The 96,339-nt window shown below is 51.2% G+C and carries 130 protein-coding genes, 2 tRNA genes and 1 pseudogene (1 of these 133 cut by a window edge); 108 read left to right on the plus strand and 25 right to left on the minus strand.

Annotated elements, in window-relative coordinates; genetic code table 11:
• The 69 genes from JRN21_09495 to JRN21_09835 form a co-directional block, all read left to right on the plus strand.
• Window positions 1–2,218: the 3' portion of a hypothetical protein gene (locus JRN21_09495; GenBank protein ID MDG6989532.1), read on the plus strand. It extends 62 nt beyond the left edge of the window; the window shows 2,218 of its 2,280 coding nt (coding positions 63–2,280); its start codon lies off the left edge, out of view; the stop codon is at window positions 2,216–2,218.
• 51 nt (window positions 2,219–2,269) lie between these two features.
• Window positions 2,270–2,599: a hypothetical protein gene (locus JRN21_09500; GenBank protein ID MDG6989533.1), complete on the plus strand. Its 330-nt coding sequence runs from the start codon at window positions 2,270–2,272 to the stop codon at window positions 2,597–2,599.
• A gap of 118 nt (window positions 2,600–2,717) precedes the next feature.
• A complete protein-coding gene (locus JRN21_09505) occupies window positions 2,718–3,017 on the plus strand; it encodes a hypothetical protein (GenBank protein ID MDG6989534.1) in 300 nt (99 codons plus the stop codon).
• Window positions 3,018–3,095: 78 nt separating this feature from the next.
• The gene (locus JRN21_09510; protein MDG6989535.1) at window positions 3,096–3,506 is read left to right on the plus strand and encodes a hypothetical protein; all 411 of its coding nucleotides are present in this window, start codon (window positions 3,096–3,098) and stop codon (window positions 3,504–3,506) included.
• Between the two features lie 376 nt (window positions 3,507–3,882).
• The gene (locus JRN21_09515) at window positions 3,883–6,114 is read left to right on the plus strand and encodes a hypothetical protein (protein ID MDG6989536.1); all 2,232 of its coding nucleotides are present in this window, start codon (window positions 3,883–3,885) and stop codon (window positions 6,112–6,114) included.
• Between the two features lie 44 nt (window positions 6,115–6,158).
• Complete coding sequence (locus tag JRN21_09520; protein MDG6989537.1) at window positions 6,159–6,542, plus strand: hypothetical protein; 384 nt, start codon at window positions 6,159–6,161, stop codon at window positions 6,540–6,542.
• Between the two features lie 206 nt (window positions 6,543–6,748).
• Window positions 6,749–7,882, plus strand: a complete 1,134-nt coding sequence (locus JRN21_09525) for a hypothetical protein (protein MDG6989538.1) — start codon at window positions 6,749–6,751, stop codon at window positions 7,880–7,882.
• Window positions 7,860–9,104 carry a ParB N-terminal domain-containing protein gene (locus tag JRN21_09530; protein ID MDG6989539.1) on the plus strand — a complete coding sequence of 415 codons (1,245 nt, stop codon included), beginning with the start codon at window positions 7,860–7,862 and terminating at the stop codon, window positions 9,102–9,104. Before JRN21_09525 ends, JRN21_09530 begins: the two co-directional genes overlap by 23 nt.
• Before the next feature lie 47 nt (window positions 9,105–9,151).
• The gene (locus JRN21_09535; protein ID MDG6989540.1) at window positions 9,152–10,015 is read left to right on the plus strand and encodes a hypothetical protein; all 864 of its coding nucleotides are present in this window, start codon (window positions 9,152–9,154) and stop codon (window positions 10,013–10,015) included.
• Between the two features lie 6 nt (window positions 10,016–10,021).
• Window positions 10,022–11,089, plus strand: a complete 1,068-nt coding sequence (locus tag JRN21_09540) for a hypothetical protein (GenBank protein ID MDG6989541.1) — start codon at window positions 10,022–10,024, stop codon at window positions 11,087–11,089.
• Between the two features lie 42 nt (window positions 11,090–11,131).
• Window positions 11,132–11,356, plus strand: a complete 225-nt coding sequence (locus JRN21_09545; GenBank protein ID MDG6989542.1) for a hypothetical protein — start codon at window positions 11,132–11,134, stop codon at window positions 11,354–11,356.
• Window positions 11,357–11,680: 324 nt separating this feature from the next.
• Window positions 11,681–12,037 (plus strand): hypothetical protein, encoded by a 357-nt coding sequence (locus JRN21_09550; GenBank protein ID MDG6989543.1) that lies wholly within the window; start codon window positions 11,681–11,683, stop codon window positions 12,035–12,037.
• Window positions 12,038–12,139: 102 nt separating this feature from the next.
• Window positions 12,140–12,382: a hypothetical protein gene (locus JRN21_09555; protein ID MDG6989544.1), complete on the plus strand. Its 243-nt coding sequence runs from the start codon at window positions 12,140–12,142 to the stop codon at window positions 12,380–12,382.
• 104 nt (window positions 12,383–12,486) lie between these two features.
• Entirely contained in the window at window positions 12,487–12,801 is a 315-nt protein-coding gene (locus JRN21_09560) for a hypothetical protein (GenBank protein MDG6989545.1), read from the plus strand.
• 15 nt (window positions 12,802–12,816) lie between these two features.
• Window positions 12,817–14,391 (plus strand): hypothetical protein, encoded by a 1,575-nt coding sequence (locus JRN21_09565; protein MDG6989546.1) that lies wholly within the window; start codon window positions 12,817–12,819, stop codon window positions 14,389–14,391.
• Window positions 14,392–14,437: 46 nt separating this feature from the next.
• On the plus strand, window positions 14,438–15,940 hold the full coding sequence (locus tag JRN21_09570) for a hypothetical protein (GenBank protein MDG6989547.1): 1,503 nt from the start codon (window positions 14,438–14,440) through the stop codon (window positions 15,938–15,940).
• A gap of 78 nt (window positions 15,941–16,018) precedes the next feature.
• Window positions 16,019–16,642 carry a hypothetical protein gene (locus JRN21_09575; GenBank protein MDG6989548.1) on the plus strand — a complete coding sequence of 208 codons (624 nt, stop codon included), beginning with the start codon at window positions 16,019–16,021 and terminating at the stop codon, window positions 16,640–16,642.
• Between the two features lie 24 nt (window positions 16,643–16,666).
• Window positions 16,667–17,179: an ATP-binding protein gene (locus JRN21_09580; protein ID MDG6989549.1), complete on the plus strand. Its 513-nt coding sequence runs from the start codon at window positions 16,667–16,669 to the stop codon at window positions 17,177–17,179.
• Between the two features lie 298 nt (window positions 17,180–17,477).
• On the plus strand, window positions 17,478–18,650 hold the full coding sequence (locus JRN21_09585) for a hypothetical protein (protein MDG6989550.1): 1,173 nt from the start codon (window positions 17,478–17,480) through the stop codon (window positions 18,648–18,650).
• Window positions 18,651–18,663: 13 nt separating this feature from the next.
• The gene (locus tag JRN21_09590) at window positions 18,664–19,131 is read left to right on the plus strand and encodes a hypothetical protein (GenBank protein MDG6989551.1); all 468 of its coding nucleotides are present in this window, start codon (window positions 18,664–18,666) and stop codon (window positions 19,129–19,131) included.
• 3 nt (window positions 19,132–19,134) lie between these two features.
• Complete coding sequence (locus JRN21_09595; protein ID MDG6989552.1) at window positions 19,135–19,335, plus strand: hypothetical protein; 201 nt, start codon at window positions 19,135–19,137, stop codon at window positions 19,333–19,335.
• A gap of 6 nt (window positions 19,336–19,341) precedes the next feature.
• Window positions 19,342–19,800: a hypothetical protein gene (locus JRN21_09600; protein MDG6989553.1), complete on the plus strand. Its 459-nt coding sequence runs from the start codon at window positions 19,342–19,344 to the stop codon at window positions 19,798–19,800.
• Window position 19,801: 1 nt separating this feature from the next.
• Entirely contained in the window at window positions 19,802–20,239 is a 438-nt protein-coding gene (locus tag JRN21_09605; GenBank protein ID MDG6989554.1) for a hypothetical protein, read from the plus strand.
• On the plus strand, window positions 20,236–20,616 hold the full coding sequence (locus tag JRN21_09610; GenBank protein ID MDG6989555.1) for a hypothetical protein: 381 nt from the start codon (window positions 20,236–20,238) through the stop codon (window positions 20,614–20,616). The genes JRN21_09605 and JRN21_09610 overlap by 4 nt, the downstream gene beginning before the upstream one ends.
• 28 nt (window positions 20,617–20,644) lie before the next feature.
• A complete protein-coding gene (locus JRN21_09615; GenBank protein MDG6989556.1) occupies window positions 20,645–21,562 on the plus strand; it encodes a PEP/pyruvate-binding domain-containing protein in 918 nt (305 codons plus the stop codon).
• Window positions 21,563–23,236, plus strand: coding sequence for a hypothetical protein (locus tag JRN21_09620; GenBank protein MDG6989557.1), 1,674 nt, complete (start codon window positions 21,563–21,565; stop codon window positions 23,234–23,236).
• Window positions 23,237–23,243: 7 nt separating this feature from the next.
• Complete coding sequence (locus JRN21_09625) at window positions 23,244–23,927, plus strand: hypothetical protein (GenBank protein MDG6989558.1); 684 nt, start codon at window positions 23,244–23,246, stop codon at window positions 23,925–23,927.
• A gap of 1 nt (window position 23,928) precedes the next feature.
• Entirely contained in the window at window positions 23,929–24,486 is a 558-nt protein-coding gene (locus tag JRN21_09630; GenBank protein MDG6989559.1) for an HAD family hydrolase, read from the plus strand.
• 14 nt (window positions 24,487–24,500) lie between these two features.
• Window positions 24,501–24,869 carry a hypothetical protein gene (locus JRN21_09635; protein ID MDG6989560.1) on the plus strand — a complete coding sequence of 123 codons (369 nt, stop codon included), beginning with the start codon at window positions 24,501–24,503 and terminating at the stop codon, window positions 24,867–24,869.
• A gap of 280 nt (window positions 24,870–25,149) precedes the next feature.
• Window positions 25,150–25,674 carry a hypothetical protein gene (locus tag JRN21_09640; GenBank protein ID MDG6989561.1) on the plus strand — a complete coding sequence of 175 codons (525 nt, stop codon included), beginning with the start codon at window positions 25,150–25,152 and terminating at the stop codon, window positions 25,672–25,674.
• Window positions 25,675–26,620: 946 nt separating this feature from the next.
• The gene (locus JRN21_09645) at window positions 26,621–26,890 is read left to right on the plus strand and encodes a hypothetical protein (GenBank protein MDG6989562.1); all 270 of its coding nucleotides are present in this window, start codon (window positions 26,621–26,623) and stop codon (window positions 26,888–26,890) included.
• 3 nt (window positions 26,891–26,893) lie between these two features.
• Window positions 26,894–27,343, plus strand: a complete 450-nt coding sequence (locus tag JRN21_09650) for a hypothetical protein (GenBank protein ID MDG6989563.1) — start codon at window positions 26,894–26,896, stop codon at window positions 27,341–27,343.
• A gap of 70 nt (window positions 27,344–27,413) precedes the next feature.
• A complete protein-coding gene (locus JRN21_09655; GenBank protein ID MDG6989564.1) occupies window positions 27,414–29,153 on the plus strand; it encodes a type IA DNA topoisomerase in 1,740 nt (579 codons plus the stop codon).
• A gap of 54 nt (window positions 29,154–29,207) precedes the next feature.
• Entirely contained in the window at window positions 29,208–29,432 is a 225-nt protein-coding gene (locus JRN21_09660; protein MDG6989565.1) for a hypothetical protein, read from the plus strand.
• Window positions 29,429–29,758: a hypothetical protein gene (locus tag JRN21_09665; GenBank protein ID MDG6989566.1), complete on the plus strand. Its 330-nt coding sequence runs from the start codon at window positions 29,429–29,431 to the stop codon at window positions 29,756–29,758. Before JRN21_09660 ends, JRN21_09665 begins: the two co-directional genes overlap by 4 nt.
• Before the next feature lie 171 nt (window positions 29,759–29,929).
• A complete protein-coding gene (locus tag JRN21_09670; protein MDG6989567.1) occupies window positions 29,930–30,550 on the plus strand; it encodes a dual specificity protein phosphatase family protein in 621 nt (206 codons plus the stop codon).
• 392 nt (window positions 30,551–30,942) lie between these two features.
• Entirely contained in the window at window positions 30,943–31,566 is a 624-nt protein-coding gene (locus tag JRN21_09675) for a hypothetical protein (GenBank protein ID MDG6989568.1), read from the plus strand.
• The gene (locus JRN21_09680; protein ID MDG6989569.1) at window positions 31,567–32,634 is read left to right on the plus strand and encodes an RNA ligase (ATP); all 1,068 of its coding nucleotides are present in this window, start codon (window positions 31,567–31,569) and stop codon (window positions 32,632–32,634) included. It abuts the gene before it with no gap.
• 16 nt (window positions 32,635–32,650) lie between these two features.
• Window positions 32,651–33,031: a hypothetical protein gene (locus JRN21_09685; GenBank protein MDG6989570.1), complete on the plus strand. Its 381-nt coding sequence runs from the start codon at window positions 32,651–32,653 to the stop codon at window positions 33,029–33,031.
• 15 nt (window positions 33,032–33,046) lie between these two features.
• Window positions 33,047–33,688, plus strand: coding sequence for a hypothetical protein (locus JRN21_09690; protein MDG6989571.1), 642 nt, complete (start codon window positions 33,047–33,049; stop codon window positions 33,686–33,688).
• A gap of 72 nt (window positions 33,689–33,760) precedes the next feature.
• Window positions 33,761–34,204 carry a hypothetical protein gene (locus JRN21_09695; GenBank protein MDG6989572.1) on the plus strand — a complete coding sequence of 148 codons (444 nt, stop codon included), beginning with the start codon at window positions 33,761–33,763 and terminating at the stop codon, window positions 34,202–34,204.
• Window positions 34,205–34,218: 14 nt separating this feature from the next.
• A complete protein-coding gene (locus tag JRN21_09700) occupies window positions 34,219–34,842 on the plus strand; it encodes a hypothetical protein (GenBank protein ID MDG6989573.1) in 624 nt (207 codons plus the stop codon).
• Between the two features lie 17 nt (window positions 34,843–34,859).
• Window positions 34,860–35,243: a hypothetical protein gene (locus JRN21_09705; protein MDG6989574.1), complete on the plus strand. Its 384-nt coding sequence runs from the start codon at window positions 34,860–34,862 to the stop codon at window positions 35,241–35,243.
• Window positions 35,244–35,276: 33 nt separating this feature from the next.
• Complete coding sequence (locus JRN21_09710) at window positions 35,277–35,687, plus strand: hypothetical protein (protein MDG6989575.1); 411 nt, start codon at window positions 35,277–35,279, stop codon at window positions 35,685–35,687.
• 324 nt (window positions 35,688–36,011) lie between these two features.
• Entirely contained in the window at window positions 36,012–36,572 is a 561-nt protein-coding gene (locus tag JRN21_09715) for a hypothetical protein (GenBank protein MDG6989576.1), read from the plus strand.
• A gap of 25 nt (window positions 36,573–36,597) precedes the next feature.
• Window positions 36,598–36,876, plus strand: coding sequence for a hypothetical protein (locus tag JRN21_09720; GenBank protein MDG6989577.1), 279 nt, complete (start codon window positions 36,598–36,600; stop codon window positions 36,874–36,876).
• Between the two features lie 287 nt (window positions 36,877–37,163).
• On the plus strand, window positions 37,164–37,430 hold the full coding sequence (locus JRN21_09725; protein MDG6989578.1) for a hypothetical protein: 267 nt from the start codon (window positions 37,164–37,166) through the stop codon (window positions 37,428–37,430).
• Between the two features lie 535 nt (window positions 37,431–37,965).
• Window positions 37,966–38,520 (plus strand): 3'-5' exoribonuclease, encoded by a 555-nt coding sequence (locus JRN21_09730; GenBank protein MDG6989579.1) that lies wholly within the window; start codon window positions 37,966–37,968, stop codon window positions 38,518–38,520.
• On the plus strand, window positions 38,521–38,727 hold the full coding sequence (locus JRN21_09735) for a hypothetical protein (GenBank protein ID MDG6989580.1): 207 nt from the start codon (window positions 38,521–38,523) through the stop codon (window positions 38,725–38,727). It abuts the gene before it with no gap.
• A gap of 33 nt (window positions 38,728–38,760) precedes the next feature.
• Window positions 38,761–38,970, plus strand: coding sequence for a hypothetical protein (locus JRN21_09740; GenBank protein ID MDG6989581.1), 210 nt, complete (start codon window positions 38,761–38,763; stop codon window positions 38,968–38,970).
• Between the two features lie 6 nt (window positions 38,971–38,976).
• Window positions 38,977–39,279, plus strand: coding sequence for a hypothetical protein (locus JRN21_09745; protein MDG6989582.1), 303 nt, complete (start codon window positions 38,977–38,979; stop codon window positions 39,277–39,279).
• 142 nt (window positions 39,280–39,421) lie between these two features.
• A complete protein-coding gene (locus JRN21_09750; protein ID MDG6989583.1) occupies window positions 39,422–39,937 on the plus strand; it encodes a hypothetical protein in 516 nt (171 codons plus the stop codon).
• Window positions 39,934–40,854, plus strand: a complete 921-nt coding sequence (locus tag JRN21_09755; GenBank protein MDG6989584.1) for a hypothetical protein — start codon at window positions 39,934–39,936, stop codon at window positions 40,852–40,854. Before JRN21_09750 ends, JRN21_09755 begins: the two co-directional genes overlap by 4 nt.
• A 13-nt stretch (window positions 40,855–40,867) precedes the next feature.
• Entirely contained in the window at window positions 40,868–41,176 is a 309-nt protein-coding gene (locus JRN21_09760) for a hypothetical protein (protein ID MDG6989585.1), read from the plus strand.
• On the plus strand, window positions 41,161–41,658 hold the full coding sequence (locus JRN21_09765; protein ID MDG6989586.1) for a hypothetical protein: 498 nt from the start codon (window positions 41,161–41,163) through the stop codon (window positions 41,656–41,658). Before JRN21_09760 ends, JRN21_09765 begins: the two co-directional genes overlap by 16 nt.
• Entirely contained in the window at window positions 41,645–41,962 is a 318-nt protein-coding gene (locus JRN21_09770) for a hypothetical protein (GenBank protein MDG6989587.1), read from the plus strand. Before JRN21_09765 ends, JRN21_09770 begins: the two co-directional genes overlap by 14 nt.
• Before the next feature lie 224 nt (window positions 41,963–42,186).
• On the plus strand, window positions 42,187–42,495 hold the full coding sequence (locus JRN21_09775; protein MDG6989588.1) for a hypothetical protein: 309 nt from the start codon (window positions 42,187–42,189) through the stop codon (window positions 42,493–42,495).
• A gap of 950 nt (window positions 42,496–43,445) precedes the next feature.
• Window positions 43,446–43,850 (plus strand): hypothetical protein, encoded by a 405-nt coding sequence (locus JRN21_09780; GenBank protein MDG6989589.1) that lies wholly within the window; start codon window positions 43,446–43,448, stop codon window positions 43,848–43,850.
• Between the two features lie 20 nt (window positions 43,851–43,870).
• Complete coding sequence (locus JRN21_09785; GenBank protein MDG6989590.1) at window positions 43,871–44,236, plus strand: HNH endonuclease; 366 nt, start codon at window positions 43,871–43,873, stop codon at window positions 44,234–44,236.
• 30 nt (window positions 44,237–44,266) lie between these two features.
• Complete coding sequence (locus JRN21_09790) at window positions 44,267–44,809, plus strand: hypothetical protein (protein ID MDG6989591.1); 543 nt, start codon at window positions 44,267–44,269, stop codon at window positions 44,807–44,809.
• 6 nt (window positions 44,810–44,815) lie between these two features.
• Complete coding sequence (locus JRN21_09795; GenBank protein MDG6989592.1) at window positions 44,816–45,148, plus strand: hypothetical protein; 333 nt, start codon at window positions 44,816–44,818, stop codon at window positions 45,146–45,148.
• A gap of 2 nt (window positions 45,149–45,150) precedes the next feature.
• The gene (locus JRN21_09800; protein MDG6989593.1) at window positions 45,151–45,672 is read left to right on the plus strand and encodes a hypothetical protein; all 522 of its coding nucleotides are present in this window, start codon (window positions 45,151–45,153) and stop codon (window positions 45,670–45,672) included.
• Between the two features lie 69 nt (window positions 45,673–45,741).
• Window positions 45,742–46,062, plus strand: coding sequence for a hypothetical protein (locus tag JRN21_09805; protein ID MDG6989594.1), 321 nt, complete (start codon window positions 45,742–45,744; stop codon window positions 46,060–46,062).
• A gap of 39 nt (window positions 46,063–46,101) precedes the next feature.
• Window positions 46,102–46,602 (plus strand): hypothetical protein, encoded by a 501-nt coding sequence (locus JRN21_09810; GenBank protein ID MDG6989595.1) that lies wholly within the window; start codon window positions 46,102–46,104, stop codon window positions 46,600–46,602.
• A 62-nt stretch (window positions 46,603–46,664) separates the two neighbouring features.
• Entirely contained in the window at window positions 46,665–47,405 is a 741-nt protein-coding gene (locus JRN21_09815) for a hypothetical protein (GenBank protein MDG6989596.1), read from the plus strand.
• A 15-nt stretch (window positions 47,406–47,420) separates the two neighbouring features.
• A complete protein-coding gene (locus JRN21_09820) occupies window positions 47,421–47,663 on the plus strand; it encodes a hypothetical protein (protein MDG6989597.1) in 243 nt (80 codons plus the stop codon).
• Window positions 47,664–47,718: 55 nt separating this feature from the next.
• Window positions 47,719–48,285 (plus strand): hypothetical protein, encoded by a 567-nt coding sequence (locus tag JRN21_09825; protein MDG6989598.1) that lies wholly within the window; start codon window positions 47,719–47,721, stop codon window positions 48,283–48,285.
• Window positions 48,282–48,542 carry a hypothetical protein gene (locus tag JRN21_09830; GenBank protein ID MDG6989599.1) on the plus strand — a complete coding sequence of 87 codons (261 nt, stop codon included), beginning with the start codon at window positions 48,282–48,284 and terminating at the stop codon, window positions 48,540–48,542. The genes JRN21_09825 and JRN21_09830 overlap by 4 nt, the downstream gene beginning before the upstream one ends.
• A 1,329-nt stretch (window positions 48,543–49,871) precedes the next feature.
• Window positions 49,872–50,054 (plus strand): hypothetical protein, encoded by a 183-nt coding sequence (locus tag JRN21_09835; protein ID MDG6989600.1) that lies wholly within the window; start codon window positions 49,872–49,874, stop codon window positions 50,052–50,054.
• A 307-nt stretch (window positions 50,055–50,361) separates the two neighbouring features.
• On the opposite strand, the gene JRN21_09840 is transcribed toward JRN21_09835, so the two are convergent.
• Complete coding sequence (locus tag JRN21_09840; GenBank protein MDG6989601.1) at window positions 50,362–51,216, minus strand: hypothetical protein; 855 nt, start codon at window positions 51,214–51,216, stop codon at window positions 50,362–50,364.
• Between the two features lie 347 nt (window positions 51,217–51,563).
• Window positions 51,564–51,815, minus strand: coding sequence for a hypothetical protein (locus tag JRN21_09845; protein ID MDG6989602.1), 252 nt, complete (start codon window positions 51,813–51,815; stop codon window positions 51,564–51,566).
• Window positions 51,816–51,870: 55 nt separating this feature from the next.
• On the opposite strand from JRN21_09845, the gene JRN21_09850 reads away from it, so the two are divergent.
• From JRN21_09850 to JRN21_09870, 5 genes are all read left to right on the plus strand, one after another.
• Complete coding sequence (locus JRN21_09850; GenBank protein ID MDG6989603.1) at window positions 51,871–52,323, plus strand: hypothetical protein; 453 nt, start codon at window positions 51,871–51,873, stop codon at window positions 52,321–52,323.
• A 417-nt stretch (window positions 52,324–52,740) separates the two neighbouring features.
• Window positions 52,741–53,016: a hypothetical protein gene (locus JRN21_09855; GenBank protein ID MDG6989604.1), complete on the plus strand. Its 276-nt coding sequence runs from the start codon at window positions 52,741–52,743 to the stop codon at window positions 53,014–53,016.
• A 402-nt stretch (window positions 53,017–53,418) separates the two neighbouring features.
• Window positions 53,419–53,688, plus strand: coding sequence for a hypothetical protein (locus JRN21_09860; protein ID MDG6989605.1), 270 nt, complete (start codon window positions 53,419–53,421; stop codon window positions 53,686–53,688).
• Between the two features lie 129 nt (window positions 53,689–53,817).
• On the plus strand, window positions 53,818–54,018 hold the full coding sequence (locus tag JRN21_09865; GenBank protein ID MDG6989606.1) for a hypothetical protein: 201 nt from the start codon (window positions 53,818–53,820) through the stop codon (window positions 54,016–54,018).
• Window positions 54,019–54,189: 171 nt separating this feature from the next.
• Entirely contained in the window at window positions 54,190–54,621 is a 432-nt protein-coding gene (locus tag JRN21_09870; GenBank protein MDG6989607.1) for a DUF2304 domain-containing protein, read from the plus strand.
• Between the two features lie 686 nt (window positions 54,622–55,307).
• Here JRN21_09870 and JRN21_09875 read toward each other — a convergent pair.
• Window positions 55,308–56,030: a ZIP family metal transporter gene (locus JRN21_09875; GenBank protein MDG6989608.1), complete on the minus strand. Its 723-nt coding sequence runs from the start codon at window positions 56,028–56,030 to the stop codon at window positions 55,308–55,310.
• A 599-nt stretch (window positions 56,031–56,629) separates the two neighbouring features.
• Here JRN21_09875 and JRN21_09880 point away from each other — a divergent pair.
• Window positions 56,630–57,121, plus strand: coding sequence for an NUDIX domain-containing protein (locus JRN21_09880; protein MDG6989609.1), 492 nt, complete (start codon window positions 56,630–56,632; stop codon window positions 57,119–57,121).
• Here JRN21_09880 and JRN21_09885 read toward each other — a convergent pair.
• Window positions 57,118–57,828, minus strand: coding sequence for an endonuclease/exonuclease/phosphatase family protein (locus tag JRN21_09885; GenBank protein MDG6989610.1), 711 nt, complete (start codon window positions 57,826–57,828; stop codon window positions 57,118–57,120). The genes JRN21_09880 and JRN21_09885 overlap by 4 nt on opposite strands.
• 409 nt (window positions 57,829–58,237) lie before the next feature.
• Between JRN21_09885 and JRN21_09890 the strand changes: the two genes are divergently transcribed.
• The 4 genes from JRN21_09890 (at window position 58,238) to JRN21_09905 (ending at window position 61,139) form a co-directional block, all read left to right on the plus strand.
• Window positions 58,238–58,558: a hypothetical protein gene (locus JRN21_09890; GenBank protein ID MDG6989611.1), complete on the plus strand. Its 321-nt coding sequence runs from the start codon at window positions 58,238–58,240 to the stop codon at window positions 58,556–58,558.
• Window positions 58,559–59,044: 486 nt separating this feature from the next.
• Window positions 59,045–59,605: a hypothetical protein gene (locus JRN21_09895; GenBank protein ID MDG6989612.1), complete on the plus strand. Its 561-nt coding sequence runs from the start codon at window positions 59,045–59,047 to the stop codon at window positions 59,603–59,605.
• A gap of 52 nt (window positions 59,606–59,657) precedes the next feature.
• The gene (locus tag JRN21_09900) at window positions 59,658–60,641 is read left to right on the plus strand and encodes a hypothetical protein (protein ID MDG6989613.1); all 984 of its coding nucleotides are present in this window, start codon (window positions 59,658–59,660) and stop codon (window positions 60,639–60,641) included.
• A 141-nt stretch (window positions 60,642–60,782) separates the two neighbouring features.
• Window positions 60,783–61,139 carry a hypothetical protein gene (locus JRN21_09905; GenBank protein ID MDG6989614.1) on the plus strand — a complete coding sequence of 119 codons (357 nt, stop codon included), beginning with the start codon at window positions 60,783–60,785 and terminating at the stop codon, window positions 61,137–61,139.
• Window positions 61,140–61,182: 43 nt separating this feature from the next.
• Here the strand turns inward: JRN21_09905 and JRN21_09910 are convergent, their stop codons facing one another.
• Complete coding sequence (locus JRN21_09910; GenBank protein MDG6989615.1) at window positions 61,183–61,980, minus strand: 4-vinyl reductase; 798 nt, start codon at window positions 61,978–61,980, stop codon at window positions 61,183–61,185.
• 55 nt (window positions 61,981–62,035) lie between these two features.
• Window positions 62,036–62,410 (minus strand): hypothetical protein, encoded by a 375-nt coding sequence (locus tag JRN21_09915; GenBank protein MDG6989616.1) that lies wholly within the window; start codon window positions 62,408–62,410, stop codon window positions 62,036–62,038.
• A gap of 109 nt (window positions 62,411–62,519) precedes the next feature.
• Here JRN21_09915 and JRN21_09920 point away from each other — a divergent pair, with 109 nt between their 5' ends.
• Window positions 62,520–62,957 (plus strand): NUDIX domain-containing protein, encoded by a 438-nt coding sequence (locus tag JRN21_09920; GenBank protein MDG6989617.1) that lies wholly within the window; start codon window positions 62,520–62,522, stop codon window positions 62,955–62,957.
• Between the two features lie 45 nt (window positions 62,958–63,002).
• Here JRN21_09920 and JRN21_09925 read toward each other — a convergent pair whose 3' ends face one another.
• Window positions 63,003–63,902, minus strand: a complete 900-nt coding sequence (locus JRN21_09925; protein ID MDG6989618.1) for a site-2 protease family protein — start codon at window positions 63,900–63,902, stop codon at window positions 63,003–63,005.
• 457 nt (window positions 63,903–64,359) lie between these two features.
• Here JRN21_09925 and JRN21_09930 point away from each other — a divergent pair, with 457 nt between their 5' ends.
• On the plus strand, window positions 64,360–64,773 hold the full coding sequence (locus JRN21_09930) for a hypothetical protein (GenBank protein ID MDG6989619.1): 414 nt from the start codon (window positions 64,360–64,362) through the stop codon (window positions 64,771–64,773).
• Between the two features lie 9 nt (window positions 64,774–64,782).
• Here the strand turns inward: JRN21_09930 and JRN21_09935 are convergent, their stop codons facing one another.
• Window positions 64,783–65,037, minus strand: coding sequence for a SemiSWEET transporter (locus tag JRN21_09935; GenBank protein ID MDG6989620.1), 255 nt, complete (start codon window positions 65,035–65,037; stop codon window positions 64,783–64,785).
• A 114-nt stretch (window positions 65,038–65,151) separates the two neighbouring features.
• On the opposite strand from JRN21_09935, the gene JRN21_09940 reads away from it, so the two are divergent.
• Complete coding sequence (locus JRN21_09940) at window positions 65,152–65,502, plus strand: hypothetical protein (protein ID MDG6989621.1); 351 nt, start codon at window positions 65,152–65,154, stop codon at window positions 65,500–65,502.
• A gap of 481 nt (window positions 65,503–65,983) precedes the next feature.
• Here the strand turns inward: JRN21_09940 and JRN21_09945 are convergent, their stop codons facing one another.
• Window positions 65,984–66,379, minus strand: a complete 396-nt coding sequence (locus JRN21_09945) for a DUF4326 domain-containing protein (protein MDG6989622.1) — start codon at window positions 66,377–66,379, stop codon at window positions 65,984–65,986.
• Between the two features lie 367 nt (window positions 66,380–66,746).
• Between JRN21_09945 and tnpA the strand changes: the two genes are divergently transcribed.
• Together tnpA and JRN21_09955 are read left to right on the plus strand one after the other, a co-directional pair.
• Window positions 66,747–67,145 carry an IS200/IS605 family transposase gene (gene tnpA / locus JRN21_09950; protein MDG6989623.1) on the plus strand — a complete coding sequence of 133 codons (399 nt, stop codon included), beginning with the start codon at window positions 66,747–66,749 and terminating at the stop codon, window positions 67,143–67,145.
• 47 nt (window positions 67,146–67,192) lie between these two features.
• A pseudogene (locus tag JRN21_09955) lies at window positions 67,193–68,196 on the plus strand (transposase).
• Window positions 68,197–68,220: 24 nt separating this feature from the next.
• Here JRN21_09955 and JRN21_09960 read toward each other — a convergent pair.
• Entirely contained in the window at window positions 68,221–70,626 is a 2,406-nt protein-coding gene (locus JRN21_09960) for a hypothetical protein (protein MDG6989624.1), read from the minus strand.
• 99 nt (window positions 70,627–70,725) lie between these two features.
• Window positions 70,726–71,025 carry a hypothetical protein gene (locus tag JRN21_09965; GenBank protein ID MDG6989625.1) on the minus strand — a complete coding sequence of 100 codons (300 nt, stop codon included), beginning with the start codon at window positions 71,023–71,025 and terminating at the stop codon, window positions 70,726–70,728.
• A 171-nt stretch (window positions 71,026–71,196) separates the two neighbouring features.
• Between JRN21_09965 and JRN21_09970 the strand changes: the two genes are divergently transcribed.
• Both JRN21_09970 and JRN21_09975 read left to right on the plus strand, forming a co-directional pair.
• Window positions 71,197–71,415: a hypothetical protein gene (locus JRN21_09970; protein ID MDG6989626.1), complete on the plus strand. Its 219-nt coding sequence runs from the start codon at window positions 71,197–71,199 to the stop codon at window positions 71,413–71,415.
• A 220-nt stretch (window positions 71,416–71,635) separates the two neighbouring features.
• A complete protein-coding gene (locus tag JRN21_09975; GenBank protein MDG6989627.1) occupies window positions 71,636–72,025 on the plus strand; it encodes a hypothetical protein in 390 nt (129 codons plus the stop codon).
• A gap of 239 nt (window positions 72,026–72,264) precedes the next feature.
• Here the strand turns inward: JRN21_09975 and JRN21_09980 are convergent, their stop codons facing one another.
• From JRN21_09980 to JRN21_10010, 7 genes are all read right to left on the minus strand, one after another.
• Complete coding sequence (locus JRN21_09980) at window positions 72,265–73,008, minus strand: hypothetical protein (GenBank protein ID MDG6989628.1); 744 nt, start codon at window positions 73,006–73,008, stop codon at window positions 72,265–72,267.
• A 3-nt stretch (window positions 73,009–73,011) separates the two neighbouring features.
• The gene (locus tag JRN21_09985; protein MDG6989629.1) at window positions 73,012–73,272 is read right to left on the minus strand and encodes a hypothetical protein; all 261 of its coding nucleotides are present in this window, start codon (window positions 73,270–73,272) and stop codon (window positions 73,012–73,014) included.
• Entirely contained in the window at window positions 73,265–73,564 is a 300-nt protein-coding gene (locus tag JRN21_09990; GenBank protein ID MDG6989630.1) for a hypothetical protein, read from the minus strand. The genes JRN21_09985 and JRN21_09990 overlap by 8 nt, the downstream gene beginning before the upstream one ends.
• Complete coding sequence (locus JRN21_09995) at window positions 73,564–74,121, minus strand: hypothetical protein (protein ID MDG6989631.1); 558 nt, start codon at window positions 74,119–74,121, stop codon at window positions 73,564–73,566. The genes JRN21_09990 and JRN21_09995 overlap by 1 nt, the downstream gene beginning before the upstream one ends.
• Window positions 74,118–74,372: a hypothetical protein gene (locus JRN21_10000; protein ID MDG6989632.1), complete on the minus strand. Its 255-nt coding sequence runs from the start codon at window positions 74,370–74,372 to the stop codon at window positions 74,118–74,120. The genes JRN21_09995 and JRN21_10000 overlap by 4 nt, the downstream gene beginning before the upstream one ends.
• Window positions 74,372–74,551, minus strand: coding sequence for a hypothetical protein (locus tag JRN21_10005; protein MDG6989633.1), 180 nt, complete (start codon window positions 74,549–74,551; stop codon window positions 74,372–74,374). The genes JRN21_10000 and JRN21_10005 overlap by 1 nt, the downstream gene beginning before the upstream one ends.
• A 128-nt stretch (window positions 74,552–74,679) precedes the next feature.
• The gene (locus JRN21_10010; GenBank protein ID MDG6989634.1) at window positions 74,680–75,111 is read right to left on the minus strand and encodes a hypothetical protein; all 432 of its coding nucleotides are present in this window, start codon (window positions 75,109–75,111) and stop codon (window positions 74,680–74,682) included.
• A 114-nt stretch (window positions 75,112–75,225) separates the two neighbouring features.
• On the opposite strand from JRN21_10010, the gene JRN21_10015 reads away from it, so the two are divergent.
• The 15 genes from JRN21_10015 (at window position 75,226) to JRN21_10085 (ending at window position 84,138) form a co-directional block, all read left to right on the plus strand.
• Complete coding sequence (locus JRN21_10015) at window positions 75,226–75,543, plus strand: hypothetical protein (protein ID MDG6989635.1); 318 nt, start codon at window positions 75,226–75,228, stop codon at window positions 75,541–75,543.
• A complete protein-coding gene (locus tag JRN21_10020; protein MDG6989636.1) occupies window positions 75,543–75,845 on the plus strand; it encodes a hypothetical protein in 303 nt (100 codons plus the stop codon). The genes JRN21_10015 and JRN21_10020 overlap by 1 nt, the downstream gene beginning before the upstream one ends.
• Window positions 75,842–76,030, plus strand: a complete 189-nt coding sequence (locus JRN21_10025; protein ID MDG6989637.1) for a hypothetical protein — start codon at window positions 75,842–75,844, stop codon at window positions 76,028–76,030. Before JRN21_10020 ends, JRN21_10025 begins: the two co-directional genes overlap by 4 nt.
• 803 nt (window positions 76,031–76,833) lie before the next feature.
• Window positions 76,834–76,983, plus strand: a complete 150-nt coding sequence (locus JRN21_10030) for a hypothetical protein (protein MDG6989638.1) — start codon at window positions 76,834–76,836, stop codon at window positions 76,981–76,983.
• A 436-nt stretch (window positions 76,984–77,419) separates the two neighbouring features.
• Window positions 77,420–77,944: a zinc ribbon domain-containing protein gene (locus tag JRN21_10035; protein ID MDG6989639.1), complete on the plus strand. Its 525-nt coding sequence runs from the start codon at window positions 77,420–77,422 to the stop codon at window positions 77,942–77,944.
• Window positions 77,941–78,414 (plus strand): hypothetical protein, encoded by a 474-nt coding sequence (locus tag JRN21_10040; GenBank protein ID MDG6989640.1) that lies wholly within the window; start codon window positions 77,941–77,943, stop codon window positions 78,412–78,414. The genes JRN21_10035 and JRN21_10040 overlap by 4 nt, the downstream gene beginning before the upstream one ends.
• Entirely contained in the window at window positions 78,411–79,007 is a 597-nt protein-coding gene (locus tag JRN21_10045) for a hypothetical protein (protein MDG6989641.1), read from the plus strand. Before JRN21_10040 ends, JRN21_10045 begins: the two co-directional genes overlap by 4 nt.
• Window positions 79,004–79,189 carry a hypothetical protein gene (locus JRN21_10050; protein MDG6989642.1) on the plus strand — a complete coding sequence of 62 codons (186 nt, stop codon included), beginning with the start codon at window positions 79,004–79,006 and terminating at the stop codon, window positions 79,187–79,189. The genes JRN21_10045 and JRN21_10050 overlap by 4 nt, the downstream gene beginning before the upstream one ends.
• 35 nt (window positions 79,190–79,224) lie before the next feature.
• The gene (locus tag JRN21_10055) at window positions 79,225–79,410 is read left to right on the plus strand and encodes a hypothetical protein (protein MDG6989643.1); all 186 of its coding nucleotides are present in this window, start codon (window positions 79,225–79,227) and stop codon (window positions 79,408–79,410) included.
• Complete coding sequence (locus JRN21_10060; GenBank protein ID MDG6989644.1) at window positions 79,403–79,858, plus strand: hypothetical protein; 456 nt, start codon at window positions 79,403–79,405, stop codon at window positions 79,856–79,858. The genes JRN21_10055 and JRN21_10060 overlap by 8 nt, the downstream gene beginning before the upstream one ends.
• Window positions 79,859–80,378: 520 nt before the next feature.
• Window positions 80,379–80,825: a hypothetical protein gene (locus JRN21_10065; GenBank protein ID MDG6989645.1), complete on the plus strand. Its 447-nt coding sequence runs from the start codon at window positions 80,379–80,381 to the stop codon at window positions 80,823–80,825.
• Between the two features lie 368 nt (window positions 80,826–81,193).
• A complete protein-coding gene (locus JRN21_10070) occupies window positions 81,194–82,438 on the plus strand; it encodes an alpha/beta fold hydrolase (protein ID MDG6989646.1) in 1,245 nt (414 codons plus the stop codon).
• Between the two features lie 84 nt (window positions 82,439–82,522).
• The gene (locus JRN21_10075) at window positions 82,523–83,140 is read left to right on the plus strand and encodes a deoxynucleoside kinase (protein ID MDG6989647.1); all 618 of its coding nucleotides are present in this window, start codon (window positions 82,523–82,525) and stop codon (window positions 83,138–83,140) included.
• Window positions 83,133–83,753 (plus strand): deoxynucleoside kinase, encoded by a 621-nt coding sequence (locus JRN21_10080; protein MDG6989648.1) that lies wholly within the window; start codon window positions 83,133–83,135, stop codon window positions 83,751–83,753. The genes JRN21_10075 and JRN21_10080 overlap by 8 nt, the downstream gene beginning before the upstream one ends.
• Window positions 83,754–83,763: 10 nt before the next feature.
• Window positions 83,764–84,138: a hypothetical protein gene (locus tag JRN21_10085; GenBank protein ID MDG6989649.1), complete on the plus strand. Its 375-nt coding sequence runs from the start codon at window positions 83,764–83,766 to the stop codon at window positions 84,136–84,138.
• A gap of 39 nt (window positions 84,139–84,177) precedes the next feature.
• On the opposite strand, the gene JRN21_10090 is transcribed toward JRN21_10085, so the two are convergent.
• The 3 genes from JRN21_10090 to JRN21_10100 are packed head-to-tail and all read right to left on the minus strand — an operon-like array spanning window position 84,178 to window position 87,595.
• On the minus strand, window positions 84,178–84,840 hold the full coding sequence (locus tag JRN21_10090) for a hypothetical protein (GenBank protein ID MDG6989650.1): 663 nt from the start codon (window positions 84,838–84,840) through the stop codon (window positions 84,178–84,180).
• A complete protein-coding gene (locus tag JRN21_10095) occupies window positions 84,837–86,678 on the minus strand; it encodes an IS1 family transposase (protein MDG6989651.1) in 1,842 nt (613 codons plus the stop codon). Before JRN21_10095 ends, JRN21_10090 begins: the two co-directional genes overlap by 4 nt.
• The gene (locus JRN21_10100; protein ID MDG6989652.1) at window positions 86,633–87,595 is read right to left on the minus strand and encodes a ParB/RepB/Spo0J family partition protein; all 963 of its coding nucleotides are present in this window, start codon (window positions 87,593–87,595) and stop codon (window positions 86,633–86,635) included. The genes JRN21_10095 and JRN21_10100 overlap by 46 nt, the downstream gene beginning before the upstream one ends.
• 477 nt (window positions 87,596–88,072) lie before the next feature.
• Here JRN21_10100 and JRN21_10105 point away from each other — a divergent pair, with 477 nt between their 5' ends.
• Window positions 88,073–89,185: an AAA family ATPase gene (locus tag JRN21_10105; GenBank protein MDG6989653.1), complete on the plus strand. Its 1,113-nt coding sequence runs from the start codon at window positions 88,073–88,075 to the stop codon at window positions 89,183–89,185.
• A 105-nt stretch (window positions 89,186–89,290) separates the two neighbouring features.
• On the opposite strand, the gene JRN21_10110 is transcribed toward JRN21_10105, so the two are convergent.
• Both JRN21_10110 and JRN21_10115 read right to left on the minus strand, forming a co-directional pair.
• A complete protein-coding gene (locus JRN21_10110; protein MDG6989654.1) occupies window positions 89,291–89,824 on the minus strand; it encodes a hypothetical protein in 534 nt (177 codons plus the stop codon).
• Between the two features lie 2 nt (window positions 89,825–89,826).
• Complete coding sequence (locus JRN21_10115) at window positions 89,827–90,540, minus strand: metallophosphoesterase (protein MDG6989655.1); 714 nt, start codon at window positions 90,538–90,540, stop codon at window positions 89,827–89,829.
• A gap of 161 nt (window positions 90,541–90,701) precedes the next feature.
• Between JRN21_10115 and JRN21_10120 the strand changes: the two genes are divergently transcribed.
• Both JRN21_10120 and JRN21_10125 read left to right on the plus strand, forming a co-directional pair.
• The gene (locus tag JRN21_10120) at window positions 90,702–91,949 is read left to right on the plus strand and encodes a cation:proton antiporter (GenBank protein ID MDG6989656.1); all 1,248 of its coding nucleotides are present in this window, start codon (window positions 90,702–90,704) and stop codon (window positions 91,947–91,949) included.
• Between the two features lie 104 nt (window positions 91,950–92,053).
• Complete coding sequence (locus JRN21_10125; GenBank protein MDG6989657.1) at window positions 92,054–92,296, plus strand: hypothetical protein; 243 nt, start codon at window positions 92,054–92,056, stop codon at window positions 92,294–92,296.
• A 12-nt stretch (window positions 92,297–92,308) separates the two neighbouring features.
• On the opposite strand, the gene JRN21_10130 is transcribed toward JRN21_10125, so the two are convergent.
• The gene (locus JRN21_10130) at window positions 92,309–93,010 is read right to left on the minus strand and encodes a hypothetical protein (GenBank protein MDG6989658.1); all 702 of its coding nucleotides are present in this window, start codon (window positions 93,008–93,010) and stop codon (window positions 92,309–92,311) included.
• A 506-nt stretch (window positions 93,011–93,516) separates the two neighbouring features.
• Between JRN21_10130 and JRN21_10135 the strand changes: the two genes are divergently transcribed.
• Both JRN21_10135 and JRN21_10140 read left to right on the plus strand, forming a co-directional pair.
• Window positions 93,517–93,603, plus strand: a tRNA-Leu gene (locus JRN21_10135).
• Window positions 93,604–93,794: 191 nt separating this feature from the next.
• Window positions 93,795–93,878: transfer RNA gene (locus JRN21_10140), tRNA-Leu, on the plus strand.
• A gap of 3 nt (window positions 93,879–93,881) precedes the next feature.
• On the opposite strand, the gene rdgB is transcribed toward JRN21_10140, so the two are convergent.
• The gene (gene rdgB, locus JRN21_10145; protein MDG6989659.1) at window positions 93,882–94,442 is read right to left on the minus strand and encodes an RdgB/HAM1 family non-canonical purine NTP pyrophosphatase; all 561 of its coding nucleotides are present in this window, start codon (window positions 94,440–94,442) and stop codon (window positions 93,882–93,884) included.
• 335 nt (window positions 94,443–94,777) lie between these two features.
• Here rdgB and JRN21_10150 point away from each other — a divergent pair, with 335 nt between their 5' ends.
• On the plus strand, window positions 94,778–95,401 hold the full coding sequence (locus JRN21_10150; GenBank protein ID MDG6989660.1) for a hypothetical protein: 624 nt from the start codon (window positions 94,778–94,780) through the stop codon (window positions 95,399–95,401).
• A gap of 401 nt (window positions 95,402–95,802) precedes the next feature.
• A complete protein-coding gene (locus JRN21_10155) occupies window positions 95,803–96,189 on the plus strand; it encodes a hypothetical protein (GenBank protein MDG6989661.1) in 387 nt (128 codons plus the stop codon).
• The last annotated feature ends 150 nt before the right edge of the window (window positions 96,190–96,339 follow it).

Raw genomic sequence — 96,339 nt, forward strand, 5'->3', positions numbered from 1 at the left:
TCTCAACATTGACAAGGAGCAGACACAATACGCTGAGGATCTAACAGCTCTCGGCGGCAGTAATGGCGTAATCGAGATGAAACTCGAGCAATCAGTCGTTATGGCGCGTCTCTCCAAGGATATCTACAAGGACTTCAAGTCAGGATTTAGGGAGCTCTTCGCCAACGCGGTATCGGCATGCACACTCGCGAAGGAAATCTTCAAGTCCAAACCACGGGTGGACATAACTCTCAACCCGAAGACAAGAGAGCTATCCATACGCGAGTTCGACAGTATCGGTATGTCAACCGAGGTCTTCAAAGAGGTCTACACCGTCGTAGGCCGCTCAGGAAATTTCGATAGGACAAGACCAGGGCAATTTGGTTTTGGCAGGTTGGCATGGGTGACCTTGTCAGACAGGATGATCCTCGAAACTCATTACAGAACCCCAGATGGAAAGACCGGCAAGTACGCTGTCCAGGGGCAGAACGCTTCGTCGTTCGTGGTGCTTCCCAAACCCACTTTGAACACCTTCGGGACGACAGTGAAGCTTGTTCTCTACGATGAAATAAACATCTGCGCACTAGTCAAGTACATCATCAAAGCCTGCGAATTGTCAAAGGTTGACACCTACCTGACTCTGACATCAGGAATAGGGACCCGCAAGCAAACTAATACGACAGACGATGATGAGGATGACGACGAAGAGTACGATGATGACGGCGAACTCAGTCCAAGCACATTCAAGGCTGGCACAACCAAACTCAACGTGACATACCACCAGAAGGTGGTTGCTCTCACGAATGGGAAATCTGACTACAGTGTCACTGGTGCGTCAATACTCAAGGAGTATATGATCACTGGCAGCGGCTGGGAGATGTATGGTGCATTCCTCACCGAAAAGGAATCCAGCGGGCTAAAGAAACTTGTGTTCGCCAACAACAGCTCATCTAGAACCTATCTCATCGGCCTCCCGATAGAAGCCGATATCTCTCTCCCATTCTCGGTATGGTATGTGAACGTTCTTGACGAAGGGAAGTTCCAGCCAACAGCTGACAGGGAAAGGCTGAAAGACAAGGCAGGAGAAGAGCTCCTGGCTCAAATCACCGCTGAAATCAGAAAAACATTTATCGCCTTCAATGTCAGTGACCTCGTTGGGTATCTCAACCTCCCAGCAGACGATAGAATCATATTGAGTGGAGGCAATGCTGCCTTCCGGGGGTATGTCGACAACCGCACCGTTCAGGTCATAGAAAGCCTTACAGGATACATCAAGTGGAAGAATGCCGAACAACACAAGAGCGCGTCGTATGACAACGACTCGCTGTCCCATGTGCTCGCTTCAGTTCCTTCAACTGACAAGATATTCATAGAACCGGCGCGGTTTGTCGAGAGACACAATCAGATCATATTCGCTCTACTTCCCGACGCCGTCATAGTCAACTGCCGGGACGATGATAACAAGGTCAATCTCCTTGTTGGGGCTGGAGCGAAGTTAGCAAAAGACTACATCGCAACAATACCAAGATCCCAACGACCTAAGCCTCTTCACAGCGGCACGGGCCATTCCGTCGGCTACGTCACCACATACGGTGCAACCAGTTACAGTAGGTCAACACCAGAAATAGAAGCGGTCCAGAGCATTCCTTCAAATGCAATCCGCATACCCAGAAAGGTTGGCTTGGAGGCCTACAAGAATGTCATGGCAAGCGGAATACAAACCGATTACGTGCTTGTCTCTGACAGCCCGGACTATGGCGAACAAGGGTTGAAGTTCGACGAATTCATAACCAGCATAGCCAAGACGAAGGTAGAAACAAACCACGGTGCAATAGCTATCGAAGGTCTTTCTGCCAACAGGCCCACACTCATACCGTATGACCGTCCAGAAATGGTCAGGCTTCTCAGTAAGGACAAGAACACCATAGTCATAGGGACCACCGACAGGATTTTTGAAATCATGTTCTACCGCACCTACAAGGGACTCAAGTACGAAGTCGACCTCGATGCGGGTTCCATTCTCAGACGTTACACTCCTCGCAAGGTCTGGGACAACCGATACAACAATGATGCTAATGAAGCGTTCGACATCCTGACCATCTACTTCGTTGTGAAGAACAAGAACCTCGCAAGACTACTCATACAAGCCTACGACGAAGATGCGCAGAGTGTCATGAAGACCCTCTTCAAGATCCCCGATATACTCGACGAATCGGTCATGAAGCAGATCCAACCATAGAGCTGTTCCCGCAGGATGAAGGGGCTCTGGCCCGGACCTCCTGACTTCTAAATGGGCAATGAACTCGAAAAGGAGGTGAAAAGAAGAGTGAGAACAATAGTAGGACACCAGGGCGACGTGATCGTAGAGCGCGTCTCAGCAGTCCCGAAGAATGCCATCAAGGCTACTTCGAAGACTTTGAGCCTGCATAGCGAATCTGGCAACAACCACATCCTCGATGCGTCGGCGGTTTTCAATGCCGACTCCGAAGAGAGCTTCGTGGTAGCTGACGGGCCGACCCAGATGACCCATCCTCAGCATCCGACACTGAGTTTGGCACCAGGCATCTATGCGGTGAGACACGTCCGCGACTTCACGCCCAGGCGCAATATACTCGACTAGAGCGCCAAAATCTGTAACGAAGAACTGTAGGTGGCAGCGCCCCAGATTGTTGTACTAAGGGGCCCTACCACCACCGATGTCAGCAGCGCCGTTAAATAATCAAAAGTAGTTGAAAGATATGACCAAGAGGACAATCGTAGGACATCAAGGCGATGTCATCGTAGAGAGGATCTCTGCAATCCCGAAGACCGCAAGGAAGCTCGACACCAAGAAGATCGAGATGCACAGCGAGTCTGGTGTCAACCACGTGCTGGACGCTTCGGCCGTGTTCGCTGGAAGCGGCGAGACCGAATACGCGGTACTCGACACAGCTAGCACCATGACCCACACCCAGCACCCGAAGCTGGACCTAGCGCCCGGGATCTACGCGATCCGACACGTCAGGGATTACACCCCCCGACGTAACATGCTGGACTAGAAGTTCCAGAGAGAGGACGGACAGGCTATTGCCTGTCCGTTTCCTCCGTTTTTACGATTTACAATGGAAGTGACTCATGTGGAAGGCATCATATCTATGACTTCCGAAGGGTATCTGCAGCTCACACATAACGATCTGAAGGTCATCCTCGAGTCGCTTCCTGGCGAAAACGGCAGACTACGCTTCACGGTGGCCGGTATGATACCACCCGACAAGTGGATGATCGTAGAAGATGGGTCTGCATGTACTAGCATCCTAAACACGATAGACCATAGAAACCAAGAAGCTATGCTCAAGCTGGTAATGGGCACGGTCTATCCAAAGTGGGAGCAAGGCATCGCCATCAAAAGGGTGGTATCCGACCTGTCATGGGTCGAATCGCATGACTGGAAACAGTATCTGACGGCAGCAGGTCGGAGATCCCGCCGTGTGGTCAATCCAACGACGTTCTTGGAATTGATCGGCAGTGTGTCTCATGTGACCAACTGAGGGGTATAACAGTGACAAGCAAAAACGAAATTGCCGAAGCACTTGCAATCGTGGCGCAGCAGCCCAACCTTAGGGGAAGACAGAGCCGTGCCCCGCCGAAGGTTACGACCTTCGAGTGCGTTCATGAGTGGCAGCTAACGCCCGCCAGGAATGGAATTCTCTTCTGCCCGAAGTGCAGAGGATACTGGCATCTGGTCGTAGGTTGGATGAGAGAGCCAAGACGGGTCAAGAGCCTGATGAAAGATGACGGCGTAGTCAGGACTCAGAGGTAGACCTTGATGAAACAGACGAGAAATCAGGTCAGAAGAAACATGCCCCGACGCGCCGTTAAGAGCATAGTAAGGGATAATGTAAAATGAATCCAGAACAAGAACAATTGACAGACGTGAAAACCGAGACCAAGTTCTTCAGGCAACCAGGACCCAAGATAGACCCTCTTGCTATCGAGAAGGGGGCTATTACATCAGAGCTTTCGGCACTTGCTGATGACAACGGTCTGATTCGCGTTCAGCTAGACGCCGAGGCAGTACTTCCAAGGATAGCCAATGGCATCTACGCCAACTTCGAGAGCGGTTTCAGGGAAACTTATGCCAATGCCATAACAGCCTGTCTCAATGCCAAAGAGGTCTTCAAGGCAGATCCAAGGATCGAAATAACCTACGACGTCCAGAACAGGTTACTAGAAGTTGCAGAGATCGATAGCACCGGCATAACCTACGGAATGTTCAAGGACGTGTATGTCGTGGTCGGGCGATCCGGCAACTTCGACGCTACCAAACCTGGGCAGTTTGGATTTGGCCGCCTCGCTTGGACCACACTTTCTGACCGTATGATCCTAAAGACGAAGTACAGAAACAGTAGCGGTCAAACTGGCTGTTTCGCCGTTGAGGGCAAAAACGGCATGGCATTTGCTATACTCCCCACACCAGACTTGGAGTATTATGGGACCACAGTCAGTATGGTGGTCTATGAGAAGATAGACCCTCTCAGGCTGATTGCCTACATCAAGCAAGCTTGCAGACTGTCGCCAGTAGACACTTTCTTGACTCTGTCTGATGGAGAGAAGAAGGAACGCACCAAGCTCAACGACACCTACGAAAACGTCATGACTGACCAAAACCGTTTCATAAACGACTCGACCTACAGAAGCGACTACAACCAGTACAACTACAGTGAGGTCATAACCTTCAAACTACCCGGGTTCGATGTCTACGCCCTCAACATAACCTACCGCGCAAAGACCGACATGACTTCGATACCGAGCACAGAATCGGGAATCACAAGAGCAGTTCTTCTCAACCTCCCAGTGTATACCAACCTGAGGCTCCCATTCAGCAGAGCACTCATATGCATAACTGACGAGCGGGCATTTCCACCAACGGCTGACAGGGAACGTCTCAAGGAAGAAACAGAGGCCCAAATACAAAGCAAACTCTGGCCAGTATTGACACAGTATTTCTCGAAATATGTCGTTCACAACGTCAGTCAATTCACGAAACTGGACGTCGTTGATAGGGCTGTTCTCCTATCGTTCTCGCGCAGGCGTAACGGGTGGACTACTAATGACGGCCGTACGCTCTTGGACAGAGAGACTGACGAGTTCATCACCACGCTGTCTTTCAACGTCGACGTCAAGGGGATAAGCGAGAGGAGGAGGATCCAACGACTAGAGCTGGCGGTGATGCTAACCGAGTTCACCACCGACGAACTATTCATTGAAGATTCCAACTATACATCGAGACATCTGAAGCTGCTGAGACAGGTATACCCTCGCGCCATACTCATAATGGGGAAGGACTACCAGCAGATCGAGGTCCAGAACGTAATCTCTCAACTCAACCTGAGGAGTGCAACGCAATACATCACAGAGAACAACCTGAAACTCCCACGACCTCCTAGAACTGCCCGTGGATATACAATCCACCGGTCGAAACACCGTTCAGGATACTCGTTCGCTGATGAGACACAAACCTTTTCTGACGCAAAGGACATAACCATCGATAACCTAATCAAGGTCGGAAGGAAGGACTCCGTGACAAAATACTCGGAACTCCTCGAGTCATTTCCAACAAAATACACAGTCACATCAGCAACTAACATCAAAGGCGGCGAGGCACTAGATGACTTCATATCACGAGTAGAGGCAACCACCCAGGTAACAAACAAGGGACCCATGGCCGTGAAAGAGTTCCTCAAGTACGACTCCATATTCCTTACCATGCACGACAACCCTGCCATCGCACCCCTAGTCTATCCCAACGACACGAGACTCGTTGTCATCGACAATGTTGATCGCCTGTTCGAGATAGCAATGTACCTTACAAAGAACGGCAAGGCCTATGTCTCACGCCTCGACCCATCAGACGAATTCGAGGCAATTACAGGCAAAAAACCATACAAGTTCTACAGTGGATACAGCAGTCTTAACGACCGCGCCAACATACTGTGGACACTCCTGCGCATCTATGCTGCAGCCAAGGACAAGAACGTGGCTTACCTACTCATGAGAGGAGTAGGGCAATCCAGCACCGAAGAATTCCCGGAATCCACAGAACTGGCACTCAAGATCGCCAGTCAAGACCTTCCGACGAATCAGAAAAGGAAGTGAATGAAATGAGAAACTCACTAGAATTACTGAAGAAATACGAACCATTGATCAAGAAGATCGACGGAAGCAAAAGGAAGAAACGCCTTGTCTCCGTTGTACGAAAATTCCAACCAGACAAGGAACAAATGAAAGCCGTAATCGCCGAACTCAAAGCAGACCCACTCATGGACCCCTTCGTCGCTATCACCAAGGTCAGAAAAGGCGTTACAAAAGATGACTCACAGATTGTTATCAATCTAAGAGACAGTCGTGTTGTCAAGGCAAGCCAAAACGCCGCACTTGCAACCAATGCCAGTCAATCGGAAAACGCCACTGAAGCATACATCGAATGGCTAACATCACGGTCCTACCTCAGCAGAAATGTGGTAGAACAGCTTGAGACGCTTCAGTTTGTTGAAGAAGAACTAGGTACGAGCGAGCCAGACTAGGAAGGTATTTTCGACGTAACTTTCACAACAAGTTAGAGTTACGTCGAAAATAATCAGGACTGCTTAAATAGATACTTGTGTCAATAAGGCATGTTAGGCTTTCTTGGTGCATTAGCTGGTTTAGAAAAAGCAGAATCCCCCCCGCATGAACTTGGGATAAACGGGACCCTCGGCTTATCTAGTTTGAGCAGTCCGGTTGCTCTCGGATGCAGAACCCAGCAATTGAGGAGATGGAATTGAGCGAAGAAGAAAACAGTGGGCATGTCTACGACTCCATGTCGCCTCATGGAGAGGTCCCTCCATCTATGTCAGAGATGGGACAAATCTTTGGCGGTCGTGCCATGACAAGAAAGCAGTATGACTTCATCAAGGGCCAGTATGCTATCACAAAGAACGCGAGGCCGCACAACGTTGTGAAGGCTGCTGTCAGCACCCTTCCGCTCAGCGACCAGCTGAAACAGAGAATAATGGAACTGGTGGAGCCTCAGATTGAGAAGTACAGAAAGCAGAGCGGTCTCACTCTGAACCAAGCAGTGGCTTACCTCGTGAAGCAGGCTGCTTCGCAGGTGAGCATGATCACGACAAATGAAGAACTCCAGGACTATCTATCGAAGTCTAACCTTCGCCTCTTTAAGGTGAAGCGTGTTTCGTTCAGGATAATGACTGGTGAACCATCAAAGGTGCAAATACTTATCGATGGGCATCAGTACAAGGGGAAAAAGAAGCTTGTAAAGCTCCACAACAACATTTACGACCTCAAGTTGAAGCCCGATCTTGCTGACGTTGACAAGAACGGCGAATTGAACATACAACTCATAGGTGCGGTCGTCGCCATTTCAAAAAGTCAGTTCAAGGCAATCGGGACCATGTTCAACAACACCCGTGTGAATGTGCGGGTAAGCAGCAAGAGGTGTTTCAGCCTCTTCAAGACAGAGAAACGCGTCTCAAGCACTATAGACGACCAAGCACGTATACAGAGCCGCGATATGAAAATCGCGAATATCATGAAGAAATTTAACCCATCGTCCAACAACTACCCAATGAGCAGGACTATCTACGACAAGAGCGGCCACATGATAGATCTGCTCAGAGAGTACAAAGAGACCTACTATCGCATGATCCACGAGGACCATGGCAAGTCGCCTGAGACGATAGCCCTGAATGCACTGATGGAATCAGACAGAAAGGTGTTCGAAAAAATGACCCCAGAAACTAGGCAGACAGCAACGGAATTCTTCCGTATGGCATGGGATGGACTGGCAAGTAAGGAAGATATCAAGTACGTTGGTATCAAGGGCCTGCTTGTTCCGTCGGAATTTGAAAGGACAAGAAGGAGGTGAAAAAATGGTAACTAAAACTATTGACGAATACCAGGAACTGCCGCTTTCGAAGTGTGAACCACACTCTCTGACAATATTCAGATTCGACTACACAGGAACTGACGTGGAAGATCTTAGCGCTTCCATACTAGCCAAGGGACAGCTCGAACCAGGATACGCAGTGCTCGACGAGAAGACCGGGAAGTACCTGATCTACATCGGGCAGAAGAGACTGGCCGCACTCCAAATGGCTGCAAAGAAGGACAAGAATGTGAAGACCTACAAGGCGATGGTCAGCAAGAACATCTCCAACAGTGAGATCTTCACAAGGGCCTACATTGAGAATGAAGTGCGGAGCAACCTCGACTGGGTCGAGAAGCTCAAGCTTTACCACACACTCAACGACAGCTTTAACAGGAATGACAAGCAGGACATACTGACTGCAACCAAGCTGAGCCCAGCAAAGGTGGACGAATGTGCCAAGCTCTTTGACGTCTTCACCGAAGATGTCATGAAATCAATCTACGACACAGAGCGCAAGACAGGGTTCAGGCTTACAATGAAGCACCTTGACGAGATCGTCAGAGTCAAGAACCCAGACAGCATGATAGCCCTCGCTGACCACGTCTGCAAGACGCAGATGTCTGCAAGCACACTGGCATCACTCATTGACAGCAAAGCACTGATCACAATCCTTCCAAAGCTCGAGGAACCATCTACCACTGGCTCCGATGGATATGAGCCAGCAACAAGCAGCGGCTCTTCTGCAGATAATGACATGGAGGGCCCAAGCTCAACCCCAGATGTACCAATGCCGAAGGCTCAAAAGGTCAACGGTGATTGGCTCACGGGCGACGGCTACATGGTCGAATGCCCGAAGAAGAGCTGCGGGGCAGTAAATTTCTTCGAGGCAACTATTGTTGCCAAGGTGAAGTTTGCCGACCCACTTTCGAGCCCTGCTAACACAGTGTCAGCCGAGACTGATGTGGCTCCCAACTTCGCAGTTGAGGCGTCGCACTCATGCTGGAAATGTGGCGACCAGTTGGTAGTGAAGTTGGCGTCTGTCGAAGACTCGGGTCTCACCGATGCTGTCTCAAAGTCTGGTGACTTGAGAGCGCACTCGGAGAAGCCTGTGAAAGTATCTGTCTTCTGCGACGTCGACAAGAAGAAGTACACTGTCACGGCAAACGACAAGCAGTACGTCTTGGACAAGAGCGGGAAGTTGAAGCCGGAGGGACGTTAAGTCCCTCCCGGCGGTTCTTTTTGAACCAATAGGTGGCTTAATTGCAAGTGAAAATATACAACGTCAATGACATCTACAAGGCGCTCAAGGTAGCAATCTCCAAGCAATCCAAGGGAAGCACAAAACTTGCAGGACTTGACGAGTTCTGTGCTAGCAATAACCTGAACTACAAGTCAGCTTCGTTACTGATCGAAACAATGGGCAACCTCCATCCCGACTTGGTAGACCTGGTTGTAATCAGCCGTGGTGGGAATTCCAAGAACTTCGTGCAATCACTGGCATCGAGGCTTCATGTATCAACCATCAGCCCAACGTTATCTAGCAGATCGTTCGTCATTCCATACTCCTTTGCCCGATTCATAGCGAGGCTTGACAGTGACGACCAGATAACATTCGTCAACCGCTGGAAGGACAATGGGCTTGATGTAAACTTTGCGTCACTGGAGGCTCTCACCGCTCGTTCAAAGATTGATGGATTTGAGTTTGCATACCAGCAGACCTTCACTACCTACGCCCAACGCCTCGAAATCCAGCAGGCAGCACTAATCCGAGCCGCCGGAGCACGAGGGTCCGATTTGGTGGACGAACTGATCAAAAGCGGGTACGATGCCAACATTGTAACTGCAACTGTTAATGCTCTTACCTATGCTGGTATCTTGAAGAGGGACAACAAGCACAATGATTATGAACTTGGCGACAAGGCTCATGACATATTCGAAAGGGCATTCAAGGGTCAACCATACAATGCTATGGCCATATGGCTCTCAACGATGTTCAGTGACATCGGGATTCTCCGTGTTACCTCCAACAAGTACAAGATGAAGCAGATACTGAAGGCAGTGAGGGAGAAGCTCGAATATTACGAGAAGCAAGTGGATGCCAAGGTGCCAATCCCGAATCTGAAGAAGTGACCTAACATGCAGCAAGCAAAACAGACGAAGGTGCGTCTGGGGAAGAGGGTACTGCTCAACAGTGAGCAGATAGAGTTGGAGGGTCCATCTGAGGAGCTCCTAAGGTTGACTGTCGACATTTCGTCGATACCAAATGCCAAGCATATGGAGTTCGTCACCGGCCTTACAAGGAAGCTGAAGTCCATTGATACCCGTTACAGGAAGGGGGCCGCGAAGGGTGGCAAGCGGGTATTCGTGGGTTACGGCAAGAATAGTAAGGCGGCAACGTTCTATTGGGTCCCGCTCTACATTCCCAATCTTCTCAAGCGGCTCAGGACTGTCAGGTATGACATTCTGCAGCACCACGGTGACATTCTCACCATCGGAAAGAAGAGGGTCCACATAGTGATGGTGAACAAGATCCCTGACCTTCAGAAGGAGATAGACGAGTTGAATACTCGTCTTATGAAGAAGGCCGTGATTGACGGGATCGACAGGTACAGTACCAGCAAGAAGTGGGGAGAGGTACAGTCCTTCCTTGCAGGCTATGGTATCAGTGTCGAGACGCCGCAAAACACAGTCTATCCAATGAGGGTGGAGCACAGTCAGATCTGGATCGAGCCATCGGTCTACATCAAGTACGCAGAGGACCGCGTGAAGGACATGCTCGGGAAGATCTCCGATGAGGAGAAGGCCGGGCTTGATGACCTCAAGAAGCGGATGCAGATGAAAGAAGCCGAGATGGTGAAGGCCATTGAGGACCGCTTCAAGGATGAACTCAGTGTCTTTGTACACTTGCTCGCAGAAGCCGCCGGCGGAAAGCCGAAGGCCGTCAATGCGAAGTACAAGAAGCTGAGACAGAAGCTGGTCGTCAGTGGTGCGGACTCCACTTCCCAGGTCTTCAACGTCCTTGATAACGTGGTGGATGCCCTGAAATCAAGGAAGGCTGACAAGGCCGACTCTATCAAGAAGGCCTCCGAAGCAGTTGCGCAGTTCCTTCAGATTGCCCCACGGGGCACTGCTGAAGAGAACCTCAGACTGGCGGCTCAAGCATTGAAGGGTGACAAGGCGAGCATCTTCCTGGAGCTACTGTAGCTCCGGGAAGACTGTTTTATAATTGCAAATAGGTAGTGCACGATGCCAAAGAAGAAATCAGATGAAGAATTCGCAAGAGAGGTAGAATGGGCTCTCAAAGATCCCCCGAAATTCGAGGGGTTAACGGTAACAGACCTAGCAGAACGCCTTAATGAGCCCGTGTCTACCAACAGAGTCCACCGCGAGATTCTTACTAACACAAGACGCAAGACCAAGCTCTACACCCTACTGGAACATAGGGGTATTGGCAGCAAGCAGAAGACGTAGGCGCCCGCCTTTTATTCAGAACTACAGTGGTGACAAAAAGATGTTGGAAATACACATAAAACGAAGCATAATCCGTGTCTACTTCCGTAGCTACACCGACGAGTCCGTGGTCAAGTCCCAACTGAATGTCGATTCCGACGGGGTATACAAAGCCCCAGATAACACGAGTCAATGGTGGCTAGCGAACGGTCGGGAAGGCGTCACTTGGTACTACGATGAAAAGAAGCGGGACAACGCACTATCGAAGGACAATAAGGAGCGCAATCATCGTGTCTCGTTCGTGATTCCCCCATATGGTATTTCATTCATAGAGGTCGACTCGGCGTGAGCACAGAGGTTGCGGCATTACAGCCGGGACCTTCCATGCCCACGATTGAGTGTGAAAAACAGTTCCAATTCCTTAGCAGGAATAAGCCTGGGGTGTTTGTCCTCTATGCGTTCAGCGACTCTGGTCATGGCTGGGTAAGGATCAGGAAGGATGTGCTTGGGCGTCTTGGGATAGCTGGTAAAATAACCCCCTATTCATACATGCGAAGGCAGTTCGCCTATCTAGAGGAGGATGCTGATGCATCGCTTCTAGTCGAAACATTGCTGCGCCGCGGGATAACCGTGACGTATAGGGATAGGACCGCCGACGGCAGGTCCAGAATTCGCATGTTCGAAAGCTACAGGAAGCCGTGACCATGCCGCTCTCTGACAATCCAATCAATGCGGCGTTTCTCAAGGGCGAGATACGAAAAGCGTGGGCACCAGAGCGTGAATTGTAACTTGCCAAAGGAAGTAATGGGCGAAGGAAACCCCAACTACGGCATATTCCCATCGGCTAAGAAGGCCGCTCGTTTCATGGAGCTCTCAGAGAGGGCCATGGACGGCGGCCTCCCTGCCAAGGAACTTAACGAGTGGGCCAGGCTCTATGTCCTAGCCAAAGGTGTGCTTCCTGGTGAGATGGAGCTAAGGCGCGGCCGGTTAGTCTACAAAACTACTGGCAAGCAAGTCGTTGCTTCCAAACTCACCCAGGCCGATTGATACCATCGGAAAATCGAAGACTTTGGTAGAGAAATATGCCAAGACTAGAACAAGAAGCAGACAACGTGGTCGGCAACTGCACAAGTAGGGAAGGCTGGTAACAAATGAGTCTCCAATTCAGCAGATATCTCGTGATTGCTCTCTGCATCGATGATGCCGTGGGTTCCAAAGATGTTGACGGGGTATACGTATTCGAGGCATCGTTCGCCTCGCCCAAGTTCCAGAGGGAATACTTCCAAAAGATACTTGGATGCCCTAGCACTACCACACTCAATGGGAAAGAAGTCGGTTGCTTCATACTACCAGATGGTGTAAAGGCTATCGATGTTTCCATGGCCACACGCATGGCCAGAGCCAAGTTCACAGACGGGCATGGTTCAGTTGGAACGAAGTTAGAGATTGAAGGAGAATACGATTAAACGAGGAAAAAGAAAATGCCAAAGAAGAAATCAGATGAAAGAGAGGTTCCACTGACCGGAAATGAGGAATTTGATAGAATATCGAAGTTCCTCAGAGACACTACCACACTGGTCTCCATGAACTACATGGGTCTTACTCAGAGGGATGCTATCAAGACTCTCTGGTGTGGCCTCCTGACCAAGGGGACTGTGCTGCTCTATGGGTCTCATGGGACCTACAAGACCAGTATGTCAAAGTTCCTTGGGAAGCTGTTCACGAAGCCCATATACCGGGTGAAGTTTAGCGTCGACAGTGCTGAGCAACTGAGGTCGAGGCTGCATGTGCTTGCTGAAGAGCTATGTGTAGACGAGGAGATGTTGAAACGCAACCTTCTGGCTGGTATCGATCTTCAGTATGCCCAGTATGGGGGCAAAGTCGAAGTCATGGGTGTCGTTGATGCTATCAAGTACAAGATGAAGGGCGACGTTGAGCGCATCCCTCTTGACGTGTACATCAGGCAGGTGAACACTTTCTCAGAGCAGGAAGATGTTGTCGGTTACGGCATCGACAATCCTCTCCTTCTGAAAGACGCTCCACCTCATATGGTGAAACGAAACTACATGGCAAGCGCTGACTTCGTCGTGCTCGACGAGGTTTTCAAGAACCCAAGGCTCATCAGCATCCTCCACAACATGTTGAACGACCGGGAATACGATTCAGTCGTAGGCACCGGGCATGTTGAACCTGAGGCTATAATCCTACTCACTAACCCTCTCAACGATAACTACCAAAGCAACATCTCTCTCGTAGATTTCGCGAGTTTAGACCGATACATGTTTAGTGCCTCCGTGTCTTCGCCAACTAGTGCTGAGATACGCATAATGCAAACCAGGTTCAACTCACATGCTCCAATAGAGCCACTTCCCATAGAGGCAGTCTATGAGGCGCGTAAGCTCTTGAAAGAGGTCAAGGTCCCTGCAGAGATCCAGGCTTTCATTGAAGGATTGCTTTCGGCGATGTCGAAGTGTTACTTCAATGTAGAAGGCAATACCAAGGCCGATGGGGCTGATGTCTTCGCAGTGGAGCATGAGTGTTCCCTCTGTAAGTTCGGCGGTGCTGCTGGCGAAGGCAATTGGTCCATATGTTCAAAGGCAAACGTCGCAAAGGTGCGCAGTAGTATAGCCATCACTAACGCGGTCAAGGTGAGTGCTTTCATAGAAGGGCGCCTGACTGCCAACGATGATGACGTACTGTTTGCTCTCAAGCACGCACTTCCCCACCGCATAAAGTGGAGCGCAGACTTCAAGGCCGACATCCTAAAGTCGACTGACGAAATCATCAAGCGATACAACGAGCTCCTTGTCAACTTTGCAGACCAATTCAGCAGGATTGAAGGGTTCATCAAGTCGCGAGACATCGCAGAGGGCCTCAAGATCCGCAACGACAACAAAGATGTTCCCGTTGTCATGGCCTTCCTCGATGAGTTCCTGGACCGGGTCAAAGAATCCGCGATGACGGATCGCGATACTGAGACACTTGAGCGGCTTGAGAAGAAGGTGGACATAAGTGGCGCACTCAAAACACTCGGACGTAAGCCAAGTAGTTCGTGAGATGCAGGAGCGGATACGCCCCGCTCCTCCTCCCGTGGCTCATAAGGTGACCAAGATAAGCACTTTTGGGATTGACACCAAGCGAGAAGTAATGTATCTTCCCGAGTGGCATAACGCACCTGATATCTGGCCCTTCATCCACGAGTTTGTTGTCCACGAGTACAATCACACCAGAATTTGCGGCATTCCGTACACCTACATAGAGGGGAAGCGTCTCGAAGCTGCAATAATGGCAGGGCTCAAGAACCCATATGACGGCAACGAGAAGTTGCCAAAGGGGGTTGCCGCGGACCTGCTCAACATAGTAGGAGACGCCGTCAACAACATCTTCATTCACGGCCAAAAGTTCGCCGGTCACACCTTCAACATGAGGGCGACCCAGGAATCTTGGGTAAAGCGCTTTCCCCCTACCAAACAGGACGATGGCGTTGGCAAGCAGGTGGATGGGTATTACATCCTGAACCTTGTGTTCCAGCACTTCTTCGGGGGCAAGATCCTCATCGACAAGCCAGTCTCAGGGCGTGTTGAGTTCAAGCAACTCATTGACGACATAAAGGGACTGGTAGCCCAGGCACGCACAAATCCCGCCACCAAGGACACCCAGCTCGTGGTTGGTGCGGCGAAGATGATATGGGAACTCTCTGACCACAACGACCAAGACAGAAAAGACCATTGCCTTGCGCCGCGCTCCGCTGAGGGAGACGAGCTCAAGAAGCTTGCAGAAATCGCGGTCGAGTTTGGCCTAGATGTCAAAGACCTTATCGATCTCGCAGAAAACCCTGATCTCACCAAACCCGAAGCAGAGAAACTGCTCGCCCAGGCCAGGAAGTCGAAGTCGGCCGAGATGATCTACAAGTCTCAGGTCGGGTTCAGGAACTTCGTAGGGGGTGCCGGCCAGCCAATATATGCGCCATCGAGCAAGCACTTCAGACCGAGCGACAAGAACGTCTCCATTGAAAGTGTAGCCCTCTATCCCAACGATCCGAGGCGCTGGAGGACACCAACGAAGTACATTCTCACCAGCGTCCAGACCAAGTACGAGAAGGAACTGGGGTTCAAGAAGGTAATCGGCATAGTCGACAATTCTGGGAGCACCAGCGATCTCTTCAAGGGAAGGATGGTACTCCTTCACGAGTTCGACGTGCTGGCATCTCTCTGCGGATTCGCCATCGACAACAGGCTCCCGATGGATGCGTATATCTTCAATGACAATGTGGTATCGCTCCGTGGGAAGCCACAGGAACTGCTAACGAAAGCACTGGAATACACATCACACGGCGGCACCATACTCCGCTTGCCCTTGGAGCGCATCACCAACGAGAAGGATTGCTTGGTTGTCATCATCACAGACGGCGAAGTCAATACTGGTGATGTAAAGATGGTCACGAAGCTCACCAGCAGCAACAAGGTCATCGGGATGGTTGTTGACAAGAACTACAGCGACAATGCGATGGTAACCACGCCAGTGAAGAACTTCATCCTCTACACCGCTAATCCGAGTGGTGGGCAGGCTGTGATCTTCAACGAGTTGAAGAACGCACTAGCATAACGCCGAAAGATGGCATGCCGGCACTTTTTGGTCCGGCATACCTTCCCACGACTGTAAGAATTACACGAGGGATTACCTATGGCAACAACCATTCTACTGCACGCCACACACTCGGCAAAAGTTGGGTCCATAATGGCCCATGGCTTCAGGGTATCGAAGCATACCAAGCGTGGAACCGCCTACGATGATGATGGGATCACTATCGATGAGAGGCGGCTGGAAGCATACATGCAATCCGAACAAACCCTTGAGAAGGTCCGCCAGGAGGTAAGACCGGATCTACCCAGTCGGCTGTATTCTGTCTTCTTTCAGTTTCCTGAGAGTAACGAATGGTTCGAAGATAGCAGAGCCGCCAGAGTTAGCGAAGACGCAATGGGGAGACCAAAGTACGACTTCGGATGCGGGAGAGATGTTGTGTTGGTCATAGACGCGGCGCGCATCTCGGTACAGGGCGCCATAGGAGATAACGCTCTCTCGGATGAAGTGTTCAGAATATATTGGTGCCAGCAGCTGGAGCGCAAAGCAGAACTCGAGGATCCTGTAGAAAGAGCCAGGAAGTTCTGGGAGAATTCCAAACCATTCGATGTCACGGCAGATTATCCCGAGGGGCTCGAATTTCCCGAAATATGGTACCCGGGGGTAATACCTCCTAGGGTTGTGGTGCAGCGGTATGACAGCAACCACCCCTTACCATCGCGTTAAACGTTCAATTTGAGATGAATGGTATTGGCAAATAACAAGCGCAACGTCTTACTGGTGTTCTGTGGACTGCCAGGGAGCGGGAAGAGTACTGTAGCGAAAGAAGTGGCCAAGAAGCTAGGGAACACGGTCGTCGCAGCGACAGATACCTTCAGATTCATGATCTATGAGCCAAAGTACACCTCCGAAGAGTCCAAGTTCATCTATGACAATGCGATGTCATTCGCCGCAAAGGCTCTTGAGAGGGGTTACAACGTAATTCTGGACGGGACTTTCCTCAAGGAGGATTACCGCCAAGAAGCTCTCAAGAGACTAGGTGGACTCTATGACGAGGGCCATGTGGTATTTGTCAAATGTGATGTTCGTGAGGCAAGGGCAAGAAACATCGCCAGGGAGAATGTAGTGCCTGATGACAGTTTTGACAGGATGTGGTCGGTCCTAGAACCACCTGTCAACGCCATCATAGCTGATACCTCTAACTCGGCAGGAGAAGCCGTCTTAGCCATACTGGGCGCACTCACCTGCATAAAGACGGCATAGGACTTTTGATAAAATGGTGGTGAAACGACATGATGTTCAATACATCCAAGCTAGTCAGGTTCAGAAAGTGCAGCGATTGCCGAAAAAGGGTTGCCCTAGTAATCGGCAACGAGACGAACATACTAACAATAGAACTGAGATTCAGGCGTACTTGCCCGCAGTATCCTAACATCTGTCTCAAGTGTGATGCGGCCGAAGGCAAGCTAGAGCGGTTTGTGGAAGCAGCCGAAGAAGAGCAAATGAGGCTGATAGCTGAGAGTTCCGCCCGTTAAGAATCTGGCTGAATATTATCCTGGAAGTGGAAAACATGAATGTCACTGGGAGCGTTAACTATCTCTTTATCTACGACGTAGGCGACGAGATCAAGTTAGACGAAGTCAAGAAGTCACAACTCACCACACCAATAGGGTTGAAGTGGTCAACATTGAGGCCGAAGTATGTTACGGTGACTCCTGCTCCACTGCTAGTCCACATGGACAAGGAGCGCGTGCTGTTCCCCGACTTCACTATGGCAGAAGGAAATACAACAGATGTTGACATTGTTGTGAAGGCGTACGCTATCGGGGCCATCTCCGTCAACATATCGGTGCCTTTCTCTGACAGAAGCCTGGAGACTATCCCAAGGTATGATGAGGCAAGAGTACGTGTGGATGGAACAGAAACTACCTTCAAAAACATCGCCAAGGGCGTTGTCGAAAAGGTAACCGACAAGATCAAGCAGAACATAGTTGACGTCCGTAACGGTACCGAGCCGGAGGAGTACACAACCTTCTGCATAAGCCACTCTGACGTCAAGATCGATGAACGCTACATAGCCAATGTGCCAGAGCTAAGGCAGGTTCTTGCGAAGATAATCAACGGCGACAGAACTAGTACCAGCTTTGCAGAAGACCAGGTCGCTAATTCGCTCAAGCACAAGGTCTCATATTATGAGAATGACGTAGTTTTTGTCGACTGGAGTTCGGCAGTTGTCGTTGACTCTGCCGGGGACTTCGGAGACGTTCTCTTTGTCATCGAGCTGGCCAACTTGCAGCTTCTTGAAATGCGGTACTACGACGCCGTTCTTGACAGGCTTGTAGACGAAGCGTCGCATGAAGTGAAGAAGCGCACAGGGTTGAAGGCATTGCTTCTTGGTTATGGTAAGACAGCTACCAAGGTCGCAGAACAGAAGCTCGAGGTCAACGCTATCCTCGAAGCCACAAAGAACTACACAAAGTTCGTAGGTGATTGGTACCTCGCCAGGGTATACACCAGCTTGGCCGAGAGGCTCCGTCTCAAGGACTGGAACGCAACACTTGAAAGCAAGCTAAGCATACTCGAAGATCTCTACGACCTGATCATACGCCAAGTTGAAGGCAGGCGTAATATGATTCTTGAGATCATCATCGTTGCGTTGATTCTAGGCGAGATAGCAATGAGCTACTTCCAACGGACGTACGTGCCGTTGCATGCTGTCACTACACCGCCATAAAGGTGAAACAACATTGGTAAATCAACCAGAAAGTCAGGAAACGAAAACAAACGTACGCCGGGACGCGGATGCGAAGACTGTCTCACTAGTGGAACGAGAGATAATCGAATCAAAGAACTACGAAACCAAGGAACAGGTCTGGAAGCATTTTGAGGGAGTGCTAGACTTGTTAACTTTTGAAAGCGCAATAGACCAACTCCTCAATGCTGGCAAGATAATGTTCGACGGCCAGTCAATAATCTACACTGGAACCAACAACACCAAACTGCAGGCTCTTGTAGATTCCAGTGTCTCTGTGCATTTTCCATCAAGAACACGACTGGTAGAACTGGCAAAGAAACTCCGCAACGCAGAAGACACGAACCTGCGCAGGGGCTACGCTGGCGAGTTTGCATACTACAGGTACCGTGACGTCGATGACGTCGCTAGCACCCTCGAGGAAATGACCACCAAGGAAAAGGAACCAGGACAAATGGTGTAAGACATGGACCCAAGATATCTTTTGGGCGCAAGAGTATACGCCGTAAAATCAAGCACAAAGGACGGAACAATCCTTGCCATAAGGGTAACAGCAAAAGACGGAAAACGGTGGGCAATACCTGTAGTAGCAGAGTACATCGAACAGGTGAGTGTGGGTACGGGATTCAGAACACTGGTACCAAAGTCAGTATCAGAACAAAAGTGATTCAACTTGATAACATTCCTCATGACTCATGGACGTTTCCTAGAACTGAGCACAAAAGGGAAGCTCAGTGTAGCTACCATAGACTATCCATTTGCCAGTCGACCGGTCTTGGTGCAAACAACCTTGCCGAAGGGGTTTGACTTGTATCACAATGGTGCCGTCTACAAGCCCAACTGGTTGCCAATTCCTGTTGGAGAGAGATTCGTGGCTGTCGACGAAGAGACAAACGCAAAAGTAGAGGCAAAGGTAACTGCCAGATACGCGCCACCCTACCAACAGCACCTGTTACGGAACCATAAGAATAAGTCTGCGTACAAGGATCTTCTCGAGACGGTAACGCACTTTGTAACAGTCGTCTCTGAGCGTAAGTTTGCTTGTGACTGTGGCTGGAGCGGCTACGAAAATGAGAAGCGTAGTCACCAGCTCATTGACGAAAGTATAACCTCCAAAAATATGGTGAGCTAGCATGGCACAAAAGAATAAGAACATAGTTGACATGCAGTTACGCGAATCAGAACAGGCGAGACCGCGCAAGCCGGCTTTGCACCAAGTGCCAAGCGAGTCATGGGTGGACCTCTTCGGTAAGATCGAAGAAGCAAAAGCAACCCTGGTGTTCGCCCGAATGAAGATCCGCTCTGACCGTGCCATGTTCAACTTCAGCAACTTCGTGAGAGGGTTTGTCATATACGTAGATGCTCTCGCACAAGTAGACGCTAGCTTAGAACGAAAGATGACAGACTTCGGGGATGTCAACAACGTCAAGTTGATGGCAAGGTCGACGATGCTGATCTATGGCAGATGTATGCCTCGTGAGAAAGGGGACGGCGACTGGACACCAGTAAGCACCATCCCTTACGCACAAGTGCGCTTGCCAGAATGGGAAAAAGGAAGGGATAAGAAGTGATCTCAACAGAGACGATAGAAAACATAGTACGGGTATCGTCAGATAAGTATGTGGGGCAAGGAGTAACCGCGAGCTTAGGGCCGTCGCCACCACTTTACACCGGCATCGCGTTTGTAGCGAAGTCTCCCAAGGTCACAAGCAACATCACTGGAAACCACATCCTCGTTGTGAAGGAGACCTCCCCAGATTACATGTTCGCGATGGAACATGCGTTGGCGATAGTTACCCAAGTAGGCGGCATAACCTCTCACGCGGCCATCACAGCACGCCAGCTAAGGAAACCAGCCATAGTAGGCGTTGACAAGCTGATGAAAAGTGTTGCCAACGGTGACCAGATCACAATCGATGTCTCGACCGGAATTGTCTACAAGTCGTAGCAGGAATCAGAACTGGAGGAATTGACATTTGGCAAATAGTGTAGTATTCTTCGATGACCGCAGCGTCAGACGAGACGCCAGAACGCTCGGGGGGAAGGGTAAGAACCTGATGATACTCACTGCACTCGGGCTTAACGTGCCTCCAGGATTTGTAGTTCCTGCTGCTGTCTTTGATGATTTCATTAGCCCGATCGTATCAAACATACGAGCAACAATAACATGCACGGACTTCTCGAACCGTGTATCAGTCACTACGGCGAGCAGGCGTATCAAGGGGTACTTGTCCCGGATTGATATCGATAGAGCAACGCAAGCCAACATCATGTCGGCCGCCGTGAAGATATCTGGTGCAAAGTTTGCAGTGAGATCTAGTGCCACCGCCGAGGATAGTAAAACAAACCCATTTGCGGGCATCGCTGAAAGCGTCCTCAATGTCGACCCCTCTGACATACCTATCAACCTGAAGCGAGTATACTCGTCTCTATTCTCAGAAAGGGCGTTGGTCTACCAGAATGGCCGAAGCATCCGCAGCGCCAGTATGGCAGTGGTCGTCCAGAAAATGGTAAGAGTGAGAGCGGCCGGCGTCATGTTTACCCAAAACCCGATATCGAACGATGATAACGCAGTTATCGAGAGCTCGTTCGGTCTCGGCGACTTGGTAGTACGGGGAAGAGTAACGCCCGACCACTTCGAGGTTACATATGCTGGCCAGATCCTCAACAGGCACATACCTCGCAAGACCATCGAGCTTTCCAACGAGAACACGATGGTTAAGATACCAAAGAAGATTGGTGTTACGTCATCGATATCCGATGACGAGGTATCAGAGCTAGCCAAGACGAGCTGGACGATAAAGAAGTATTATGGCGTCGACATGGACATCGAGTGGGCTATAGACGGTAATGGCATGATTTACGTGCTTCAAGCAAGACCATTGGTGATATGAATGGTATTCATGGGAACTGCAAAATTAAGACATGTGGTCTATACAAAAAACATAGGAAACAACCGCATCAAAGAAATAGATGCAGCACTAGAACTGCAGCAGAACATACTAAGCTTTGCCAGCGGCGCCCAGGTAATAAGCGAAGCACTGTTCCTCGCTAACAAGACCAAGGACCGGCCAGCAAAGGCGAAGCTTACTGAAATCGCAAGTCATGTCCCCTCAGACAGTGAACTTTCTGAGGCACTAAACATACAGTTGAGCCTGCAGACGAAAGTCGGCAAAGACGCCCCTGACCCAAGCTACATAATGTTGCCAACGGTTCTGCGCCAATGCCTCTTCAATCTGTTGAGCAGCCTTCTGTCATCTGCCACACACCTCAACGTGCTTACCCAGGCTGACAAGGCGAAACTCAACGAATATCGCACGGCCCTTGAGAGTGATTTCTTCCTTGACGACCTTAAGGACCTAGGGAGTAACGGGGGAATCGTGAACCATATTCACAAGGCCCTTGTAGCTCTAAAGAAGAAGGAACTTGTAGGCGCCCTTGAGAAGCCGTCGAAAAGAATTGTCGTCGAAGCGCAGCTTCTCGAAGACAGCAGGGTAGCAGGGTTCATCAAACAATGGCAAACAATGGGTGCTGAGAAGATTCTCGACCAAACTACCGGAGTAACTACTAGTGGGGTCTTGATCACAAGTGGGAAGAAGAAAGGGCAACTGGAGTTCCAGATCCAGGTTGGCCAAGCTAGCAATCACTCGATAGTCATCGAAGACGACGCAAGCAATATCAGTCTACTCTACAACGACCACGATGACGGCCGTATTTCACTGCTCAAGGAGATTCTGCAACGAGTAGGGTTCACTGTAAGCAAATATTCGGGTTCACTTACCGCCGTGGGACCAAGCAAACCGGCGACATACGTAACACTTGCCAAAATCATACCCAACATGGTGGACCTCGACTATGTCAATGGCTTCCAAACTGTGTCTGCCTCAGTCAAAGAGACGGCAATTCAAGGAATACTTGCAGGCTATCCTGTCACGCTTCGCAGAACGACCGGCACCGCCAACATCAAGACATACGAAGCAGCTTATCAACAGCTTACTGGGAAGAAGGCGAAGAAAACAAAAGCTACTGCGTACTCGCCGGCACAAGAGCAGACAGAGGAGACGCTAGGGCATGGTGGATTCTATCCTCCTGGTACTATAGTCTGGATCACAGGAGGCGAAGGCTACGCGGAGGAGACACCCCTTAATCCACAGGAAACGCTCTACTATGACAACGACTACCTCTACGTCAAAAGCCTGACTACTGGAACACAATACACAAAAACTCCATCGAAGGTAACACACCTGGTGCCGTCAGGGGCTATCGTTCCAAATGGTGTTTCCAAGTTCAAACTAAGCGACGGAAGTACAGCTTATACTAGATCCCCAAAGAAAAAGGTGAATGCAAAATCTACTGTAGTCAAAGTGGCTCCGAAGTCTGCACCGCCAGCAGGAGCTATCAAATCGATAGATGATCTTCAGGAAGGCGACAAATACATCATCCTGGGCGGAGGAAACGCAGGAACGGTAGTAACGCTGGTAAAGAAGCTAAACGACAACGCTGTACTAGTTCAACTGCCTGATGGCAAGAAGACAGGCAAGTACTATTTCAACCTAGGATACAAGTGACAGTAATATGGATACCAATCTAGGACCGCTGGAACGCGAAGTGTTGTGGTTTCTATGTGGAATGGGCGAAGCGACTTCAGACGAAATGGAGTCGCTCGTCCGTCAACATAGGCCTTACAACATACTCATGAATGATGCCGCACAAAAACGCAATGGTGTCAGATTCGACAAGGTGCTCAAGCGCCTGGAACAGAGAAACCTTATCCAACGTGTCGAGCAACCCACACAAAGTGCCTGGTACTCTCCTACGTCTGTAGCAGACGCATCAGTGCACGAAGAGCCAAAAATGCCCAAGGAAGACATCGATAAAATTCTTGCAGATGCTCTGGCAGATCTCGAGAAAATCGCATCCAGTAAGATCAGTGACTCTGATAAGAAGCCAATCAATACAGCAATAACCATACTCAACAATTCTGAGAAAGGTTTGGGCGAAAAGGTTGAAAATGCAATGAGCGCCCTCCGCACGATCTACTTTGATGTGACGCTGGCAAATGTGTCACTAGACGCTGATGACCTTCTGTCTAACGTCTGGAGTGCACTAGATGAGATACGGCGTGATTGCCGTAAGACCGGCACAAAACCCGAAGAACAAAGTAAAGGACCAGTAGCAACCATCGCCGCACTCCCTTTGGAAACACCAAAGGAATCTAACACGAGCACCAAACAGGTTGTGAGCAAAGGAGGTAAATGACATGAACAAGACAAACTACACCTACCGTCTTACTCCAGGGGGGGAAAAGGCCATCTACAACGCCGCCAACAAGGCATCAACACCAAAGGCCCTGATGCTCCAGCCGAAGTTCAAACTCGTCGGATTTGACCTCGATGATACATTAATCGGCGGAAGCACCCAGCCCAACGTAGACACCAAACTGATGGCAACTGTGCTCACTGTCCTGAAGCAAAACGGGGTCAAGACGGCCGTCTTCTCGGTTAACCCAAGGAGTACAATCTATGAGAGGCTAAAGGTATATGGCCTATTACCGCTCATTGATTATCCATTTTTCGATGGCAAGGGCGGGAAGCTGCGGCACCTCATAGAAAGACTGGGGCTAGCCCAGAAAGATGTACTCTTTGTTGGGCAGGACACCTATCTCGACTACCTGTTGATGCGAGAACATCTCAAGACCCTGGAAATAATCCTTCTGAAAGACGCACTCACATCAGGAAATATCCCGCAAACGGATACACATGCGGCAGTAGTTGACAGAACCCTCGACGTGCTGCTACGACGCATGTTCGTTATGTGAGGTAGAGACACAACATGAGCGAAGTTGAATCAGAAGCGAAGATGCTGCAGAGCTCTCTTCTTGGTCTCTTCACAGATCCAGATGGCGGTGCAAGAAAAACAGTGGCAAAAGTAGTAGAGCTAGCAACCAAGGTTGACTATTTCTGCACAGATACGTTTCTGGCAACCATGGACTCTCCTGATCTACGCCAGAGCGCAGATGCCATACAGAAGGAGCTAGACGCTGAAGTAGACGCTCTTGCCCTGCACCGGCCTCCAAAAGGAGACGTCAAACAGGCTGAAGAGTACGTAGCAAAGGTAACAAGCATCTTGAATCACGGCCTTGCGAGATATGAAGGGCTTCGCGAGCAGTCACAAACTGACGCGACGGCTGTTAAAAGCTGACAAGGAGAGAATGTGAAATGCCAAATGTAGGAGACATAGGAGTATCGCCACACGGACCGGGCATCTATCACGGGCAGAAGAATGGAATGTGCCCCGTGTGCCTGAAACATGGTGTGTGCAGCTGTGGTTGGTGCCACTGCAAGGGGCTCACACGAAAGAAGGCGCCTGAGGGTAATATCACGCTCAGAGAACGTGAAAAGCTGAGGCAGTTGGAGACGCAAACCCTCCGGGATAACGCGAAGAAGCTGGAACACGAAGTAGAGCAAGAGGTGCAAGAGAATTGAATACAGAAGAACCTGAAGTAAATCAGAAGCCTGGAATGATGATGACGAAGTACCCGGTTCCCGTATGGAAGCCTAATGGTGACCTTGATCGGATTGAGTGGATCAAGGAGAGCGAGATAACCTCTTACAAGGTTGTTGCGCAACTCATCGGCTCTCTGAAGCGGGAGGCTGAAAGTCTAAAGCAGCAGAAGAAGAAGGATGGCAGCAAGCAGTCTGCAAAGGCTGAAATGCAGCTGACATCGGTATCATCTAACATCCCCTTCCAGATACTCCGCAATGAACCGAAAGGCTACAAAGTGGAGATCGCAAGCGAAGGTGAGACAGGTGGGTTCGGTGAAGAAGGGTATGTCGTTGCCGTGTTCGGCTACGGCGACACTGCCGCCTACAAGACGGCTCTCGTATCAACCCCCAATGGTGTTTGGGAGAAGAAGCTCGAGAACCTGAAGCTGATAGGCGCCCCGTTGGATGAACCGGAAGAGGAGCAAAAGGAAGAGGCATCAACGGGCGAGAGCGACAAGTAGCCTGGGCACCACAATTGCCCCCGAATACCATGTCTGGTGTGCGTCGGCTGACCAACCCGAGTTTATCTCGAGTTGGTCTAGCCAGGCGCTAGGAAGCAAAGAAGGCATTGAGGCAACTGGCTGAGAGAAACCTGAGAAAAGCTATGGGGGTATGGCCTTGACAGCAAGAAGACACAACGCAAAATGGACGTTCGTCTATAAACCAACAGGACAGACTATCGAGGTAAGCGCAGTAAACTCCAACAGAGCCAAGAAGTGGGCAATATCCGATGCCAAGGACAAACTGAAGCTGCAAAGTTATCCAGCACCTCGTCAGCTCATTCTAGTTGGACTGCCGCATGACTGGCTTGGATTCACAGAACCCGCCAATCTAAGCAGGAAAGAGCGTGAGAAGTATTGGAAGGACCATTACAGGTCTACTACCTACGACTTCGTTTGCGCTAAATGCGGGAATCCAGCGTCAAAGTACGGAAGCCCAGAACTGCGCTATCTTACATCTACGACATTCGTGTGCAACAACTGCGCTAATATGGCGCTCGATAAGGACCACGCCATGGAACGCCCTACAGTGAAGCAGTAGGCAAGCTTCCGTCTGGCAGGATAAGTTGCCAGTATGTCTGGCAGCATCGATTTCAAACGGTGAAAGTAATTGAGATATAGTGATTCTGTACTAAACGGGTATCCTGACGAGTTCTCATTCCGATACACGCCGAAAGCAATCAGAGACACAAGCACACTACAATCAAGATTCCTGAATGTGCCTGTTAGTGATAGCAGGTATTTTGGAACGTCTGCCATGGACCACATTAGGCGAGAAGAAAAGCGCCAAAAAGCTATTGACAAAGTAAGGCTCGCCTACGGGGTGTCCATCGATAGCGACTCTTGCATGAGCTGTGGAAATACACTACCGTTACCACCAGTGTGTAACACATGCCATAGGAGGCATATGACTTCTGGGTTCGAGTTCTCTCACATCAACAGTGATGGATACAGAGACACCCGCGATATGACGGGCTGGATCCTGAAGGCTACACTGGAGGAGATCCGGGAGACAGTGTCTGTATGGTGCTCCATATGCAATCGTCAGAATTGGGTAAAGGACCAGGAAAGACGTGAGCAAGCAAGATTGCAAGAGGCTTACGAAGCTCTACGGAGAGGAAGCAACAATGCTGTAGAAGAGGAGATTGACGTAGGTACTTATCTGGAAGAGGAATAGAACATGCAGAGTTCAAATGAAACGAAGATACGGTATGGGACCGTAAAGACGACGAAGGAGTCAGACTTTGACGCACCTGATTCATGGCAGGTATTTGACAAGGGTGAAGTAGTTGCAAATCTGCCAGATGGTTCGGCGGAAACACTGTTCTATGAGCGGTGGACTTCCAAGACCAAGCAAGGCTTGGCCGCTTACCGAATGATCGGGACAGGCTACCGCTGCAACCAAGGACACGTCCATCCCTTCGGTGAAGTGTACTACCTACTCAAGGAGTATACCGAGCCGGTAAATGCAGAGTGGAAGGCGAAGTCCGTGAAGCACGAGTTCGTGTCAGAAACTGACTTGAGGACTGCCATGTCTTGTGTGATGGAAGGATGGGATATGGTTCCAAAGCCCGCAAACACTGTCGAAGAGGCAGTTCCGGCTGTCTTCCAGATGGCAACAAGCGCATAGAACGGTTGTCCGTGCAAGCCTGGCGCGTTTTATCCAAGGCTTGCCATTACATATGAATGGGGAAGAAAACATGAAGCTAGTAATCGTAGAAAAAGAGAAGCTTGCCATCACGATGGCTGCGGCCCTCGGCCACTTCACTACTTCGATCGTGCGGGCGGGGAACTCATCGGTAAAGGTCTACAACGTAGACAACTACACGATTCTTTCCCTGAGCGGTCACATCACCAACTACACCACACCAGCCAGGCTTTCTAAATGGACTGATGAGAGCATAACTGACATTCTTACCGATCCCAAGGCCCTCGTCAAGGAAGTAAAGGCACCTGCCTATGTGGCGGCGATCAGGCAACTGGCTAGTGCGGCATCAGAAATCGTGATTTCGTGTGATGCGGACTCCGAAGGAGAGAACATCGGCCTCGAAGTAGTCGATATTCTCAGGGCCAACCATGTCTCGAAGCCAATCAGCCGGCTCTGGCTGACGACCACAGTACCTTCCGACATCAGAGCTGCGTTCTCAAAGCTCCGGAAGTTTGATGAGAACATGGCACTTTCGGTCGAAGCAAGACGAAAACTGGACGCCGCAACCGGCTTTGCAGGGACAAGGATTCTGACCCTCAATTACAAGTCCCTCTTCGGCGACAGTGTAATAAGCTTCGGTCGAGTCCAAACAGCAACTCTGAGGATCCTGGTAGAGCGTGAGAACGCAATAAAGGGGTTCGCCAGCAAGAAGTATTGGGCAGTAGAAGCAAAAGTCCTCAACACCATCTTCCACAGCGCCGGGAAATCGTTTGAAAACAAGGTCAAAGCCCAAACACTTTACGATTCCGTGAAAGGAGCAAAGGAGTTCACATGCAAAGGCGTTGTCTCAAAGACATCCCAGATGCTACCGCCTACTCCCATGAACACTACCGCATTATTGAAGGCCGGTTCTGGTGTCCTTCGCTATACCCCTAACGAAGTTCTCAACATTGCCGAAGCACTCTACTTGGACGCAGCCATTACGTACCCAAGAGTCGACAACCAGGCTTATTCGCCGGCTTTCGACCATACTGCCAACCTTCAGAAGCTGAAATCAAGCAACCTGAGTGCTTCGATAGATTACATTATGTCGAAGAGGACCGTTCTGGGCAAGCCCCAATTCACAAACGGGAAGGCAAACCCCGACCACGAACCGCTAACGCCGATTGCGGGGCTCACGTCCTACAAGGACGCAAGGGCAATGGCGGTATACGACTTGGTACTCAGACACTACCTTAGCATCTTCTATCCTCCAGCGAAGTTCGCTGACATAGACATCGGCGGTCAAATCTCAGGTCAGAGTTTCGAAGCAGATGGGAGACGCCTCGCAGAAAAAGGATTCTATGAGGTGTTCTACTACCAGCCGAAGCTGAGAGCCATCGACGATTTCATCCAAGGCCAGGTATATCCTGTAGAGTGGGTGAAGCTAGTTGAGAAAACCACAGATCCTCCGTCAAGGTTCACCGAAAGCTCTCTCATAGCAGAAATGGAGAGGGCGGGCATAGGAACCAAGGCCACCAGACCTAGCATCATCGAGACGATCAAGAACAGAAACTACGTTACCCGTAGCCCTGGAGGCGTCCTCACACCATCAGACAGAGGCATGAAGCTGATTGGGCTTCTCGCCAAGGCATGGCCAGAGTATACATCAACAGAGTTCACCTCACGCATAGAAAAGGAGATGGAAAAAGTTGCACAGGGACAAGCAAAATGGACAGACGTCGTCGACAAGGAACGCAACACGTTCTTGGCGGCGGTCAACACGCTAAGGAGCGGGAAATCAAACCCATGAACATTAACGGTTGTAGTCACGTAGTAGTATTCATGTGAAGGTGGCAGAGAAAAATTGGAAGATACAAGCTTTGATGACGCCGCTCTAAGAAATATGGCCGACGTGAAGTTGGGCTATAGGCTGTTAAGGAAATCCATGAAAGCAGTCAACAGCGCCAAACGCAAGAACGCCCAGCATCAACATGCGCCAGAGTCAAAACAAGCCAATGGAGGAATCGCTGAAACCATCGTCAAGGACCCAGCTTCATTCCTTGAACTCATTGGAGGGGAGGCAGAATGAGCAAGAAGCCCGCTCCAGCGCTCTCCTCCAAGCAACCAGACCAGCGAAACCTGGCATATGAAGGCAAGTATTTCATGATAGACAACAATGGCGAGTACCTCATGCTCCTGACATACGGTCCTCACCAAGTCAAACAACTCATTACCGAGTTCCAAAACATTGACGAGAAGAAGCACCTCTCTGAAGAAAAGAGAGTCCAGGCATTCATAGACCGACTCTACAGAGGTGGTTTCATTGTTGTAAACCTCTCAAAAGCCCCACTAGGAGTAATAAGTAACGCAGGCAACCATCATGACAAACAACGCAGTACAGCTGCCACAACCTGAGAACCGGGTAATCGCCTTACCACCGCCTAGGTTCAGTTGTAGTGAATGCCCATACGCAACAATGTTCGAAGGGGGCGCTACGGCTCACTCAAAAGAATCTGGGCATTTCGTCACGGAAGCGCCTTTAGCCCTTATCAAATAACCGGATGTCTCACGAAGAGAAACTAGGTGTTGAAAATGGAGACACAGATAGCTGACAACCTATACCTTGGCGACTATAACGATGCTGAGAAGTGGCTCACAAACAAACTCGGGAGGGTGATTTGTGTGATGACGCAAGAACCCACCCCGCGAGTACCAGAGCGAATATGGATACCAATAATGGACATTGACTGCGGGAGTCATGCCATCGACGACACAAAGTGCAGAGACAACACGAAGTCCCTCGAGGCAGTGTCCAACACCATCTCGATGCTACTGGCATCTGGAGAACTGGTCTTGGTGCACTGCGCATTGGGAAGGGACAGGAGCCCGCTTGCCATCGCATGGTATCTTCACAGGGAGAACAAGACATCACTCGTTGATGCGTATGCAGCAGTCAAGGCGAAGCGGCCAATCATCTGCCCGCACATGGATTGGGTCCCATCAATTGAAGTGGACGGTCGTGTGCATCTGGTAGATGACAAGAGCTGCCACGAAGGCTGGTGTGGTGGAGCGTACAACTATCCCAAATCGTGCGGCCGCCAGGGATGTGACGGACTAGTCCACGCAGAGTTTGGTGACGAAGACTCTGACTGCAACTACTGGCTCTACACGAAGTGCGACAAGTGCGGAGAACCTGAGGCGAAGTAACAGTGCCATGGGACCCTTCGACCGAGCCAACTGAACACTTCCAGGATGTCGGTATGCGTTGTTGGTGCAGCCGAAAGCTACTAGCCGGCAACACGAGATACGCCTGTGAAGGATGCGGCAAGAGTGATGCCGAGAACACTGGAGCCGATGAGTGCGTCTGCGACGAATTGATTTGAAGGAAGATGACAAGAAATGGAAGATTGGAAAGAAGCGCTAGTAAGAGACGAAATCAAGTGTGCGGCAAAGATGGATAAGCAGATCAGAAATGATGCGCTCGACAACTTCCCTCGTCTCTTGCCTGGGCACCCACGATCAGCATAGGCAAAGAAAGGTTTCTGGGTCGGTATCCGACTGTTAAATCGAAGTCGGCATTCTAGGTCAGGGATCTTAACATGGGTCAATTGAAAGTGGGCATCGTAGGCCCCGAAGAGTGGAAGCTGGGGGGCAAAGCAGTCCAGGCCTACAGTACTTGCGGCGCCATACTCTCCAACGCCAAGTCAGGGATCCTCGTAAAATCGATGGGCAATGATGGGCTGTTCGCTGCCGATTTCGAACATATCCCGACTCCAGAAGGGGTGACCCTCGTGTCAGGGCGCTGCCCCGTCTCCGTGTGCGACGCTTGCGGTAGACGGTCATTCCTGCCCAGCGACTTCCCGGTAGAGGGGACCGCCTACACAGAGTGTGAGTTCTGTGGCAAGAGGACGAAGAGGCGAGCTGGAGGGATTGACATCTACGCTGAGCAGAACGCCCTAACATACCCCCACTCCTACGCCACCGAGATCTTCCCACCAGAGATCAACGAATGGGCTAACAGCCACGGAAAAATCGGATTCAAGGCCAGGAATATCAAGATAGCCAAAGCTGCAGACATCATGTTCGTCGTGGCTATCAAAGCGAGTACTTCATGCAAACACTGTGGAGAAAAGAGACCACCGCATCTGAGCAGCGGAGGTTGTTGGACCGGGGTCTACGCCAAAGAAGTGCTCAACAAACGAGTAGTCTGGGTGATCTTGTAGATGCAGAGTATAGAAGGAAAACAAGAAGAGCGGTCAAGAAAACTGGTTACTGTTCAGACTGTAAACGACATCAAACCAATCGCGGGAGCAGATAGGGTCGAAGTCGCTACGGTCCTTGGGTGGCACGTTGTCGTTGGGAAGGGGGAATTCCAGACCGGGTCTAAATGCGCGTATTTCGAAGTAGATTCATTTCTGCCGACGACCCCAGAATTCGAGTTCCTCGCAAAGCACGGCACGAAGAAGATGATTCATGACCACAAAGAGATCGTCGGATACAGGCTCAGAACTGTGAGGCTTCGAGGGCAGATATCACAAGGGCTCGCACTGCCATTGAGCAAGCTAGGCTTACATGACAATACCGAAGTCGGCTCGGACATTACCTCTGTGTTGGGTGTAGTTAAGTACGAAGCGCCAATTCCAGCTTCGCTGGAGGGTGATGTAAAGGGAGAGTTCCCCTCGTTCATACCGAAATCAGACGAGCCTAGAATCCAGTCGCACCCAGACAAATTGAAGGAATACGCAGAAACCCGCTTCTACGTTACAGAAAAAGTCGACGGAAGTTCGGTCACGGTGTTCTTGCAAGATGGCGAGCTGAACGTCTGCTCGAGGAACTGGAACCTTCAGGAGGGCAAACTCAACACCTATTGGCAAGCAGCAAATGCGCTAGACATGAAAGCGAAGCTGCAAGCCTTGGGCGGCACCATATCACTGCAGGGAGAACTTGCGGGAGAAGGAATAAGTGGCAATAAGCTCAAGATCAAGGGGCACAAAATTCTCTTCTACACCGCCTATGATACAGCAAGAAGCGAATACCTCTCATGCAGTGATTTTGTTTCTGCTTGCAAGAAGATCGGCGTCGAGACAGTACCAATCATCAGTACGAACTTCGCGTTGCCGCAAACAGTAGATGAGCTGGTAGCGTTCGCTACGCGGAAGTCAGTAATAGCACCCGATGTTATGGCAGAAGGTGTCGTTGTCAGGTCATTGGAAGAAACCCGCGATCCTGACATTGGCCGCCTGAGCTTCAAGGTCCTAAACCCCGAATATCTCCTGAAGTACGAAGAATAACACGTGGTAGTAGCCCATGAGAGCGTATATTCTCCAAGAAGTGGAAATGGGAAGTTACGAGCCAACTGGTAACGTCTGGCTCATGTCAGAGAAAGCCAAGAAATCGCTAGCTAACCTATCGTATGAAAGCTGGCGCTGGTTCGAGACCAAGATAAGTCCCGCATTAATGGCAGAGACTAACAAGCGAAATAGTTATGGTAATTCGGGAACAACTTACATGGTGCTATCGAAGGGTGTCATGGATGTCGAAGTCCGTGAGGTCGTCAAGCCCAACTTCAGGAAGGAGGTCGGCACAATCTTGACAAGATTGAAGATCGACCATGTGGGATACGACACTACTACCGGAGCCACATCACTACGCGATGTTAATCCTACTACGTTCTTGGTGCTCCTCTAAGGAGATAATGTAACAATGCCAATGCAAGGAATTATGTTCAGGCCAAAGTACAAACGAGGCGCCAGGTATGCCAGACTCCACAAATGTGTGGGGTGCAACAAATGGCTGTACGAGATTTCCGAGAAGGACCGGTACATCTTTGTCTTTGACGAAGGCTCCGTAAAGGGTGCCATAACATTCTGGCGCTGCAGCTGTGGGACGACCAACTGGACACACCGGCTGATTGAAACTGCTGGTGATTGGGAGCAGATCGAAAGAGAAATAGAAGTTGGCGCCCACAAGATTGACACAATCCCCGAATGGACTGAGGGCGACCCCTCGAAGGGAGAGATGGACTGGACACGCAAAGGTGTGGATTCCAGAACTATGCTCCCCTATGGCTTTGCCGAAGATGACATGGGCATCATACGTGATGGTCTCCAGGCACTTTGGAACAACACCCATACTCGAGAGCTTGTCGAACAACAACTGATCTTTACACTTAACACCGCTTCATTGGCAGACCTTATGCAAGGGAATTCCGCAATTAGCGACCTCGTATTCCTTCTGAATGCTAGGGGAGAATCGCTTTCACGCCTTGACTATCTGTTGAAGGAACGGTGGTTCTTCAACGCAAACGGGGAGATCAAGATCTTTGATAGCAATGACAACTACTAGGCAGAGGCTTGTTACCATGAAAAACTTTCCAACGGAAACACAGAACGCGAAGTACACGACGGAGGCATGAAGTTGACTCCAACTGTCACAATCAGTGGAAATCTAAGCGAGTGCGGTTTGTTCAAAGAGGACATACCAACTGACAAGGGTTCAATCGGCACTGTCAGTATGAAGGTGGTGTCGATAACTCCAAAGGGGCGTCTCTTCCATCAACTGAAAAAGCTGAGCTCGTGTGGGCGGTTCTCTGTTATCAATGCCTATTACCAGAATACAAATGGTAAAGAAGTGTTTGCAGGAGAACTCATAGACACCAAACTTGATGTGTATTTCGGAATCAGCGCCACGAATACGCAGATAATACTATCACCAAGGCTTGTCTATGACCAGCGCTCCGCCGAAGATTTTGCAAAACTCGTAGCCAAGCTCTTCTGCGTTAGTGTTGTCATATCTCCAGGGAGCAGTTACCAGAACGTTGTGAACCTAGTAAAGCACCCAGAACTACTCCTGAGCCTGTAACTACGGTGAGAGTATTGAAACATTTCATAGTATCCAACTTCAGGGAGGGGCATAGAGTTGGAAAAACCGCCTCTTATTGGATCGATATCCGGAAAGAGTCGTACGGCAATCTAACAACATTCCAAGTGTTCAAAAACGACAAGAACCGAACGTACTTGGACGATTTATCCCGCATAACGCTCACAGACGCAGGGTACACAAACACCGAAGTCAAATCCATAGAAGGAGAGATAACAGGGCTCGTGGCGCGGTACGAAACCGATCGCCCGCGGGTCATGGACCCAGAGGTATTACTAGGCTTGATGAAGGGCTACAAGCGAGTCATAAGTAACAAAAATACGGTGGGTACATTTGTTGTCCTCGACCACAACGTGTGGTGCATAGACACAAAGAACAGACTTGTAGAATACCGTGGCGTAGATGAAATTGACCTTAGCATACCGGTTGTAGCCCCGTTTATCAAACTGGGCTCCGCAAAGCGGTACAGCACAAGTCTCGAAGTAGCTCTTAACGACCTAGGTCTGAAGAAAAGGAATAGAACACCTCTCACAGGGCCGCATGGCAAACTCGCGTTCGAGATAGTACCAACCATTAGCGAAGCTAATGTTGATCCTTCAGTACTGCTCAATCTGTTGTGAAAGACGAGTGAAACATCATGTATGAAGTAGAAGAAATGGACGTATTCAGGGAACTGGAAGAACTGAAGCATAGTGATACTCCTGCTGAACACCGGCAATTCATGGAAAGGGTTGTAAACGGCGAAGACATTCAGTGCACCAACTGTAATGAATGGTTCAATGAGAAGGTGCGCCACAGGTGCAACCCAAGACTCACCGTTGAGCAAGGCAGTAGAACTCAAACATTTGACCAGGACGAAGAGGCAATAGCCGAACAGGTATCATGCCAGGTGGACATATTCGTCAACGGCATGCATGCAGCAACTGTCGCCAAGTCAGAGGCGAGCGCGTGGGAACAGTCCTACAAGAAGGCCGTGCCCAAAGCGAAAATAACCATCAAACCAGTTGCCTCACTGGCATAACCACTGGCAGAAAAGTGTAACGAGGGCTTTGACATGAAGCATACCAAAACGCGAATGACGGTCGAAACCGCAATTCACAACGTCGTAACGTCCAACGAGTCGTTCAAGGTCCTCCCTAGAGGTACTTGGACGGCCGGTGGATGCGGCATACTGGCTGACGCGATCCTCAAGATATGGTCCTATGCTGGCGCTGGGTTGTACACAGTGACTGACATGAAGACTGGTGTCGCACACCACATTCTTGTACACATGGGTAGATACTATTATGATGGAAACGGCAAGTCGACGAGAGCGCAACTCCTCAAGTATTGGAAGTACAAGGAAGGGCTAGCAAGACCGGCATTGGTGCCCCTGCAAGAGTGGCCAGAAGACATAGACCGCAACACCAAAGCTTCCATGTTCATAGCCCAGATGTTGCTGAAGCAGTTCGAACGTCTGCAGTAGGTCGAGACAATATGGTAAAAGTCAGCCAAATAAATGATCTCGCGTCTCTTGTCAACCGTAAAGTGAGAGTGACAAAAACATACTCTACGAACTGCTATGCCGGTGCAACAGGGACGATAACTGGGGCAGAGATGGATGGAGAACGGGCAACCGTAACCACTGTGATTGACAACAGAAACGGGCGTACAGCTAGGGTCAATTGGTTACGACGCCCCCCACTCGACGAGCTAGAGAATCTCGAGCTCATAGACGAGCCCTTCACGCATGTATGCGCTGAAACTAGCCACTTGATCGATGCAACCGTTCTGCTTACACTCCTATGAGATGGTTCTGGTGAAGAAAATAACCCATAAGAATGAAATGCCAGATACACTGGCAGCAACAGGATATGCTAAAAAATTCCTGTCTAACAGGGTGATTGCAGTTAGATTCGCATCATCGTGCGCGCACGACATTCTTGACCGATATGAGAGAGTAGTGCACGACACCACCCCTCGGTCGATACTTCGCGTTGTAGAAGAATGGGCGGCAAACCCCACGGCCAGGAATGCCAGGGCGGTCACAGAAGCAGTTCATGATAACAATTTCATGTCCTGCATAATCTCTCTTTCAGGGCAGATCGCCAATGATGAAAATACCAACAAAGCGAATCATGTCCGCGCAATGATTGCTTTGATGACTGTAGCGCTGGCTGCAGAAGCTGTATATGACAAGAACTACAGAATGACGGCGCTCAAAGCGGCGTCGGCCGTCAGAAAAATGGTGACCGAGGAAACGGCAGACCATCAGCTGGCTGTATTAGAACGACTTTCGAGAACCAATCCTGGGGCAAAGCCCACTCGGGTAGTCGGTGATCCGGCTATACTCACCAGTCTGCTGCAGTGACACATGTATGAGGAGACCAACAAACATGGTTAACATGGGAAAGAGCCCAAGCGTCAAGGTCCGCCTTATTTCAGAGGACGAAGTGAGGTTGGAAGGGCCAAACATAGGTGTGTTCTTCGAGTTCAACTTCAACAACAGCCACGAAACACCCGCCAAGATAAGGTACCGAAACGGTGGCATACTGATAGAGATGCCAAGAAAGGTCAAAGGAAAGACCACACCAAAAACAGTCAAACAGCAGTCTATTGACTCAACGATCTTTCTATCATTGATCGGGCACGTAAAGGAACCGGGAAAACCATGAAGACATCAATAGATGGCAGACTGGAACCATATCGGAAGCTTATGGAAAGCGCGTGGGAGTTGCAAGACACCAAAGGTAATATTGGCTTCACAGAACCAATCCTGGACCACGCGACAAGTGCCCTCAACCAATTCGAGGACTGGATTGTCTCCACGGCCCCAGAGCCAGGAAAGGTACGGTCTCACACAGGAGTGGCCGACCCCGAAGTACTCGCACGTCTCCTAGAGTGAAGGAACGTGTACGAAGCATTAGAGTTTGTTTGTGCCTCCGGTGACGACACAGTCACATTGGCACAGCACAAGAAGCTAGAAGAAGTTCTGAAAAGTGTTGACAACGTTATCGTCTACCGGTGGAAGACACGCAACGTTCCCTGGCTGGACAACACCACAATAGACGTGTTGTCTATCAGAGCAGTTTTGTTAGACCCCAAGAAAGACGAAGCCGTGCTCGAAGCCGCCTCTAAGCTGGGATTAGCATTTGACGAGTCAGAGTGGATCGATGACGTTGAACTTGCCAGAATCAGGAACCATGCGCTTCCCGGGCAGATTGGATAAGTGTGTTACACAATGCCAGAAGACAAATCAGTACTAATCGGAACTCTGCAAGACCTCTGCATTGATATCATATACGAGCGCGGTGGCCCAGTAGACGTAACCTTCATTCAGAATTCACTAAATAAGCTTCTCCCAATGCGGAGCTCCAGCTGGTTGAACGGCTGGCCTTGTCTTACAGATTATCATGATGCATTAGCAGAACTTCAGGCACGTGGGTTGACCGCCTACTCCCAAGGGAATCATTACCTCGCGTGGGCTGGAAGGAACTACGCAAAGAAGAATAGGAACAAGATAGACAGGTTGATGGAAGGACGCAAAACCGGCGTATTCAAAGCAAAAATCCGATCGACTAAACAAACGGTCCTGGTTCGAGACTTTGGGTGCCTCTTCAGCCCACGTTGGTGGTCATCGACTGAAGGGTATTATCATACAGAGCTAGACTTCACAACGCTGTCGCCTGTATCAATCAACGACCCAAACACACTACTTGGTCTGATTTAATCTCCGTTTTAAGTAACAATACTGGTGAAATGGAATGCAAAACGATGAACGCAAACTGTACGTGAGTATCGACGCCGAGTACACGGGACCGATTCCACCGAAATACTCGCTGCTGAGTATAGGAGCGTGCTTGGTCGACAGGCCCGAAGTCAAGTTCTATGTAGAGATCAAACCACTAGAAGACTCTGCAACCACTGATTCTGCGAGGCAAGTGCTTGGGGACCAGTTTCTCGGCAAATGCAATGCATCCGGATCGTCACCAGAGGTTGCAATGAGAGAGTTCGCGGCATGGCTTGAGAATCATGTAACAGGAAAGCCCATTGGTGTATTCTTCAACGCACCAAGTGACTTCCTGTTCATCTCTTGGTATTTCCACACATACATTGGCTACAACCCGCTTGGCATCAACGCCATCGATATGAAGGGGGTTTACATGGGCAAATTCGGAAAACCCTGGCGGCAGACCAACAAAAGGGCTATCCACGATTCCGGGTTTGTTACTACTTCAAAACACACCCACAACGCCCTCGACGACGCGATCGAGCAAGCAGAGCTGTTCCGTATGATACTAGACGTCAAGAAGGCTTAGGTGAAGTACATGTGTGATAGATTGATCGAGAAGCCTGACACGAAATGCCCTAACGACCCCGAGTTCAAGTTAAAGATTGGGGACCTATTAGGGCACTACTGCGGCGAGCACACTCTAGAGTTCATGCGGTCAAGCAATTACGCCCCCGGGGATGACGTGATCTACCCTGAAGACTATGAATTGGGCGAAGAGGACGAAGAGCAATAACCACCGTTAAGAATGTCTTGAGAGATGATAGAAATGAGAGTAAGTGAAGTGATTGAGGATGTTCCCGTGACTACTGATGAGGCAATGAGCGCTATCAACGCCGTACTGGCATGGTCACGGTACCCTATAGTGGGGGAGTCGTATTACGCGTCGGGGCGTGAAGTAGTGGTCTGGAACCTTAACAACGACACCATCGCGTTCTCCATCAACGGCAGAAGGTTCACCGGCAAGCTTCAGAGATGACCTGAATTGGCGGCAAAAGACTCAGAGTTCGTGTCGAGACCAAAGTTCGATGATCCACAGCTAGAGAAGCGGTACAAAAGGCTTGAAAATATCGCTATCGTAGGAGTGCTGGTCTTCTTCATAGGAGTGGCAGCGTCTCTATCCCTGTTCTTCATCATGGACCTCCGCTGGTATTCCGTAGGAGTCATCATTGGCACTTCTGTCATCAGCGAGATCCTCCTGCGGCAGGGAACAAAGGCAGACACTCTTGCACGAGCATACGGCAAGTCCGAGCCCAATAACGCCAAAGGAACCAAATCGGAAGCGTGAGATAATGGCTAGATATTTGATAGAGCTGGAGAGGGTAAATGAGACCTACGACGAGGTCTGCGCAGCGGCCAAGAAGATGCTCAAGGACCTGAAGAAGAGCCCCAACGCCAATGACGCCGTAAGCGAGATATAGGGTGAAACCATGGAAGAGATCATGATCTCAGCAACACTCAATGTGGGGAAGAGCGAAATGCCAGATAGCCGGTGGCATATCAGCCCCGGGCTAAACGGCCTGTGTGGCGAGTCATTCGGCGATATCTGGGACTGCGGTGTAATGGGCGAGGAGGTCCATGTCCCCGTGGTAAGGATAGGCGCCGACACGCTCCTCAACAACAGGCTCATACTGCCCGACTACATCTACAAGGGCCTCTGTATCGAGTGCCTCAGGGTGTTGAGCGACAGAATATTCTACGACAAACAGTCCCCGTTGGTCTGCCATGAACATGGCGGCCAGCTTCGAACACGCGCCCTTGACGAAACCACAGGCTACAGGATGTTCTGCCCAATCGGTGGACATATCGTGGAACCGGTGTACGGCGATCTCACAGACGAGCACCGCGCACTGAGAGCAGCCGGGTTCAGGCCTGACACCATCGACGGCTATTATCTGGCATTCACGAAGGATGGACGCCGCAGAAAGGAGGAGGAACAGAATTGACAGACTCGACAGAAACCCTTACTATGACTATGTCGGGGGCAGACCGACGTATTCTGGACGAAGCAGCCAAACTGTTCAATCAGCTTGGAAACGTCGACTGTAGCATAGAGGCGTATTCGGAAAACGGAGCGCTCACCGTGGAGATGTCATATCACCACGGAGAATACGACGACTACATCGCAAGAGGTGGAAAGTTCGCCGTCTTCCCTCTCGCCGACCAGTTCAGAGCGCTATTCGGAAACAGGTTCGTGAAGATCGGCAAGGTCTACCAGCCGCTCGAACCGCTCCATCAGACCATAGACGCTATCATCGTCGGACCCCAGAAGTGCATAACGTATGATATGGACCCTAGCGACAAGCACGACGTCGAGATAATCCGCGCTGGTTGCAAGCGGAAGCAGGGCAGATGGGGGGAGACGACATACAAGTATGAAGGCTCCTACCTGTTCTTCTACAACGAGAAATTCGAAGACGCCCGCGCTTCAGTCATACAGGGTAACAAGAGCATAGCAACCTACTTCAGAGGGACGGCCTGCCCCCAGGGAGAGCTAGCGAGCACTTTCTGGAAGCACCCTGTGCCGCGTGACACTTGGTGGCTCCAGTTCATGGACTCCAAGACCAGGCTGATGCTCAAGAAGTTCCAGTTCTGCTCTGAGCGGACATTCAGTTCCATGCGGCCAATTGTGCCTGGGAATGCGGTCATCAAGTCCATCATGCCAAGAGGCGTAAACGTTACTGATCCAACCTGCAAGAGCGGCACCTTCGATATCTTCAAGTTCGCTCTGGCAAACCCAAAGACGCGCCTTGACTACGACTGGAAAAACTCTGGAGCGTACGATGACCTCTGTGACGACTCACATGTCATAATATCCAAGGGTAAAGCGTCAGAATACCGCAAGGTACTCGTCAGAATCTAGAGGAAGAAACTATATGTCAGACAATACATCGTTTCTGGAAGCTGTTGACGACCCGGAAGTTGCCAAGAAGTACCTAACATACGCGCTACGGCATATCACGCTCGCTGCGGCGGAGCTCGATTCAGTCGAGGCATTTCTCGAGGCATTACGTGGGTTTCCGGGGATTGTAGACATCATTGACACAAATGACAACCTACAGAGCGGCGCAGCAGCCGTTCTGTTCCGCATCAACCAGAAGATCTCAGACCCCGGCAAGTCCATCCTCTCCAAGACGCAGATCGAAGAGTTACGGAAGGTGATCTCACGATGGAGAAGGAGATAGTAAAACCAACGGATATCAGAGAAGTGGGAATGGGGCACATCGGCGGCAAGCTCCTGCCCTTCATCAAAGTAGACCAGGGGGACTACGGTCCCCAGGTCTGGATGTACCTCTCCGAAGATCTCTATGAGCAGCTCAGATCCGAGATGAAGAGCCTCGACAGGCTGAAGGCGGAATACGCCAGCCTCTTCCCCCACGAGTTCGGGCTCCCCGGTGAGTTCAAACGAGGAGACCTACTCGAAGTCGTAAAGATGGCACCGACATACAAACAGGGCGCTCGTGAAGACCGGGTAGAGCCGGGCGACAGAGCGGCGTTCATAGAATATGTCGGGGTAGTGCCAGAGGGCAAGTCGACACCAGCCATCAGAATCAGAGTAGACTTCGACTACGACAAGCCTGATCTCGAAGAGGACTATCACCGAACGTTTGTGATGAGACCTGATGAAGGCGACGAACTACGATTAGTGAAGAGTGAGAAGGAGTGAAGAGAAGATGATAATCAGAGCAGATCCAATGACAAAAACCGGTCTCTTCATGGTAGGCCGGACAACACCAGACGGACAGACGATTAAGCTGAGGATTGAAGTCGAGTTCGAGTCTCCAGACGAAGCTAAAGAGTTTGTCAAGACGATGTATGCCAACCATAACGACCCACTACTAACATGCAGGCTAATCTTATTGCAAGCAGACGAACGTGCCGTCCACAACCAGCAAAATGTCGTCAGAGACCGTATTGCCAGAGAGGGCCAGGATATCGTGACTCGGTCCATGAGCGAAAGAGGGTGGTAGAGGAATGGCAACCGAATCATCATTTGCAGGAAAGGCCTGGGACCTCTATGGCAATGAAATCCCAATGGCGGCCTGCCCAAAGTGTAACACGATTTCCCAAACATATCTCACCGGATGCAACCCCACACCAAAGGAGCAATGGAAGTGCAACAACACAGAATGCCCTGTTGGCAACTTCGACGCTTCCGGGAGAATGTTGTTCAGAAAGAGGCGGCAATAGACACTTGAGAAGTACAGGACTATCAATAGAAGATGCCGCAGCAGCAGTTCTGGTACCTGGGAAGGAGATATACTTCGGTCTCACCTTCTCCAATCCAGGGGGCTGGGCAGCGGCTGGACGTAAATGCAAGAACTGCGGCAAGCCTCTCACAGGACCATTCAGAATGCTGTGGGCTCGAGTTCCGGGAACAAAATGGACCGGCAGAGAAGTGTTTGACGTCTGTGCCCCGGAATACGAACAGCTGACCGGGTTCAGAATCGAGCAAAAACGCCCAACGCAGATAGAACAGAACTTCATGCGTACGGGATTCTGAATCACTGCTGCGTGTAAATGCCATGGCCAACGATGCCCAAGCGGGCAACAGCTGAGGCCAAGTATGACAAAGGGCATGAAATCATGAACAAATCATGTTACCACTCTTGGAACGTCAGCATGCCAGCTCTTGCAACGTCTGTCTGTCCTTACTACGGGCTGAAACACAGATGCAACCTCGACGAAGGGCACACAGGCAATCACCGATGCAAATGCCGAAAAGAAGACTGAAATCCTAGCCAGCTATTATTTTCAAATGCTGGAGGGTGCATGCGGGCAAATCTATCTAGCTAAATTGCCCGCATGATTTTTCCGGTACCTCCCTCTGGGACGGCACCGATGCTTGTCCGTGGGCTTACTGGTCCCGGAATGTGCTAGCAGTTACTCCTGATGACTCCGACCCAACACGGTGCAAACCGCGACCTGGGCAACGGGGGCTTCTGGCGTCAAGCCAGAGAGTGACCAGCTGCTAGGCACTTAGCCTGCACTCATATGCTGTAGAGCAGCTCTACAGCAAGTGCAGGACACGATGGTCGAAATCATGGACTGAACAGGCGGGCAACAAGCCCACCAATTCGGTCCGCAGCCGCTGTTCTCAGGACAGCGGATGTCCCTTTGAAGCTGCGTAGCTAACCTCCTATTGGAGGGTGTTACGCAGTGGAGGGGTGATAGAGAAATGTACAGCGCACCAATCCAACCCAACCAAAAACGCTGTTCATTATCCATTGGCGCCTCGTCGCCAATGATCTGTGAAGTACATCTATACCAGGTTGATGTGCCCGCTTAAAAGGCGGTGATAGCTCATTCACAGTGATCTCCAACAAGAATTGCCGCAACTGCGGCAAGTATACACCACATCGTACACTCTACGTACGGTCCCGTGTAGGCAAATCCCGCACTTGGCGGGAAGTGTTGACCATGTGCATGAATTGCCGCACGCCCTACCATATCATGCGGAGTGTCTACAAGGCGGCGAAGTATACCAACGACGAGAAGTTTGATGCGGTACTCCGCGAAGCGGCGAGCGGGTTAGACTTCGAGACTCTTCACAGGCGTCTCACAGAGACGGGAAAGGAGTACACCGACAACGGCCTCACGGACGTCCTGAACTACCTGATGCAACACGGATTCATGAGTGAAGAAACGAAGGATTACACAACCGAGATCATTACCGGAATATCGGGTCGAAGCGAGCTAAAGAACCTCGCATCATGTAGCGCATGCGGCAAGGCAAATTCTGTCATCAGCTTGTATTCATCATACCATCACAAACTTTTGGCAGTTGGCTCGCTGTGTATCAGTTGTGGTGACATAGACCAAAGCAGCATGCATGACGAGGAATCACAACATCCATGACCTCGAAAAGTTACAGGCGCTTGAAACGGAAGTCGCCTGAACTCTGGAAGGCGAGGATCCTCAAGGCGTCTCTTCACCGGTTCGGTATTGAGATGGCAGTAGAACAGATCCTGGATTGGATGGCAAAGACCCCTACGTGTACATACTGCGGTGAGAAGATCCCTGTAAGGAAGTATTCTGTAGACCACATAGTTCCTAGAAGTAGAGGAGGCTTGCCTGACGACCCATCAAATGTTCAATTGGTCGATTTAGGGTGCAACCTGATGAAAGGTAACATGACGGACAGCGAATTCAGAGATCTGCTGGCATATCTGAGCGATAAACCAATCGTAGGGAAAATGATGCGGCAGAGACTGAAAGCCTCGGGCTACCTGTTCAATCGCTAGTCAAAGAAGGGTTCAGCAGAAAGTGCGGAGATGTTTGAAATGATACCAGACAACAAGCAAAGGCACCATGTACCGAAGTCACGAATACTGCAAGACATACGCATAAAAAGTGTCAGCGAAGTCGCGTTACAGGATCACAGGAAGCTCGGAATATCCTGGGAAGAAGCGTGGTCTGCAGCAAACTCGACACTGTCCTATATCGAACCTGACAAAGGTGCGGATACGTTCTACATAGTCGCATCTGAAGCTACAAGTCTGAGTATTAACGACACCATTGACGCAGCACTCAATCTGGAGCATGAAAGCGAACATGCAGGACTGAACGCAATCGGAGAGTATGAAGCAAGTGACAGAATGGACGAATTCTTGGACCGTGATGAGTTAGAGAGTTTCGCCGGTATGAGCCGCATGGAACGGGCGCGGTTTAGAATGGATCCAACTTACCTCGCATCAACACGAGCGCCGCCAGCATTCGCAAGCAGGGCCGATATTACAGCTGATAATGACGTTATTTGTTCCTGCCCCGTGAGCAGGGACAAGCGAACGAAGTATTCACGGAATAAGAGAGAGTAGAAAGATATGAACGCAATAACAAAGAGGCACAGAGAAGAAGTTTACGAAAGGTTCGTAGAAGACCTGAAGTCACAAGACCAACGGGTACGAATGGCAGCTCTGGCAATACAGGCAAGAGTGCAGAAGGTCTCTTTTGACGCCGAAGTGCTGAAGAACACAGTAGCCGCGTTGGCCATGCTTGACGAAAACGGACCTCTCAGAAGTCTTGACCAGGTGGAAAAAGCCTTCGAATACTGGGACGTATCAACCATGTACACGACATTCGCCCCAGACTTTGCCAACTATCTGATGAGCCAGATGGTCAAAGTCGCGACTCCACTCAATAAATACGGCAACTGACGATGAAACAGCACCAGCCTCACTACAAGTGTTCGGCAAGAGACGATGATTACCGCAGTAGAACTGATTGTACAACAACGAGAGAAATGAGAAACATGGCGAGAGAAGACATAGAACGGCTGAAGGGACATTTGCTGAAGATTGGCGGAGGCGGACCCAACAACAATGGGTTCGCCTACAAGGGATATGAGGAACAAATGGACAAGTTCCTCGAGAAAGAATTCAGACCGGGAGATGTTGATAAACTAATCACCAATGGTAAGTTGTTCACGCCAAAGAGCACGACATTGAGAAAGGGAAGGCCCAACGGTTGCCACGGCAATGTGGCTAGGCTTGTGTCACGTTACCCTCAGAAGTACACAGCCTGGACCGGCATGTCCCTGGGTCCTGACCCGATATGGCGCTCCCACTCGTGGGCTATCAATAAGAATGGTGATGTGATAGAGACCACTGTACCACGAACTGCATACTACGGGTACCAGATGGACGAAGCTATGGTAGGACTTCTGTCAAAAGGATGGTAAACAATGCCGCCAACAACGGACGAACCTGAAAGAACCGCAACTATGCCTGATAGCACGAAGTGATATGAAATGAATGAACAACCCGAGACATTCTGGGTGATAGGCGAGTTGTCGGCACGTTCGAACCGCCCCAATCTGATGAAGATAGTGGCCGTAGCGAACTCCAAGAAACTCGCCGAGAAGAAGCGTGACCAAACATTCTCCGGCAAGCTGGTCGCGAAACTATTGCCGAGCGAAGCCGACAGGATACTGAGCGAGAATGACCGGTGCTTCATGTACACGGAATTTCCTACTCCGATCATGGGCGCCGTCGATTTGTGTAGGTCAGCAGCAACTATGCAGAGTGGAAAATGCGTCAGCGATACCTCTGTCCTGTTAGACCTGATCTAAGATGGCGGTCAAAAGATGACATCTCATTTTGACAACCTGATGAGCCTATGGAGGGTCGCTAGTAAATACGAACCAGCCATTCCACTAGTCACATGGCTCGTAGACAGGTGCATAGAACAAGCAGATGCCAAAGAGTCAAAAACATGGACATACACAAAGTTCGTTGAGCGTGAAAACGCCAACAGAAGGCAAATCAACGAGACGGTTGAAACCAGGAGGAACGACCCACTACCAATGCGAGACTCACACGACCTCAACATGAAATTCGAATACCTCAATGCCTGCCACACGGTGCTTGACCATAGGAACTGGCATCTGAAGGTGTTCAACGAACCCCTGGCAATGACTATTGAATGCCTTGCAGAGAGCTTGGGTGATGGGCATATAATATCAGGACGGCGAGTACGGGACTACAAGATCGATACAGCCTTTCCCGAGTTCGAGCAACTTGTTCTCCAGGCGGGTTTCACAAAAGACGCCCACGGAAGAGGCAAGTATAATTTCACCTACGAACCACCGGCATATACCAAGCATGACTAGAGCAGGCGGATTGAAGGGCACGACAAAGACGCTGTTTTAACAGCAAAGAGAGTGTAAAGACAATGGGTTGGAATTACAAGTACATACTGATGCCCAGCAACTTCGATGTAGAGAAGTTCAGCAAGGCAGCATTGGATGCCGGGTACGAAGACATGACTAATCAGGCAGTAGCGAGCGCCAAATGGGAAGAAGACAGAATCAACTTCATGATCACCGCCGAAGAGGACCGAAGAACACATGCCTATACCAAAGCCGAACTGAAATCGAAGTCGGATGTATTTTGGGCATTCATGAACAAGGAGCCTGACGACCCCCTTCTCAAGCGTTACAGGAAAGCAGAAAAAGACCAAAGCCTAGCCCTGTACCAGATCTGGTTCAACAAAATAGCCGGTAGGTACATCATGTTCTACACGTCATTCGGGCATGATACCAATAACGACTTTCTCACAGCAGCCATATCACAATTATATGCCTTGGGGGTCGTCGGTACCATATGGGTGATCGACGGGAACAGCATATCTGATGAGATTATGTGCGCAGAATACGAGCTCAGTGGTAACAGCGTGCCTGAGATAACACCATTGGGAAGTGTCGAATCGGGAATAGGCAACTATCAAGAGTTCCTGAAGAGCTACAAAGACACTGGCGCCGACCTCGAAGCCATCCATGCGGCGCTCCTAGACATATCTCCTGGCAACAGGCCTCCGGTAACAATGTTCGGAAAATATCTCACAGGAACTGATGACATCGACAGGTTCAGGCAACTCATAACCGTAGAAAAGCCTGAGGATGACAGCAACTAAAGGGGTTAGACAAAGTTGAGAGACATCATAAGTCGAGACGTACGAGGAGAGAACTGCTACGTTATGTACGGAGAGTGCGGTGCAGACGGGAGTGTCTATGCCGACAGCCCAGAAGAAGCCATAGAGAAAACTGCCAAGGCCTTCGGCCGCACCTTCAGTTATATCGAAAGACGATACGAACCGTTCGGAACGAAGGCAAAAACAACCATTCCAGAACGCCAAAGCCTTCTCAAAGAATCGATATACTACAATACGTGACCAGATGCGCATGAAGCCTCAGGCACAATATGAAATGTGACAATTGGTGAACAGTTTGGCAGAATCAAAGAAAGAGTCAATCGAAAAGCAATTAGCAGAACTCGAAGCAAACGCCAGAGCCGCAGTGAAAGCCAGAAACTTTGACGAAGAACTAAGAATAGACGCACAAATATCAGAGCTGAGAAAGGCATTGACGCACGAACTCCCACGGGCAAACCGGCGGCTCACGTCAGAAGACTGGAAGAAGATAGAAACAGAGGGACCAACAGCAGGACGAATTGCCTGGGGCGGGTTCTGGGAGATGCGCAAATCCGACAGCGGACCACAGCGATACCACTTCACATGCTCATGGTCGCAGTCTTTACAAGACGCGATTGCTGAATTTATGGGCAGAACAGGATCACACGGGTGGTACGCCCTGATCTGGCGATACGAAGACACCCGCGGCCCACTACCCAGACCATACACGATGTGGACAGAACACGAGAAGCTCAAGCACTTCTACATCTGCGGCGTCGTCGATGGCACCGACGGCAAACTATTCAAATTCCCGCGCCTCATCGACCTCTATAATGCCAAAGACTACGCCCTGGAGCTCCTCCGTAAGGAAGGAAGACTATGACAACCGAACCAGATGAGAGCCCGCCCCCGGGCGCAAAGAAAACCGGACCCCACCGCTACACTGTGATAATGGGCAAAGAACTGATAGATGTCGAAGACCTAGGACCAAACACCATACCACGATACACAGCAACTGACGAGAGCGGCCGGACATTCTTTCACGACCAACTCACTTTCATTATAACACCGCCCCCAAGCAAAATGCCACAAAAACCCTACACCGTTAAGGACCCTAGTACCCTGCTGCAGCTCCTATAGTGTTCGGCAACTGTCGTATAATCATACATACACAACGACAAGTAACGAATGAGTGAAAGCATGATAAGAGTGCCCAACAGGATATGTGAAAAAATTGCAAGGAGGACACTTCGCCCAGATAGACACGACATTTGCTGACCTGGTACCCGGGTTCGAAATCTACCAAGGATCAACCTACCACCGCATGAAGACCCTCAACCCCGCCCCCAAAAGGTGCGCCATCTGCAAACAGCATGCCAACCGCCCATACAGGGCAATCCTAGCACGCACCCCCGGGACCAACAGAGCCGGACGACAAAAGATCTACATCTGCGCAACAGACTACAAATCACGAACAGGACGCACACTATGCAGCTGCACCAGAACCTGAACGGCGGCAACCAACAGTCGACAGAGACGATGGTGAAAAATATGACCACACCATACTCTACAACCGACGATTTTGCACACGCCCGCACATACGCAAACGCCGAAGCACCCTACACCCCGAGAATGTCCCATGAAACACCATGGGACCTCTTCTCCCAAACAACCACACCACCCAGAGACCACACCACAAACCCCATACCCACCCCACCAGCCTGCCCTAGCAATGCGGACAACTCCTTGTCTACCCCCAATCCCAAGCCCGACACTATACACGTTTTACAAGTGTATACCAATCCCGTCAGAGCACCGCCCCGACACCCCAACCAAAACCAAGCCTTCAAATCCAAATCCCACTCTTGCTCCACATCCCTCTACCAACCCAAGCTTCACTCCAACCACACCCCAACAGTACTCCTCCCTCACCCCCCAATTATCGGTGCACCCCACCCCCAACACACATACACAATAGTCGAAGTCCCAACCCCCTCCGCTCGCTTATCGACGAACTACGAACGACCCACAAAGAGAGGTGTCGGAGAACGGCGTCCAGCCGGTCTCTGACTACGATAACCACCCCTACCACTACTACCCCCACTACCACCACACAACCCACCACTACCACCACCACACCAATCAAATACCAACAATACACCAACCAACAACACTAGTACACCCACCACTGACAATAGCTGAACTATACCACCACTACCACCCCAGTACTACCAATGCAAGGCGAAAGAATGGACTGTCCGCAGGGTTTGGGGGTTGTTTTGGGGTGGGTTGGGGGTTTGGGGGCGATTTTGGGGGTATCCGCAGGCTGGTGGGGGTACTGGGGTGGGTACTAGTAGGTAGGGGTGGGGTGAGTTGTGTTTCTTGGGGGGGGTCCTTTTGGGGTTTATGTTGTAGGGGGTGCCGTTATAATGAATTCGTCGTCATGACCTTGTAGGTGTGAGAACTAGAATGAGTACCCAGGTAGGGAATGGGAGGGATCAGAAGGTTGCCTACGGCCTAGCGGCGGGCATAGGCGGGGGTGCGGCCCTAGGCGTCCTAGGGGGGCCCATCGGTGTGCTCATCGGAGCGGTGGTTGGCGCCGTGGTCGGCGGAGCTGCCGGGGCCACAGCGGCAGCGGATACGAAGAAGTAGCGCGCTTCTTTGCCCTTCGATACGGCCGAGGGTCTGGTAGATGTATGGGGGGGAATTCCATGGAGTGCTCGATTGTGAAGGTGTTGGGGTGCCTGAGTTGCGGGTGCTTCTGGAGAGTTTCAGGGGGTATCTCGGGCAGAGTAGAGGACGCGGGGGCCTCGGGTGTGTTTTGACCGTCTAGGCGTACCTGATGGTGGCGCCTTCTAGTCTGCTTCCGATTAGTAGATTTGTCTTGTTGTTGGCGAGCTGCGGTCCGCACGTGTCGCAGACGCTCTCCATGGTGGTGTTGAGTGGTTCGATCACGGTGTCATATACTGCCGAGCCGGCGTCGGTGTATCCCTTGTGGCAAATGGGGCAGCCGAGATACGGTCCTCTGTCCTGTTCTTCCGACTTCACTCAATTTGACCCTCGAATTGAACGGAAGCTTGTCTTTCCAGACTACTCTAACAGAGGGGGATGCTGTGGCTACCACGACCTCCTTCTGGTAGTCGCGGAAGTACTTGACCTCCCTGACGACGTCTTCCCAGAACCCCATGAAGGGCTTTGGTGTGGCGATTGCCATATCTGCGCGGCCGATCGGCATGCCTGACTCGCGGTGAAATGCGAAGTAGGCTCTCGCGCCGTTGATGTAAGCTGGGACGGCTCTGAAGAGCACTTGTATATCGTTAGTGAAGTCGGCATGGTCGATGCAAGCGGCGAGATACTTCGAAAGCCATTCTTTCGCCGGGGTCTCGATGGCGTGCACTGCAGCGTTGTTCCTGCGGACGAGGCCCGCATCTATGAGCCTTGAGGCACCCCAGTAGACGCTGCGCCTGCTCGAGCCGAGTTCCTTCGCCAGCTCGCCGGGCCGCACTTCGGGGTTCAACACCGTGGCCAGGAAGAGCGTGTAAGCCCCTTTGCGGCCAAGGGCAGACCTGGCTTCCTCGTCGACCAGCTCGGGGAGTTCGGCCAGCCAGGCATTCAGCGATGTTTCGACTAACTTGCCGCGCCCGTCTAGAACGCCGTCATCCCTCAGGCGCCTCTTGACTACGTAGAAGTGATTGCTGTACTTCGAGTAACCCAGGCTCTGGACGATGGACGAACCTACTCTACCGCTCTGCCTGCCACGGAGCTTGTAGAACATTCTGATTTCGTCTGCATATCGGATTTGATCGTAAAGCATTCTGTGCAATAACGGTGGGGATAACATATAAGCACGCCCCAGTATTATTGCACAACTTGGTTGTTTCGAGCGCTCGCAGGTGCTGCCAGACCTCGAAGACAAGGTATTTGCTGTGATCCTCATCAGGTTCTTCTCAAGACTGTCTTGTTCTAGGTTCCCGGACGTCGGCAGGTTGTTCACCCACGCGTACTTGCCAGTGGTCCTTTGGGGCCCTCCAAGATATCCGGGTGCCACTTCTCGGCATTTTTTGCCCGCGGGTCAGTACTTTGAACGCTTCTATAGCTCCCTTTCAGTAAAGCCCAGTGCGCCCGCTCTACTGTCTCAGGACTTCCGTTACAGAACGTATACTACTTGTTAGGCCTTCGGAACTTGCCGATCTCCTGCTTGCTTCCAGGGTGGGTGTCCGGAGGCACTACCGTCAGTAGTAATGCCTTGAAGCTCTCCGCTGGCAGCACAAGATCTTCACGCCTCTGGTGTGGTGTCTCGCTCATTCCAAGCTCTTCCGACGCCCCTTGTGTATTATCTTTCTCATCGCCAGGAGAGGCCGGAGGGATCGCAATGGCATCATCTGTTAGATCAAGAGGCGGGTCGTATGTCAAACGGTAAAGACCAATGATTTGATATTTAAGCGCTGATTGAGTGTTATTAACTACCATGATACTAGCATGTGTGCGAAAGAAAATGCCTCGATCAAGAGTTGGAAGCGACATAATGCCAGCTATGGCAGCCAGCCTGCCAACCATGCTGCCGGCGGAAAGCGTGACTCCACTGAAATCCATTGGTGAAAAATTCGCCTTGAAGCGGGGCAACTCGAAAGGCCAGAAGTATTTGATGGCGGTGATGCAGGTTGTATCCGGCTATGCCTTGGCAGAGTTCAGCCGAATGGCCAAGGAAGATCCAGCCGGCGCCGAGCAGATGGCGAAGTCTCTGACTGTTCCCTTTGTAGTTCCTGTTGAAGGGCGGAAGGAGTATATGGTTCGCAGAGCACCCCTGAAGGAAGTCATAGAGTCCTTGAATGCCAGGGACGCAAATAACATCGGGAATCTATTCACACAAAAATACGCTTACAGGTTCTCTTCCTATCCGGAGAAGACCCACAAAGGCTAGGATAACAATTCATCAGCAAGACCCGCACGCAAGAACGGTATTCTTCTCCTAGGTCCTCATTTGATAACCGGCAGGCAGATGCCTTCTTCAATCCACCAGAGTCAGGGGCTTATATCCGGCTCTGAATTGCCAGGAAGGTCCACCTCGACAAGAAGATGAAGCGTGCTGTATTCGGGCTAGTCGGTTGAGACCCGCGGTAAGCGTCGGGCAAACGAAGAAACCGTAGAGTCTGAACACTGTAGCAGCGGGGCGGGGCTCAAGCGGGCGGCACCCACTTTCTCGGAAGTCTTTCTCACGGCGCTCCCCAACCTGTTTCCCTTGCTTTCTATGCTCGCGACCTGTTGCCATGTAATGAACCGTCGCCGCCCGAGTCTGGCAATCCTGGGCGCGCTTTTCGTAGCCCCGAGCCTCGTTTTGTTGTCAATGGGCGATTTCCACCCTGCTGTCTTGGACTTCATCCCATTTGTTTTGTTTGTCCTCTGGGCGGGAGCCAACGCGAAAGGCTACTGCCTGGCAAGTGAAGTTCTGTTCCTGACCATGTTCGTCGGTTTCATAGGGTTGGGGGTCGCGCTCCTTTCTGTTGCCTTGTACCTCCCAGGGGCGGTCACACTTGCGTCCTTCGTGGATATCACGATTATTCTAGAATATGAGAGCGAGAAACCAAATGGTAGGCAAGCCTGTGGGGTACATTGAGATCACTTTGTGGTACTAGATGATATTAGTTGACTCGAATGCTATTCATATCGTTCAGTAGTATGAGGTGAACTTACAGATATCTACGCCAATCATCAAGGTGATGAAGATGAACTTGAACTTGTTGGATCAACTACCTTCCACGTGTTGGCTGTGGTACTAGCCGTCTTCATTAGTGTGAACCATCAACAGTTCCTCTACGTCATCAGTGACTGTAGGGACGGATAAGCTCTTGACATCCTTGAGAAACTGAACGGAGAGCCAGGCCCCGGTGCGGCGCTAGGCAGCCCGTCGACCACCGAAGCTTTCGCAAAAGCCTTCCTCAGTTGAGGGAGTCTGACAGACCCGAGGTAGGATGCTTGTTTTGGGTTACGCTTAAAAGAAAATCTTCACTCTGGGTCCGTGCACGAACTTCGAGATGTTTTTACCGGGGTTGCGTTACTCACGATTATAGCCTTCCTGATAGGAGGTGGGCTTGCGCTGATCCTGTTCTCAAGCATAGCAGAGATCAGAATCGCCGAAGTTGGGAACGATGCATGGGTGTTCTGGTACTTCAGTCTGGGCTCGGGTGCTGTGGTCATCTCGCTCCAGTACCTACTCGGCGTCTCCGCCCAGGTGATTCAACAGCTTCTCACCAAAGAGAAGAAGAATTATCAGGGTCGCGAAGGGTAGCCAGCGCCGCCCTAGCTATGGGTGCAACCCTGGTCGGGCTGATTAAGAGAGGATCCATACTCCAGGTAGACGAAAGTGATGGGATGGTCGGTCTTAATAGCTGGGTGTGTGATTATAGGCGAGAGCAAGATGAGCGCAATCAAGGAAGTTCTTAGTTTCCTGAGAAACATCCCCGAATCATTGGACCAGGCCAAAGCAAACACATATGGAATCTACTCCATGAGTTCACGAGAAAGGGCGAGGGCCGCCGAAAGATTGCAGGCAGAAGCCAGCGCGTTGGGTGCCAACTCTGCGGCCTCACGAGAAAGGATAAACGTCAACGAAAGGTAGCGGTCCAATCTCCGCCATTCCAGTAATCAAGATTTTCCTCCTGTAAAGGCGAAGTTCATGAATGCTGCGTAGAGCTGTTGGGTTCGATACGATCATGTTCGTGTGTGGTTCTAGTATTTCTGTGTTTTAAGCTGATGTGCTTGTCAGTGGTGAATGACATATATCTCAAGTATGAAAGCGATATTCATTGGAACGGCACTAGGTATAATGGGAGAGATAGCTGGCTACCTCGGTTATTTCATAGTGTCTGTCATCGCATTCGTTTTCTCATTCATGTTCTTTGCATGGATCACCATTTCAACAATTATGAGAGCAAGGCGCGAACAATCACAGCAAAACCTTACATCACGAGAATTGGCACTGCTGAGAGCTGAACCGGTTCAAACGTATAGTCAAGGTGATACAGTGTACGAAAAGTTACGCCCAAAGCTAGAGAAAGAAAGTTTTGGCAAGATCGTAGCAATAGATGTCAGCAAAGGAGATGTCGCTGGTGTTGGGGACACAGTAGAAGAAGCATACGAGAACGCGAGATCTAACCGTCCAGAAGTCGTACAATTCCATTTCCGCCGAGTGGGAAATAGCTTCGTTGATAGCTTCGGCTGAGAACCAGCGGCACCAACACTGAAGATCAGATAACGCGGGACGTAGTCGAGACCTACGTGGACGTGAGTCCTTCCGCGTTCGGATCGCGGCGGCGCCGCACGTCCGATTCACTAACAACCCCTTCTCAGGCGTCGATGATCAAGGGGGAAACCCTCCTGTCGTCCTCCAGAGGGGTATGCAGCCCGTACTAGGGAACTGAGACTCAACAGTAACACTGCAATTCCGGCGCGTTCCGTCCTGGGGCGTGCCTCTATTGTAGCGGTTGGGTGGTAACAATCTCACTGGTGCACCGCATAAGCGCTTTTCAACCACCAGGAACTATTGCCGTGGGTATCCTGCATTGAACGCGTATGCTAGTATGAGGAAGGAAGACACTGATGATTGTGAGCTCGTCCACAAGCTGGTTGACAAGTATGGTGGGTGGTGCACGAACTGTGGCTACGAGAGACACAGGGAAGAGACTATCATAAGCTGATGTATCTAGTCCGGTGCGTCTCTTGCTGGCGATTTACCGCCTCTCGTTTGAAAGCGAGACCGAAATGGACTTCGTTAGTTGATTAGGTCTTGGTTCTGGCTGATATACTCGTCAATGTGTTAAAATTGTATTAATTTGGTAGACAGAGCCTGGATAGTACCTGATGGATAATGCTAGTTGAGAGCGCCGTGCCGCTTCTTGTTGGGGTATGTCAAGCGAAGCGGGTAACAGCGAAAATGACTGCCGCCCCGAGCATAGTCAGTCCTATCATTCTCCATGACTTTTCATGTGTGTGCGCTTCGGGAAGGAGGTCGCTGGCACCTATGCTGAGGAATTCTCCTGCAAAGAATGCAAGTATGTACGAAAGTGCCACTGACGATGCCGGGACCATGAAACTTGCCAGGACGCCTATCATAGGGGCTATGGCGTCGGCCTCGAGAAAGCGTTTTGCGGCCCCCTTTGTGTTGCCGTGCCTGAGCATCATGGTGGTAGTGTTGAGCCCATCAGAAAAGTCGTGGGCGATGACAGCAAAAGCTACCAGAGCTCCTACAGCATAGCTAACTTGGAAACCGAACCCTATGCCGACTCCGTCGAAGAAACTATGAAGGACCATCGTCCCTGCGCCTACCTTTCCCATGACTGGGGCTGGCTGTTCGTGCATTGCCCTTGCGTGGTTGTGCGCAGCTATCCCCCTCTGGATCACGTGGTAGTACAGGAACCCCACCATGGTAGCCACTAGTACCCAGTTGGTTGACCCCAGGTTCATTCCTATGGCGGTCGGAAGGAGGTCAAAGAACGCGATGCTGACCAGAGCCCCGCCCGCGAATGCAATGAAGAGAAAGAGGTCCCGACCATGCTTTAGGGCTAGATACCCGCCGAACATAGTTGAGAAGAAGGTGGCGGCCGCTACGAGTATCGGTATGATGCCCGCCATCAAAATCATATCGGCGGCGACCTTTTAACACGCCAAAGGAGTCTCTGCCATCGATTTCTGACTTTACGTTCACATTAGGGGCGGCCTTGGCGTTCCTCTACCATGCGCTCTATCTAGCCACAACCGGCTCAATGACAACGCCTGAATCGGCGAGCCGTGTGTAGTGGTACGACGTTGTCGGCTGCCTGAAAAAGCCAGGCAGCTACCTGCCTACTTTAACCGCCAGGTTTGTTGACGCCCAATTCCGCCGCTTCGTGCATTGCTCTGAACGTGTTGTAAGCCTTGATATCATTGACCTTCTCTTCAAGCCATCTTATCTTGCAGCGCGCACAATACATGCTGCTTGAGATGCTGTCGGGGCGGCCATCAGTGTACCAGGTCTCCACGAACCGTCGTATAACCAGACGGCCTCCGCACTTGATGCATTTAGGTCTCTTTTTCTGTTGTACTGCCGGCAATGCCAATCTCTCATTGGAAATCGGTAATAAGGACCCAGCATCTAGCACCTGCATATTCATGCCTTGTATGTGGGCATAATCATGCAGGGACCTGTTTTCTGGTGCCAGAGTGACGGGTTCCGCTTTTATGGGGGTGTGCACATGTTTGCCATGGATATCAGCGCCGAACCAGTGCTTATGGTTGGTGTTATCATCGCTCGAGAGGACGGCAAACTACTCATCCACAAGTCAGAAAACTGGCGTGGTAAGTACACGTTCCCAGGGGGAAAGGTGATGTATGGGGAGACGTTAGAGGAAGCTGTGATCAGAACGGCCCAGGAAGAGACCGGGATAACTGTAGCTGATCCAAAGCTCCTTCTTGTGATGGAGATGATAGACGATCCGGAGAGTTCAGCTCGTTCGAGTCATATAGTCGGCTTTGGTTTCACATGCACTGTAGGTCTGATGCCTGGCAAGAGACTTGAAACAGCCGTATCATTTGAATGGGCGGACGCGCATGAAGCGGAGAAAATGGACATGGTCACATGGGCCCGAAAGGCTCTTGAGAAATATACGAGCGGCAACACCAGGCTCCAGTTCGGGAGCAGAGTCGCCCGTGATCTGAAAGATGCCATCGACATGGAGCCTGACTAGCAGTCGACTTCTATCAGAAGCGGCAAGTGATCAGAGACGACGTCCGGAAGTACTTCGAACTTCTTCACATAGAGGTCGGGCGACGTGAATACATAATCATTGATGAGCCCGTGTGGATCTTTGGCTGAAAGCAAAGATCTCGTTGTTGTCACATTGTTCTCTTTGACGAGATTGCGCATCTTTGCCTCAAGTATCCTGGTCCCCTCAAGCTCTGGCTTCAGATTGAGGTCACCCACCAGCAACTTCTTTCCATGCAACCTCTCGAGGAGCGCCAGCCATCTACGTGACTGGGCAGCCCTTTCAAGACAGTCGCCGTATATCCCCCAAATGAACGCCCCATGAGTATTGGCTACCAGGAGTCCATTGGGAAGCTTCGCCCATTGCAGCCTTACGCTCTGAGACATTGTTGCCCCGGTCCCTAGCAGATTCTCGTTAGTTATGGCATCCAATACCTTTGATTCACCATAACCTGCTAAGCTTATCCCCTTCCGGAAGAAGATAGCGAGGCGGCCGCCATTATCGATATACTCCGTTGATGGTACACCGGAGAAGTCAGGGAGAGCTTTCTGTATCCGCTGGTAGAGGTCATAGACAGGTGCTTTTCCCCCATGCTTCTCCATTACTTTCACAGCGTCAGGCGTGGCGGTCCGCGGTTCCATGAGGACCTCCTGGAAGCAAAACATGTCCACAGACTCTGATTGCTTCATTAAGAACGGCTCGAGCTTATCATAAGCGAAGCCGAGCCAAGCGTTGAGCGATATGATACGCACATTAACCTAGGTGCCGGTTGATAAAAAGCAGTCATACGATAGAGCCGTGTTTGGCGGAACACATCCGCACCAGCACGCTTTACCCACGTTTCTTTTTGATTACATCCAGCAGTCAAAGCAAAACGGGTTGTCTTCGAGTTAACTTCCCGCACGAATAACAGAGAGGCTAGTAGCCAAGCAGGTGGAGCATGTATACGGTTATCGTGCCTATCGCGAAATAGAGGAGCCACATGATGTATGCGTGGTTGCTTGCTGGCAAGATACCCTTAGAGTTGGCCAGAGAATAAAAGACCCCCTCCACAGCAAGAATTGTCCGTTTTATGCTCATGTGAAGTCTTTGGGGAGAATGAGGCTCGCGGTCGGCGTCTTTCGTTTGGTATTTGCGTATTCCCTGTTGGCCGGCCTCTTACTCGCAAGCTCAGAAGTAATTCTCGGGATTATGGCGATAGGAATAGTTCTCCCCTTCGAGGGGTACTCTTTCTTGCTGGCAAAGCGGTTGCCCCCCACTGAAGCACAGGACCAAGCAGCAGTAGCAGTGTTCAGTGGTGGGCTCGTTCTTGCAGTCTACGGGGTATTCCTCGTCCAGGCGGAAGCCTGGTTATCTCTTGGATCCATGTTCATGGCTGGTGTGCTTATCTGCTGTGGTATATGGTGGCACCTAAGATGAGGACAGGGATGGAGGCGCGGATGTGATGAATTGGTTAAGCACACTGATGAGAATATGGAACGAGCTAGAGGAAGTGATGAATTTGGCCTTGAGAAGCCGAGCTGCGCTCTTCGTACTCACGGGGATTTCCTTGGCTGCAATTGCGGCTCTGCTATTTTCACCCCTACCGGGGGTCCGCGACTTGGCAACAACGTTCTTCGTGCCTGTTGGTGTGTGCATTGTATTACTTGTAGCGCTTACTGACATATTCGATCGTAGAATCAACGCCCAGGACAGTAACTAGTATCTCTTCCAGAGGCTCACTTCGGGCATGACCTGCCCTTGCATCCTCTCTTCCTGCTCCATGCCCGGATAGAGCCTGAACCTGAAGACGCACCTCAACAACTCCTAGATTCTTTCTACAATTCAGGGCTATTTTCATTCCAGGGCTGAAGCGCCTGGGACTTCACTCGTCCCTCGTTAAATTCCTGTCTGACGGCTGCTTAGGTGAGCAGAGAAGAAAAGGAACCTCAATGGTTAAGCGCACTGATAAGAACATGGAACCAGCTAGAATCATCCAGCGAGGGAAGGAAGCTGTTCGGGGGCTACCTTGTGAAACTCGGCTTCTCAAGATCGTCCAGTGGTAGCTTCAAAGACGCTTACATCAGCCATGACAAGCAACTGGTCATAAAATGGGACCTGTTACCTGAGAAGAACAAGACAAGAGAGCATACCTGGACCGAATTCGTGACGTGGCGCAATGCCCCGGAGAGCAAGCGGAAGTACCTCGCGCCTGTGATCAGATACAGCAATGGACTGATGCTCCAGACAATGGTCAGAGAGTGTGGTGAACAATGCAGCAGCAAGATGAAGGTCATGTTATTGGCATCGATGTTGAAGACATCTCATTGGTACCATCATGGTCATGTTGGTGTGTCGACAAAATTCTTCGATTATGATAGCGTAGGGTTGATAGACGATGATGTTGCCGTTGTGAAGGCATTAGAAAGCGAAGTCCAGGAGAACACTTCCGCCGGCAGGATACGTGCGCCCCCAATAGGCTGTTGAAGGTACTGCCCAACTGATAGCAGCTTAAATTAGTACATGTCCCTCAAATACGATGACCCGAAGGCACGGCCGGTTTTACTGCCTCTCGCACGTCGATGACATCGATGGCGTGTCGTCAGCGGCTCTCGTCAAGGCTGCAACAGGCGCGGAAATCAAACTAACCGACTACGACAACTTCCTGGCAGACCTCCAGAACGTCCCTTCATCAATCACAGGGCTGGTGATATGTGACATAGGCTTCGACGAAGCAGTGGCTGACAGGGCTCTTGGCATACTTGGCAGAGTGCGCAAGAAATGTCCAGTCATCTATATAGACCATCACAGTCTGAACCCTAAACTTAGGTCGCGCCTTGAAAGTGTAACCGAGCTCGTCTGGGATGATAGAGAATGCGCTTCGACCCTCACATATACAAGATTCGCCAACAGCCTAGGGAGAGATTACAAACGTCTGGCAGCATACGGAGCGGTAACTGATTACAGAGACCAATCACCGACAGCAAAGAGGATCCTGGAAGTCATGAGCAGGCATACAGTATTTCTTGAAGCTACGCTTCTTTCCAATGCACTCACCGAAACGCCATCGTCTGCGATGGATCTTGTTGACGCGCTATCAAGTGGAAAGAGGCCAGCACAGATCCCCGGGGTCATGGACCATGCTATGGCACAACTTTCAAAGGCAGCTGCCAATGAACAGTATGTAGCTGGTCATGGTAGTAAGAGCGGGAGAATAGGATGGGTAAAGGTTGGTAAGACTGACCATCCTTCGGTTTTCTCTACCATTGTCGAAGGGATATTGGATGTCAGCGTTGGTATTGCGTACAAAGAGAAGCAGGAAGGCTGGTATGACATCAGTATGAGAAGCACAGACGATATGAAGTTCCATCTGGGCGAGGTGGTAGGGAAGTTCTGCGCCAAGAACGGGTGGGCAGGTGGCGGGCATACGCATGCTGCTGGGTGCAAAATCCCGAAAGAGAAACTGAGTGCGCTGTTGTATCTCCTTGATTCTATGGCTATTGCAGCCTGGGCGCGTCGTTAGGTCATGTAATGTGCCTGTTTTGACCATATCAACCTGTTTCAAGCGTTTTATACTGTTTCAACTGCAAAACGGTCGCTTTCATAATCGAAATGATACCAGAAAACCTCCCGCCCTTAATAATCCAATCACCGGTATCTACAAATGCCAAGAAAGCCGGCGGGTGCCCCCGCACATCAGCCTGTTGCTGCGATAGTCTACAAGCTCAACGTCAGCGAAGGATATCTTTCCGCGTTGCATGGCTTCCTCACACCAATAATGGAAGTATACATCCCATCGTTGAAGATTGCATTCAACACAGACTTCGGGAAGTTGCATGTAATCACTGAGGTGGACCATAGGTATGATGACGCCAAGGTTATTTCAAAGATTTCGGTCAATCCAGCTCTCGTTTATCTGCTGTCTTCGTACCTCGATGCGGAAGAGAAGATCTCAAAATACTCGGAAGAGCTCTTAGTGAAGTTACGGCCCAAGTCCCGGCATGGCAAGAAAATGAGTTAGCTGATTGCGGGACCCGAAGCGCAGCAGAATCTGGACCTACGATCTATTGCTGATTTTGTCCGCTAACTGGATTTCCGAAGTCAAGCAAGAACTTGCATTCATTGTCGCCCTTTGCGGCGCATGCGATCTCCTTTATGCTGATCAGCTTTCCTACTGTCGGCTCCATAAACCCTGTGAGCATACCTCTCATGAAGTTACATATGCCCTGGTCAGCCTTTCGCCCTGCACATTCGAAACACTCTGAAATAGTTATGTGAGTGCCGCCCGGTTCGACATCTGGTACCCCCCATCCTCCGGCTGAAAGCAGCATCAGGGCATAGACCCATGTCTCAAGCATCTTCTCAGCCCCTGTAACGTCCGTGAGGAATCTGCTGAGGTCGCTGCCATATGCGTACCCACTGTTGTAGAGGAGCATGTCGCCTTGCTTGCCAAGCATGGACCTGATCCCTGAGAACATGTTCAGAACAGCTTTTTGTCTCATGAATATGCCCCGCTGCCCGCCCCATATCACCGGGAATGCCAGAGTGTCAACAAGTGCCCCGGCTTTTCCTGCTACTACGTTGACGTTGATCGTATAGCCTGTCTTCCTTAACTCGGTTTCAAGCTTTCCAGCCGAGAGCGTCGTATTCTCGAGGACCGCGAATGCATTGAATATGGCACGCCCATTTCCATATACAGAGTGCACGTCTATGTGCTTGAAGTTGACGCCAAGCCTGGCAGCGGCGACCTGCAGCTCAGCAGAACGACCGACCGTATCGACTATTGCCACTATCTGTACCTGACTAACAGTGGGATCATAACGGCCGATCATTACCTCCTTAGGAAACTTGCCTGCAACCACCGGCCGACTTTGGTGAACAGGCCCTTAAAAAATCTCCGACACAGCCCCATGGCCACTATAACGGGGATGATACATGAATCTGTTCCCTGTCTCGGTATAGGGTCTCTGCCGCGTCTTCTATCAGGCGCGCTTGCTGGAGATACATATCTTTCTCAGCTCCAGTTGACTCTGCAGCTCTGCTTTCCAGATACCTTGCCACCTTCTTACCTTCTACACTCCCTATCCGCCCATTAGTTTTATCGTAAATGCTTGCCCCATCCACAATCCAGGATATCGACCATTGACGGAGTTTAGCCTCGGCTTCCAGTACACAAACCAGCATGCTGTAATCATACTGCGCATTGTACGACCGCATCATACTAGAGTGTAGCTTATTTGGCAAAGCCAACGGCGTTGCGCGAGTCTCAAGATCATCAATTATCTTGTCCAAGACCGCGATTTCTCGTTTGTTGTAACGCCTTGTCATAGAGGGACCACCGGACACCTACTTGTCATATTATACGCTTACCTGCTTATTTATAACCACAAACTAGCCATATGTGAACAAGGGACCAGAAGTTGTAGTCGCCGGGATAGTTTCACGCGATGGCGTAATACTCATGACCCAGAGCCACAAGTGGAATGACAAGTATTCAATACCTGGGGGGCATGTGGAAAATGGAGAGACTGTTTTCCAGGCCCTGAAACGCGAAATGAAGGAAGAAACAGGTATTGACATAATATCTGCCGACCTGATTGCAATAGGCGACTTCATCCCTGAAGAGTATTACCAAAACAAGCATTTTGTAGCATTATTGTTCAGATGCTACCCGCTGCAGTTAGCTGATGTCAAGATCAACGAAGAAGCTTACAAGTACGAGTGGGTGCCAATCGACGCGGCCAAGGACTACCCGCTAACGGGCCCCAGTGCACTGGCACTGAAAAAGATGTTCGGCCCAGTTATAGAACATTACGAAGAAAAGCAGGCGCATGCCTAGATTACTTATTGGTACTCCCCACTGGTGCCAGGCGCGCCGCACGCGTTACATCGCATACGGAACGAGTATAACAGCAAGTATGAGAGAGATCACAGCTATGTTGACAAGCCTTGTCACGATGCTCAACCCCTTGTCGTTCAGTCTGGAACCGGCAACCGCCCTGACCCATATTTTGAACGCCTGACCCCCATCGAATATAGGTATCGGAAGCGCATTGAATATCGCCAAGCTGAAGTTGAGAAAGAACAACCAGTAGAACAGGTTCGCAAGGGGCACAAGCATACCACCCAGTGGAGAGGTGTATGATCCTGCCAGGGCCGCAGAGTAAGGCGTCATCGGCTGGCAGAGCGACAGGGTGGGGATGCATAGGTACAGGAGAGGGTTGTGCCAAAGAGCCGACGAGTACCTCGACGCTGTCGCAGACAGCAGCGCGTAGTTGGCATTCCCGACAACAGGAGTCATGGTCGACACGACACCCACAAGGGCAAGAAGACTTAGCATTCCGATTACCAGATTGTCACCTACGCCAGCCGCAAGGATACGCAAAGAAGCAGCTGGCCTCGCGGCCTTCATTGCTACTTCGTCAACTTCAACGAACGCGCCTATAGGTATGCACAGAAACATGATCAGCCCAGCAGACTTCACAGGTACCCCCAGGCTCCTGGCCACTATACCATGCGCCGCTTCATGCGTTACTAACCCTACTACAAGTGCCAGCCAACCATACACCAGCGGCAAGTACGGGTTGAGCCCCGGTATAGCCAGGTTAGCAAGCGGCCCTACGGCCCTCACTGACGTGGCAGCTTCTACCCCCCTTGATGTTAGCAGAAGGACGCCAAGCTCAGAAGCGAAGAGCAACACGCCCGCAGCAGCCGCCAGAGGCAGGATGTAGAGCATGATCCAACTGAACCTGCTGACAGCCCGGCTCTTGCCTATGCGGTCCATTGTGGAAATAAACCTATGTGTTCGCAAGAGAACCAAACCGTACTGGAACTCGATACGCTTGAAACTAGGTTCACCGGCACCGGTATCTGGCAAATTCATAGTAGATGTCACAAGAGACATAAAAGCGACCACCGGCAGCCAAGCTCCATAGAGTATACAGGCTGAATGGCACAAATCAAGCTCCTTTCCATCATTCAGGCTGAAATAGCGCTGAAACAGGTCTTTGGCGCCACAAACAAGCTACTTCCATGGTGCAGGAGACCACTTGGGTTGGACACAGGTACGATAACGTCACCCCCAGAAGCAGTGTCAGATTTTCACCCACCTCCTGAGGTTGCCGTCAGGATGGAGACCTGCAATTTGACCTCTGTTGTAAGTTTGGAGAGAGATTCGGGTTTATTTCGTTGATAGGCGCTGTGCGCAGCCCGCGTTAAATAATCACAACCACCCCCTTGGTATGAAGCCCGTAGAAGTGGTTATCATGCCCAACAAGGGCTTCGAGGAGCGGTTCACCCCCTCCGTGGTCAAGTTCCTGCAAAGGCAGCTTGCAGCACGATTTGATGAGGTCCTAGAGGCGGTCGCCATCATAAAGAAGAGAGATAGGTGGTCAATCCGCATAGTGTGGGACGACGAGGCTCCAGAAGTTCATGACAAAAGAGCATCAGTAATCTACTGGGCGGTGATAGACAGTCCTGTAAGGATCAGGTGTATGATAGGAAGTTTCAACACGTACAAGGGAGTAGACGAGGAGGTCTATGTCGCAGAGTTCACCATGCCGGGCCTTGGAAAGAGCAGGCGGAAGCCAGGGCCAAAGGCGCATGTCCACGACCCGTCTTCGCTGCTGGCCCTGATTGACACAAGAGCGACGTAACCCCTGATGTCAACCAAAGCGAAGCTTGAGCGACAGAATCATAGAAGCGAAGACGACACTGAACCCATTGGCAATTATAATCGGGATTGACCAAATGGCAAGACCGTAGACAAGCCAGATGGCAAACCCGATGGCGAGAAGCACGTACATCTGAAGAGATATGTCATTGGTCTTCTTGGTCTTCCAAGCTCTCCAAAACTGCGGGACTGATGAGTAAGTTGTCAAAACTGCTGCAACAAGCCCTAGTAATGTGATGAAAAACATAGTACAGGACGGGGGCACCCAATTTAAGCCGCTAGCATGTTTTGTGCAGCAGGTACCGCCCTGCAGACAGCTGGTATCTGCTCTTTTTATTCTTCATTGCATGTTTATCTAAAGATGCCGTCGATACTTACCACAAAGATAGCAGCGTCAGTTGTGATAGTAAGCGTGTGCGCGTGCCTTGCCGCTCTGATCAGTACCAACGTGAACGTTTACTACCTCTCTTTCTGTCTGGGGTTCTGCGGCCTCCTGGCAGTGCACGAAACGGCAGATTCGGCCCCAAGGGACTACACAAAGAACCCGATAACACAGGAAGAGATCGCCCTCGCGAAAGCTACAGAGAAGAAAAGCATAGTGGACACGCTCGTAAACCACCTCGAATCCGAGGCCCACGAGTACAAAGACTGTGACCCATGTCCAGTACCTATCTTGATAACTCAGCTGAAGGTGCTAGAACCCTCCCAGTAATCAGGCAGCAACCAGACAGTGGCATAGCAGTTTAGAGATCAATGACAACATTACTTCATACAACCAATAATATGCATACCCAAATACTGATAGAACTACAAATCAAATTTCAAACTAATGCCACTACAGTAGGAGCACCAAAGCTCTCAGGGGATGCTGTGTCTCGGCAAATACGTCGTCGTTGCTCTTGTCTTTTCGATCTCTTCTGTTCCCGTATCATAAACAACAGATCATGATAATATATAAGTCGTGATCGGCAATCATAATTGATTCTCGCGGAATCACGAGAAAGGTAGAACAGCTCCGGTTCAATGCAAGGGAATAGAAGTATGTTCCTGCGACCGGCACTAATCTCGCCTTCAGAATGTCGTTACCCCCATTTCTGACCCACGTGTTAGACCATTAACTTGAATTCCGTCTAATTAGTAGACGAAGATTCGGTATTGTACCTAATTCTCCTTAATGCGCCCTGTTTGCCTGGCTACTTCGACATAGCAGTAGCTGTTCTGCTCGGGGGACTGTTTGCAAGGTCCAAAACGACGTCTCCATGGCACGCTTCATCGATCTTGCAGAAGCATGCGACGTTCTTTCCACGCCACGGTTCCAGCCACCCTGGATCATGCTTCAGCTTCACAGCAGCATACATCCTGTAGAGTTGGACGCTTTCTTCTCGCGTGTGCCCATGGATCCCCTTCACTTTGTTGCAATCACACCCCTCAAGCTTGTACGGGTTGCCTGCTTTCGTCGTCCTGTCTATTCTCTTCGTGTTGGGCGGGAGTTTGAACCCCTTCTGCCGCAACATCCTTACTCTGAAGGGGTACTTTGGGGTAACCCGGAGTACCGGGCAATTAGAACCCCCGCACGGTATGATGCTCATAGTCAGCACTATCTCCCCTCCCGCGGTCCGTGTGCCTAGGTCAAGTCCCCACCAATGGTTGCGGCAGCCGCAGGTCGGGTTACAGTACTTGCAATTGTACTCGCTGCCAAAGTAACCCATATGTGCGTGCGGGGTAGACATCAATATCGCCATAGAACATGTTCCAATCCTATAAGACCGCAGGAGCTCAGACCAGAACTATAGCCACGAGTACAGCTGCTGCGATGACTATTGGAGCCAAGATCTTCATTCGGCGGGACCTTTTCTTGCGCTGCACATTAGCAATGGGGCAGCGGGAAACCCCACGGCTTTAGTCGTGGGATGAGAGCGAGGGTGCTTATTAGATGTAACGTCTTTATCTAATGATATGTCGAAGGGATACACCAGGGCTGCGACGAAGGTCCATTTCATGCATTACCACTTCGTTTGGAGCCCGAAGTACCGAAGGCCTGTCCTGGTCGGGAATGTCGAGACCAGGCTGAAGGGCCTGATATTGGAGAAGGCGATCGAATTGGGGTGCACCATTATAGCGCTCGAGGTTATGCCGGATCATGTGCACTTGTTCCTTCAGGCGGACCCCACGATTTCACCCAACAAGATAGTCGGGATGATAAAGGGCTACAGCTCAAGAGTTCTTCGAAAGGAGTTCCCAGAGCTCCGTTCCAGGCTCCCGACGCTTTGGACCAGGTCGTACTTCGTCTCGACCCACGGGCATGTTTCTTCAGACACGATAAAGCGGTATGTGGAGGAGCAGAAGAGCGTTTGATCACATACAAGTTCAGACTCTACCCGACTAGGACACAGGCGCGGTTGATGGGCGACACGATGGAAACCTGCAGGCGGCTCTATAACGACCTCCTCGACAACAGGATGCGGACGGGGGCCAAAGCATTCGAACAGAAGAGGGCGCTCACCGCTTTTCGCCAGGATAACAAGTTCCTATCAGCCGTTCATTCCCAGGTTCTACAGGACGTTGTCTTCCGACTCGACAAGGCATACAGCAGCTTCTTCACTGGCCGTGGAAGATACCCCAAGTTCAAACGGAAAGGCAGATATAACTCGTTCATGTATCCGCAGATCGGTGGGTTCAAGGTTGCTGGGGAAAAACTCAGACTTTCGAAGATTGGGCTCGTCAGGGCGAAATTCCATCGTCATCTTGAAGGCAGACCAAAGACCTGCACCATCGTCAGAGACATCGACCAGTGGTATGCCTGCATTTCCGCAGAGACTGAACCTGTCAAAGTTGAGTCACAAGCAGACAAACCGGTTGGCGTAGACCTTGGCGTGATTATTCGAGAAAGAAGAAGGGTTCGAAGAACAGGGAGAAGGCCAAGGTCTTGCTCGCCAAGACTTGGAGGAAGGTCAGGAACCAGAGGCTGGACGCCGCGCACAAGGTTTCTACTGCTCTGGCGTCCGAATATTCGGTAATCATCTTCGAGGACCTGAAAATTATGAACATGGTGAAGAACCACAATCTGGCATCAGCAATAATGGATGCCTCTTGGGGCCAACTACGCCGACTGACTGCCTACAAGGCAGAAAGGCGTGGTGGACGAGTGATACTCGTCAACCCAAGCGGGACATCGCAGAAATGCTCAGGATGCGGGATCATGGTTCCGAAAGGACTGGGTGAAAGGACACACTCGTGCCCGAGCTGCAATCTCGTCCTTGACAGGGACGTGAATGCGGCACGTAACATACTGGCTGCGGGCCTGGAACAGGCCCATGTAGAGGGGCAACCTCTGCTTGTCCAACGAAGGCGGATAAGCAAGTTTGCCCCTGTGAAGCAAGAAGCCAATGCCTTCAGGCATTGGTAGTTCACTTCGATACCTGGGCGCGACCTACTTGGTATCTATAATCTTCCCCTCTGATTCCACGAACAACTTGTCTCTGGTACCCTTGGCAGTACTTAGCCGACGCTTGTCAGTAGACATGACCACACCCGAGAGGACGTCGGGGCGTGAGACCTTGTGGGCGTACCAATCGGTCAGACCCTTTGCGGCGACGGCAACATCGTTGGCAAACTTCTCAAATGACGTGTAGTGCCCATAGTAGTCCCGGGACCTGCCCCACTCGGTATCAGGCCTCTGGTAGTAATGCATGACATTGTCAGAGAGGAAGTAGGACTCCGGTATGCGGGACTTGAAGCAGCTGTTGCAGATCGGGATATACCCCGTCAACCGCGGCTTGCTGTTTTGCCCGATCTCTAGACCGCTCGGTACATACTTACCCTCCTTCTCACTGTATGTGCTCTTCTCCTCAATTGTCCTGAACCATGGATCGCGAATAAGATCAACCGGGTCAATATCCTCTAAAATCGTGTTGCCAGTATACGCTTCGTTCTGGAGGTGGAAGTGGTCGATGAACTCCTTCGGCACCTGGCTCTGCTCCAACCCGAAGAATGCGCAGAACTGCAGCCAATCGTTGAAATCAAGGCTGACGACGCTCTTCCAGGTGTTCTTGTCGCATACCGGGCATTTAGTGGGGACGCTCGTGGTGCGGCCGACATCTACCTTGCGGTGCCAGTGCTCCCAACTTCTGTGCCCCGACTCCCTCGTGCAGAACAACTCCCTACCATCGTCTGCAGTCCACTTGTAGCCGCACAAGACGTGGTGGGGGACGTAATCGTAAAGCTTGCCAGTCTTTGTGAGGACAACCGTGAGCTGATCTTTGGACTCGCCTACAGGACCATGGTGTATGCCGACCACCGGGGTCTTTACTACAGTTGGTTCGGTGATCGCATGTTTCTCCTGCAATTCCTTGGCTGTAGTGGCGGGAGAGACGCTTTCGAAGTGCTTGCCTGCAATCCAAATTCCGCCGAAGTCTGGGTGTACCTTGACAGGATACTCGGAGTTCCTGTTCTCCAACGCCTTCGCCAGCAGCGCTTCAAGGTCCTGGGACCTTATGAAGTCGTTCCACCACTTGTAGACCCGGTCATGATTGGCCTTCCAGTCGTCCCAGAGGAGCTTCTCGATGGCACTAGCTATGTTTTCTCTCTGTTTGAACGCAACGACCTGTTCAACGTACTTGCGATCACCAAGTACTGTAGGAAGACTGATGGTGGCAGGCACTATGCTTTTGACCTGTTCCCCGTACTTCCTTATCAGGTACGAGCTGGCATCCCCAGAGCTGCTGAAGCTATCGCTATACTTACCAGTCTTCACCCTCTCCTTGACTTCTATCTGAGCTGACTTATCCTCAAGGGCCTTCAGAACCGTGGCAGTTGATGTTCCCTCAGGGATCTCTTTCTTTTGCTCGGCAGTCTGTATGTAATCAGCCACATGATACAGAAAGATCTGCAACCATGCGCCCAGAGCCGGCTCCTTTGCGAATATCGCCTGCAACGAGCCTCTCATGAACACCTTTTGCTCCCTCAATACCATGGCGCTTGCATTAGACGGGCGTCTCTCACCAAGAAGTATCTTGAACGGAAGCCAAACGTGCTTGAATTTATCGTCTAGATACATGCCAGGGTTCCTGTCACCGTGGGTGTTGTCAAGGTTGAGCCTCCTATCCCCGGCATCGAGTATGTACACAGTGTCCTTCCAGAGGAAGAACAAGAAGATGTTAGACTTCCACCCACGTTTCTTGTTCCTGACGAATGTCACCATTATCGACTGCGGAAGAGGATTCTTGGATGCCTTCAGGTATTCAACAAGTGCTTCAGGGTTATCGATCTCAAGTATCTGGTCGAAGACCTGAAAGCCGCCGGTGGCACTTGTCTTTATACTACCCATCTTCATAACATGGAATTGGTCATACCTGCCTGTCCCCACCTTTACCTTGACGGCGTCGTAAATGGCGTCTAGAACACCCTTCTTGTTGATAGGCTCCAGCCACTTCTTTACAACATCATAACCCTCGGCTCCAGAGGTTACCATTTCCAACAACTCGGCACGCTGCTCCTTACTCAGCTTGTTGAGCCCGGCTACAGGAACATAAATTGATTCTATTGAGAGGCTGCCCCTACTCAACGTCGCTATCACATTATTGACGAGGTATATCCCCCTGATCAGCGTCTGCCAGGGCTTATGCTCACTGAGCGCGACAACTTCCTCCATCTCATCCTTAGCTATGAGTTCCGCCATCGAACCTTTGAACCAGTTCTTCCCCTTCCACTTCTCGTAAGCTTCAACATGGTACTGGTTCTGCAACTGATATAGAGCAAAGAGGTCATCGACAGCCTTCATGATCTCGGGCGGCGCAAGTACGTACGCCTTCATATCAATCGGTTTGTCTTCAGGCATCTACCTCTCACACCCAACCGAAGAGAGCACACAAACCCCCAAGCCTAGCCCGCATGAGAAAACCACCGTCACTTACCATCCTCCAACTGTTCAACGCAATCAATGAGATCGCCCGAGGGGACCCCCAAACTGAAACCTCGTCGCCCAGACGATCAAGCCATCCAACTCATCCATATTGAAAGCATACGCATGCCCACCCTGCCCAACAGCTACCATCAGACCCACTTTGACAAGAACAGCAACGGCCCGCTTTACTGACTTGTAGTCCAACTCTGTCGACTCAACAAGCATAGGAATCGTCTGGCTCATATTGCCGACAATAAGCACCTGATCGAGAACCCTTCCCAAAGAGCTGCGAAAGACCGTCTCGAGCGGCCCTGGATTGTCTCTAAGCTTCAACTATGACATAGACCATACTGAGTATTTAACAAACTGGAAAAAACTCCAATATCTTGACATTATACCATCCCGCTAATCATGTTGCCCAAACATAGTAATGGATTGCATGCTGTATAGCCATAGTGCTGTAATGCCGTAATGCTTAAATAATAAAATCGTTCTATTATATCCATGCAACGAAAAGTTGCAATCAGTAGCGACGGAAGCCATGATTCCAGGCCAGCGGACCTGAAGAAAGCGACGTTTCGGCTCCCACCCGCACTTCTGAAGGCAGTACAGCACTACGCCGTCGACCACGACATGAGCGACCAAACGGTCTTCATAGAGGCCCTGAAAGCGTACCTACAACTGCCAACGAAAGACAAAGAGAACGGAGCAAAGAAGATATGAAGCAAGAGATGGAGACGCCAGTAGAACCGAAGACGGCAAAAGAGCGGCATTGCGAAAGTCCATACCACCGACACAGAACGGTAGCTATGGGAGCCGAGTTCGACGAGTGCGAGCAAGGTGGCGAACATGTGTTCAAAGGAATCCCGCGGCAACTGATCGGCGACAAGATGCCCTATTACAACTGCGTGAAATGCAGCAAAGCCGCCGTGATCATGTACAGGTGCGTGAGATAGAGATGGAGACCAAACAACACGTCTCCGTCTCTCCCACGTCACTATTTGTAACAGAGAAGACAATGGACCTCATCTACACTGCCTACCAGGGATACAGAACATCAATCGGTTTCATAGACCCTCGAACATGCCTCGCATACACCGTAGAATATATCCCTGACAACGAACCGGCATGGACCATATGTGACATCAGGGGGCAGAATGACCTCATCAGGATCCTAGCACACCTATCACGCAACGGGTGGACCCTCGAGCTGAAAGGCCTAAGAGAAGACCACACCTGGGAAAGGTTCGGATTCCCAAAACTCACCTACGACAAGAGACTGAAGATGATCAGCAAGATGCTCAAATCAGCCAAGGCAATAGAAGCCAGATAAGAAATCGGAAGCAACTGCTTGCCCGGGAGTATAGAAATGATAGAGTGCTAAAACCACTTTGGACTCTGGGCAGTAATGTACGATGCTGCCAGAGAATAGTAACTGGCCGCATTCCGATTTTCGACGTAACATTTTTTCTGGATACACGTTACGTCGAAAATTCTATCAGTTGTTGGCTTGCACCTGGGGCAAAACCGCTCCTGCTGTAGCGCGCTGGCGGCACATTGTTTCCTGTGGTGTCACGCCAGCACATTGCGTATGTCTTCAAAGATCGCTCTTGTCTTCTCTGGGAGTGCAGCTAGTTCCTTACTTCGTCGCTCTGTTGCAACTGCTTTCCGCGGGTTGGCGAGAAGCTGCTCGAGTTCTTCAATGTTGTTGCGCATTTCTGTTGTCTGCTTTGTAATATATCGCGACGCGTATCCGTAAAAGGCCCCTGATGCGTTAGATCGTTCTGTCATTGCCGTGGTGTACGCGGTTTTGTACAGTTGGTAATCTGGGTCATTGGATTCGTAGAGTCTGATCAGGTTATGCGCAATGTTCTGAATGTCGCTGTCCAGCAATATGCTTGTGTCCACATTTGCCATTATTGATTTCAGCACACGTTCTCGTATGTTGGTTGTGGGTTTTTGTTTGCCTGCCCTCTTGAAGTACGGGCTAGATTCGTCTGTAATGACCTTACTCCTGGCTCTGGCATATATCTCGTCGCGGGCTTTCCCTGCAGCCGCCAGTTTGTTTTCTGCATCGTGCATTGCTGTTTCCATGGCTGTGAACTTCTTGTCCTCTGTCATCATGCGGACTAGTTCGGCGTTGTGTGTGTCGACATTAGCGAGCTCTTCCCGGAGCGTTGCGATGCGCTGTCTGAGTATCACCAGTTCTGCTCGATCCGCGTTTGCGTTCGCGTGGTTACCACTGCGTCTGCTTTCTATGCCTGTGCTGATTGTGCCCCTATGGTATTCAGGGGCCTTGTCAGGCTCTTTCTTCATCTTTCATACCTCCGGGGCTGGCTCCCAATTGCCAGCATGGTTGGTGCACATCCGCTCCAGTACTTTCTTGACAGTCATTGGCCCCGTAGGATGTCTTACGACAGCCCTGGCTACCCACTTCTGGCCGTCGACTATCTCTTCTACGATCGCGACTTGCTTGTCGATCACCATCGGCACCAGCACATCCTTGACTCCTGCATTCCGGCACCCGTGGGTGCCGCAGCGCGCCTCTGCATCAGTTTGTTGTGTTTCGAATTCACTCATCTTTCACCAACTCCTCCAGACTGTCGAGCAACGCCTTTCCATCCTTCTTGAGGTGGAATGGCTCACGCCGAGTTACGAGAGAGCTGTACATCATTGCCGTAAACAATGACCCATGCTCTTGCGGTTTCTGGTCGTGGAAGACCTGCTCGGGATCCCCGCCATTCACGTCTTTCAGCACTTCCTTTACATCAGCCGCGTCCCATCCTGCACCACCTATGGTGATATTGTATTCGGAGCCGTCATACCTAAGGTCGTAGACTTGGGCTATCTTTCCAGCTTCCTCTGGCGTCATCAGTCCGTTACCTCCGTGTCCTCGTACTTCGACACACCGTGGAATACGCAGTACTGCTCTCCCTCGTAGTCACGTTCCGCGGTCTCTGGTCCCGTCGGTTTCCATTCTCCGGTCCATTTTTGGGCGAGGAAGACCGTTGTGGACACTATTGGTTTGAAGTTGGCATCCTTGTCGACGCCGAGCGCTGCCCTGAATTCTTCAACAAGTCCTGCAGGAAGACAGAAGCCGCCAGCACGGCATTGAAGGCACCCAGATTGGAATAGTGCTAATGACTTTGTCCATTTGCCATAGTTGTTCTTGTAGTCTCTGACGTATTCTTTCATGAATGATTCTACTGTGTTGTCACCTATCGAGTACCCCCTTGAAAGTGACCCAGTGAGTGCTGTAGATACCGCTTTCTTGAGCTTCCGAGTCAACGTCGGTAACATCGATGCCCATATCATGTCAGGGTCGAACTTCCCGTGCTCGTAGGCGCCGAAGTTTAGTTCTCCTGTGAACTTTACCCCTCTGACGGTGACTTCTACATTCTTTGTCATTATGGTCTCGGGGGAGGTCACTTATTGACCCCCCTGGGGCACTTGTACAGTACTATTGCTGCTTTTCCACACTTCACACAGTTGTACCACGGTAGTATCTGCCCGACCAGCTTGTGGGTGTATCCGCCGAACATGTGCTCTCCGCCCTGCTCGCACTCATCGTATTCCCCGCCCCTCAGTATGCTGTTGTGTCTGTGATATGGGCTGTCGCACAGATCTTGTTTTGCCTTCGGCATCGTCTCCAGTTGCGTCACTACTATTGCCTTGTTCATCACTTCTTCTCCTCCCTGGCCAGAAACTGTTCCAGTGCAGTCACGTATACGTCCTGATTGTCCATCTCATGGTCTACTGCATAATGCCCTACTTTCTTGAAGAGCGCTGTCGGCAGTCTCAATGACGTCCGCGTCAGCTCTTCGTCCCCTTCTTTCTTGCCATCGTTTTTGTTGGTCATAGGTTTTTTCTTTTCCTTGCAACTTGTCGTTGCATATGTGCAATTAGCATTTTGGATATAAAAGCATATTGGCATTTTGGCATAATTTTGATAGGCATGTGCCTCAGAATATCGCTGCCAGGTGCCGCTCAGCTGTATGCTGCAAATGGTGCTTGTATCTGCGGAGGCTGCCCAGACACTTCCATGGCGGCATTTACCTCATCCCAGAGTTCTGTCTCTACTACATAAATGAACATGATCCCCTGCTCGTTAACCCAAGCCGAAAGGAAGCTCGTACAATCGCCGATACGGTTATTCAGTTCCACGACTAGCTTCGCGGTCACATTCATCTTCCCGATAGCGTCTACGATCTTGTTTGTTACGACCCCATAGTCGACGTACAACATCTTTGCGTTGTCTGCCTTTGCCGCAGCGATGAACTCTTTGTACGTGCCATGAGACATGTTCCAGAACGCCGATGGCAGTCCGTGTGGGGGTGACCCATGGAATATGTTGAGCCCGCTCCTGTTAGCCCACGCAATAAATTGGTCGACATCAATCTTCGGGACTGTATTTGTCATGCAATCAATAATTACGCCTTTGGCAATAAAAGATGTGAGTGGTTCACCCAACGGGGGTGCTGTAATTGGAGTTTTCTCCAGGACCGTTAAATATCTAGTTTGTTATGGTTTGTGTTGAAATACAGAACAAACCCAGGTCCGTTGGAGTCAATCTTCCATAACTCGGAAGCACGGGTCCTAGACCGGGGGTTCACCGTAGGCAATATGGTGCAGACAATCCCGATGTTAGCGGAGTCGACGGGGCTAGACTACAAGTCAGTCCAGCACGCCGTCGGGGGGCTCGTAAGGCTCCAGCTGATGCAAAAAAGCGAGATCGCAAAGGGTACCCAGACGTACACGTTCGACACTACTAAGCTCCGGGGGCTCGCGAAGTGGGTGATAAATTGGAGCTGGGGGTTCACTGCGCCAAGTCTGGGAGAGGAAGAAACATGATGCCGGCCACAGGGACGAGCAGGCTTCTGAAGGAGATTGAAGCCCTGAAGATGGAGTATCAACTAATCGATACAGACTTCAAAACCAACCCCTTCATCTCAAAGAAAGATGTCCTTGCCCTCGTCGCAGCATCAGAGCGGAGGACGCAAGAAGCGGTCAAACTCTTGGAGGATGCCGAACTCAGCGTGATTGCCCTCGAAAAGTTGGCTGGAAAGTCTGACAAGGACGGGGATTCAGTCGCCAACAAGAACATCCTCGAAGCGTTAGCCCTGCTCAACCCCAAGGAGTATGAAGCGGAATGACAGCGACGATGAAAATCAAGATGTTGTTCGACATAATCCTTCATGGGGGGTATGGCTTCGAGTGCGGAGGTTACTATAAGGAGACGCGGTATCACAAGAACTTCGGAACCCACTTTATCGAGAGGGAAGACGCGCACAAACTGACCTGTGGCGCAAGGCTGGCAAGTAAGATGGGTTTCCCATGACCACCAAGCCCAGACGGGAAGAGAGAGGACAAGCTGCTATGAATTGCCCAAGGTGTGGTGCTGAGTTGATAGTCCGTAAGAACGGGTATGGTGATATCCATGGGGATTTGGCAATCATCCACCTATTGAGTCATCTCGTCGAAGACGGAACGACCCCCACGCAAGGAGTCCGACCTGAAATGAATATTCTTTGCTTGCTGTTGGGGCACCAATGCAGGGTCGGTTGGTTCGGCGGTTTGAATTGTTGCTACCGTTGCGGGGCAGCCATAAGCCAGAACAGGGGTCCAAAATGACCCAGAACGCCCCAGCACAAGTAGCAAGTCCCCCGACATTGCCCGAACCAGAGATTCGATTCGGTGTGCCCTTGGGGGAATGGTTGTGTGAAGGAGGAGATTACAGGTGGTAGCCCCGACTGCACCGAAACTTGCAGTCCGAAAGGATGCACCATGCTGGTGCGGCTGTAAAGAAGGTCGAACAACTTCGTGTGTTTGCATCTACTACAATCATTTTCATGGAAACAGACTAGCCAAACAAAAAGCGCCCCCAAGAAATCGGGCAGTGATGACTCCAAGAGAAGCAAGAGAAAGAGGTTTGATGCCATGAAATCCACCAAAACAGACAGTAGACAAGTTTCAGCGCCCAGCCTGAAGGACGCAATTGAAGCAGAGGCGAAATGGGCGGATTTGCTGGCTGAATCACGAAGCCAAAAGGATTGGGCTTTGATAGCAGGCCTCAAACAACACTCGAAGCGGCTAAGAAGCCTCGAAGCCCAGAGCCATGAAGGACCCCGCGCAATCGAACTCTTGAAAGAAGTCGAGCCATTCCTCAGGTGGTGGTGTGACATCCGCGCAGGGTCGCACATCAAGTTCGACGTCGAGGCGTTCAGGGCGAAGTTAGGGGCGTTCCTTTCGGAAATCGACGCGCAGCCCACGGAGGAGATGGACGCGAGATGAGCGGGCGAACATTCACGGGCTTGCGGTTCTACTCTTGCGAGGGCGCTTTGGTGCTTGTCGGGCAAGATTCCGATGACGCGCCAATCTACGAATGCGCTTGGCACCATGAAAAATACGCCCTAAGGAACGGGCAATACGAGGAGACGCCATATTCGGAAAACTACCGCTGTATGAGGTGCGGCAACAGAGAGGTAAGCAGTTATTCAAGATGCCCCAACTGCGGGGGATCATTCTGCTACGAGGAATTGCCGCCTGAATTGAAGCCAAATGCGGGGCGGCCCCCCGTTACCAGTGCCGAGGCCGGCCCCCGACTCGGCCCGGTTGAGGAGGCAGGCAGATGACTACTCGGAACCGACCATTACCCACAAAGAGGCACACGGGCAAAGACCTGAATTGCGGCACTATCATTGACCGGTCAACGCTCCGAGAAGCGGAAGTGAAGGCAGGAGCCTCCTCCTTCAAGGTTGTGTTCAAGCTGGGCGGAAAGGTGACCGGCTCGAAATCTACCAAGGACCGAGGAGAGGCTGAACTATGGAGGTCAGGATGGATCGGGTACGGTATACTCCCATACGGAGTTCCGTCATTCGGGGCTCCCGGGATATGCAGCAAGTGCGGACAAGGAGACCTGGGGAACAAGATCAACGCCAGGGTCTGCGCGGGGTGTGGGTGGTCCTTCGGGCTCTGTAAGTGCACCCCTATGAATGAAGTTCCAAGGTGCCCCGCGTGCAAGCGCGACCTTCCGGTGGTGGCAGGGTACTGCCCCTACTGTGGAACACCTCTCAACTCCACGAAGGATGACGGCCCCACGAGGCATCTGATGTTCCCTGGACGGCGCGTCAATGTGTCCCCTACGCGTGTCCTTGCAACCCAGGGGAGGCCCTCCAGTAACATGGGCCGCGCACGCCTGGCAACAGTTAGCGGAGTCTACAGTAGGGACGCGAAGGCAAGGAGCTGGAAATGATGGCTGCAGCACCTGCGCCACCCGCCGCAAATTTGCAGGCGCATGCCTCGAATTCTTCGAAAACACGCTCAAAACCCACCCTCCGGGACTGTACCGCTGACCCTCATTACCACCTGCTCTGCGCAGCCACGGGCGGCAGGTTTGACAAAGGCTCCTACGACAAGGAGAACGAGATCTTCGTCTGGGACAGCAACGATATGCACGAGCACTCCTTCAGCCCGTTCTACCCCTCCGACTACGGCCGGTGGAGGAGCCGGCTCAACCCAAATGTTACGCTCGACGAGTCAGTAGAAACCTGCAAGACGTACACTGTCTGCATCGGGGGCATGTACATCGAGCGCACAGTACGCGCCCCGATCGACTTCACCGTCATCGCCCACGGGGCACCAGAGTACATCGCATACCCGCACGTCAGCAACCCATCAGTGCTTTTAGCTCTAATCGGAACTGCAGAAGTGACAAAACAATGAACTGCCAGTGGTGCCACATGCGGTCGTCGTTTGTGACGAGGGTGAAGCGTGACGGCGGGTTCATCAGCGTCGAATGCCCCCACTGCGCACGGTCGTCATTCGTGGTCAATCTTGCCGCCCCGCGCCGCGACGACATACAAAGGCTCGCGAAGACGAAGTACTTCGCCCTGAGCCAGGTTGAAAAGGACTCGCTTGCAGAGCTGATGCGCGCCACCAACGGCATTCATGGGGACATTACGTTCGTCAACGCAGGCAGCGACCAGTTAATGTTCACCAGCGTCGGGCGCGGGATAGTCATATTCCACTTCTCACAAGCCAAGGCATATGCAGTAGCGCCATTGTACACCTCCATGGAGTTCGACCTGTCGGACCTGGCCGCAAAGAACGTACCGACCAAGACGATGCCCAACAAGAGGGAGCTCGCAGAAGCGATGTCGACCCTGCTGGAACGGGCCCAGAAGCTCGTATCAGAAGCTACAAACGACCGGCCTACACGGCCCACGATCACACAGAAGTGTGTCCAGAACCCCGCGGTCCTCACACAGTTGATAGACCTTGCCGTCCCGAGAAGCAGGAGGGCAAGACCATCATGATCCCAATTTGGTCCATGTCCAGTCTCAAGAGACAGCAGGAAGAGGCGCACGTCGTCCCAGACGGCTCTGTCATACTCCCCTGCGGGTGCATCATAATGAAAGACGGCTCCAAGATAACATGCCGAGACCACAAGTCAAACAGCGGACGCAAGCCCATAATGGAGTCGACACAACCCGCATGACCACCAACGACCACCTCAAGGAGTACAGATACTGAATGCCGGAAACACCATGGGGATGGATAATCGCCAGCCAGCTAGTAATCTCGTTGTCCATAGCAGCCCTGGTACTCGGGATAGTCTACAACAACATGCTGCTGTCGTGGTTCGGCATCTTCCCGATCTTCATGATCATGGCAATTATGCTCAGCGACGATCAGGGACGGACAAGACACCATGAATAAACAACAGCCACCAGCCCCGGGCACCCACACAAAACCAATGCTGGCATTCGGATACTCACTCATCGGTGGGATCACCACCCTCATCATCGAAATTTTCGCCCTCACCTCCCTCACAACACGCACCTACGGCTTCAACACACTCCCACCCCCCGCCAAAACACCCATCGCCCTATTCTTCCTACTCGGCACCGCCAGCAGCATCATGATCATCTACGGCGCCACCCTCCAAAACTCCACCGACCAACACAAAATAAGAACAGGCTCCATACTGATCATCACATTCACCATCCTAGCAGCCCCAGGCTCCCTCTACGGCTTCTTCATAGGCGGACCCTGCACCACAATAGGAGGACTAATAGGACTCACATGGAAACCAACAACCACACCAAAACAACAACCCACAAGCACCAACACCACCCAACCACAGAACCTACAACACCACCACTAACTACAACTACTACAGGTAACACCCATAGGAGAGGAGTACTACACCATACACCGATAATGAACACATAAAAAAGTACTACTACTAATACTCTATCCGCAACGTATTATGGGAATATAGATGCCAAAGTGTCTTTACTCACAGATGGCTGTCCATCTTGGCATCTTTGCGCACTATCTCTGGTCTCTCTATCGACTTGATTTGATGAAAGGAGTTCATTTTGGGGTATTTTGGTTCTTTCTGGAAATGGTTTAAATTTTAATCTGTACTGGAAAGCATTTTATGGTTTGCCTCCTTGAAACAAGACTGTTTCGGGTCTATTGAGTGAATGGGGGTAGAGCCAGGCGGTATTGGTTCAAATTGGTTTAGAATAAGATTGAAATTTGTAGTTTAGGTTAGACCCCTCATCCTCTATTAGGATCTATGCTTACACATGGCAGGCTCTGATTTGGTTGGTCGATCTTCAGGTGTTTAATATTAAATCGTCCTAAGTTCAAGTGGGCTGGGTGAAACTTTGAGGAGAATGCCAAAGGAGGTGGAACGGAGGATTGAAAGCATCGTTTCACAGATGTTTCGTAGTGATAAGCATTATGCGGTAATCGCGCCTGGGATTTCAAGTTTTGGAATGCTGTATGAAATCGAGGTTATTGATCGCAGTGAAAGCTTCTTCCTATACATGTGTGGAAGAAAGTGGCAGATATTCAGAGACAGGGAAAACTTCAATCGAGAAGTTAAGCAATATGAACGATATGTCCACTACAGAAATAGGAGCGACCAGTATCTTTCTTGGATTGAGGGTCGCATACCGGTCAGTCAGATTGTGTGGGAAGGCAGCGGTGCCGCTCATGCCCTATTGAATTCGATGATTGGGAGTTGGAGAGCTAATTTCATGCCGAGAGAAGATTTCTACGCATATGTTGATGCAGCTCTCCAGCAGATGAGGTCAGAAAGCACTATCCTCGCAGTGTAGTAAGCGATGGGGGAATCCTTCCCCCCAGTTGTCTGAGGTTCAGGGGTGGGAAGTCGCTAGCCCCGATGTCCAAGACGGGTGCAGCACCCAAGAGTCCGGCGCCACCTAACAAGACCATCCATCTGTTAGGGTTCGGTTTGGAATCAACAGGAATGATCCTGGCACTTGTGAAAGCCAGCTTGCTTGTAAAGACTCGCGAAAGAACATACCGTATAATAGATCCCATGGTCAAGGAGGCAATGGCGTCTGAAGTCGACGGAAACCAAAGGGGGCCCTAGTAGCTAGGGGGTGCGCTAGTTGTCCAGGTGCCAGTGGTGGTTAGTGGGGTGGTGTGTGGTGGCTTAAGAAGAATGTAGTGCTTCATTTAGGTGCGAGCGAGGAGGAGGATTCCGTCTGTGAAGGGGGGTATTTCTGTGGTTGTGGATTATCCGAGGGGGCAGCCGGGTGCTTTGGCGGTTCTGATTCCGGGGTATCTGGATTCGAAGGATTATCATGGTTTGCGGGCGTTGGCGGAGGGGTTGTGTAGTGATGGTTATGCTGTTGTCAGGTTTGACCCGACGGGTACGTGGGGTAGTGCTGGGCGGATTGAGGATTATACGGTGACGCGGGTTCTTGAGGATGTGAGGACTGTGATAGATTATATGGTGAAGGGCAGGCTTATGCCTGTTCTTGTTGCTGGGCATAGTATGGGGGGTACGGAGGCGATCCTGTATGCCGCGAAGGACAAGCGGGTTGTTGACGTGATGGCGATAATGCCGTCGAATCGCCTTGCTGAGAGACGGGGATGGGCTAGGACGGGGGTGAGGGTTTCTGAGAGGGATTTGCCGCGCCGCCATGGCACGAGAATGTTCAGGGTGCCGGAGTCCTATATTGATGACAAGTCTAGGTATGATCTCTTGGGTGCTGTCAAGCAGGTCAAGGTGCCTATTGTCTTCATAGCTGGCGCCGATGATACGGTCTGTCCGCCAAAGGAGGTGGAGGAGATCTACAACAGTGCCAATGATCCGAAGTATTTTGCGGTGTTGCCTGGGGTCGACCATGATTACCGGCTGGATGTTAATGAAGCGGTCAAGGTGAGCGAGCAGATACTGCATCATAGCTTGGCGTTCGAACTGCTTCGGAATGCACGAGGGCAGAGTCCTGTTGAGCTGGTCAGGGACCTCTACTTCATGATGTGGCATTCGTTTCCTGATGTCCAATTGGAGGACGTTGTGAAGAGCTTCAAGGCGAAGGATGATATTGCCGGGACGCGGGAAGCACTGTCATACCTTGTGACATACTTCAAGGACTATCAAAGTGACGCGAATGTAATAGCAGATGTCATGGCGATAATCCTTGCCACGCAGTCCGAGCCGGCTGCAGGACCAGGAAGACTGCAATACAGGGCGGCTAAGCGGATGGTCGAAGCTATCAGAATGGCTCCTGATATAGCGCCTCTCAAGAACGCCAGCAAGCTTCTGGGCCGCTCATTCAAAGCAGGTGTGTATGACCGTGGCATCGAAGAGTTGGTGCACTTTGCCGATAATGCTGAGGCGTATTTGACCAAGGTCAGCAAACAGGTAGGTCCATTGGTCAGCACTGAACTCGGGGCTCCGCCGCCTATTGAGAGATAGGGCGCCGGCAAGACCTAGTAAGATCGTCATCGTGGTCTGTATTCTTGTCTGGTGTCGTTTTATTTTATCACTTAGTTGTAATGCATGTCGGGGTACATAGTCTTCGGTGGGTGCCTTGGGTCCGGGAAGACTACTCTGGCAAGGCTGTTGGCGGAGCGGCTGAAGGCTGAGACTGTCATGGAAGATGTGGATGGGCATCCGTTGATAGACGATTTCTATAATGATCCTGCGGCATACTCGCTTCAGACTGAGATGATTTTTGTTGTAATGCACTATCATCAGATCATGAAGGGGGTAGATTCCGGCAAGTTCAACAAGGTGGTCGTGAGTGATTTGCTCTTTGATGGCGACGACGCCTATGCCAGGGCTGCACTTAAGGGCGATGACCTGGAGGCATTAACAGGTCTCACATCCGAACTCAGAGGGCGGCTACCGAAGCCTGGTCTTGTTGTGTTCCTCCGGGCATCTACGGCGTTTTTGATGAAGACTTCACGGCTGAGAGGCAGGGACTATGAGAAGACGATGACCGTGGAGCATTTGGAGCGGATGAATTCTGCTTTTGACGAGTTCACGAAGTCCTACAACAGCGCACCGAAGGTGATAGTTAATGCCGAAAAGATGTACGATATCGGGCACGGTGCTGCATGTTTGGAGCTAGAGAAGATCGTAAAACATGAGTTGGGGGTTGGCAGTATTGTCTGATTACGTGGTAATAGGGGGTCCGTTGGCCTCTGGAAAGACGACCCTGGCCTGGCACCTTGCCGGTCAGACCGGTGCCAAGCTTCTCGCTGAGCGTTTTTCCGATCATCCCATTATCGAAGACTTCTATATGGACCCGAAGAGATATGCCCTTCAGGCCGAGATGATATTCACGATCATGCATTATCATGACATAGCAAAAGCCACCAAAGACGGAGACTTCAACGGTGCTGTCGTCAGTGACCTGTTTTTCGATGGTGTTGAAGCGTACACAGGTTACACACTTGCCCCTGGTGACAGGGACCCATTCATGAAACTGTTCAGGCCTCTTCAGGCAAGGGCGCCGGTGCCAAGCATAGTCGTGTATCTTGACGCAAGCACGGAATTTCTCATGGACAGGGTAAAATGGAGGGGGCGAAAATACGAAATGCCCATAACATTTGAGTACCTAGACGGTGTGAACACGGCATTCAAGGAGTTCATCAAGACTTACAGGCGTGCGCCGACAATTACTGTAGACGCAGAGAAACTCTATGCCATGGGGGCTGAGCATGCAGCCAAGGTACTAGATGATATTATCAGTGAACGTGCCATCCGCTTAAAACAACAGGACTAGTTTGGGCGTGTTGACAGCTGTCAGAGTTTTCGTTAGAAGTGAGCTTGTCCTTGTAGACAAGTATGAGGTCGACATAGCCGTACCTATCGGCCAGGCTTGGCATATGCCTCTTTACGAAAGAAAGGTGCATTACAGGAAGGAACGGATGCTTGATGCCAAGAGCAAGGCGGCGGTCCTTGAGGCGCAGCGTCTTGCAAGTGAGGTTGGATGCGAAGTCGATGTGATAGACGTCTCGGGCAGAAACTTTATGAGCAGGATGATCATGAACTCTATGTTTAAGATTGCCGATCTCCCCGCTATCACTGTGTGCGGAGAACATGTTGCCCGAGGGCTAAAACTTTCTCAGCCCCTAGTGGCGGCGCCAATGGCGCCATCACCTGCTTGACCTTCTTTCCAACTAGCCGCGCTGTCATCAGTCACGGTGTCAATCCCGAAACTGTGGTTTAGAAGTCTCCAATGTTTCCATATACGGCCTTACCTTTGACCCCCATTGTTCTCGCAGAGTATATTCGTCAACACCGAATGCTTCGGCAGTCTGCTTTTGTGTCAATGCCATTGAATACAACCCGTAGGTCACGGCAGCGAAGAGCGTCCTGAGTCTGATACCCGAGGGATATCTTTTGGCAACAGCGGCAACATGCTTCGAGACTTCTACGTATGCTTCCTGAGGCAGCCCAAGTGATTGTATGCCATGAAAGAGCTCACGAGATATGTTTGTAGCCGCAACTGTGACCTTCAGCCCGTCAGCCAGCTTGTACATCCCGTTGGTCAGGTCCATGGCTTTGACTCCTGCGATTTCCGCGATCTCTTTAACCCTGTCGGCCTCGTGGTTCCTGCAGGCGAGCGCCAAAGCACAGGCAACGCCCCTTCGGTTGTTGGGCACTGCATGTACGCCTAGTCCCTTGATGAAGTACAATATCGTTTCATCTATAACTATCTGCGGGGCATTGATGTCAGCTACGACCCTCTTCAGCCAGGTGTTCAACATGGACTTCGGGCTGTACTTTTGATCAAGTATTGCTAGCCGCTTCCACTCCTCTGGCATAGCGTATGTATATCCCATTACGCTTCCATTCGCCTGGTTCAACGTTGGCCACCAGGTATAGCCATGAGCAGGCTCCTTGCTATTGATTCTGCCTTCGGGTCCCACAGCCTCCGAAGCTCCGCTTTAGTACAACGCGGCCTCAGGGCACCACATGACACACACTTTGGCGTATCTCCTACGGCTCTACACCCAGGGCAATAATACAATGGCTTTCCATCTAACGACTTCTTCATGTCGGATTTCTTCTTGGCCCGGCTCGCGTACTCCCGTGCCAGTTCGGTGGCGAACACAGTGGGCTCGTACTTCAATAGATTTCCGGCCTTCTTCAGCACTCCCATCCTCACCAGTCTGCTGACCGATGGTCCGAGGAATTGCTCTGTTGTCATGTTGTACGGTCTCCTTGGGCTCAGCACAGCCAACTCTGGCACCGTTTTTGGTCCTTCCAAGACCGTGCCAAGGACATACGCGTCTATGTCTCTGATTCTCTGGGTTATGTGATTGAGTATGGGATCCTTGGAGAGCCTCAGCGCCAGCTTTATCCTTACCATTGGTCTCAGTATCATGAACCTCGCGTTGAACGCCGCCAGTTGGGGCAGTGTGTGGAATGCGTAGCTGTAGTGGTGCATCCGTCTTCCGTCATATCTTGTCCGGCTTAGCCAGCCGTCCACCCCCAAGTCCCTGAAGTGCCTGACGACGATGCCAACGAACCGGTCCAGGTCTTGCTTGTTGTAGTTGCAGAACGACACTTTCACATTTGAATAAGTAACGAGGTAAGGCGTAGAACCTAAACCGCGGCGTTCTTCTCTTCCTGCAAGCCCGGCGGTGGTCTTGATACCGTTGATGTACCCCTCTGTGAATGCATGTAGGGAGGGTAACTCACGGCGCACCCAACTGGGGACTACCATGGTGAGATGCCGCGACGGCACAAACTTACCATCTCCGAGTTGGATGGGCTTTACTGTACGCAGCCCAAGCGCCTTCAGGACGTCGAGCATCACAAGGCTGTAAGTGTACGACCTAGTGCCATGGGGTTTCTTTCCTTGAGAGACAGCTACAGGCGTCTCATGGACCTGGTTAATGAACCGCGGGGACTGTAGGTGCTCGCCAACCTCTCTGTCTATAGCGAAGTGCAACGTGTTTCCCCCGATCCCGCCGCTGGCATGAAACAGTCCTAGCAAGAACGCATGACCCCCAGATGCCTGGAACGGTAGCGTTACATTCATGGGCTTTGACCTGCCCGATACCCCGGCAGAAACCGACACGACGTACCTCTCGAGGGCATCAAGGGGTACCCCCAGCTTACGAGCTACTCTGGTGCACTCCCTGACGGTGTAAAGACCGTTTTCAGACAAGTACCCCTTCGTTTTCAATCGTATCTCAGGGCCGAACTTGACCCGTCTCATGAGACCGAAGTCGGAGAGGCGGACCCAAGGTCCTTTCGATTGCTTCTTGACGGCTTCAAGCAACTCCTTGCCAGGTTCACGGGGCCTGGAGACCGGCTCTTCCACTCCGAAGCGCCTTACCCAGTTGGCGATGGTGGTACCAGTCACTGTCTCCCTACCGGACCACTCGGCCACGGCCATTGCTATCGTCCTGTGGCTGAAACCGAGCCTAGCCATGTCGAGCGCCGGCTTGACGAAATCGTATGGGAGCCAGCACCCCCTGAACGTCCCTGCCCTCCAGGTTGACCCGCACCTTCGACACTTGTAGGCCTGCACTATATCCTGTCTTGTAGCCCTGAATGTCTTTCCGGCTCTTCCGACGTTCCAGGATCCACACACGTTGCACCGCGGGCGGGATTCCTCTACCACTGTCAGGGGGACCGTTGAATGTCTCATGATATCAGCTTCTTCTTCCAAGAGTTGAAGCACGGCGTGCACATCCTCTCCCCTAACTCCCTTGGGTCTGCGTCCTGGGGGACTTTTACGGCCCAGGTCTCTTTCAACCTCGTCCCGCAGAGGCTGAATCCGGTATTCCCTGGGTTATGGACGTGTATTTCGTCGGTGTGCCTGTTGGACCCCATTATAACGTCAATACCAGGAACACCTCCGGCTTCGTCGACTTCGGCGGAAAGGCTGCCAGTGCGCTTGCGGGGCGTGTGTGAGTATCCGCAGGTAGGGCACTGACAGGTCAGTCTCACTGAACGCCTCCCAATCAACCCTCCCCCGCCGAAAGTACCTATCCCCTTTATCCTAGTCTTGAGTATCGAGTTTGCAAGCGTGATCTGCGGCTCGGGGTTGGGGGTCTTGGCAAGAGATATGGCGTTGCTGACGGTCAGCCCGTTGCCCAAGTACTTCCTGAGCGATGGGTGCAAGAAGTAGTAGACCTGCACCCGGTCCCTGATGTACGCGGTCGACTTGCCCAGAGACTCCGCCAAGGCGTTGATGTTGTTGGAGTATTTCTTGGAGAGGAGCTCTACGAACACCTTTCCTTCTTCCCAGGGGTCGACATAGTGGTTCCTCTGGGCGTTCTCCGTAACCTTCAGTTCGAGCGCCTCATATTCGTCGATGTCGGCGACGATCGCTCTCACCTTGCCGGCAGGGAGACCCTTTATCGGCATGCCAGCTTCGGCAAGCTTCTTGGCTGCAGCAAGCCGGTGTTCCCCGAAGACGACAATGAATATGTACTTGTACCCACTCTTCGGTCGCACCTTGATTGCCTGCTGTTGCCCCTTGGACGCCAAGGATGAGGCGAGCTCATCTACACGATACAGATCAACTGGGCGCAGCAGAGTTTCGTCGCTGCTGATCCTGTCAACATCTATCAGATCTTCTTGCTGAACTGTACGAGCAGCCAAGGTACAGAAACTGATTCAAGAATTATGGTATATTACGCTCGATATCATTGCCGTCTCGTCGTGGCAGGCTTCTGCCTGCAGCAACACCCTGAACAGGACAGACACACACCCCGGGTGGGGGGTACGTCTTTATTCAACGGGGCAGGTCCCAGGGGGTCGCCTGTGTGTTTGTTGTGTGTAGTGTACTAGTGTAGTTTACACTAGTTAAGAAGTCGTACGACATATGAGGATAGGGTTGTATTTAAGGGACTACCATAGAATTAAGACCAAGCTAGACCAAGGATTAGACCTGGAAAGATTAGACTGAAGACTAGACCAAAGGCTGGGACAAGATTGGACCAAAGTTGGACCAAGGTCGGCACCATAGATTCGTTGGCTGGGGCTTGGGTCGCGTATGAAAAAGACGTACCGGGGGGAGGGGGTGTGTGTCTGTTTTCCTCGATATTGTCGTTATAAGCGGTATGTCGTTATTCTGGTGTGTCCTTTGATGAGTGGGTTCGAGCCCCGGTAACTAACAAGATCGTCAGAAACAGGGTTGTCCTGACTGATGAGTACGCGCCCGAAAAGGCGATGTTCCGTGACGATCAGATCAAGCAGATCTTGTTCGAGTTGAGGGGTCTGGCCGAGGAAGCAAACTATCCGTCTCCAGGCAAGCACCTGTTCGTAACCGGTTATCCTGGTGGGGGCAAGACGTTCATCGTAAAGAAGGCGCTTGGGCTGCTCAAGCAACGGGCGGATTTCCTCAAGGTGCCGTTAGAAACGAGCTACGTGAACTGCAGCCTCTTTTCCACGCAGTACCGCATCTACAGGAAGATGTTGGAAGACTTCGGGGTTCCTGTCAAGGACGGTTGGCAAGAGGGTAAACTGATTGAGCAGTTTGGGGGGATAAAGAGCAATAAGGTAATCGTGATCGACGAAGTTGACCAGTTTCTGCGGCACCAAGACGAGCGTCTGTTGTATGCTCTCTCGCGGACCAAAGGCACAAGCGTAGTTCTCATTAGCAACAAGCTCAACATAGACGAATGGGTAAAGAACCCGGCAGTTCTTTCGAGCTTGGCCGCGGGGCACATCTCTTTCAAACCGTACAACGCGAACCAGCTTCGCGCCATACTGACAGAGAGGGCAAAGGTCGCGCTCACGAGCGTGCCGACTGGGGCGATAGCTCTTTGCGCTGGGATCGCCGCTGAAACAAATGGTGACGCGAGGTTTGCCATGAAGCTCCTGCTCCAGGCCGCAGATATGGCAGAAATGGAGGGGGCTCGCACAGTCACGGAAGAGCTCATGCGGAGTGCGAACGAATACCTGCACCGGCAGGAGCTCATCAACGACATCAAAGGCCTGCCGTACCAGGCGCTTTCTGCTTTCAAGGCGATCGTAAAGTCTTACCCTGAGACGAGGTGGAGCGTAATATCGGGCGTCTACAAGAGGGACACTGAACAACCCCTCACCGACAGGCGTGCGATAGACCTTCTCCGTAATCTTGACAAGGCCGGTCTGATATCTGTAGACGCGAGACGGCGTAGAGGAACTTCTGTCGACCTGCTCGTCAGTGTCAGCCTTGCGCAGCAAGTGCTAGACCAGGTCGAGTGACCGCACGCAAGATTGTAGGTCTTCGATTAACACGTTGTATCGATTAACACGTTCCTCTTCGAAAAAGGGCCTGTGGTGAGAATATGCCGTCAGCTTGGATATACTTCAGCTTATCCCGTTAAGGGCATCAGAGAGGACCTTCGGGATGTCAAGGTTGGTCTTCGCTCCATATGTGCATATCTCTCCATCTTTTCCTACTGCAAAGTTGAGTCCCCAGTCACTTTCAGGGTCAACGTATGAAAGCCAGAGGTCGCACCGTGAGTGAGCTCTCAAGCCATCGGCGTGTACTATCAGAAGCCCGTCGCTAATCGGCACCGTCTGTTGAGGCTTGTCCACGAACCTTGCATAGAACTCCTTCGCTGCGGTCTCTTTCCAGCGCCCGCGTACGTTGAATATTGTATGGCTGGTCTTCTGGGATTGGTTGCCCAATCGCACTGGCTTGGCGCTTTTGTTGGTGTCGGTCCCTGCCGCCGTCAGCGCTTCTGATTCTCGCTCCATGTCTGATACCTTCTTCTCGAGGGCGGCAACCTTCATTTCCAAAGCACGGACCAGAGCTGCTGCCTCGTAGCAGTCAGCAACTGTCGCTTCTCCCTTTTCCAGCCTTGCTATCAGTTTCTTGTCAATTGATGTATCATTCATGATTAACGCCCCCGTGCCAGCGTGATGCTGACAGAATCAACGAGGTCATGGTTGTGGTACACATTAACCTTTGATTCATCTCCTGTTATGACAGCGTAATGTTGTTCTGCTGGGCTGGAGTCTACTCTGACACCCACGGTGCCGCCGATCGTGGCTATCTTGTAGGGTCCGCCCAGATGCCCGCAGAGGAAGAGCTTCGGCTTCACCACCTTGAGGACCTCGTCCATGACTACCAAGTCATCGTTCTCATGGATGAATCCTGATGCCATCTCACGCGGCGCCATATGAGTTGCGAGCACGTCGACGCCGGCTAACCATGGTGCATGCCTCAGATACTCCTCTGGCGTCTGTCTTGGAGTTCCATCCTTGATTTTGGTTTTCCTCGATACAATCCCGTTGATAGCGCCGATCTTAAGCCCGTCGACCATCCTATTCCCCCCGTCGTCTATCAGAGCATTCCTTCCATCAGTGTTCTTTACAGCAACTAGTTCTTCCATATTCTCATGGTTGCCATATACAAGATGAAGAGGTACAAGAGACGCAAGTGTTTCCCACTGCTCGGCGGTCCAGGCGTGCCCATAATCGCCGAGACCTATCAGAGCAGTTGGTTGCACCAGTTTTACGGTGCGCAGAAGCCAATCATAGGCTCCACCTTCGTAGGTCCCATGATGAGAGCCGAGCTCAAAATGGACGTCCGACACCACTAATATCTTCATCAATGTTGTATTATCGGTAAGAATTAAAGCAGCGCGCACGTAATTCTGATGCTTAAAGCCCTGTTTGTTCCTTGTCTGCATGGTACGAGCGCCCTGGACTGGCGCAACTGCTACTACCCGACGCAGGCTCCTATCTGCAAAAGTCGGCGAGGTCGTCTAACATGGATACCAATCTTGTCTTCCTACTGGTTTCTGTGATCATTATTGTTGGGTTTGCCGGTGATAGGATGTTCAAGAAGACTGCTGTTCCTCCATTCATCTTCCTCATACTGATGGGTGTTTTTCTCGGTCCCATCTTTCATATTCTCTCGAGGGGGACATTCACACCGATTCTCGGTATTTTTGGGGAACTCACGCTGAGCATGATCCTGTTTTACGCTGGACTGGACACGAACCTCGCGGCGTTGCGTGTTACGGGTAACAGGGCTTTCCTGCAGGTTTTCCTTTACGTCATAATGAGCATCATAGCGATAACGAGCGTAATGTACTTCCTCGTCCATTGGGCATTCTTCGAGTCACTGATATTCTCGTCGATAATTGGGGGCGAGACCACTGCAGTAGTTGTTGTCCCTCTCAGTAAATCCAAGGGGATATCCGAGAACCTGGGGCACTTCTTGGTGGTAGAAACTGCCTTGAACAGTATACTCACGGTCATATTCTTCTTCTCCTTTGTCGACATGTACCAGACAGGAACATACGCCTTGTATCCTGTTGTTGCGACGATTGTGGCAAATTTCTCTGTCAGTATAGTGATAGGGCTCGCCACTTCTCTTGTATGGTTACGCATTCTCCAGCGATTTTCCGCCCAGCGCTATACGTACGTCCTGACGCTCGGGCTTCTGCTCCTTTCCTTCGTCGCTGCGTCGGAGTTCGGCGGTACCGGTATATTCGCGGTCGTAGTGTTTGGGCTGGTGCTCGGAAACTACAAGGTTGCTGACACAGCAATGGGGAGGAACTTCGATATGTCGCGGCTTCTGGGTCAGCTCAAGGTGTTCCAGGAAGAAATGTCATTCCTCATGACCACCCTCTTCTTCGTGTTCCTGGGGCTCATGGTTGTTATCGATGTCGCCTACCTCTATTTTGACCTGGTCGTATGCCTTGGTCTCATTGGGGTGCTTTTTTCAATGAGATATATTGCCCTGTATGTTTCGACACACGGCACCCCGATGTCAACGGAAAAGCGTGTTGCTGTATTGTTCATAGCCCAGGGGCTTACCCCGGCCACTCTCAGCGTCCTGGCATATTCAATGGGACTCCCCATGTCTAACACATACCTGGCGCTAGTCTCGTTCGTGATCGTCTTTACTAATATTATCACCACCGCCGGAATCTACAGGAAGACCAGAACGAAGGGGAGCGGGTTTAGTGAGTTCATGACCAATCTCGGTGCCCAGAACACTGAGCAGTGACTACGTGACAGTCATAAACTGTAATACAGTCTTCGCAATTAAAAGAGCGTCCGACACGCTGCGTATGAGAACGTGTTTTATCAGATATATGTGTCTGATCACGGATGAACCTCGATCACCAGCAGTTGATCGTCCGTGCTCCGCCGAAGCTTGCCGGAAGGATAGCAGGGCGGTTGCACATCTATTTCGATGTGTCAACACAGCCGCCGCGCAACGGATACTGCCAGATTGACGCCGTGATAGAGGGGAGGCCAATGATTGTATGTATGTTCCAGGAGAGCCTTGAATTTGGGAGTATAATGACACTGTTCAATCTGAAGGCAAAACAGATAGGCTTGACCAGCTGACCAATACATGCACTAGGCGGTGCCAGAACCGAGGTCCTGCTTAACTGATACGTTACGAAGCGTTTTGCGTGCCTCTGAGACCCCCGCTATGATTACCAGCGAGAACACCCACGCCGAGATGGCGCCGCCAATGATGTGAAGCGGCATCGCCGCGTTATTGTACACATATCCATCTATTGCATACAACCCTACGACTAGTACCAGTGCATATTGGAAGCTAACCAATGTCAGGCTTTCCGTGTTCTTTCCGGCAAGCCAGCCGAAAATCTCCACCCCTACTACTATTATTATGTACAAGCACAGCGAGAACCCGATTATCGATGTACCGGTTGCCGGAGCCCCTACCAAAATCCACTGGAGCAGCGAAACGAAGTAAGTGGCTCCAACCACTATCAGGAGTGCGTCTCTCATCGTGAGTATATTGCCCAGCGCCGTTGAGTGCGCCGCGACCTCTGCAACCAACATGATGACTATGATAAACACAAAGTTGCCTACTAAATTAGCGACCGTAGCGCCAAATGTTGGGGCATAATCTTCCAGAGCCGAAAAAGGCGCTGTCAGAAAAACTGCGGCGCATCCTATCTGACTTCCATTAACACACGCAACCACCATATGGAGCATTAATGGAAGAATGATGTTAGCAGCAATGAAAGCTGTGATGAATACCAAAGTCGTGATTCCGGGTATTGTCCGGCGCTCTTTTGCTTCCCCCATATTACAATCGGTCTGATTGTGTTAAAAACGCCGGCACGGTGTTGCGCAATGCGCTTTAATACTCCCGGGCGCAACATATGTGCAATGAAGCCTGCATACGCTTCGCGATCCGTTTCTCTCTCCTTGTTAGCGCAGGCTCTGAGCCTATCAAGTCTCAGATAGGCTCTCTCGGTCTACTGCCATTTGCATTGTTCGAAGACCGAAACCGAATTTGCCGCAGTGCCAGAGTGGCCAATTGGGACGAGTTGCTAGCTCGTTGACCTCCACGGTCTCATAGGTTCGAATCCTGTCTGCGGCGTTGCCGGGTTGAGCGGAATTGGTATCGCAGCGGTCTCGAAAGCTCGGGGCTGAGTCCTGAAAACCGCCGCCCTTCGGGGCATGGAGGTTCAACTCCTCCACCCGGCGCTCATTCTCGTGGTGACGTAGCCAAGTGCCAAAGGCAGGAGCCTCAGAAGCTCTGGGCGAAGGCCCTACCCAGGTTGGAGTCCTGGCGTCACCATCCATATCGGCGCGTGCCGGAGCCAGGTCAAACGGGCGAGGTCCAAACCCTCGTGTGGGAAGCCACTTCACAGGTTCAAATCCTGTCGCGCCGACTTTGCTGTGGTAGGGAAGTCCAGTCAAACCCACCAGGCTGAGAACCTGGGGCCGAAGGGCCTACGCCGGAGCGAAGCCGGCCCACAGCACTCATTATTGTGGTCGAGTGGCGGAGCCAGTCAAACGCGACCGGTCTAAACCCGGTTGTCCGAAGGGACTACGCAGGGGCAGAGCCTGCCTCGACCACCATGGAGACGTAGGCAAGTGGTTAACGCCAGCGGCCTTAGAAGCCGCGCCCGAAGGGGCTGCGCAGGTCCGAATCCTGCCGTCTCCACTTTTATTTTTTGGAGGTTTTATACCATCTTCCGAAGAAGTTCAACGCCCGCGACCTGTGAGATATTGCATTCTTCTCTCCCGATGTCATCTGAGCAAGCGTCTCCCTATACCCGGCGGGCATGAATATCGGGTCGAAGCCGAACCCATTGTCACCCCTGGCGCTCGTTATGATAGTCCCATCGAGGACCCCAGTGAACACCCGCGTTGACGTTCTGTCCTTGTAGGCAACTGCAGTTACGAAGTGTGCCTTGCTCTTTCTTCCCTCGAGGAGTTTGAGCACCCCAGAGCTGCCGATGGTCTTTGTCACAAATGCCGCATACACCCCAGGGAAGCCCCCCAGTTCATCGATGAATAACCCCGTGTCTTCTGCTATCAGGGGCTTGTTTGCCAAAGCAAAGGTTTCGTCAGCGGCTCGTGTTACTATCTCGCTGACGTCATTCGACTGGACCTCCGCCCCTTTTGCAGTCAGGCGCTTCAGTGTTATCTCATACGCCTTGAGAATATCGCTCGCTTCGCGGAACTTGCCTTCGTTCGATGTGGCAAACCAGATCGTGTGCTTCACAATATTCCAGTGCAGGTTTGAAATATAAGGCACATACCAAGCACGCTCTCAAGTTCTGGACAGTTGCATCTATGAAACCAAAAAATGTCCTCGGGACGGAGCCTGTGCGCCCCGACGGTGGTCCTGGAACGCGTGGTCCGGCTCTCGAGCTCCAGAACGGCCGACTCCGGGTCCCTTCCGAGGCCCGGCGCAACGCCGCCCATGCCGCTCACGGCCAGTCCTTTCCGCCGGCGGATCCCTGGCACCGCCACCAAAGACGGGTCGTGCCCGCCAGTGCCGGCTTTCGCGACCGGCTCGCTTTACCTTTCGGCAAGCAGGTGACAGGCACCTTCGGGATGCCCGCCCGAGACAAAACAAAGGGGGTCAGTATCTATTTAACACCTGATACTGGCTTTTATGCTGTACTGCAGCTGAGATATGTGAAGGGCAAAACAATAGTTGTATCAGACTTCGACGACACTCTCATGTTTTCCGCGAGAGCGGTTGCCGAAGCAGCTGAGAACATTACAGGAATCAGGATGACAAGGAAAGAAGTACGGGCTTTGACTCAGCCGTTGAAGGGGTCTATCTATCAGGTGGCAAAGATAGATTACAACCATCTCTTCTCCCCTAACCGAGATGCGATAGAGTATGTTAAGGAGTGTAAGAGGAATGGGTGCGACATAGTGGTTCTCAGCGCTGGCTTGGTCGACTTCTCAGACCAGGTGCGTGATCTGCTGGGGGAGTATGGCGTACCCTATGACAGGCTGGTGTTGAGGGAGAGCCCGCAAAGCAGTGATGAAGCCTGGAAGAAGATGATGGTCGCATCCCTGGCTGACGGGTACTCGAAAGTGATACTCCTGGAAGATAAGGCGGAAAACATAGACATCATGGTCGAGGCGCTTGCCGGGAAAGTCGTAGAGAGTTACCTGATTGATGAGAATGGTATGGAGCAATACATTCCGACGGCTCGTTCCTGAGCCTGGTACCTGTTGACGCCTGGCATGCAATAGTGCGTTTTAAGGGCTCTCACAATTTCTAATCGTGCTAGCAGAATCTGAAGCTGCTGACAGGAAGGCAGGCGCTTTTTGCCCTTCTTGTCACCATCCACGCCATACGGGCAAGATGTGCCATGCTGCCACTCCGATCCAGTATTATGTCACCCCCCTTACCCATCCTCTTGACCAAGACTACATCCAATGCGGCTGTTCTTACGAACTCGGGTCTGTCAACGCCGGAAGAGTCAACCGTGGCGGGTTCCAGACAACGTAGTCTGCTGGCACAAATGTTGGACTGAATCAAACAAGTAGTATTCGTAGGGGGTAGGGGACCCGATTTACGAGATTATTCCTGCTTAAATGCCAAGCGGTCTACCTTCTTCATGTCGCTAGATGCGCTTCAGTCCGATCCCAATAACAGGAACCCATTCTTACAGAAGATAGCTGCTCTGTCTCTCGCGTATGACAAGACGTCGCCGAAGCAGGTGTTGGAATCGCGAGCTACTATCGGGACCTACTTTGGTGGGTCGATACTTGCAGAGATACTCGACAGGGAGCCCGACCCCAGGAATGAACGGCTTCCTGAGCAGAGATTGGGCAGATGGGGCGGGAATGTGGAGGTGTATGCCATGGCAAATGGTACCAGGAAGGTGGTGATCACCAACGGCTATTCCAGGAAAGTGAAGAGCTTGTTCAGGGAGGAAAAGTCATTCATGCTGAGAAGGGTGGGCAAGATATGGACGGAATGGAAAGAGAACATCTCCCGCTAGGACTGCTCCTTGCTCTTTCCATGCTGGGGCCCTCGCTTTGCATGCTTGCGGTAATACCTGTTGAAGGGCCGGCCCAATTCGTGCAGATGTGGAGATTGTCATGTGGTATCTCGGGGGCGGGTATGGTGGCATTGATCCTATTCGACACGC

The sequence above is a fragment of the Nitrososphaerota archaeon genome (assembly GCA_029785825.1).
In the GTDB taxonomy this organism is placed as follows: Archaea; Thermoproteota; Nitrososphaeria; order Nitrososphaerales; family Gagatemarchaeaceae; genus UBA183.

Excerpts from the sequence above, each read along its gene's own strand:
- JRN21_09500 (MDG6989533.1), top strand. The coding sequence starts at position 2,270 with ATGGGCAATGAACTCGAAAAGGAGGTGAAAAGAAGAGTGAGAACAATA.
- JRN21_09505 (MDG6989534.1), top strand. The coding sequence starts at position 2,718 with ATGACCAAGAGGACAATCGTAGGACATCAAGGCGATGTCATCGTAGAG.
- JRN21_09525 (MDG6989538.1), top strand. The coding sequence starts at position 6,749 with ATGCAGAACCCAGCAATTGAGGAGATGGAATTGAGCGAAGAAGAAAAC.
- JRN21_09540 (MDG6989541.1), top strand. The coding sequence starts at position 10,022 with ATGCAGCAAGCAAAACAGACGAAGGTGCGTCTGGGGAAGAGGGTACTG.
- JRN21_09545 (MDG6989542.1), top strand. The coding sequence starts at position 11,132 with ATGCCAAAGAAGAAATCAGATGAAGAATTCGCAAGAGAGGTAGAATGG.
- JRN21_09555 (MDG6989544.1), top strand. The coding sequence starts at position 12,140 with ATGGGCGAAGGAAACCCCAACTACGGCATATTCCCATCGGCTAAGAAG.
- JRN21_09560 (MDG6989545.1), top strand. The coding sequence starts at position 12,487 with ATGAGTCTCCAATTCAGCAGATATCTCGTGATTGCTCTCTGCATCGAT.
- JRN21_09565 (MDG6989546.1), top strand. The coding sequence starts at position 12,817 with ATGCCAAAGAAGAAATCAGATGAAAGAGAGGTTCCACTGACCGGAAAT.
- JRN21_09575 (MDG6989548.1), top strand. The coding sequence starts at position 16,019 with ATGGCAACAACCATTCTACTGCACGCCACACACTCGGCAAAAGTTGGG.
- JRN21_09595 (MDG6989552.1), top strand. The coding sequence starts at position 19,135 with ATGGACCCAAGATATCTTTTGGGCGCAAGAGTATACGCCGTAAAATCA.
- JRN21_09605 (MDG6989554.1), top strand. The coding sequence starts at position 19,802 with ATGGCACAAAAGAATAAGAACATAGTTGACATGCAGTTACGCGAATCA.
- JRN21_09620 (MDG6989557.1), top strand. The coding sequence starts at position 21,563 with ATGGTATTCATGGGAACTGCAAAATTAAGACATGTGGTCTATACAAAA.
- JRN21_09625 (MDG6989558.1), top strand. The coding sequence starts at position 23,244 with ATGGATACCAATCTAGGACCGCTGGAACGCGAAGTGTTGTGGTTTCTA.
- JRN21_09630 (MDG6989559.1), top strand. The coding sequence starts at position 23,929 with ATGAACAAGACAAACTACACCTACCGTCTTACTCCAGGGGGGGAAAAG.
- JRN21_09635 (MDG6989560.1), top strand. The coding sequence starts at position 24,501 with ATGAGCGAAGTTGAATCAGAAGCGAAGATGCTGCAGAGCTCTCTTCTT.
- JRN21_09645 (MDG6989562.1), top strand. The coding sequence starts at position 26,621 with ATGACTTCTGGGTTCGAGTTCTCTCACATCAACAGTGATGGATACAGA.
- JRN21_09650 (MDG6989563.1), top strand. The coding sequence starts at position 26,894 with ATGCAGAGTTCAAATGAAACGAAGATACGGTATGGGACCGTAAAGACG.
- JRN21_09655 (MDG6989564.1), top strand. The coding sequence starts at position 27,414 with ATGAAGCTAGTAATCGTAGAAAAAGAGAAGCTTGCCATCACGATGGCT.
- JRN21_09665 (MDG6989566.1), top strand. The coding sequence starts at position 29,429 with ATGAGCAAGAAGCCCGCTCCAGCGCTCTCCTCCAAGCAACCAGACCAG.
- JRN21_09675 (MDG6989568.1), top strand. The coding sequence starts at position 30,943 with ATGGGTCAATTGAAAGTGGGCATCGTAGGCCCCGAAGAGTGGAAGCTG.
- JRN21_09680 (MDG6989569.1), top strand. The coding sequence starts at position 31,567 with ATGCAGAGTATAGAAGGAAAACAAGAAGAGCGGTCAAGAAAACTGGTT.
- JRN21_09685 (MDG6989570.1), top strand. The coding sequence starts at position 32,651 with ATGAGAGCGTATATTCTCCAAGAAGTGGAAATGGGAAGTTACGAGCCA.
- JRN21_09690 (MDG6989571.1), top strand. The coding sequence starts at position 33,047 with ATGCCAATGCAAGGAATTATGTTCAGGCCAAAGTACAAACGAGGCGCC.
- JRN21_09705 (MDG6989574.1), top strand. The coding sequence starts at position 34,860 with ATGTATGAAGTAGAAGAAATGGACGTATTCAGGGAACTGGAAGAACTG.
- JRN21_09710 (MDG6989575.1), top strand. The coding sequence starts at position 35,277 with ATGAAGCATACCAAAACGCGAATGACGGTCGAAACCGCAATTCACAAC.
- JRN21_09715 (MDG6989576.1), top strand. The coding sequence starts at position 36,012 with ATGGTTCTGGTGAAGAAAATAACCCATAAGAATGAAATGCCAGATACA.
- JRN21_09720 (MDG6989577.1), top strand. The coding sequence starts at position 36,598 with ATGGTTAACATGGGAAAGAGCCCAAGCGTCAAGGTCCGCCTTATTTCA.
- JRN21_09730 (MDG6989579.1), top strand. The coding sequence starts at position 37,966 with ATGCAAAACGATGAACGCAAACTGTACGTGAGTATCGACGCCGAGTAC.
- JRN21_09740 (MDG6989581.1), top strand. The coding sequence starts at position 38,761 with ATGAGAGTAAGTGAAGTGATTGAGGATGTTCCCGTGACTACTGATGAG.
- JRN21_09750 (MDG6989583.1), top strand. The coding sequence starts at position 39,422 with ATGGAAGAGATCATGATCTCAGCAACACTCAATGTGGGGAAGAGCGAA.
- JRN21_09760 (MDG6989585.1), top strand. The coding sequence starts at position 40,868 with ATGTCAGACAATACATCGTTTCTGGAAGCTGTTGACGACCCGGAAGTT.
- JRN21_09765 (MDG6989586.1), top strand. The coding sequence starts at position 41,161 with ATGGAGAAGGAGATAGTAAAACCAACGGATATCAGAGAAGTGGGAATG.
- JRN21_09780 (MDG6989589.1), top strand. The coding sequence starts at position 43,446 with ATGCGGAGTGTCTACAAGGCGGCGAAGTATACCAACGACGAGAAGTTT.
- JRN21_09790 (MDG6989591.1), top strand. The coding sequence starts at position 44,267 with ATGTTTGAAATGATACCAGACAACAAGCAAAGGCACCATGTACCGAAG.
- JRN21_09795 (MDG6989592.1), top strand. The coding sequence starts at position 44,816 with ATGAACGCAATAACAAAGAGGCACAGAGAAGAAGTTTACGAAAGGTTC.
- JRN21_09800 (MDG6989593.1), top strand. The coding sequence starts at position 45,151 with ATGAAACAGCACCAGCCTCACTACAAGTGTTCGGCAAGAGACGATGAT.
- JRN21_09805 (MDG6989594.1), top strand. The coding sequence starts at position 45,742 with ATGAATGAACAACCCGAGACATTCTGGGTGATAGGCGAGTTGTCGGCA.
- JRN21_09810 (MDG6989595.1), top strand. The coding sequence starts at position 46,102 with ATGAGCCTATGGAGGGTCGCTAGTAAATACGAACCAGCCATTCCACTA.
- JRN21_09815 (MDG6989596.1), top strand. The coding sequence starts at position 46,665 with ATGGGTTGGAATTACAAGTACATACTGATGCCCAGCAACTTCGATGTA.
- JRN21_09830 (MDG6989599.1), top strand. The coding sequence starts at position 48,282 with ATGACAACCGAACCAGATGAGAGCCCGCCCCCGGGCGCAAAGAAAACC.
- JRN21_09835 (MDG6989600.1), top strand. The coding sequence starts at position 49,872 with ATGAGTACCCAGGTAGGGAATGGGAGGGATCAGAAGGTTGCCTACGGC.
- JRN21_09840 (MDG6989601.1), bottom strand. The coding sequence starts at position 51,216 with ATGCTTTACGATCAAATCCGATATGCAGACGAAATCAGAATGTTCTAC.
- JRN21_09850 (MDG6989603.1), top strand. The coding sequence starts at position 51,871 with ATGATACTAGCATGTGTGCGAAAGAAAATGCCTCGATCAAGAGTTGGA.
- JRN21_09865 (MDG6989606.1), top strand. The coding sequence starts at position 53,818 with ATGAGCGCAATCAAGGAAGTTCTTAGTTTCCTGAGAAACATCCCCGAA.
- JRN21_09870 (MDG6989607.1), top strand. The coding sequence starts at position 54,190 with ATGAAAGCGATATTCATTGGAACGGCACTAGGTATAATGGGAGAGATA.
- JRN21_09875 (MDG6989608.1), bottom strand. The coding sequence starts at position 56,030 with ATGGCGGGCATCATACCGATACTCGTAGCGGCCGCCACCTTCTTCTCA.
- JRN21_09880 (MDG6989609.1), top strand. The coding sequence starts at position 56,630 with ATGTTTGCCATGGATATCAGCGCCGAACCAGTGCTTATGGTTGGTGTT.
- JRN21_09885 (MDG6989610.1), bottom strand. The coding sequence starts at position 57,828 with ATGAAGCAATCAGAGTCTGTGGACATGTTTTGCTTCCAGGAGGTCCTC.
- JRN21_09890 (MDG6989611.1), top strand. The coding sequence starts at position 58,238 with ATGAGGCTCGCGGTCGGCGTCTTTCGTTTGGTATTTGCGTATTCCCTG.
- JRN21_09900 (MDG6989613.1), top strand. The coding sequence starts at position 59,658 with ATGACCCGAAGGCACGGCCGGTTTTACTGCCTCTCGCACGTCGATGAC.
- JRN21_09905 (MDG6989614.1), top strand. The coding sequence starts at position 60,783 with ATGCCAAGAAAGCCGGCGGGTGCCCCCGCACATCAGCCTGTTGCTGCG.
- JRN21_09925 (MDG6989618.1), bottom strand. The coding sequence starts at position 63,902 with ATGGACCGCATAGGCAAGAGCCGGGCTGTCAGCAGGTTCAGTTGGATC.
- JRN21_09930 (MDG6989619.1), top strand. The coding sequence starts at position 64,360 with ATGAAGCCCGTAGAAGTGGTTATCATGCCCAACAAGGGCTTCGAGGAG.
- JRN21_09935 (MDG6989620.1), bottom strand. The coding sequence starts at position 65,037 with ATGTTTTTCATCACATTACTAGGGCTTGTTGCAGCAGTTTTGACAACT.
- JRN21_09940 (MDG6989621.1), top strand. The coding sequence starts at position 65,152 with ATGCCGTCGATACTTACCACAAAGATAGCAGCGTCAGTTGTGATAGTA.
- JRN21_09945 (MDG6989622.1), bottom strand. The coding sequence starts at position 66,379 with ATGAGCATCATACCGTGCGGGGGTTCTAATTGCCCGGTACTCCGGGTT.
- tnpA (MDG6989623.1), top strand. The coding sequence starts at position 66,747 with ATGTCGAAGGGATACACCAGGGCTGCGACGAAGGTCCATTTCATGCAT.
- JRN21_09960 (MDG6989624.1), bottom strand. The coding sequence starts at position 70,626 with ATGCCTGAAGACAAACCGATTGATATGAAGGCGTACGTACTTGCGCCG.
- JRN21_09970 (MDG6989626.1), top strand. The coding sequence starts at position 71,197 with ATGCAACGAAAAGTTGCAATCAGTAGCGACGGAAGCCATGATTCCAGG.
- JRN21_09980 (MDG6989628.1), bottom strand. The coding sequence starts at position 73,008 with ATGAAGAAAGAGCCTGACAAGGCCCCTGAATACCATAGGGGCACAATC.
- JRN21_09985 (MDG6989629.1), bottom strand. The coding sequence starts at position 73,272 with ATGAGTGAATTCGAAACACAACAAACTGATGCAGAGGCGCGCTGCGGC.
- JRN21_09990 (MDG6989630.1), bottom strand. The coding sequence starts at position 73,564 with ATGACGCCAGAGGAAGCTGGAAAGATAGCCCAAGTCTACGACCTTAGG.
- JRN21_10000 (MDG6989632.1), bottom strand. The coding sequence starts at position 74,372 with ATGAACAAGGCAATAGTAGTGACGCAACTGGAGACGATGCCGAAGGCA.
- JRN21_10005 (MDG6989633.1), bottom strand. The coding sequence starts at position 74,551 with ATGACCAACAAAAACGATGGCAAGAAAGAAGGGGACGAAGAGCTGACG.
- JRN21_10010 (MDG6989634.1), bottom strand. The coding sequence starts at position 75,111 with ATGACAAATACAGTCCCGAAGATTGATGTCGACCAATTTATTGCGTGG.
- JRN21_10020 (MDG6989636.1), top strand. The coding sequence starts at position 75,543 with ATGCCGGCCACAGGGACGAGCAGGCTTCTGAAGGAGATTGAAGCCCTG.
- JRN21_10025 (MDG6989637.1), top strand. The coding sequence starts at position 75,842 with ATGACAGCGACGATGAAAATCAAGATGTTGTTCGACATAATCCTTCAT.
- JRN21_10040 (MDG6989640.1), top strand. The coding sequence starts at position 77,941 with ATGATGGCTGCAGCACCTGCGCCACCCGCCGCAAATTTGCAGGCGCAT.
- JRN21_10045 (MDG6989641.1), top strand. The coding sequence starts at position 78,411 with ATGAACTGCCAGTGGTGCCACATGCGGTCGTCGTTTGTGACGAGGGTG.
- JRN21_10050 (MDG6989642.1), top strand. The coding sequence starts at position 79,004 with ATGATCCCAATTTGGTCCATGTCCAGTCTCAAGAGACAGCAGGAAGAG.
- JRN21_10055 (MDG6989643.1), top strand. The coding sequence starts at position 79,225 with ATGCCGGAAACACCATGGGGATGGATAATCGCCAGCCAGCTAGTAATC.
- JRN21_10060 (MDG6989644.1), top strand. The coding sequence starts at position 79,403 with ATGAATAAACAACAGCCACCAGCCCCGGGCACCCACACAAAACCAATG.
- JRN21_10065 (MDG6989645.1), top strand. The coding sequence starts at position 80,379 with ATGCCAAAGGAGGTGGAACGGAGGATTGAAAGCATCGTTTCACAGATG.
- JRN21_10075 (MDG6989647.1), top strand. The coding sequence starts at position 82,523 with ATGTCGGGGTACATAGTCTTCGGTGGGTGCCTTGGGTCCGGGAAGACT.
- JRN21_10110 (MDG6989654.1), bottom strand. The coding sequence starts at position 89,824 with ATGAATGATACATCAATTGACAAGAAACTGATAGCAAGGCTGGAAAAG.
- JRN21_10115 (MDG6989655.1), bottom strand. The coding sequence starts at position 90,540 with ATGAAGATATTAGTGGTGTCGGACGTCCATTTTGAGCTCGGCTCTCAT.
- JRN21_10120 (MDG6989656.1), top strand. The coding sequence starts at position 90,702 with ATGGATACCAATCTTGTCTTCCTACTGGTTTCTGTGATCATTATTGTT.
- JRN21_10125 (MDG6989657.1), top strand. The coding sequence starts at position 92,054 with ATGAACCTCGATCACCAGCAGTTGATCGTCCGTGCTCCGCCGAAGCTT.
- JRN21_10130 (MDG6989658.1), bottom strand. The coding sequence starts at position 93,010 with ATGGGGGAAGCAAAAGAGCGCCGGACAATACCCGGAATCACGACTTTG.
- JRN21_10150 (MDG6989660.1), top strand. The coding sequence starts at position 94,778 with ATGCCCGCCCGAGACAAAACAAAGGGGGTCAGTATCTATTTAACACCT.
- JRN21_10155 (MDG6989661.1), top strand. The coding sequence starts at position 95,803 with ATGTCGCTAGATGCGCTTCAGTCCGATCCCAATAACAGGAACCCATTC.